The 111,166-nt window shown below is 72.2% G+C and carries 89 protein-coding genes, 1 pseudogene and 1 riboswitch (1 of these 91 cut by a window edge); of the genes and pseudogenes, 41 read left to right on the plus strand and 49 right to left on the minus strand.

Annotated features, from left to right (window positions below; genetic code table 11):
- Positions 1–577 carry the 5' end (the start) of a DUF6716 putative glycosyltransferase gene (locus H181DRAFT_RS05030; RefSeq protein WP_045863105.1) on the minus strand. It extends 797 nt beyond the left edge of the window, so the window shows 577 of its 1,374 coding nt (coding positions 1–577); it begins with the start codon at positions 575–577; its stop codon lies beyond the left edge, outside the window.
- A gap of 280 nt (positions 578–857) precedes the next feature.
- On the opposite strand from H181DRAFT_RS05030, the gene H181DRAFT_RS05035 reads away from it, so the two are divergent.
- From H181DRAFT_RS05035 to H181DRAFT_RS05045, 3 genes are all read left to right on the plus strand, one after another.
- Positions 858–1,844 carry a glycosyltransferase family 2 protein gene (locus tag H181DRAFT_RS05035; protein ID WP_045862938.1) on the plus strand — a complete coding sequence of 329 codons (987 nt, stop codon included), beginning with the start codon at positions 858–860 and terminating at the stop codon, positions 1,842–1,844.
- Positions 1,845–1,996: 152 nt separating this feature from the next.
- Complete coding sequence (locus H181DRAFT_RS05040; protein ID WP_045863106.1) at positions 1,997–3,367, plus strand: polysialyltransferase family glycosyltransferase; 1,371 nt, start codon at positions 1,997–1,999, stop codon at positions 3,365–3,367.
- Between the two features lie 110 nt (positions 3,368–3,477).
- Positions 3,478–3,795 (plus strand): hypothetical protein, encoded by a 318-nt coding sequence (locus H181DRAFT_RS05045; RefSeq protein ID WP_045862939.1) that lies wholly within the window; start codon positions 3,478–3,480, stop codon positions 3,793–3,795.
- 33 nt (positions 3,796–3,828) lie between these two features.
- Here H181DRAFT_RS05045 and H181DRAFT_RS05050 read toward each other — a convergent pair whose 3' ends face one another.
- Positions 3,829–5,232 (minus strand): GntP family permease, encoded by a 1,404-nt coding sequence (locus H181DRAFT_RS05050; protein WP_045862940.1) that lies wholly within the window; start codon positions 5,230–5,232, stop codon positions 3,829–3,831.
- Positions 5,233–5,358: 126 nt separating this feature from the next.
- Complete coding sequence (locus tag H181DRAFT_RS05055; RefSeq protein ID WP_045863107.1) at positions 5,359–5,856, minus strand: gluconokinase; 498 nt, start codon at positions 5,854–5,856, stop codon at positions 5,359–5,361.
- Between the two features lie 247 nt (positions 5,857–6,103).
- Between H181DRAFT_RS05055 and H181DRAFT_RS05060 the strand changes: the two genes are divergently transcribed.
- Positions 6,104–6,826: a FadR/GntR family transcriptional regulator gene (locus H181DRAFT_RS05060; protein ID WP_045862941.1), complete on the plus strand. Its 723-nt coding sequence runs from the start codon at positions 6,104–6,106 to the stop codon at positions 6,824–6,826.
- 28 nt (positions 6,827–6,854) lie between these two features.
- Here the strand turns inward: H181DRAFT_RS05060 and H181DRAFT_RS05065 are convergent, their stop codons facing one another.
- Entirely contained in the window at positions 6,855–8,882 is a 2,028-nt protein-coding gene (locus H181DRAFT_RS05065) for an elongation factor G (protein WP_045862942.1), read from the minus strand.
- A gap of 200 nt (positions 8,883–9,082) precedes the next feature.
- Positions 9,083–10,528 (minus strand): amidase, encoded by a 1,446-nt coding sequence (locus tag H181DRAFT_RS05070; RefSeq protein ID WP_045862943.1) that lies wholly within the window; start codon positions 10,526–10,528, stop codon positions 9,083–9,085.
- Between the two features lie 273 nt (positions 10,529–10,801).
- On the opposite strand from H181DRAFT_RS05070, the gene H181DRAFT_RS05075 reads away from it, so the two are divergent.
- Together H181DRAFT_RS05075 and H181DRAFT_RS05080 are read left to right on the plus strand one after the other, a co-directional pair.
- Positions 10,802–12,124 (plus strand): MFS transporter, encoded by a 1,323-nt coding sequence (locus H181DRAFT_RS05075; RefSeq protein ID WP_045862944.1) that lies wholly within the window; start codon positions 10,802–10,804, stop codon positions 12,122–12,124.
- 149 nt (positions 12,125–12,273) lie between these two features.
- Entirely contained in the window at positions 12,274–13,164 is an 891-nt protein-coding gene (locus tag H181DRAFT_RS05080; protein WP_045862945.1) for a L,D-transpeptidase family protein, read from the plus strand.
- A gap of 614 nt (positions 13,165–13,778) precedes the next feature.
- Here H181DRAFT_RS05080 and H181DRAFT_RS05085 read toward each other — a convergent pair.
- The 3 genes from H181DRAFT_RS05085 to H181DRAFT_RS05095 form a co-directional block, all read right to left on the minus strand.
- Positions 13,779–14,930, minus strand: coding sequence for a hypothetical protein (locus H181DRAFT_RS05085; protein ID WP_139131667.1), 1,152 nt, complete (start codon positions 14,928–14,930; stop codon positions 13,779–13,781).
- Positions 14,931–15,142: 212 nt separating this feature from the next.
- A complete protein-coding gene (locus H181DRAFT_RS05090) occupies positions 15,143–15,793 on the minus strand; it encodes an RNA polymerase sigma factor (protein WP_045862947.1) in 651 nt (216 codons plus the stop codon).
- A gap of 296 nt (positions 15,794–16,089) precedes the next feature.
- The gene (locus H181DRAFT_RS05095; RefSeq protein ID WP_254666698.1) at positions 16,090–17,619 is read right to left on the minus strand and encodes a beta-N-acetylhexosaminidase; all 1,530 of its coding nucleotides are present in this window, start codon (positions 17,617–17,619) and stop codon (positions 16,090–16,092) included.
- Between the two features lie 347 nt (positions 17,620–17,966).
- On the opposite strand from H181DRAFT_RS05095, the gene H181DRAFT_RS05100 reads away from it, so the two are divergent.
- The 6 genes from H181DRAFT_RS05100 to H181DRAFT_RS05125 all read left to right on the plus strand — a co-directional run bounded on the left by H181DRAFT_RS05100 (position 17,967) and on the right by H181DRAFT_RS05125 (position 23,436).
- A complete protein-coding gene (locus tag H181DRAFT_RS05100) occupies positions 17,967–18,617 on the plus strand; it encodes a 2-oxo-4-hydroxy-4-carboxy-5-ureidoimidazoline decarboxylase (RefSeq protein ID WP_078895492.1) in 651 nt (216 codons plus the stop codon).
- A 205-nt stretch (positions 18,618–18,822) separates the two neighbouring features.
- Positions 18,823–19,203, plus strand: coding sequence for a succinate dehydrogenase, cytochrome b556 subunit (gene sdhC, locus H181DRAFT_RS05105; protein WP_074467711.1), 381 nt, complete (start codon positions 18,823–18,825; stop codon positions 19,201–19,203).
- Positions 19,204–19,208: 5 nt separating this feature from the next.
- Positions 19,209–19,697 (plus strand): succinate dehydrogenase hydrophobic membrane anchor subunit, encoded by a 489-nt coding sequence (locus H181DRAFT_RS05110; RefSeq protein WP_045863109.1) that lies wholly within the window; start codon positions 19,209–19,211, stop codon positions 19,695–19,697.
- Between the two features lie 26 nt (positions 19,698–19,723).
- Positions 19,724–21,478 carry a succinate dehydrogenase flavoprotein subunit gene (sdhA, locus tag H181DRAFT_RS05115; protein ID WP_045862950.1) on the plus strand — a complete coding sequence of 585 codons (1,755 nt, stop codon included), beginning with the start codon at positions 19,724–19,726 and terminating at the stop codon, positions 21,476–21,478.
- Positions 21,478–22,248: a succinate dehydrogenase iron-sulfur subunit gene (locus tag H181DRAFT_RS05120; protein ID WP_045862951.1), complete on the plus strand. Its 771-nt coding sequence runs from the start codon at positions 21,478–21,480 to the stop codon at positions 22,246–22,248. Before sdhA ends, H181DRAFT_RS05120 begins: the two co-directional genes overlap by 1 nt.
- A 216-nt stretch (positions 22,249–22,464) precedes the next feature.
- Entirely contained in the window at positions 22,465–23,436 is a 972-nt protein-coding gene (locus H181DRAFT_RS05125) for a trypsin-like serine peptidase (RefSeq protein WP_045862952.1), read from the plus strand.
- A 121-nt stretch (positions 23,437–23,557) separates the two neighbouring features.
- Here H181DRAFT_RS05125 and H181DRAFT_RS05130 read toward each other — a convergent pair whose 3' ends face one another.
- On the minus strand, positions 23,558–24,547 hold the full coding sequence (locus H181DRAFT_RS05130; protein ID WP_045862953.1) for a GlxA family transcriptional regulator: 990 nt from the start codon (positions 24,545–24,547) through the stop codon (positions 23,558–23,560).
- A gap of 81 nt (positions 24,548–24,628) precedes the next feature.
- Here H181DRAFT_RS05130 and H181DRAFT_RS05135 point away from each other — a divergent pair, with 81 nt between their 5' ends.
- Positions 24,629–24,868 carry a hypothetical protein gene (locus tag H181DRAFT_RS05135; protein ID WP_045862954.1) on the plus strand — a complete coding sequence of 80 codons (240 nt, stop codon included), beginning with the start codon at positions 24,629–24,631 and terminating at the stop codon, positions 24,866–24,868.
- An 84-nt stretch (positions 24,869–24,952) separates the two neighbouring features.
- Here H181DRAFT_RS05135 and H181DRAFT_RS05140 read toward each other — a convergent pair whose 3' ends face one another.
- Positions 24,953–25,870 carry a transglutaminase-like domain-containing protein gene (locus tag H181DRAFT_RS05140; protein WP_045862955.1) on the minus strand — a complete coding sequence of 306 codons (918 nt, stop codon included), beginning with the start codon at positions 25,868–25,870 and terminating at the stop codon, positions 24,953–24,955.
- A gap of 92 nt (positions 25,871–25,962) precedes the next feature.
- Between H181DRAFT_RS05140 and H181DRAFT_RS05145 the strand changes: the two genes are divergently transcribed.
- A complete protein-coding gene (locus H181DRAFT_RS05145) occupies positions 25,963–27,258 on the plus strand; it encodes an acyl-CoA thioesterase/BAAT N-terminal domain-containing protein (RefSeq protein WP_254666699.1) in 1,296 nt (431 codons plus the stop codon).
- Between the two features lie 252 nt (positions 27,259–27,510).
- Here H181DRAFT_RS05145 and rocD read toward each other — a convergent pair whose 3' ends face one another.
- Positions 27,511–28,716, minus strand: coding sequence for an ornithine--oxo-acid transaminase (rocD, locus tag H181DRAFT_RS05150; protein WP_045862957.1), 1,206 nt, complete (start codon positions 28,714–28,716; stop codon positions 27,511–27,513).
- A gap of 259 nt (positions 28,717–28,975) precedes the next feature.
- Here rocD and trpS point away from each other — a divergent pair, with 259 nt between their 5' ends.
- The 3 genes and pseudogenes from trpS to H181DRAFT_RS05165 all read left to right on the plus strand — a co-directional run.
- The gene (gene trpS, locus H181DRAFT_RS05155) at positions 28,976–29,989 is read left to right on the plus strand and encodes a tryptophan--tRNA ligase (RefSeq protein WP_045862958.1); all 1,014 of its coding nucleotides are present in this window, start codon (positions 28,976–28,978) and stop codon (positions 29,987–29,989) included.
- Positions 29,990–30,057: 68 nt separating this feature from the next.
- The gene (locus H181DRAFT_RS05160; RefSeq protein WP_045862959.1) at positions 30,058–30,681 is read left to right on the plus strand and encodes a 2'-5' RNA ligase family protein; all 624 of its coding nucleotides are present in this window, start codon (positions 30,058–30,060) and stop codon (positions 30,679–30,681) included.
- Positions 30,682–30,778: 97 nt separating this feature from the next.
- Positions 30,779–31,603 (plus strand): annotated as a pseudogene (locus tag H181DRAFT_RS05165) (YihY/virulence factor BrkB family protein); the annotation flags it as partial.
- A gap of 217 nt (positions 31,604–31,820) precedes the next feature.
- On the opposite strand, the gene H181DRAFT_RS05170 reads toward H181DRAFT_RS05165, so the two are convergent.
- Positions 31,821–33,254, minus strand: coding sequence for a D-alanyl-D-alanine carboxypeptidase family protein (locus H181DRAFT_RS05170; RefSeq protein WP_074467712.1), 1,434 nt, complete (start codon positions 33,252–33,254; stop codon positions 31,821–31,823).
- A 144-nt stretch (positions 33,255–33,398) separates the two neighbouring features.
- On the opposite strand from H181DRAFT_RS05170, the gene H181DRAFT_RS05175 reads away from it, so the two are divergent.
- The 3 genes from H181DRAFT_RS05175 (at position 33,399) to H181DRAFT_RS05185 (ending at position 36,069) form a co-directional block, all read left to right on the plus strand.
- Complete coding sequence (locus tag H181DRAFT_RS05175; protein WP_045863111.1) at positions 33,399–33,647, plus strand: SCO4848 family membrane protein; 249 nt, start codon at positions 33,399–33,401, stop codon at positions 33,645–33,647.
- Positions 33,648–33,659: 12 nt separating this feature from the next.
- Entirely contained in the window at positions 33,660–35,123 is a 1,464-nt protein-coding gene (locus tag H181DRAFT_RS05180; RefSeq protein WP_045863112.1) for a metallophosphoesterase, read from the plus strand.
- A gap of 205 nt (positions 35,124–35,328) precedes the next feature.
- Entirely contained in the window at positions 35,329–36,069 is a 741-nt protein-coding gene (locus H181DRAFT_RS05185) for an isocitrate lyase/PEP mutase family protein (protein ID WP_045862961.1), read from the plus strand.
- A gap of 178 nt (positions 36,070–36,247) precedes the next feature.
- Here the strand turns inward: H181DRAFT_RS05185 and H181DRAFT_RS05190 are convergent, their stop codons facing one another.
- The 5 genes from H181DRAFT_RS05190 to H181DRAFT_RS05210 all read right to left on the minus strand — a co-directional run bounded on the left by H181DRAFT_RS05190 (position 36,248) and on the right by H181DRAFT_RS05210 (position 43,626).
- Positions 36,248–37,207 carry a glycine betaine ABC transporter substrate-binding protein gene (locus H181DRAFT_RS05190; RefSeq protein WP_045862962.1) on the minus strand — a complete coding sequence of 320 codons (960 nt, stop codon included), beginning with the start codon at positions 37,205–37,207 and terminating at the stop codon, positions 36,248–36,250.
- Positions 37,208–37,262: 55 nt separating this feature from the next.
- On the minus strand, positions 37,263–39,311 hold the full coding sequence (locus H181DRAFT_RS05195; protein ID WP_052708451.1) for an ABC transporter permease: 2,049 nt from the start codon (positions 39,309–39,311) through the stop codon (positions 37,263–37,265).
- 73 nt (positions 39,312–39,384) lie between these two features.
- The gene (locus tag H181DRAFT_RS05200) at positions 39,385–40,488 is read right to left on the minus strand and encodes a quaternary amine ABC transporter ATP-binding protein (RefSeq protein ID WP_045862963.1); all 1,104 of its coding nucleotides are present in this window, start codon (positions 40,486–40,488) and stop codon (positions 39,385–39,387) included.
- A complete protein-coding gene (locus H181DRAFT_RS05205) occupies positions 40,488–42,062 on the minus strand; it encodes a GMC family oxidoreductase (protein WP_045862964.1) in 1,575 nt (524 codons plus the stop codon). The genes H181DRAFT_RS05200 and H181DRAFT_RS05205 overlap by 1 nt, the downstream gene beginning before the upstream one ends.
- A gap of 61 nt (positions 42,063–42,123) precedes the next feature.
- Positions 42,124–43,626 carry an aldehyde dehydrogenase family protein gene (locus H181DRAFT_RS05210; protein ID WP_045862965.1) on the minus strand — a complete coding sequence of 501 codons (1,503 nt, stop codon included), beginning with the start codon at positions 43,624–43,626 and terminating at the stop codon, positions 42,124–42,126.
- 423 nt (positions 43,627–44,049) lie between these two features.
- On the opposite strand from H181DRAFT_RS05210, the gene H181DRAFT_RS05215 reads away from it, so the two are divergent.
- Entirely contained in the window at positions 44,050–44,640 is a 591-nt protein-coding gene (locus H181DRAFT_RS05215; RefSeq protein WP_045862966.1) for a Uma2 family endonuclease, read from the plus strand.
- Between the two features lie 28 nt (positions 44,641–44,668).
- Here the strand turns inward: H181DRAFT_RS05215 and H181DRAFT_RS05220 are convergent, their stop codons facing one another.
- The 7 genes from H181DRAFT_RS05220 to H181DRAFT_RS05250 all read right to left on the minus strand — a co-directional run bounded on the left by H181DRAFT_RS05220 (position 44,669) and on the right by H181DRAFT_RS05250 (position 52,360).
- Entirely contained in the window at positions 44,669–45,460 is a 792-nt protein-coding gene (locus H181DRAFT_RS05220) for a hypothetical protein (RefSeq protein ID WP_052708452.1), read from the minus strand.
- A 22-nt stretch (positions 45,461–45,482) separates the two neighbouring features.
- On the minus strand, positions 45,483–45,923 hold the full coding sequence (locus H181DRAFT_RS05225) for a hypothetical protein (RefSeq protein ID WP_052708453.1): 441 nt from the start codon (positions 45,921–45,923) through the stop codon (positions 45,483–45,485).
- Positions 45,920–47,551, minus strand: a complete 1,632-nt coding sequence (locus tag H181DRAFT_RS05230) for a hypothetical protein (RefSeq protein ID WP_052708454.1) — start codon at positions 47,549–47,551, stop codon at positions 45,920–45,922. Before H181DRAFT_RS05230 ends, H181DRAFT_RS05225 begins: the two co-directional genes overlap by 4 nt.
- A 347-nt stretch (positions 47,552–47,898) precedes the next feature.
- Positions 47,899–48,888: a malate dehydrogenase gene (locus H181DRAFT_RS05235; protein ID WP_045862968.1), complete on the minus strand. Its 990-nt coding sequence runs from the start codon at positions 48,886–48,888 to the stop codon at positions 47,899–47,901.
- A gap of 462 nt (positions 48,889–49,350) precedes the next feature.
- Positions 49,351–50,805 (minus strand): helix-turn-helix domain-containing protein, encoded by a 1,455-nt coding sequence (locus H181DRAFT_RS05240; protein WP_074467714.1) that lies wholly within the window; start codon positions 50,803–50,805, stop codon positions 49,351–49,353.
- Positions 50,806–51,024: 219 nt separating this feature from the next.
- Positions 51,025–51,441 carry a DUF3017 domain-containing protein gene (locus H181DRAFT_RS05245; RefSeq protein WP_045862969.1) on the minus strand — a complete coding sequence of 139 codons (417 nt, stop codon included), beginning with the start codon at positions 51,439–51,441 and terminating at the stop codon, positions 51,025–51,027.
- Positions 51,442–51,487: 46 nt separating this feature from the next.
- Positions 51,488–52,360 carry a bifunctional methylenetetrahydrofolate dehydrogenase/methenyltetrahydrofolate cyclohydrolase gene (locus H181DRAFT_RS05250; protein WP_045862970.1) on the minus strand — a complete coding sequence of 291 codons (873 nt, stop codon included), beginning with the start codon at positions 52,358–52,360 and terminating at the stop codon, positions 51,488–51,490.
- A gap of 465 nt (positions 52,361–52,825) precedes the next feature.
- Between H181DRAFT_RS05250 and H181DRAFT_RS05255 the strand changes: the two genes are divergently transcribed.
- Together H181DRAFT_RS05255 and H181DRAFT_RS05260 are read left to right on the plus strand one after the other, a co-directional pair.
- Positions 52,826–53,596: an RDD family protein gene (locus H181DRAFT_RS05255; RefSeq protein ID WP_045862971.1), complete on the plus strand. Its 771-nt coding sequence runs from the start codon at positions 52,826–52,828 to the stop codon at positions 53,594–53,596.
- 177 nt (positions 53,597–53,773) lie between these two features.
- Complete coding sequence (locus H181DRAFT_RS05260; RefSeq protein ID WP_045862972.1) at positions 53,774–54,361, plus strand: hypothetical protein; 588 nt, start codon at positions 53,774–53,776, stop codon at positions 54,359–54,361.
- A 162-nt stretch (positions 54,362–54,523) separates the two neighbouring features.
- On the opposite strand, the gene purH is transcribed toward H181DRAFT_RS05260, so the two are convergent.
- Positions 54,524–56,185: a bifunctional phosphoribosylaminoimidazolecarboxamide formyltransferase/IMP cyclohydrolase gene (gene purH, locus H181DRAFT_RS05265; protein ID WP_045862973.1), complete on the minus strand. Its 1,662-nt coding sequence runs from the start codon at positions 56,183–56,185 to the stop codon at positions 54,524–54,526.
- Positions 56,178–56,852 carry a phosphoribosylglycinamide formyltransferase gene (gene purN, locus H181DRAFT_RS05270; RefSeq protein WP_045862974.1) on the minus strand — a complete coding sequence of 225 codons (675 nt, stop codon included), beginning with the start codon at positions 56,850–56,852 and terminating at the stop codon, positions 56,178–56,180. Before purN ends, purH begins: the two co-directional genes overlap by 8 nt.
- 286 nt (positions 56,853–57,138) lie before the next feature.
- Between purN and H181DRAFT_RS05275 the strand changes: the two genes are divergently transcribed.
- Positions 57,139–57,996 carry a hypothetical protein gene (locus tag H181DRAFT_RS05275; RefSeq protein WP_045862975.1) on the plus strand — a complete coding sequence of 286 codons (858 nt, stop codon included), beginning with the start codon at positions 57,139–57,141 and terminating at the stop codon, positions 57,994–57,996.
- 80 nt (positions 57,997–58,076) lie between these two features.
- Here H181DRAFT_RS05275 and H181DRAFT_RS05280 read toward each other — a convergent pair whose 3' ends face one another.
- Entirely contained in the window at positions 58,077–59,606 is a 1,530-nt protein-coding gene (locus H181DRAFT_RS05280) for a cell division protein PerM (RefSeq protein ID WP_139131668.1), read from the minus strand.
- Between the two features lie 323 nt (positions 59,607–59,929).
- On the opposite strand from H181DRAFT_RS05280, the gene H181DRAFT_RS05285 reads away from it, so the two are divergent.
- The gene (locus tag H181DRAFT_RS05285) at positions 59,930–60,700 is read left to right on the plus strand and encodes a sigma factor-like helix-turn-helix DNA-binding protein (protein ID WP_254666700.1); all 771 of its coding nucleotides are present in this window, start codon (positions 59,930–59,932) and stop codon (positions 60,698–60,700) included.
- A gap of 102 nt (positions 60,701–60,802) precedes the next feature.
- Here H181DRAFT_RS05285 and sucD read toward each other — a convergent pair whose 3' ends face one another.
- From sucD to H181DRAFT_RS05325, 8 genes are all read right to left on the minus strand, one after another.
- Positions 60,803–61,720: a succinate--CoA ligase subunit alpha gene (gene sucD, locus H181DRAFT_RS05290; RefSeq protein ID WP_045862976.1), complete on the minus strand. Its 918-nt coding sequence runs from the start codon at positions 61,718–61,720 to the stop codon at positions 60,803–60,805.
- A gap of 40 nt (positions 61,721–61,760) precedes the next feature.
- Complete coding sequence (gene sucC / locus H181DRAFT_RS05295) at positions 61,761–62,933, minus strand: ADP-forming succinate--CoA ligase subunit beta (protein WP_045862977.1); 1,173 nt, start codon at positions 62,931–62,933, stop codon at positions 61,761–61,763.
- Between the two features lie 458 nt (positions 62,934–63,391).
- A complete protein-coding gene (locus H181DRAFT_RS05300) occupies positions 63,392–63,892 on the minus strand; it encodes a hypothetical protein (RefSeq protein ID WP_045862978.1) in 501 nt (166 codons plus the stop codon).
- Between the two features lie 235 nt (positions 63,893–64,127).
- The gene (locus H181DRAFT_RS05305) at positions 64,128–65,300 is read right to left on the minus strand and encodes a hypothetical protein (protein ID WP_045862979.1); all 1,173 of its coding nucleotides are present in this window, start codon (positions 65,298–65,300) and stop codon (positions 64,128–64,130) included.
- A 99-nt stretch (positions 65,301–65,399) separates the two neighbouring features.
- Positions 65,400–66,257 carry a hypothetical protein gene (locus H181DRAFT_RS05310; RefSeq protein WP_139131669.1) on the minus strand — a complete coding sequence of 286 codons (858 nt, stop codon included), beginning with the start codon at positions 66,255–66,257 and terminating at the stop codon, positions 65,400–65,402.
- A 455-nt stretch (positions 66,258–66,712) separates the two neighbouring features.
- Positions 66,713–67,951, minus strand: a complete 1,239-nt coding sequence (locus H181DRAFT_RS05315; protein ID WP_078895493.1) for a VWA domain-containing protein — start codon at positions 67,949–67,951, stop codon at positions 66,713–66,715.
- On the minus strand, positions 67,948–70,503 hold the full coding sequence (locus tag H181DRAFT_RS05320; RefSeq protein ID WP_254666717.1) for a DUF5682 family protein: 2,556 nt from the start codon (positions 70,501–70,503) through the stop codon (positions 67,948–67,950). Before H181DRAFT_RS05320 ends, H181DRAFT_RS05315 begins: the two co-directional genes overlap by 4 nt.
- Before the next feature lie 65 nt (positions 70,504–70,568).
- Positions 70,569–71,669, minus strand: a complete 1,101-nt coding sequence (locus tag H181DRAFT_RS05325; RefSeq protein WP_254666701.1) for an ATP-binding protein — start codon at positions 71,667–71,669, stop codon at positions 70,569–70,571.
- A 151-nt stretch (positions 71,670–71,820) separates the two neighbouring features.
- Between H181DRAFT_RS05325 and H181DRAFT_RS05330 the strand changes: the two genes are divergently transcribed.
- Entirely contained in the window at positions 71,821–73,284 is a 1,464-nt protein-coding gene (locus tag H181DRAFT_RS05330) for an SWIM zinc finger family protein (RefSeq protein WP_045862982.1), read from the plus strand.
- Positions 73,285–73,363: 79 nt separating this feature from the next.
- Positions 73,364–75,184, plus strand: coding sequence for a DUF5691 domain-containing protein (locus H181DRAFT_RS05335; RefSeq protein ID WP_175439711.1), 1,821 nt, complete (start codon positions 73,364–73,366; stop codon positions 75,182–75,184).
- 187 nt (positions 75,185–75,371) lie between these two features.
- Here the strand turns inward: H181DRAFT_RS05335 and H181DRAFT_RS05340 are convergent, their stop codons facing one another.
- Positions 75,372–75,782 carry a coenzyme B12-dependent isobutyryl CoA mutase small subunit gene (locus H181DRAFT_RS05340; RefSeq protein ID WP_045863122.1) on the minus strand — a complete coding sequence of 137 codons (411 nt, stop codon included), beginning with the start codon at positions 75,780–75,782 and terminating at the stop codon, positions 75,372–75,374.
- Between the two features lie 854 nt (positions 75,783–76,636).
- On the opposite strand from H181DRAFT_RS05340, the gene H181DRAFT_RS05345 reads away from it, so the two are divergent.
- Positions 76,637–78,292: a M23 family metallopeptidase gene (locus tag H181DRAFT_RS05345; protein ID WP_368073250.1), complete on the plus strand. Its 1,656-nt coding sequence runs from the start codon at positions 76,637–76,639 to the stop codon at positions 78,290–78,292.
- A 167-nt stretch (positions 78,293–78,459) separates the two neighbouring features.
- Here the strand turns inward: H181DRAFT_RS05345 and pcrA are convergent, their stop codons facing one another.
- The gene (gene pcrA / locus H181DRAFT_RS05350) at positions 78,460–81,057 is read right to left on the minus strand and encodes a DNA helicase PcrA (protein ID WP_045862984.1); all 2,598 of its coding nucleotides are present in this window, start codon (positions 81,055–81,057) and stop codon (positions 78,460–78,462) included.
- A 232-nt stretch (positions 81,058–81,289) separates the two neighbouring features.
- A riboswitch (cyclic di-AMP (ydaO/yuaA leader) is annotated at positions 81,290–81,481 on the plus strand.
- A 7-nt stretch (positions 81,482–81,488) separates the two neighbouring features.
- Here pcrA and H181DRAFT_RS05355 point away from each other — a divergent pair.
- Positions 81,489–82,574 (plus strand): C40 family peptidase, encoded by a 1,086-nt coding sequence (locus H181DRAFT_RS05355; protein ID WP_045862985.1) that lies wholly within the window; start codon positions 81,489–81,491, stop codon positions 82,572–82,574.
- 212 nt (positions 82,575–82,786) lie between these two features.
- Here H181DRAFT_RS05355 and H181DRAFT_RS05360 read toward each other — a convergent pair whose 3' ends face one another.
- Entirely contained in the window at positions 82,787–83,140 is a 354-nt protein-coding gene (locus H181DRAFT_RS05360) for a hypothetical protein (RefSeq protein ID WP_045862986.1), read from the minus strand.
- A gap of 634 nt (positions 83,141–83,774) precedes the next feature.
- On the opposite strand from H181DRAFT_RS05360, the gene H181DRAFT_RS05365 reads away from it, so the two are divergent.
- On the plus strand, positions 83,775–85,049 hold the full coding sequence (locus tag H181DRAFT_RS05365; RefSeq protein WP_045863123.1) for a hypothetical protein: 1,275 nt from the start codon (positions 83,775–83,777) through the stop codon (positions 85,047–85,049).
- A 288-nt stretch (positions 85,050–85,337) separates the two neighbouring features.
- The gene (locus H181DRAFT_RS05370; protein ID WP_045862987.1) at positions 85,338–85,877 is read left to right on the plus strand and encodes a DoxX family protein; all 540 of its coding nucleotides are present in this window, start codon (positions 85,338–85,340) and stop codon (positions 85,875–85,877) included.
- Between the two features lie 51 nt (positions 85,878–85,928).
- Here H181DRAFT_RS05370 and H181DRAFT_RS29305 read toward each other — a convergent pair whose 3' ends face one another.
- Positions 85,929–86,282: a hypothetical protein gene (locus tag H181DRAFT_RS29305; RefSeq protein ID WP_074467718.1), complete on the minus strand. Its 354-nt coding sequence runs from the start codon at positions 86,280–86,282 to the stop codon at positions 85,929–85,931.
- Positions 86,279–87,772 (minus strand): PspC domain-containing protein, encoded by a 1,494-nt coding sequence (locus tag H181DRAFT_RS05380; RefSeq protein ID WP_074467719.1) that lies wholly within the window; start codon positions 87,770–87,772, stop codon positions 86,279–86,281. Before H181DRAFT_RS05380 ends, H181DRAFT_RS29305 begins: the two co-directional genes overlap by 4 nt.
- 179 nt (positions 87,773–87,951) lie before the next feature.
- Between H181DRAFT_RS05380 and H181DRAFT_RS05385 the strand changes: the two genes are divergently transcribed.
- Both H181DRAFT_RS05385 and H181DRAFT_RS05390 read left to right on the plus strand, forming a co-directional pair.
- On the plus strand, positions 87,952–89,319 hold the full coding sequence (locus tag H181DRAFT_RS05385) for an ATP-binding protein (protein WP_045862988.1): 1,368 nt from the start codon (positions 87,952–87,954) through the stop codon (positions 89,317–89,319).
- Positions 89,316–90,044 (plus strand): LuxR C-terminal-related transcriptional regulator, encoded by a 729-nt coding sequence (locus H181DRAFT_RS05390; RefSeq protein WP_045862989.1) that lies wholly within the window; start codon positions 89,316–89,318, stop codon positions 90,042–90,044. Before H181DRAFT_RS05385 ends, H181DRAFT_RS05390 begins: the two co-directional genes overlap by 4 nt.
- Positions 90,045–90,087: 43 nt before the next feature.
- On the opposite strand, the gene H181DRAFT_RS05395 is transcribed toward H181DRAFT_RS05390, so the two are convergent.
- The gene (locus H181DRAFT_RS05395) at positions 90,088–90,861 is read right to left on the minus strand and encodes a hypothetical protein (protein WP_045862990.1); all 774 of its coding nucleotides are present in this window, start codon (positions 90,859–90,861) and stop codon (positions 90,088–90,090) included.
- Between the two features lie 61 nt (positions 90,862–90,922).
- The gene (locus tag H181DRAFT_RS05400; RefSeq protein WP_052708457.1) at positions 90,923–91,729 is read right to left on the minus strand and encodes a CHAP domain-containing protein; all 807 of its coding nucleotides are present in this window, start codon (positions 91,727–91,729) and stop codon (positions 90,923–90,925) included.
- A gap of 121 nt (positions 91,730–91,850) precedes the next feature.
- Here H181DRAFT_RS05400 and H181DRAFT_RS05405 point away from each other — a divergent pair, with 121 nt between their 5' ends.
- From H181DRAFT_RS05405 to H181DRAFT_RS05415, 3 genes are all read left to right on the plus strand, one after another.
- A complete protein-coding gene (locus H181DRAFT_RS05405; RefSeq protein WP_078895494.1) occupies positions 91,851–92,423 on the plus strand; it encodes a MarR family winged helix-turn-helix transcriptional regulator in 573 nt (190 codons plus the stop codon).
- A 242-nt stretch (positions 92,424–92,665) separates the two neighbouring features.
- Positions 92,666–92,833 carry a M48 family metalloprotease gene (locus tag H181DRAFT_RS28685; RefSeq protein ID WP_254666703.1) on the plus strand — a complete coding sequence of 56 codons (168 nt, stop codon included), beginning with the start codon at positions 92,666–92,668 and terminating at the stop codon, positions 92,831–92,833.
- A 93-nt stretch (positions 92,834–92,926) separates the two neighbouring features.
- The gene (locus H181DRAFT_RS05415) at positions 92,927–93,568 is read left to right on the plus strand and encodes a hypothetical protein (protein ID WP_045862992.1); all 642 of its coding nucleotides are present in this window, start codon (positions 92,927–92,929) and stop codon (positions 93,566–93,568) included.
- Between the two features lie 118 nt (positions 93,569–93,686).
- On the opposite strand, the gene H181DRAFT_RS29310 is transcribed toward H181DRAFT_RS05415, so the two are convergent.
- A complete protein-coding gene (locus tag H181DRAFT_RS29310) occupies positions 93,687–94,067 on the minus strand; it encodes a peptidase inhibitor family I36 protein (RefSeq protein ID WP_158715412.1) in 381 nt (126 codons plus the stop codon).
- Between the two features lie 704 nt (positions 94,068–94,771).
- On the opposite strand from H181DRAFT_RS29310, the gene H181DRAFT_RS05425 reads away from it, so the two are divergent.
- Positions 94,772–95,758: a slipin family protein gene (locus H181DRAFT_RS05425; protein WP_045862994.1), complete on the plus strand. Its 987-nt coding sequence runs from the start codon at positions 94,772–94,774 to the stop codon at positions 95,756–95,758.
- Between the two features lie 147 nt (positions 95,759–95,905).
- Positions 95,906–96,433, plus strand: coding sequence for a DinB family protein (locus tag H181DRAFT_RS05430; protein ID WP_045862995.1), 528 nt, complete (start codon positions 95,906–95,908; stop codon positions 96,431–96,433).
- A 49-nt stretch (positions 96,434–96,482) separates the two neighbouring features.
- Here the strand turns inward: H181DRAFT_RS05430 and H181DRAFT_RS05435 are convergent, their stop codons facing one another.
- Complete coding sequence (locus H181DRAFT_RS05435) at positions 96,483–97,076, minus strand: Uma2 family endonuclease (protein WP_045862996.1); 594 nt, start codon at positions 97,074–97,076, stop codon at positions 96,483–96,485.
- Between the two features lie 145 nt (positions 97,077–97,221).
- Positions 97,222–98,766 (minus strand): glutamine-hydrolyzing GMP synthase, encoded by a 1,545-nt coding sequence (gene guaA, locus H181DRAFT_RS05440; protein WP_045863128.1) that lies wholly within the window; start codon positions 98,764–98,766, stop codon positions 97,222–97,224.
- A 464-nt stretch (positions 98,767–99,230) separates the two neighbouring features.
- On the opposite strand from guaA, the gene H181DRAFT_RS29770 reads away from it, so the two are divergent.
- Positions 99,231–99,647 (plus strand): chorismate mutase family protein, encoded by a 417-nt coding sequence (locus tag H181DRAFT_RS29770; protein ID WP_254666704.1) that lies wholly within the window; start codon positions 99,231–99,233, stop codon positions 99,645–99,647.
- A 921-nt stretch (positions 99,648–100,568) separates the two neighbouring features.
- Here the strand turns inward: H181DRAFT_RS29770 and H181DRAFT_RS05450 are convergent.
- From H181DRAFT_RS05450 to H181DRAFT_RS05465, 4 genes are all read right to left on the minus strand, one after another.
- The gene (locus H181DRAFT_RS05450) at positions 100,569–102,419 is read right to left on the minus strand and encodes a GMC oxidoreductase (protein WP_045862999.1); all 1,851 of its coding nucleotides are present in this window, start codon (positions 102,417–102,419) and stop codon (positions 100,569–100,571) included.
- A gap of 138 nt (positions 102,420–102,557) precedes the next feature.
- Positions 102,558–104,201, minus strand: a complete 1,644-nt coding sequence (locus tag H181DRAFT_RS05455; RefSeq protein WP_045863000.1) for a succinic semialdehyde dehydrogenase — start codon at positions 104,199–104,201, stop codon at positions 102,558–102,560.
- A 234-nt stretch (positions 104,202–104,435) separates the two neighbouring features.
- Complete coding sequence (locus tag H181DRAFT_RS05460) at positions 104,436–107,495, minus strand: protein kinase (protein ID WP_045863001.1); 3,060 nt, start codon at positions 107,493–107,495, stop codon at positions 104,436–104,438.
- 235 nt (positions 107,496–107,730) lie between these two features.
- Entirely contained in the window at positions 107,731–109,752 is a 2,022-nt protein-coding gene (locus tag H181DRAFT_RS05465; RefSeq protein WP_045863002.1) for a serine/threonine-protein kinase, read from the minus strand.
- Between the two features lie 309 nt (positions 109,753–110,061).
- Between H181DRAFT_RS05465 and H181DRAFT_RS05470 the strand changes: the two genes are divergently transcribed.
- On the plus strand, positions 110,062–110,433 hold the full coding sequence (locus tag H181DRAFT_RS05470; protein WP_045863003.1) for a WXG100 family type VII secretion target: 372 nt from the start codon (positions 110,062–110,064) through the stop codon (positions 110,431–110,433).
- Positions 110,434–110,491: 58 nt separating this feature from the next.
- Positions 110,492–111,004, plus strand: a complete 513-nt coding sequence (locus H181DRAFT_RS05475; RefSeq protein ID WP_139131670.1) for a hypothetical protein — start codon at positions 110,492–110,494, stop codon at positions 111,002–111,004.
- Positions 111,005–111,166 lie beyond the last annotated feature (162 nt).

Consider the following 111,166-nt stretch of genomic DNA (forward strand, 5'->3'; position numbering starts at 1 on the left):
GCTCGCGGCCCGCGTGGCGCCCCGGTCCCTCGTACGGCGCGCCGCCCAGGAACGGCAGGGCGACCTCCGTGACGGACGAGCCGTCGGCGCCGGCCCCCGCGTAGACGGAGCGGAAACGCCCGGCGTCGTAGCGGGAGTTGGCGAGGACGACGTCCGCGCCGTGCCGCAGCAGCAGACCGTCGGCGAGCTTCTCGTAGACGACGCCCACGTAGCCGGTGACGGTCACCGGGCGGCGTACGGGACGCCCCGCCTGCTCGCCGTCCGCGCTCCCCGCGGCGCCTTCCGGCCGCGCCGCACGGGCCATCCCGTGCAGCATCGCCTGCACGGCGCCGCCGACGCAGGCCAGGACGACCACGTCGTACGCGTCCCGGCCTGCCGCCTCCCGCACGAAGCGCACCCCGGTGGTCTCGCGCAACGAGTCGACGCCGACGCCGACCTCGTCGAGCTGGCGCGGCGTCGGCGTGGCCCGTCCGCGCAGCAGCAGGCCGTCGATACGGGCGCCGGGCGTGAGGCGGCGGGCCGTGAGCGCACCCCATTTCCAGCGGGTGTCGGAATCGGCGAGAACCGCTGTCCGCAGTACGGGCGCGGAACCGGAACCGCTGGCGGAAACAGAGGAATCCGCGGAATCCGGGTATTCGGGCGGAGGGGCGGAAGGATTGGTTGGTGGCACGCCTCGAACGCTAGAAAGCAATTCCTGAGTACGGCCCAACGCGAATACAACAGCCGGTTAACAACGCGCCGCCGAACGGCCAACCCGGCGGCCCGCCGGGCCCGTTCACCACCTCGCCATACGCCGTTCACCAGCGCGTACACCGCAGGTCACAACGCGGGAGCCGGCCGCCTCTAAGGTCGGCCGGGTGGTCAAGCTCTCCGTGATCGTGCCGTTCTACAACGTGCAGTCATACGCCCCGGAAACCCTTCGCAGTCTATGCGCGAACGCGCGCGAGGACATCGAATTCATTCTCGTCGACGACTGTTCGACGGACAGTACGCCCGAGATTCTCGCGGGTGCCGAAAAGGACCTCCGCGGGGCCGTCCTCGTCCGGCACGAGCGCAACGGCGGACTCGCCACCGCCCGCAATACGGGGCTCGACGCGGCCCGTGGCGAGTATCTGACCTTCCTCGACGGCGACGACTGGGTAGCACCGGGCTACTACGCCGAGCTGGTCGCCGCCGCCGAGCGGCTGGGCTGCGACTTCCTGCGCACCGACCACGTCCAGTGCACCGCCCGCGCCCGCACCGTCTCCCGCGTGCCGCACGGCCGCCGCGGCACGGTCATGGACCCCCGCGAGGCGATCCTCCCCGCCGGCCGCACCACGTCGGTCGACTACGCGTACGCCTGGGCGGGCGTCTACCACCGCCGGCTGCTGGACCGGGGCCTGCTGCACTTCACGGACGGGCTGCGCACCGCGGAGGACCGGCCGTGGATCTGGCGCCTGCACAGGGAGGCGGAGTCGTTCGCGGCGGTCGGCCTGCTCGGCGTCTTCTACCGCCGCGGGGTCGCCTCCTCGCTGACGCAGATCGGGGACGTACGCCAGCTCGACTTCATCCGCGCCTTCGATCAGGTCGTCGAGGAGACGGCGCGCGATCCCGACGCGGAGCGGCTGCTGCCGAAGGCCGTCCGCACGTACTGCGCGATCATCTCCCACCATCTGACCAGCGGCAGGTTCGAGCCCCGCGTGGCCCGCAGGCTGCGCGCGCTCAGCGCCGGTGCCCTCCGGCGGCTTCCCCCGGACGTCCTCTCCGCCGCCCTGGACTCCATGGACGCCGAACGGGCCTCCAGGCTGCGCCGGCTGCGCCGCCGCCCCGCCGCCATGCGCGCAAGCACGGGTGAGGCCGCGTGAACGCGGAGCGGCATGCCCGGGAAGCGGGCGCCCCGGACCCCGAGGCAGCCCCCGAGGCAGCTCCTCTGGCAGCCCCCGAGGCAGGCAAGGAAGCAGCCCCGGAGGAAGCCGTCACGCCCTCCCCGACGACGACCGGACGAACGACGGACCCGATGCGTACGCAGATCTTCTTCGCCTCGACCCTGTACGGGGCCGCGACACTGGCCGCCGCGCTGGACGCCGGCCGCTTCTCCTCCCCCGGCCGCCCCGGCGGCGAGCCGCCCCGCAGGCTGCTGCTCGTCAGCAACAACGCGGCCAACCCGGAGACTTCACCGCCGCTCGACGCCATGCCGGGCTTCGAGCGGCTGCGCGGGCGGTTCGACCGCGTCCTGTCCTGGAACGAGACCGTCCGGCCGTTCCATCCCGGGGGGTGGTCGCCGCGCGCGGACGACGTCCCGATGTGGGAGCGGTACCTGCGCCTGCTGTGGGGCCTCGGTGACGGCGGGGTCGAGCTCGTCCTGGAGTCGATCCAGGTCGAACCCGCCCTGGCCGTCGCCCGGTTGTTCCCCGACGCGCCCATCGAGGTCTACGCCGACGGGCTGATGAGCTACGGCCCGACCCGCAACAAGCTCGACCCCCTCGTCGGCGCCCGCGTGAGGCGGCTCCACCATCTCGACCTGCTGCCGGGCCTGGAGCCGCTGCTGCTGACGGAGTTCGGCGTCGAGGGGCAGGTGGTGCCCGCCGGTGCCTTCACCTCCGTACTGTCCGAACTCGCCCTGGACGTACCGCCGTCGGTGGCGGCGCTGCCTTCCGGCTCCGCCCTGCTGCTGGGGCAGTACATGTCGGCCCTCGGCATCCTCACCCCCGATGAGGAGGAGGATCTGCACGTGGGCATGTTGCGGGGCGCCGTCCGGCTCGGGCACCGCAGCGTGGTCTTCAAACCGCACCCCGTGGCTCCCGCGCGCACGTCGCGCGCGCTGGAGAAGGAGGCGGGCGAACTGGGCGTCGAACTCCACGTGCTGACCACGCCCGTGCTCGCGGAGGTGCTGTACGAGCGGACGCGCCCGGCCCTGGTCGCCGGCTGCTTCTCCACGGCGCTGCTGACGGCGGCCTCCCTCTACGGGCTGCCCGTCGCGAGCACCGGGACGGACCTGCTGCTGGAGCGGATCGCGCCCTACCAGAACAGCAACCGCGTGCCCGTCACGCTCGTCGACGCGGCGCTCCCCCGGCTCGACGACCCCGCGGCCGTCGGTGCGTGGCGTGCCCCCGACGCGGCCCGGGTCGACAGTGAACTGGCCGGTCTCGTACGGGCGGTGGGCTTCTGCATGCAGCCGGAGATCCACCCCGGACTGCGCGCCGACGCGGAGCGCTACCTCGCGCGCCACTACGGCCCCCGTACGCGCCGCTACTTCAAGCGCCGCCGCCTCACCTCGCTCGCGCTGCCGGGCGGGGTGCCGCGCCGGCTCGCGTTCGTGCCGCGCAACCGCACGGTCCGCCGGGCCGCCCGGCGCGTACGGGCCCTGAAACGCGCGGCGTCCGGATGATCCGCGACGGCGCGGCGGCCCCGCGGGACTGGGCAGGCAGGCCGGGACTCACGGACCGATCGGTGCCCATGGGACCGGTCGGAGCCCGGGGCGCGTCGTAATGTCGCGATATGCGCCAGATGCCGTCAGCCGACATGGTCAGCCTGATCTCGTTCCTCGCCGTGTTGCTGATCTTCTTCAGCATCGACGTGCGCGCGAGGGATTCGGCGGCCTCGAAGCCCTGGCATGCGCAGCTCTTCGAATGGGCGTCCAGGATCGGCGGGATCGCCACGGCCCTGGCACTGGCGCTGGGGTGGGTGGACCTCTTCCTGCCGGACGAGAGCAGCCCGATCCATGTGGCGCTCGTGGCCGCCCCGGGGTCTGTGGCGGTGCTGTGCGCCATCGTGCTGGGGCTGGAGATGCTCTGGCAGCGGGCGGAGTCGCCGTAGCCGGGGCGAGCGGGCCCGGACGTCTTCCCGGCGTCAGACCACCGGCCAGAGCAGCAGCAGGAAGACCAGCGCGACCACGGAGATCAGCGTCTCCATCACCGACCAGGTCTTGACGGTCTGGCCGACGCTCATCCCGAAGTACTCCTTCACCAGCCAGAATCCCGCGTCGTTGACGTGGCTGAAGAAGAGGGAACCGGCACCGATCGCCAGCACCAGCAGCGCGGACTGCGCGGAGCTCATGTCCGCGGCGAGCGGCGCGACGAGGCCCGCGGCCGAGATCGTCGCCACGGTCGCCGAACCCGTGGCGAGGCGGATGCCGACCGCGATGAGCCAGCCCAGCAGCAGCGCGGGGATCGACCAGTTCTCGGACAGGTCCAGGATCATCCGGCCGATGCCGACGTCGACGAGCGTCTGCTTGAAACCGCCGCCGGCCGCGACGATCAGCAGGATGCCCGCGATCGGCAGCAGTGACTTCTCCACCGTCGACGTGATGCGCCCCGCCGTGAAGCCCGCGGCCCTGCCCAGCGTGAACATCGCGACGATCACTGCCGCGAGGAGAGCGATCATCGGCGATCCGGCCACGTCCATGAACCGCCGCACCGGGTCCGCGGCGTCCGCGATCACGACGTCGGCCAGCGCCTTGGCGAGCATCAGCACGACGGGCAGCAGCACGGTCGCCACCGTCACGGCGAAGCGGGGACGGCGTTCCAGGTCCTCCGACGGGCGCTGCGGAACGATGCCCTCCGGGGGTTCCACGTGCACGTGCCGGCCGGCGATGCGCCCGAAGAGCGGTCCCGAGATCACGAGGGTCGGGATGCCGACGAGTACGCCGAAGGCGAGGGTCACGCCGAGGTTGGCGTCGACGGAGTCGATCGCCGCGAGCGGACCGGGGTGCGGGGGCACCAGGCCGTGCATCACGGAGAGTCCCGCGAGGGCGGGGATGCCGATCCGCATCAGTGAGTAGTTGCCGCGCTTCGCGACCAGCAGCACCACGGGGATCATCAGGACGATGCCGACCTCGAAGAAGAGCGGCAGGCCGATGATGCCGGCGATCAGTGCCATCGCCCACGGCATGGCCCGTTCGCTGGTCCTGGCGAGGACCGTGTCGACGATCTCGTCGGCCCCTCCGGAGTCGGCCAGGAGCTTCCCGAGGACCGCGCCCAGCGCGATGAGGACGCCCACCCCGGCGACGGTGTCGCCGAGGCCGGTGGAGAAGCTCTCGATCGTCTTGTCCAGCGGGGCGGCTGCGGCCATGCCCAGCACGAGGGTGCCGAGGGTCAGCGCGAGGAACGCGTGGACCTTGAAGCGGGTGATGAGGACGACGATGACGGCGATGCCCGCCAGGGCGGCGAGCCCCAGCTGGGCGGTACCGGCCGAGCTGATCGGGTCGACCGGCTCCGGACCGGCCGCGAGTATCCCGGCGCTGAGGTTGGACACGGCTGCTGCTCCGCTTTCTGGTTCTGGTCCGCGCACCGGACGGACGGGGGCGGTCCGGTGCGCGGGGCACGTAGGGGACGGGGGGCGACCCGGGACCGGGCCGCCGACGCGGGCGAAGGAGACGCCCTAAGGGCCTGCGGGCACCGGGTTCCGCTCGCGGACGGCGGCGAGGGCGCGCTCGGTGACCGTGCCGGGGCCGAGCCGCACGGAGACGGCCGCTCCCCGCTCGTCGTCCTCCAGCGGTTCGAGCGTGGCGAATTGGGAGTCCAGCAGGCTCGGCGGCATGAAGTGGCCGGGCCGCTGCTCCATGCGCCGCGCGATGAGCGAGCGGTCCCCGGTGAGGTGGAGGAAGAACACGTCCGGGGCGGCGGCGCGCAGCCTGTCGCGGTACGCGCGCTTCAGCGCGGAGCAGCTGACCACTCCGCCCTGGCCCCTTCTCGCCGCGGCCCAGCTTCCGATGGCGTCCAGCCAGGGCGCGCGGTCGGCGTCGTCGAGCGGGGTCCCGGCCGTCATCTTGGCGACGTTCGCGGCGGGGTGGAAGGCGTCGGCCTCCGCGTAGGGCACGTTCAGCGCCTCGGCGAGGAGCGCGCCGACGGTGGTCTTGCCGGTGCCGGCGACCCCCATGACCACCACGACCGCGGAGGACGCCGGCCCGTGAGCCGAAGCGCCGCGCGCCGTCGCCTTCGCCGCTGCACTGCCCTCGGCACCCATCGCACACCTCGCTGTCCGTCCTCGTCGACCGGGCGCGGGACACTCAACCTCATTACGTCATACGTATTCAAGAGCGAGCCACTAAATCGTCATACTTAATTGGGGTGACGGTCACCACGTACGCTGAGTCCCCGGGGCGGCGACGACGTACGGGAGACCCATGACGAGCCAGGCGGAGAGCCGGGGAAGCCGGGATCAGGGCCTGCACGCGCACCTGCTCGCCGCGCTGGGACCCGCGATCACCGCCGGTGAGTTCCCGCCGGGCACCGTGCTCCGCACCGACGAACTCGCCGACCGGTACGAGGTCTCCCGCACCGTCGTACGGGAGGCGGTCCGCGTCCTGGAGTCGATGCACCTCGTCGAGTCGCGGCGCCGCGTCGGGGTGACCGTGCTCCCCACCGAGGCGTGGAACGTCTACGACCCGCAGGTGATCACCTGGCGCCTCGCAGGATCCGACCGGCCGCGGCAGCTGCGCTCGCTGACGATGCTCCGCTCGGCCGTCGAGCCCGTCGCGGCCCGCCTCGCCGCCGAGCTGGCCACCCCCGAGGAGTGCGCCGAACTCACCGAGCACGCGCTGGGCTTGGTGCGTACCTCGCGCGGCGAGCAGCTCCCCGGCTACCTCGTGCACGACATCGCGTTCCACCGCGTGATACTGCGCGCCTCCCGCAACGAGATGTTCGCGAGGCTCGGCGACGTCGTCGCCGCCGTCCTCACCGGCCGCACCGAGCACGAGGTGATGTTCCGTGACCCCCGCCAGGCGGCGGTCACGATGCACGTGCAGGTCGCCGAGGCGGTGCGCGAGGGCGACGCGGCGACCGCGGAGCGCGTGATGCGCACGATCACGGAGGACGCCATGGCGGAACTGGACGTCCTCGCGCCCTGACCGCGGCGGCCGCCCCACCGGCCGCGCGTCAGGCCCCCGCCACCCGCCTCACCACCCGCAGCAGGTACTCCTTCCGGTTCACCGGATCGTGGTCGGTGCGCGGCCGCGAGGGAACCACCCCGCCGGCGACCGGCCGGTAGTGCGAGAAGGCGCACTCGAGGACGCCCTCGCCGCTGGTCAGCGCGGGCAACTGCTGCTCCAGGGCGTGGATGTTCGCGGCCGGGATCTCCCCTTCCAGCAGGTACGCCGGCCCCTCCGCGGCCGGGACCCCCGGTACGGCGCGCATCCGCGACAGCACCGGCAGCACGGTCCCGAACGTCTCCGCCGGGATCTCCAGCCGGAAGCGGTGCACCGGCTCGTGGACGATCGTGCCGGCCCGCTTCAGCGCCTCCATCAGCACCAGCGGCGTCAACTGCCGGAAGTCCGCGCCGGTGCTGGACATGCTCTTGTCGAAGACGGCGTGGGCGTGGCTCTGCCGCGGCGCGTAACCGGAGTGCGTCATGGTCACGGTGCAGTCGGTGACCTGCCAGCCGTGGAGCCCCTCGCGCAGCGTCTCCCGCACGGTCTCCTCCACGGCCCTCATGAACGCGTAGGGCATGGAGCCGAGTTCGACCTCCAGCCCGTACGCGACGCCGGTGCCCTCCGGCGCCGGATCGACGCGCAGTCCCACGGTCGCCAGGAACGGGTTGGGCTCCTTGTGCATCGTCTCGACGGCCGCCCCGGTGCCCGCGGGCCGTTCGACGCAGATCGTCGTGGACTCGCGGAACGCGACGTCGACCCCGTACTCGTCCGCCAGGGTCGCCTGCACGACCTCCTTCTGCACCTCGCCGTAGAGCGACACGGAGATCTCGCCCCGGAGTTCGTCCTGGCGCAGGCCGATCAGCGGGTCCGCCTCGGCCAGTTCGGTCAGCGCGGAGTGCAGCCGCCCCCGGTCCTGCGGGCGGCAGGGGCTGACGACGGTCTCCAGCGTCGGCGGGGCGAAGTGCCCGGCTCCGCCGGCGCTTCCGCGCACCGGCCCGACGGCGTCGCCGATGCGCACTCCGTCCAGACCCCTGAGCCTGCCGATCTGCCCGGCGGTGACGGAGGCGCGGCGCACCGCGGCGCCCCGTTCGAAGACCTCGATCTCCGTGACCTTCCCCTCGGAGCCCTCTCCGCTCCCGCCGAAGGGGAGCCGGTCGCGGACCCGTACCGTCCCCGCGTCCATGCGCACGTACGCGAACTGCCTGCCGCCCGCGCCGCGTTCGACCTTGAAGACCGTGCCGGAGACCGGGCCCGCACCGTCCCCTGCCGTGGACGGCAGCAGCTCCCTGATACCGGTGGTCAGCTCCTGCACGCCGGCGCCGGTGATCGCGGAGCCGAAGAAGAGCGGATGGACCAGGCCCTGCCGGGACTGCGCCGCGAGCTGCTCCCGGAGCCGGTCCCGGGGAAGCCCGGCCGCGTCCTCCACGTACGCGGCCAGCAGCTCCTCGTCGTTCTCGGCGAGGAGCTCCGCCGGCTCCCGGCCGTACCCCGCCCCCGCCCCGTCCCAGAGCTGCTCGCCGTACGGGACGAAGCGGGCCTCCCGGGTGCCGAGCGCGCGGACCGCCCCCATGGGGACCGCGGCCGGGGTCAGCCGTTCACGGACGGCCCGCACGACGCGTCCGTCCTGCGCGCCGCGACGGTCGATCTTGTTGACGAAGACGAGGACGGGGATGCCGAGCCGTCGAAGCGTCCGCATCAGGATGCGTGTCTGCGGCTGCACGCCCTCGACGGCCGAGACGACCAGCACGGCACCGTCGAGCACGTCGAGGACGCGCTCGACCTCCGCGATGAAGTCGGGATGCCCAGGGGTGTCGATCAGGTTGACGGTGACGTCGCCGCCGAGCACGAACGAGACGACCGCGGACTTGATCGTGATGCCGCGCCGTCTCTCCAGCGCCAGGGTGTCCGTCCGGGTGCTGCCGTCGTCGACGCTGCCGATCTCGTCGATGACGCCCGCGGAGTGGAGCAGGCGCTCCGTCAGGCTCGTCTTACCGGCGTCGACATGGGCGAGGATTCCGAGGTTGAGCGTTTTCACCGAGCGTCATGTCCTCTGCGAGAGCGGGAGTTCCTTCCTTCTGGGTGGACATGGGCGCTCGCCGCATCTTCGCTCCTCGCTCTCCCGCTGCACGTACGTGCCGACTCCGCGAGCCCAGCAGAAGGCAGCCGCCGGCGGCAACCGGATTTCGTTGCCCCACGGCGGCCGACGGTGCCGGTGGCGTGCCGCCGGCCGAGCGTCTACAGGACCGCTGCGCCGCCTGCGTCCTCGGGCGGACGGTGCTCGAACCACCGCCGGTCCGCCTCCAGTTGGGCGGCGAGCCGGACGAGGAGGGGTTCGCTGCCCGCCGGACCGAGGAGCTGCGCGCCGACGGGAAGGCCCGTTCCGGTGAATCCTGCCGGGACGTTGACGCCCGGCCAGCCCAGCACGTTCCACGGCCACGCGTACGGGCAGTGCGCGATCATCGTGCGGTCCGTCTGCCAGCCCGAGAGGTGGGCGAGGTCGCCGATGCGAGGGGGCGGCGTCGCCGTCGTCGGGGCGAGGACGACGTCGAAGCGGCGGAAGATCTTCCCGACCCTGCGCTGCAGCGGAGCCTCCGCCGCACGGGCCGCGCGCAGCACGGCCCCGCCCAGCAGCCTGCCGGAGCGCGCGGCGCCCCGCGTCCGGGCGTCGAGCAGGGAGAAGTCGGGGGCCCGGAGGCTCCATTCGCGGATTCCGGCCGTGGCCCGCGGCACGAAGGCCAGCCCGACCGGCCCGTACGCCGGCTCGGCCTCCTCGACCTCGTGCCCGAGTTCCGCCAGCCGCTCCGCGATCCCGGTGACCGCCGCCCGTACCTCCGGGTCGAGCGACTTCCGGGTCGCCGTCCAGGGCGGGCGGACGGAGAGCGCGACACGCAGCCGCCCCGGGTCCCTGCCGGCCTCGGGCAGCACCTGGACCGGAGCCGGACGGTGGAGATCGCCCTCGGCGCTGCCCGACGCGACGTCCAGCAGCAGCGCCGCGTCCTCGACGGTGCGGGCCAGCGGGCCGAAGACGGTGATCCCCTTGAACGCCTCGGGCTCGGGCCACGTCGAGATCCGGCCGCGCTGCGGTTTGATGCCGACGAGATGGGTCCACGCGGCGGGGATGCGGATGGACCCGGCTCCGTCCGAGCCCAGCGCCGCCGCGACGAGCCCCGCGGCGACCGCGGCGGCCGAGCCCCCGGACGAGCCGCCCGGCGTGTGGTCCCGGCTCCACGGGTTGCGGGTGTCGCCGAAGGCGGGGCCCTCCGTGAACGGCCACTGGCCCAACTCGGGCGAGTTCGTCTTGCCGACGACGACGGCGCCGGCGGCACGCAGCCGCCGCACGCACTCGCTGTCCGCGTCCTTCGGCGGGAAGTCCCCGGGGCAGCCGAAGGCGGTGGGCTCCCCGGCGACGTCCACGTCGTCCTTCACGGCCACCGGCACGCCCAGCAGCGGCAGCCGCTCGCCGCGCGCGAGCTGCCTGTCGGCGCTGTCCGCCTCCGCCAGCGCCGCCTCCTCACGCACGCGCCGGAAGGCGTTGAGGGTCGGCTGGGTCGCGGCGATCCGGGCCAGAGCGCGCTCGGTCAGCTCCCGCGCGGTCACCTCACCGGCGGCCAGGGCGGCCGCCTGCCCGGCGAGGCCGCGCGACTCCCGCGGTTCCGCCTTCGGAAGAGCGTCCGTGCTCACAGCACTCCCTGTCCGGAGCCCTCCGCCGGGAAGACCCCTTACTCGCCGGTAATACGCTCTCTCATCCTGCGCCCTCCAGGCGCGCAGGGCAACGGCACGTGCGCGACAGGAAGCAGGCACGACCACACACGTCGTCTGCGCCATGGACGGCGACGACGCGGCCGCAGGCCCCCGCGCGTACGCCTTCTCCGCCGGGGGGCGCCCCGCCCGGGCCCGCGCACATGGCCGGTCCTCGTCTCACCGGCGGCGCACGTGCTGCCGAAGGATGGCGCCATGGAGAAGACGGGCGGGTCGGCCGTCGCCGGTGCCGCCCGGACGGGGCGCGGCCGGCTGGGGGTTCTGAGGCAGCGGGAGTTCAGACTTCTGTGGCTGGGCGAGACGGCCAGCGGCCTCGGCACCGGCGTGACGCTGGTCGCCCTGCCGCTGGTCGCGGTGGTCGTCCTCCGCGTCGACGCCACGGCCGTCGGGGTGCTGAGCGCCGCCCTCTGGCTGCCCTGGCTGCTGATCGCGCTGCCCGCGGGCGCCTGGGTCGACAGGCTGCGCAAGCGGCCCCTCATGATGCTCTGCAACGTCGTCAGAGCGGCCCTCTACGCGAGCATCCCGGTCGCCGCGTGGCTGGACGCCCTCACCTACGCCCACCTCCTCGTCGCGGCTCTGGGGTCCGGCGCAGCGACAGTGCTCTTCAAGACCGCCTACCAGGCGTTCCTGCCGGAAGTGCTCGACGGACCCGACCTGGTCGAGGGGAACGCGAAGCTGCAGGGCAGCGAGGCGGGGACGCAGGTCGTCGGCCGGGGAGTCGCCGGGCCGGTCGCGCAGGCGTTCGGCGCGGTGCTCGGCCTGCTCCTCGACGCGGTGACCTTCCTCGTCTCGACGGTGTGCCTCGCCATGATGCGCGTCCGCGAGCGGCCGGCTCCCGGCCCGGAGGACGGCCCGCGCACGACGCTCCGCCGGCAGATCGGCGCCGGACTGCGCTTCGTCTTCACCGACACCTGCCTGCGGACGCTGGTGACGTACGCGGCGCTGGTCAACCTGGCCGTCATGGGCACCCAGGCCGTACAGGTCGTCTTCCTGGTGAGGACGGTGGGCGCGGGCCCGACGACGGTCGGCCTCCTGGTCATGGCCGGCGCCTTCGGAGGGGTACTGGGCGCGCTGCTCGCCGGACCCGTCTGCCGGCGGCTGGGGACCGCCCGGGGCCTGCTGGTCACGCAGATGCTCACCGGGCCCTTCGCACTGCTCGTCCCCCTGACCCGGCCGGGGGCGGGGCTGCTGTTCTTCGGCGCGGGCTGGTTCGTCGTCTCCGCGGGAATCGTCGCGGGCAGCGTGGTGATCGGCAGCTTCCGCCAGCGTTACTGCCCGGCCCCGCTGCTCGGCCGCATCACCGCCACCTCGCTCTTCCTCAACCACGGCGTCATTCCCGTCGGTTCGCTCCTGGGCGGCCTCCTCGGCGACGTGCTCGGCCTGCGGCCCGCCATGTGGATCCTGACGGCGCTGCTCGCACCGTGCTGGCTGGTGCTCTTGGCGGGTCCGATCCGCGGGCGGCGTGAACTGCCCGAACGCAGCGGGGCGTTGCCGGCCGCGGGGAGAGCGGACGGCTGACCGGCCGCCCTCGCGCGGCGGCCCGTCGTCCCGGCAGCCACGCCGCACGAGGTTCGTTCCCGTGCCGCGCTGGGAATGCAACGGGCGGTCGGTGTCGAGTGTTTCGGGCCGTTGAGGTCCGGAATGTCCGTGAGAGTCCGGGGGTTCGGATGGCGGGGGTACAGCTCAGGAAGCGCGGCGGTCTGGCGGTCACGGCGGCCGTCCTCGCGGGGACGGGCCTCGTCGTCGGCACGACGGCGGGCTGCAAGGCGCAGGCGACGGACGGCGCGCCCATCCGCGTCACGAAGACCTCGGTGCCGCCGGAACCGCCGGCGAAGACGGAGCAGCCCGCACCGGACGCCAAGCCCCCGGAGAAGGACGCGTCCCGTGCCCGCAAGGCGCAGCCGCCGAAGCGCGCGGCAGTCGCCGACCCCGTACTGATGAGCACCGGGTCGCAGGGCACCAGGGTGCGTGAACTTCAGGCGCGCCTGCGGAAGTTGGGGCTCTTCGACCGCAACCCGACGGGCTACTACGGGCCGGTGACCACCGCGTCGGTGAAAGGCTTCCAGCGGCAGCAGGGCATGAGCGCCACGGGCAACGCCACGTCCCGCACCTGGAACACGCTGAGGGCCCGCACCTCGCCGCCCGTACGCGACGAGATGTACCCGCCCACCACCCGCCCGCTCGACGACCCGGACCCGCGCTGCCTCACCGGGCGCGCCCTGTGCGTCAGCAAGAAGAGCCGCACCCTGGCCTGGTACGTGGACGGCAAGCTGCGTTCGGCGATGGACGTGCGCTTCGGCTCGGCGTACACCCCGACGCGGGAGGGGAAGTTCCGCGTCGCCTTCAAGAGCAGGGACCACGTCTCGACGATCTACGACACCCCCATGCCGTACGCGCTCTTCTTCAGCGGCGGCCAGGCGATCCACTACTCCTCGGACTTCGCGGCACGCGGCTACCAGGGCGCCTCGCACGGCTGTGTCAACGTGCGGGACAAGAAGAAGATCGCGGCACTCTTCGCTGAGGTGAAGAAGGGCGACAAGGTCGTCGTCTACAAGTGACGGACCGGGCCGGAAGAGGGGCGGGGCGCCGGAGAGACGGCCTCCACGCGGGAGTTGCTCGGCATGATCCCCGATGGGGCGCGGGCGGGACCGGGGGAACGTGTCCCGCCCGCGCCATTGCGCGAGCCCGAAGGTACGGGGGGAACCTCGGACTTGTCGCGCAGCCGATGACCAGTCGGCTCACTTCTCACTGCGTCGTGCAGCTTGAAAATGTCACACCAGTATTCAACTAAATCGTGTGACGTACGTCACAACTGGCCGTGACCTCGGAGTCACCCCTGACCGGCGGTAACACGCAGCCCGGAAAGGGGCCTCGGGGCCGGTCCGTACGGGCCGGCTCAGCGGGCCGGAAACGGACGGCGCCCCGCGGTGCGCGGAGGGTCGGGGCAACCGTCGGAATTCGCCATGGAGAAGCCCTCCCGCTCCCCGGAGCGGGCGCTTTCGGGAGCGAACCGGCCGGCCGCGCGGAGACTCGCGCGTGACGCCGGGCGCCGGGCGCCGGGCGGGAGCGCGTCACGGGGTACGTGCCGCGGGGTATGTGCCACGGAGTACGTGCCGCGGGGTATGTGCCGCGGGGTATGTGCCGCGGGGTATGTGCCAGGCCTCGCGGCGGCTCAGATCTGCGAGGGGGCGCCGAGCCGCTCGTCGGTGCCGCCCGGAGCCGAGTCGCCCGAGTCGCCGTCCCCGTCGCCGCCTCCGGAGCCGTCGGCGCCGCCGTTGCTGGGCGCACCCACACCGCCCGAGTCGCCGCCACCGGAGTCGCCCCCGTCGGAACCTCCGGTGTCACCGCCGGAGTCGCCGCCCGAGTCACCGCCGCCCGGGCCACCGCCGCCGGGGCCGCCGCCCCCGCCGACGTCACCGTTTCCGCCTGAATCCCCGGGAGTGCCGATGCCGCCCGAGTTCCCGGGACCACCGGACTGCCAGCCGCCGCCGTCGTGCTTGTCGCAGAACTTCTGCACGCCCGCCGGGCCGCCGGCGACCGCCTCCAGCCTCAGCCGGTCGCGCAGCGAGAGGTCGTGGTTGTCGTAGGCCGCGCAGAGAGCCCGCGCGATCGCCTTCTTCTCCGCCTCCGACAGCCCCTTGCCGTCGTCGGGCCAGTCCTTGCCGTCCGGGCCGTGGGGGCCCTTGCCGTCCTTGCCTTTGCCCTTACCCGCGAGGTCCTCGCCGCTCGGCGAGTCCGACGGCCCCGACTTGCCACCCTCGCGGGTGCCGCGTCTTGGCCCGTTGTCCTCGTCGGGGCTGCCGTCGCCGCCGCCCAGGGCGGCTTCGCGGTCACCCCCGCTCGGACTCGCCAGCGGTGACACGCTGGCTGCGGGCGTACCGCCGCCGCCGAACGGCGTCGGCAGGACGCCGGTGGTGGCGGCGACCGCGACCCCGCCGAGAGCGCAGCCGGCCATGGCCATGGCGAACCCCGCGCGCAGGGGGCGTCCGCCGAGGGACACGAGGCGGCCGACGCCCGGCCTGCGGCCGCGGCGCTCACGCGCGGCGACCCGCCGGCCCACGACTGTTCCGGATTCCGTCGGCCCGGCCCCGATCTCGACGGTCCCGCTGCGCACCGTCTCGCCGTGTGCCGCGCGGAAGGCCGCGAGCGCAGCCGCCTCGCCGGGAAGCTCGGCGGGAGCGCCGTGCACGCCGTGCGCCGCACCCGTCCGGTGCCGCGCGGCGGAGGTGTGGGGCATCGCTGTCTGCTCGGCCGCAAGTTCGCCGAGCAACGACGCGAGCCGATCGGCGGGGTGGCGTTCCGGCTGACCCGCCGGCTCCGTCACGCCCGCCTCGCTGAGGGTACGGCCGTCGACGGCCCAGGAAGGTGCCGTTTTGCCGGGCCGTGCAGAAGTGCTGGTGGGGGACGCTTCAACGTTGTCGTGAGCCTCGCCGCGGCGCCCGCCGTCCTGCGCGCTACGCGCATTGACCGACGCGCCGCGAAGCAGTCTCTCCGCAACTTCGTCGTCCAGCCACCTGTACCGGTCGTCGTCCGCCATCACGTTTCCCTCAGCGTTCGCGTGGCCTTATGCGTCACACCGCGGCCCGTGTCCCACTGGGACGCTCCCCGGCCCTCCGCCGGTTCTGCGGAATCCCCGCCGGTTTCGTCGAGAAGTTCGGCGAGCTTGCGAAGCCCCCGGTGAGCGGCCGTGCGGACGGCCCCCGAACGCTTGCCGAGGACCTGCGCGGCGCTCTTCGCGTCGAGGCCCACGACGACCCGCAGCACCACCGCCTCCGCCTGGTCCTGGGGGAGCCGGGAGATCAGCGCCATCGTCCGCCCGGTGCCGAGCGCCTCGATGGCTTCGTCGGCGGTGTCGACACCGGCCGGGAGGACGGCCAGGTCGCTCTCGTCCCCGCCGACGGCGGGCCGGCGGCCCCGCGAACGCAGGTGGTCCAGGGCGCGGTTGCGCGCGATACGGGCGGCCCATCCCCGGAAGCGGTCGGCGTCGCCGCTGAAGCGGCTGATGTCACGTGCGATCTGCAGCCAGGCCTCCGAGGCGACGTCCTCGGCGTCCGGCTCGCTGACGAGGGTGCGGACATAGCCGAGCAGCCGCGGGTGCACAGCCCGGTACACAGTGCGGAAGGCGACTTCGTCCCCGCCCTGTGCCGCGCGTACCGCGGCGGTCAACTCCGCGTCGTCCCCCTGCACGCCCGTGTCTCGCCCCACTCCGCGATGTCCCAACGGATCTGGTCACGCCCCTGGTCGGGCGCCTCTCTGCCGTGTCGCTCTTGCCTGCGTTCTCTGTACGCACCGACCAGCATCGATGCGAGAGCACGCTAAGGCCAAGTGTGCGTCATCGTCCACGTAAGTTGACCACGTAACAGAATGAGGGCCGCGAACGCTGTTAGGAGTACGGGCCTGCCCCTGGCGTGGTGCGCCCGTTCTCGAGGGCGATCGGGGTCTCTCCTGTGGGGGGTGGCGACCCCGGTCGCCTTCGCATTTCCTCAGCTCGCGCGGATGGCGAGCTTCTTGAAGTCCTCCCAGCTCAGGGCCGGTTTCTCGGGGTCCCAGAGCTTCTGCGCCGTGGCGGCGAGAGGCATCCGGATGCCGTCGGCCACCTGCTGCGGCGTCTGCGCTCCGGCCCGGTCGCACCAGACCGCGAACCGACCGCCCGGGATGTGCTCCGGCCCGGACAACGATTTGGGCACCGGCTCGGTCCCGCGAAGGACCGCGGGCGTCCATTGTTCGTAAATGCGGCGACCTGTCGGATATGTGAAGTCGTTCGGCTGCCCCAGGACGTAGTAGAGGTACTCGTCATTGAGGTTGATCAGCTTCCAGCCCTCCTTCAGGTACTCCACGGGATCGCGCTCCCCGGCCTCCTTGCCGGTCCAGTACGCGATCTGCCGGTCCCGGTGCACCTTCACCTCGCCGCCCGCGTGGACGCCGTCGTTCCACACCTGGGGCTTCTTGCCCTCCTCGCGTACGGTCTCGGCCCGGTCGTTGAGCCACTGCGCGGCGAGGTCCTGGACCCCGGCCTTCTTTCCGTGCTCCTCGCGAGCCTTCTCGGCGAGCTGCGGATAGGACTTCTCGGGGTCCTCCTTCGCCAGGGCCAGGTACTCGTCGCCGCCCAGATGCCAGTACTTGCCGGGGAAGAGGTCCGCGTACTCCCGCAGCAGATCGTCGACGATCTTCGCCGCGCCGGGGTCGGAGATGTCGATCGCGCCCTCGGTCGGCTGCCCCGACTCGTCCTTCAGTTGCAGCTCCGGATGGGCCTTCAGCACCGCTCCCAGATGCCCCGGTGAGTCGATCTCGGGGATGACGGCGATGTGCCGCGACTCGGCGAGCTTCACGATCCGCCGCATCTGCGCCTTGGTCAGCCGCGGCGAGGAGACGACCTCCGGGTGCGACGTGCTCTCCACGCGGAACGCCTGGTCGTCGGAGATGTGCAGCTGCAGCTGGTTGAGCTTGAGGTCGCCCATCTCCCGGATCCGGTCCTCGATCCACTCCGCGCTGAAGTGCTTGCGCGCGATGTCGAGCATGAACCCGCGCTGGGGACGGTCCGGCCTGTCGCGCACGGTCCCGTCGGCCACCCCGCCCTGAGCGCGCACCGACTGCAGGAGCGTGCGCGTCCCGTAGAAGACGCCCGCGTGGTCGGAGGCCGAGATCTTCACCTGCCCCTTCCGGCTGGACAGTTCGTACGCCTCGCGACCGCCGCCCACCTCCCCGTCGAGAGCCAGCTCGACGTCCGCGGTGCGGGCGGGCCCCTTGGTGAAGGGCACGTTGAGCTCTCTCGCGAGCAGCTTCCCCTCGTCCGCGAGGGGGCCCTCGGGGTCGGCGACGACGCGGGTGTGGCGTGAGGGGTTCCAGCCCGGTCCGCGCACCGGCTTCCAGTCCCGCACGGAAGGAACGGCCGCCGGAGCGGGCCCCTTGCGGGACGGGCCGGTGGGAGTGGGCACGGCGGAGCTCTCACCGCCGTCACCGCCCTCGCCGGCGCCCGATCCGCCGTCGGAACAGGCGCTGAGAGTGAGAACCATCACGGCACTCGCCGCAAGTGCCACCACGGAGACCGCTCGATTCTTATGCCGCTTATGTTCCATGTAGATAGGCTATGACCCCTTTTCGGTCGCCACTTATTCGGTATCCGACGCGGAACATTCCCGTCCGAGTGAAATTCACATACTCGTCGTATCGCTCCCCCTCTCCGTCGTTACGGTGTCCCGCGGGGCCGACTGCACCGCCGGGACGGGCGCCGCACGGCGGCCCGGGCAGGCATCCGGCCGCGCCGCACGGCCGTGGCGGCGGACTCCCGCAGTCCGCTGTTCGCCCGTACCCAGCACTCCGACTCCGTACGTTCATTCGCGCGTCACCGTCCGAGGAGCCCATGCCTCTGCCCACCCAGCGAAGCGACGAGCAGGCGCCCGACACCGCCGAAGGCGTGGACGCGGCCCCTCCGCTGGCCGGGGGCTCGCTGCCCGTCCAGCCGGCGGCGCCGCTCCCGGCGCCGCTGCCACTCCCCCTCGGCCGGTTCAACGCCTCACCCCGCGACGAGACGACCGCCCTGCTGCAGCGCTGCTGCCGCAACCCGCGCTGGGCCGCCCGGATCGCGGACTGCCGCCCGTACCCGGACATGGAGGCGCTGCTGGCGGCGCTCGACGAGGCCAGCTACGACATGACGCCCGAGGACCTCTCCGGAGCGCTCGCCGCGGAGACGCCGCAGCTCCCCTCGCCGCTCGCACCGCCGTCCGCGGCCGGTCACGGCACCGAACCCCAGGAGCGCTCCGCCGACCAGCGCGGCACCCTCGCCGCCCACACCGCTCTGCGCGCCGCGCACTCCGCGTACGAGGCCAGGTTCGGCCACCCCTTCCTCATCTGCCTCGACGGGCACGACCCCGGGGAGCGGCTCGGCCAGGCGCTGGAGAGCGTGCGCTCACGGCTCGGCAGCGACCCCGAGGAGGAGCGCGTCGTGGCCGCCGAGGAGCTGCGCCGGCTCGCGCGGGGGCGGCTCCTGCGGCTGGTCGCGGCACCGCGCTGACCTCGGAGGGGACGCGCACCGGGGCCGCCGTCCCCGGTGCCTGATTGATCACACCCGCCCCACCCGGGACGGATGTACGGGGAAAGCGTCGCTACGATGGCCCAGGCCGGTGGACCGTACCCGGCCGGGCCCGACCGACACCGCTCCACTTCCGAGTCGAAGATGGCGGCAGGCTCTTACATCCGCTCCCGGAGGGTTTAGTTCCGTGCCGGCTGGAACGCTGTATCGCGGCCGGGAAGGAATGTGGTCCTGGGTGGCTCACCGAGTCACCGGCGTCCTCATCTTCTTCTTCCTGTTCGTCCATGTGCTCGACACCGCGCTCGTCCGCGTCTCCCCCGAGACGTACGACGAGACGGTGGCGATCTACAAGACACCGCTCGTCAACCTCATGGAGTACGGCCTGGTCGCCGCTGTGCTCTTCCACGCGCTGAACGGCCTGCGGGTCGTCGCGGTGGACTTCTGGTCGAAGGGCGCGAGGTACCAGAAGCAGATGCTGTGGACCGTGATGACGATCTGGGGCGTGCTGATGGCGGGCGCCTTCTACCCCGTCCTGCGGCACACCCTGCACACGCTGTTCGGGAGCTGATGACGATGTCGACAGAGACCGCAAACGCCGGTACCGGCGCCGCCGGGTCCGCGGACGGTGAGCGCACCTACAGCGTGGACAACCCGGCCCCCGTGATCGCTCCGCCCCGGGCCCGCACCGGCAGGACGCCGAAGGCGACGCGGGGCAACTTCGAGATGCACACCTGGCTGTTCATGCGGCTGTCGGGCATCGTGCTGGTCGTGCTCGTCCTCGGGCACCTGCTGATCCAGCTCGTGCTGGACGGCGGCGTGACGAAGATCGGCTTCGCCTTCGTCGCCGGCCGCTGGGCGTCGCCCTTCTGGCAGGTCTGGGACCTGCTGATGCTGTGGCTGGCGATGCTGCACGGAGCGAACGGCCTGCGCACGGTCATCAACGACTACGCGGAGCGGGACAACACCCGCTTCTGGCTGAAGATGCTGCTGTACACCGCCACGGTGTTCACGGTCCTGCTGGGCACGCTGGTGATCTTCACCTTCGACCCGAACATTCGCTGACGTACGTACGGGGCTGAGGTAACCCAATGAAGATCCACAAGTACGACACGGTCATCGTCGGCGCCGGCGGCGCCGGCATGCGCGCGGCCATCGAGTCGACGCAGCGCAGCCGCACCGCCGTGCTGACGAAGCTGTACCCCACGCGCTCCCACACCGGCGCCGCCCAGGGCGGCATGGCCGCGGCCCTCGCGAACGTCGAGGAGGACAACTGGGAGTGGCACACCTTCGACACGATCAAGGGCGGCGACTACCTGGTCGACCAGGACGCCGCGGAGATCCTCGCGAAGGAGGCCATCGACTCCGTCCTCGACCTGGAGAAGATGGGCCTGCCGTTCAACCGCACCCCGGACGGCACCATCGACCAGCGCCGCTTCGGCGGCCACAGCCGCAACCACGGCGAGGCGCCGGTGCGCCGGTCCTGCTACGCCGCGGACCGCACCGGCCACATGATCCTCCAGACGCTGTACCAGAATTGCGTGAAGCAGGGCGTGGAGTTCTACAACGAGTTCTACGTCCTGGACCTGCTGCTGAACGAGGTCGACGGCATCCGCAAGACCGCGGGCGTCGTCGCGTACGAACTGGCCACCGGCGAGATCCACGTCTTCCAGGCCAAGTCGGTCGTGTTCGCCTCGGGCGGCAACGGCAAGTTCTTCAAGGTCTCGTCCAACGCGCACACGCTCACCGGCGACGGCCAGGCGGCCGCGTTCCGGCGCGGGCTGCCGCTTGAGGACATGGAGTTCTTCCAGTTCCACCCCACCGGCATCTGGAAGATGGGCATCCTGCTCACGGAGGGCGCCCGCGGCGAGGGCGGCATCCTGCGCAACAAGGACGGCGAGCGCTTCATGGAGAAGTACGCGCCCGTCATGAAGGACCTCGCCTCCCGTGACGTCGTCTCCCGCGCGATCTACACCGAGATCCGCGAGGGCCGCGGCTGCGGCCCGGACAAGGACCACGTCTTCCTCGACCTGACGCACCTGCCGCCGGAGCAGCTGGACGCCAAGCTGCCCGACATCACCGAGTTCGCCCGCACGTACCTCGGCATCGAGCCCTACACCGACCCGGTGCCGATCCAGCCGACGGCGCACTACGCGATGGGCGGCATGCCGACCAACGTCCGCGGCCAGGTCCTCGCCGACAACAACACCCCGGTGCCCGGCCTGTACGCGGCGGGCGAGGTCGCCTGCGTCTCGGTGCACGGCGCGAACCGGCTCGGCACCAACTCGCTGCTGGACATCAACGTCTTCGGACGCCGGGCCGGCATCGCGGCCGCGGAGTACGCCTCCACGGCCGACTTCGTCGAACTGCCGGAGAACCCGGCCGCGTTCGTCGAGGGCGAGGTCGAGAACCTGCGGGACGCCACGGGCAACGAGCGCGTCGTGGAGATCCGCAGGGCGCTGCAGGAGTGCATGGACAAGAACGTGATGGTCTTCCGCACCGAGCAGACGCTGAAGGAGGCCGTCGAGGAGATCGGCGAACTGCGCAAGCGCTACCGGGACATCAGCGTCCAGGACAAGGGCAGGCGGTTCAACACCGATCTGCTGGAGGCCCTGGAGCTGGGCAACCTGCTGGACCTGGCGGAGGTCACCGCCGTCTCCGCGCTGGCCCGCAAGGAGTCGCGCGGCGGCCACTACCGCGAGGACTACCCGAACCGCGACGACGTCAACTTCATGCGCCACACCATGGCGTACCGCGACGTCGGCGACGACGGCACCGAGTCGATCCGGCTGGACTACAAGCCGGTCGTGCAGACCCGCTACCAGCCGATGGAGCGTAAGTACTGATGAGCACCGCAGTCATGGAACAGCCCGGCCAGTCCGGGACGGCCGAGCCCGCCGCGTCCGGCATGATCACCGTGACGTTCCGGATCCGCCGCTTCAACCCGGAGGTCTCCGCGGACGCGTCCTGGGAGGACTTCACTCTCGAGATCGACTCCAAGGACCGGGTCCTGGACGCGCTGCACCGGATCAAGTGGGAGCAGGACGGCACGCTGACCTTCCGGCGCTCCTGCGCGCACGGCATCTGCGGCTCGGACGCGATGCGCATCAACGGGCGCAACCGGCTGGCCTGCAAGACGCTGATCAAGGACATAAGCCCGGAGAAGCCGATCACGGTCGAGGCGATAAAGGGGCTCACCGTCCTCAAGGACCTCGTCGTCGACATGGAGCCGTTCTTCCAGGCGTACCGGGACGTCATGCCGTTCCTGGTGACGTCCGGCAACGAGCCGACGCGGGAGCGGTTCCAGTCCGACGAGGACCGGGCGCGCTTCGACGACACGACGAAGTGCATCCTGTGCGCGGCCTGCACCAGCTCGTGCCCCATCTACTGGAACGACGGGCAGTACTTCGGCCCGGCGGCGATCGTCAACGCGCACCGCTTCATCTTCGACAGCCGTGACGAGGCGGGCGAGCAGCGTCTGGAGATCCTCAACGACAAGGACGGCGTGTGGCGTTGCCGCACCACCTTCAACTGCACGGACGCCTGCCCCCGCGGCATCGAGGTCACCAAGGCGATCCAGGAGGTCAAGCGCGCGCTGATCACACGCCGCTTCTGAACTCGGGGCGCGTACGCGCCCGTCCGGCATCCGCACACGACGGCGCCCGGGGCTCGCGCTCCGGGCGCTTTCGCGTCCGCGGACCCGACTCCCGTTCAGCGAGGGCCATTTCGGGGCACGCTATCGACGCACAACAGCAACTCGCACGTCTACCCGCACCACTCGTCTGCACCACCCCACACAGCAGAAGGAGTACGCGTGAGACGCACCAGACGTATGCGCACCGGGGCGGGCGCCCTCGCCGCCATAGGCGCACTGCTCGCCCTCACCCTCCAGGCCACGCCGGCGAGCGCCGACTCCGGCACCCCCGCCACCAGCCAGAAGGTCTCCGAGTCGGCACGTGCCGACGCCGCGGGCCACTGGACCGCCGAGCGGATGCGTGCCGCTACGCCGGTCGAGGAGCTCCTCGACCTCGGCGCCCGCGTGACGGACCGCGCCACCGAGGAAGTGCGGCGCGGCGCCGAGTCGAAGGTGCCGCCACGGGCGCCGGAGAACGGCACCAAGGCCCTGCCCGAGCCGGGCGGCCCCTGGTCCGGCGGCGGTGACGTCGTACAGACCTCGGGACGGGTCTTCTTCAAGATGGGCGACCGGGACGCGTCCTGCTCCGGCAACTCCGTCACCAGCGACAACGGCAGCACGGTCATGACGGCCGGGCACTGCGTGAAGTACCAGGGCGCCTGGCACACCGACTGGGTCTTCGTGCCCGGCTACCACGACGGCGAGGCCCCGCACGGCAAGTGGACGGCCGCGGAGACGCTGACCACCCCCCAGTGGGAGGCCAGTGAGGACATGAACTTCGACATCGGGGCCGCGGTGGTGGACCCGCTGGACGGCAAGAAGCTCGCAGACGTCGTCGGGGCCCAGGGCCTGTCCTTCAACGCCGCCTACAACACCACCATGTACTCCTTCGGCTTCCCCGCCGCCGACCCCTACGACGGCGAGAAGCTGGTCTACTGCAGCGGCACGAGCTTCCAGGACGTGCTGCTCACCAAGGACCACGGCCTCTCGTGCAACATGACGGGCGGCTCCAGCGGCGGCCCGTGGTTCACGGAGTTCGACGAGGCCACCGGCACGGGCCTCCAGTCGTCCGTGAACAGCTTCGGGTACGTCTTCCTGCCCGACACGATGTTCGGGCCGTACTTCGGTGCGGAGGCCCAGGAGCTCTACGAGAGGGCACAGGCGGGCTGACGCAGCCCCGCCACCGCAGCTGAAACCCACGCCCGCGGCGCCGGGAGCCCTGAAGCCCAGGGGCTCCCGGCGCTCCGGCGTCCGCGGCCCGGCCCCGCCGTCCCGCACCGGCCAGGACCGTTCAGGACCGTCCCTGGCGGAGCGCTTCCGTGCCGGACGGGCCGCGGAAAGTGCGGCGGTAGGCGTTGGGGGTCGTGCCGAGGCGGCGGAGGAAGTGGTGCCGGAGAGCCGCGTCGTTGCCGAATCCGGCCCGGGCGGCGACGGCGTCGACGGTCAGGTTCGTCTCCTCCAGGAGGTGCTGGGCGCGGAGGATGCGCTGGCCCAGCATCCACTGGTGCGGGGTGGTGCCCGTCTCCTGCTGGAAGCGGCGCGCGTACGTGCGGGGCGCCATGTGGGCCCGGTCGGCCAGCTGGTCCACCGTGACCTGCTCGGTCAGGTTCTCCTCCATCCAGTGCAGGGAGGACCCGATCGCGTCGTCGCTCCGCTCCGAGGGCACCGGCTGCTCGATGTACTGGGCCTGACCGCCTTCGCGGTGCGGCGGCACGACCATGCGCCGGGCGATCGCGTTCGCCACCCGGCTGCCCTGCTCCCGGCGGACCAGGTGCAGGCAGGCGTCGATACCGGCGGCGGTGCCCGCCGACGTGACCACGGGGCCGTCCTCCGTGTACAGGACCTCCGGCTCGATCCGCGCCCTGGGCCAGCGCCGGGCCAGCTGCCGGGTGTAGCGCCAGTGAGTGGTGCAGCGCCGTCCGTCCAGCAGGCCGGCGGCGCCGAGTACGAACGCGCCGGAGCAGACGCTGAGCACCCAGGCGCCGCGCTCCGCTGCGGCGCGCAGAGCGCTCAGCAGCTCCTCGGGGAACTCCCGCTCCACGAAACCCTGTCCGGCCGGCACCACGATCAGGTCGGCCTCGGCGAGGCGGCCGACGCCGTGCTCGGTGCCGACGGTGAACGCCGGGTTGGCGCGGATGGGCGGGGGCTCGGCGGCGACCAGGGCGAAGTCGTAGACCGGCAGCCCCTGTTCGCTGCGGTCCATCCCGAAGACCTCTGCCGCGACTCCCAGTTCGAACGCGTTGACGCCGTGCGTGAGCGCGACCGCGACGTTTTTCAGCACACCACGAGTATGGCAGCAATTCAAGGTTCAGTGACAGATCTGCCACTGACATTCCGGGCACGTAGCGGCCACCGTATAGGCATGAACTCCGCATTCCACACCCTCATCGGGATCGCCCTGCTGACCCTCCTCCTGCTGGCCCCGGTCGCGGGAGCCCTCCGCGAGCGGCGCATCGACAGTCAACTGCGCGCAGCCGAGCGGGACTCGGCCCACGACGGCGCCACGGGCCGGCGTGCCCGGCCGCGCGCTTCGCGGAAGGAGGACCGGGCCGCGGCGCACGTCCGGGCGCCTGCCGCGCCGAACTGCACGGCCGGAGCGTGAGAGCACCGGCCACGGGGGCCGGCCCGGCGGTACGGACGGGCCGGTTCCGGCCCAGCAGCGGGTCGGGCCGGGTCCGGCTCCGCGTCAGGAATCCTGCCCGCCCCCGCGCAGCCGCACCTCGCACTCGCCGTCGTACGACTGGTACGAGGTGATCGTCTCCGGGACCCGGAGCCCCGGGGTCTCCAGGAACAGCGAGCGGACGCGCTCGAAGTCCGCCTCCACGGTGGCCTGGGCCGCCTCGTCCAGCAGGGCCAGCTCGGCCTCGCCGGGCTCGTCCTCGCCGCGCCGGCCGCCGTCGCCGACGCCCCAGGCGTCCCACGGCAGCACCTCGGCCTTGTTGAGCGCGGCGAGGTCCCGTACGACGTTGCCCCGCACGATCCACAGCCCCATGAGGCCGAGCGTGCTGACGCCGAAGGTCTTGGGATCCGCCTCCCCCGACCGGCAGCGGCGCCAGCCCTCCCCCGCGACGAGGAAGCGGTCGCGGGGTACGTCCAGGGGGTCGAAGTCGAGCTCGTACGCGGACTCGATGCGGGTGTCCGGCACGAACTGCGGGTCGCTGAGGACCCAGCCGCGTTCCGGGTGCACGTACTCCGTCACCCAGTGGTCGTCGTGGAAGCCGGGCGCGAAGTAGGTGGCGTAGCCGCAGCGGACGCGGGCCGGGGTGCCGGTGTGGCGGAGCAGTGCGCAGTGCAGGAGCGCGAAGTCGCGGCAGGTGCCCGCGAAACGGTCGAGCGGGCGGCGCGGTGCGGTGAGCGGCGCCTTGTCGAGCTGGGTGACGATGTCCAGGATGTCGTCTATGTAGCGGGTCTCGGCCTCGGAGCGGTAGCGCGATTCGGGCAGAGCGCAGCCGAAACGGCCGGCCTCTTCGCGGTGGATGAGCAAGTGTCGTACTAGCAAAGCGAGTTCGTCGGGGCTGCCGGGCAGCTCCGCGAGCCTGTCCGCCATACCCGGATCGCTGTGGACGCTCTGCGTCGAATAGAAGTCACGCTCTGCTGGCAGCATGCGCGACAGCGTGGCGGATTTCTCATCGGATTTCCAGCTGGGAGGAACGTCTGATTCCGCAGCCGCGGCAGATGGTGCGTATGGTGCCCGGCGTGGCACGTACAGGCAAAGCACGCGCAGTCCTCGGAGCCCTTCTGCTGGCCCTCTCCACGGCCTGTTCGGACGGGGCGGGCTCCGACGACGCCCGCCGGCCCGACACCGACCGGGCGGCGATCCACGTCGACCGCCCGTCCGCTCTGGCAGACGAACGCATACGCGTCCGCGTCAGCGGCCTCGGGGCGCACGACCGGGTCACCGTCACCGCCGGGGCGCGGGACCAGCGCGGCCAGCCCTGGGGCGCCCGAGGCCGGTTCACCGCGGACGGCGACGGCGAACTCGACCTCGACGACAAGGCACCGGCTCGCGGCCGCCCCTACGCGAAGCCCGACAGCATGGGCCTGCTGAAGGAGATGCTGCCGCAGCGCGGGCCGGGCGTGAAGATGATCGGCAGCGGCGACGCCTTCTCGTACCACCCGCCATCACCTGCCGAACAGCGCTCCTACCAGGTGCGGTTGACGGTGACGAAGGACGGCAGGCAGCTCGCGGGCCGTACGATCGAGCGCCGCTGGCTGACGGAGAAGGTCCGGCACCGCAAGCTGACCGTCGCCCGCGACAAGGTCGACGGAGAGATGTACACCCCGCCCGCCGGTGAGCGCAGGCGCCCGCCGGTGCTGGTCTTCGGCGGCAGCGAGGGCGGCAACTCCGGCGAGTACGCGGCGGCGCTGCTCGCCGCGCGCGGCCATCCGGCGCTGTCGCTCTGCTACTTCCGCTGCGGCAAGGGCTCGGGGCGGCCCGACGCGATCAACATGATCGAGCTCGGCTACTTCACGCACGCCGCGGGCGTGCTGGGCCGCGAGGCCGGAGCGGACCCGGAGCGGATGGCCGTGATGGGCAACTCCCGCGGCAGCGAGATCGCCCAGCTCCTCGCGCAGCGCCGTCCGTCGGTCTTCCGCGACGTCATCGCCTACGCGCCGTCCGCCAGGGTCAACGGCCCCTACCTGGCCGGGGCTTCGGGACGCGCCGCATGGGCCGACCGGGGACGCCCCGTACCGGCCGGGCCGATCCCGCTGGACCGGGTGCGCGGGACGGTGCTCGCCGTGGCCGGCGGCAACGACAAGATGTGGGGCGCCGCCGACGCCGCCCGCACCATCTCCGCCCAGCGCAACGCCCGCGGTGAGCGCCATGTGCGGGCCGTCTACCCCGGCGCGGGGCACCACGTGAACTGGTTCCCCTACGGGCAGCCCGGCCAGGAGGGCGGCGCGAACAGCAGCATCGTGGCCACCTCGGAAGCGGATCAGGCGGCACGGCAGGACAGCTGGGCCAAAGTACTGAAGCTGCTCGGGCACTGACCGCCCGCGGCCCCGCACCCCGCCACCGCCCGCGAACAGCCGCCGCCTGGCGGCGCCGTGAACGGCGGAAGGGGCCCTGGACGCGGTCTCCCGCGCCAGGGCCCCTTCAACGCTCGTGCGGGACGGCTCACCGAACTGCGACGGCCGAACAGAGCCGCCCGGAGGGCTGGTTCGTCTCTCGCGCACGAACTGCCGCCGCCTGCCCGGCAGTCGGGCGGCCCGTCCCCGGACGGCCGGGCCGCTCCCGCCGGTTCAGCCCCCGAGTACGGCCCTGAACTGCTCCAGGCCCCAGTCGAGGTCCTGCTCCGACACCACGAGCGGAGGCGCGATGCGGATCGTCGAACCGTGCGTGTCCTTCACCAGGACCCCGCGGGCCATCAGCTTCTCCGACAGCTCCCTGCCGGTGCCGTGCGCCGGGTCGACGTCCACGCCGGCCCAGAGGCCGCGCCCCCGCACCTCGCGGACGGCACCGCCGCCCACGAGCGCGCCGAGCTCGCGGTGCAGGTGCTCGCCCAGCTCCTTCGCGCGCTGCTGGTACTCGCCGGTGCGCAGCATCGCGACGACCTCCAGCGCCACCGCGCACGCCAGCGGGTTGCCGCCGAAGGTGGAGCCGTGCTCGCCGGGCTTGTAGACGCCCAGCACGTCCCGCGAGGAGACCACCGCGGAGACAGGGACGACGCCGCCGCCGAGCGCCTTGCCGAGCACGTACATGTCGGGCAGCACGCCCTCGTGCTCGCAGGCGAAGGTCGCGCCGGTGCGTCCCAGCCCCGACTGGATCTCGTCCGCGATGAACAGCACGTTCCGCTGCCGCGTCAGCTCGCGCACGCCCGCGAGGTAGCCGGACGGAGGCACCAGGACGCCCGCCTCGCCCTGGATGGGCTCCAGCAGCACCGCCACGGTGTTGTCGTCGAGGGCGGCCTCCAGCGCGCCGAGGTCGCCGTAGGGCACGATCTCGAAGCCCGGGGTGTACGGGCCGAAGTCCGCACGCGCCTCGGCGTCCGTGGAGAAGGAGACGATCGTCGTCGTACGGCCGTGGAAGTTGTTGTCCGCGACGATGATCTTCGCCTGCCCGTCGGGCACGCCCTTGCTGCGGTACCCCCACTTGCGGGCCGTCTTCACCGCCGTCTCGACGGCCTCGGCCCCGGTGTTCATGGGCAGCACCATCTCCATGCCGCAGAGTTCGGCGAGCTGCTCGCAGAAGTCGCCGAAGCGGTCGTGGTAGAAGGCGCGGGAGGTGAGGGTGACGCGGTCGAGCTGCGCCTTCGCGGCGTTGATGAGCCGCTCGTTGCCGTGCCCGAAGTTGAGCGCCGAGTATCCGGCCAGCATGTCGAGGTAGCGGCGCCCGTCGGCGTCCGTCATCCAGGCGCCTTCGGCCGAAGCGATCACTACAGGCAGGGGATGGTAATTGTGGGCGCTGCGCGCTTCGGCGGCGGCGATCAGCCCTTCCGAGGTGGACATCCGGGGTCTCCGTTCGTCTCGTATGGTCCCGCGGCCGCCCGCCGGGGCGCACGTTTTCCGTGCCGGCGGCGGGGGTGGCCTCTTTCTATCGTCCACCCGGCTGCCTACGCAGAAACCTTGCACTTGCGGCAGGGGTCCGGCGGACGGGCGTGACAGGCCGTACGACCGTACGGGAAGGCCTCAGGGGCGGGCGACACGGTGCCGGAGGTCACTGCACAACCGTGCACTCCGGGGCCCGCGGACCTGAGACAATGGGCACATGGCCAATGACCGTCCGCGTGTGCTCTCCGGTATCCAGCCGACATCAGGCTCGTTCCACCTCGGCAACTACCTCGGTGCCGTACGCCAGTGGATCGCGCTGCAGGAGAGCCACGACGCGTTCTACATGGTCGTCGACCTCCATGCGCTGACCCTCCCGCAGGACCCGAAGGAGCTGAGGGAGAACACCCGCCTCGCGGCGGCGCAGCTGCTGGCGGCGGGGCTCGACCCGGAGCGCTGCACCCTCTTCGTGCAGAGCCACGTCCCCGAGCACACGCAGCTGAGCTGGCTGATGGAGTGCATGACGGGCTTCGGCGAGGCGTCCCGCATGACGCAGTTCAAGGACAAGTCCTCGAAGCAGGGCACGGACCGCGTGTCCGTCGGCCTCTTCACCTACCCGATCCTCCAGGTCGCCGACATCCTCCTCTACCAGGCCCAGCAGGTGCCGGTCGGCGAGGACCAGCGGCAGCACGTCGAGCTCACCCGCAACATCGCCGAGCGGTTCAACGGGCGCTTCGGCGCGACGTTCACCGTCCCCGAGCCGTACATCCTGCGCGAGACGGGCAAGATCTACGACCTCCAGGACCCGGCGATCAAAATGAGCAAGTCGGCGTCGTCCCCCAAGGGCATCATCAACCTGCTCGACGAGCCGAAGGCGTCGGCGAAGAAGATCAAGAGCGCCGTCACGGACACCGGCACCGAGATCCGCTTCGACCAGGAGGAGAAGCCGGGCGTCAGCAACCTGCTGACGATCCTGGCCACGCTCACCGGCACCGGAATCCCGGAACTGGAGCAAAGGTACGCGGGCAAGGGTTACGGTGCGCTGAAGACGGACCTCGCCGAGATCGTCAGCGACTGGGCGGCCCCCTTCCGGGCTCGTACGCAGGCTTACCTGGACGACCCGGAGACGCTGGACTCGCTGCTGGCGAAGGGCGCGGAGAAGGCACGGGCCGTGGCCGTGGAGACCCTCGCCCAGGCCTACGACAAGGTGGGGCTCCTCCCCTCGAAACACTGACGGCACTCACGGCGTCCGCCCCGGCAGACCGGCACCGAACGGCAGAGAAGCGCAGAAGGGAGAACAAGGTGGGGACCGTCACGCTCGGCGTATCCATCGCCGTCCCCGAACCGCACGGCAGCCTGCTCCAGCAGCGGCGTGCGAGCTTCGGCGACCCGGCGGCCCACGGCATCCCCACCCACATCACCCTGCTGCCGCCGACGGAGGCCGACCCGGCCGACCGCCCCGAGATCGAGGCGCACCTCGCCCGGGTCGCCGCAGCCGGGCGCCCCTTCGAGCTGCGGCTCTCCGGCACCGACACCTTCCGTCCGCTCTCCCCCGTCGTCTTCGTGCAGCTCGTGGAGGGCGCCTCGGCCTGCTCCTGGCTCCAGGAGCGGGTCCGGGCCCCCGAGGGGCCGGTGGCGCGTGAGCTGGCGTTCCCGTACCACCCGCACGTGACGGTCGCGCACGGCATCTCCGAGGAGTCGATGGACCGGGCGCAGGAGGAGCTGGCCGAGTTCGAGGCGTCGTGGACGGCCACGGGCTTCGCGCTCTACGAGCAGGGCTCCGACCTGGTCTGGCGGCTCCAGCGGAAGTTCACCTTCGGCGACAGCGACGACTCGGGCGCCGCGTTCTCCGCCGTCCCCCGGCAGGTGGCGCAGCCGCTGCCCGCCTGCGGCGGCGAAGCCGGATCCTTCGCCCCGCTCTCCTGACACCACCGCACGCCCTCCCGAGCCCCCTGCCCGGGGCCGGTGCGCTCCCGTCGCGGGACTCCCGGATGAGTGCCCGCGCAGGGGGTAACCGCTGAGCGTGGAATGGCTCAAGAAGCTGCCGGTCATCGGCCCCGCGGCGACATGGTTCCTCGGTACGCGGCTGTGGCGCGTCTACCGGCACCTCGACGAGCGCAAGTGGGACCGGCTCGCGGCGTCCGTCACCTTCACCAGCTTCATCTCGCTCTTCCCGATGCTCGCCGTCTTCGCCGCCGTCGGCGCCTCGCTGCTGTCGGCGGAGCGCATGCGCACCGTGCAGCACACCATCAGCCGCCAGGTGCCGGGCATCTCCGAGCAGCTCGACCTCCAGTCGTTCGCCGACAACGCGGGCACGATCGGGCTGATCGCGGGACTGGCGCTGATCGTCACGGGCGTCAACTGGGTCGGGACGCTGCGCGAGAGCCTGCGCTCCGTGTGGGACCTGGAGGAGGACCCGGGGAACCCTGTGCTGCTGAAGCTGAAGGACTTCGGTGCGCTGGCCGGGCTGGGCGCGGTCGGGCTCGTCTCGCTGGGCGGCTCGGCGTTCGCGGTCAGCGCGGTCAGCTGGGTCGCCGGCCAGCTCGGTCTCCGCGAGGGCGGGGTCGGCACGGTGCTGCTCAGCGTGGCCGGGTACGGAGCCGCCGTCGCCGCCGACTTCGCCCTGCTGTGGTACGTGCTGACGGTCCTGCCGGGCGTCCGCCCACCGCGGCGCCCGACGCTGCTCGCCTGCGCGATGGGCGCCGTGGGCTTCGAGCTGCTGAAGCTGCTGATGGGCGGATACCTGCAGTCCGTCGCCACCAAGAGCGTCTACGGGGCGTTCGGTACGCCCATCGCGCTGCTGCTGTGGATCAGCTTCATGACGAAGCTGATGCTCTTCTGCGCCTCGTGGACTGCCACGGAACGCACCCTCAAGCCGATCGAGAAGATCGACGCGCTGGGCAGCGGCGCGCCCGAGCCGCCCGAGACGGAACGTGCCGCTCCCGAGCCCGGGAGCGGCACCGACGAGGCGGGCGGGACCGACGAGACGGACGGGACGGACGGGACGGCCGCGAAGGACGGGACGGCCGCGAAGGACGGGACCGACGAGACGGACGGAGATCCGGTCAGTCGGACTTCTGAGCAGCCACCCGGTCCTCCTCCGGGTCCTCACCGCGAGCGGACTCCGGGGCCTCGGGCTCGCCGGCTGCGGGACCGGAGGGGGAAGGAGAGGCGCCGGAGGTTCCGTCTTCCGTCCCCTGGGCGAAGGGAAGACGGCGCAGGCGCGTCAGATCGGGCATCGGCCAGCGGCGGTGAACCGCGTAGGCCAGACCCGCCACCAGGACGAGACACGCGCCGGTGATCCCGACGGCGACACCTGCGCCGTCCGAGTCGTCGCCGCCGCTTCCGTCGGCGGCGCCGCCGGCCTGCGCGCCGGACTTGTTCTTGTCCGCGCTGTCGCCGGACTTGCCGGAGGCGCCTGCGCTGCTCGGCGCGACGAGCTCGCCGACGGGTTCGACTTCGCCCGCGGACTCGAAGCCCCAGTCGAGGAGCTTGGCGGTCTCCTTGTAGACCTCCAGGCCGCCCTGCTCGTCGTCCGGATGCATGCAGGTCACGAGCAGCACCCGGTCGCCGCGCTGGGCGACGCCCGTGAACGTCGCGCCCGCCTTGGACGTCGAGCCGTTCTTCACACCCGCGATGCCCGGGTACGCGTCGAGGCCGATGTCGCCGGTCAGCAGCCGGTTGGTGTTCTGGATCTCGTACGTCTCGCGCTTCTTCCCCTTCTTCTTCTCACCGGGGAACTGGGCGCGGGCCGTGGCCGCGTACTCGCGGAAGTCCGACTTCTGCATGCCCGACCTGGCGAACAGCGTCAGGTCGTACGCCGAGGAGACCTGGCCCTTCTCGTCGTAGCCGTCGGGGCTGACGACGTTGGTGTCGCCCGCGCGCAGCTTCTCCGCGTGCCGGTTCATCTCGCGGACGGTCTTGTCCTTGCCGCCGTTCATCGCGGCGAGCACGTGCACCGCGTCGTTGCCCGAGCGCAGGAACACACCTCGCCACAGGTCCTCGACGGCGTAGGTCTGGCCCTCCTTCACACCCACCAGGCTGCTGCCCTCGCCCATGCCCTCCAGGTCGGAGCGTTCGACCTTGTGCTCGGCGCTCTTGGGGAACTTGGGCAGCAGCGTGTCCGCGAACAGCATCTTCAGCGTGCTGGCCGGAGGGAGCTTCCAGTGGGGGTTGCGGGCGGCGAGCACCTTGCCCGACTCCGCGTCGGAGACGATCCAGGAGCGTGCGGTGATGCCTTCGGGGAGCTTCGCCGGCTTCCCGCCGCGCTTGGCGCGCATCTGCGTACCGGGGACTCCGAGCCGTTCGCCGCCCACCGTCGACATCTTCCCGGGGGGCTTGGGGTCCTTGTCCTCGGCCGCGTCCGTGCGGGCGTCGAGCGTGCCCGCGGCGGGAGACGAGGCGTGAGCGGTGCCCGCGAGCAGCGCGGGCACGACGAGCGCGACGGACAGAGCAGCGGCGGCGGGCAGACGGAGGGCCCGTGGCGAGGTAGTCGACACAGAGCGAAGTTACATGGCCCACGCACCCGTGTGGACCTCGAGTCCCCGCCATAACAGCCGGATGGCCCCACTCAGTTCTCTCTTTGGCCCGATAGCCATACTGGCCTTATGTCGCAGCCCTCCGGGACGCGCTCCTCGCGCCCACTGACCCTCAGCCGTCCCGTGTCCGTCTTCCTGCTCGCGTTCGGGATCTGGTCCTGGTTCGTCTGGATCACGTTCGTGAAGAACCTGTGGAAGGACAGCAGCGGGCTCGCTTTCGACGGCGCCGGCGAGCCGACGGGTTACTTTTGGGTTCATCTCCTGCTGGCCGTCGTGTCCTTCCTGCTGGGCACGGCGATCGGCGTCATCGGTCTCCGGGGGCTGAGAGCTCTCCGGCGCTCACCCGGAGAGTAGGGATTGGTGACCGTGCCTGTGGTCTTCGTACTGGTCGTGCTGGCGATCTTCTGCCTGCTGGGAGCTGCTCACTGGTATCTGTGGCGGCGCCTCGTGCGGGACGTCTCGGTGCGCGGCGGCGCCTGGCGGCGGGCCGGCACGGTCCTCGCCTTCGCGCTGCCCGTGCTGACGGTCCTGAACTTCGTCCTCGGACGCAGCGACATCCCCTTCGCCGTGCAGCAGGTGCTGGCGTGGCCGGGCTTCATGTGGGTGGCGCTGCTGCTGTATCTGATGCTGGCGCTGCTGGCGGGCGAGGTCGTACGGCCGCTGCTGCTCCGGTTCCTGGAGCGCCGGGCGGCCGCGGCGGGCGTCCCGGACGGGGCGGCTGCGGACGGGGCGGGGGCGGCGGCCCGGCCCGGTGCGGAGGACGCGTCCTCCGGCGGCGTGGCGGACGGGGACGCCGTCACCGGCACCGGCTCCGGCTCGGCTGAGGCGGCGGGGGCCGAGGCGGGCGGCGCGGTCGCCTGCGCGACGGCCACCGGCACGAAGGCGGCTGCGGGCGGCGGCGGGACGAGCCCGGGAGCCGGCCCGGACGGCGGTTCGGACGGTGGATCGGACGGCGGCACGGACGGGGACGGCGCCGGGAAGCGCGACAGATCGAAGCCCGCGGCCCTCTCCAGACGCCTCTTCGTCGCACGCACCATCGCAGCGGGCGCCTCGGTCGCGGCCGCAGGCACCGTCGGGGCGGGCGCGTACGGCCTGCTCAACGGTCCGACGCTCAAGCGGATCACCGTTCCGCTCACCAAGCTTCCCCGCGCCGCCCACGGCTACCGGATCGCGGTCGTGAGCGACATCCACATCGGTGCGGTCCTCGGACGCGGGCACACGCAGCGCATCGTCGACACGATCAACAGCGCGCAGCCCGACATGATCGCGATCGTCGGCGACCTCGTCGACGGCGACGTCGAGGACCTGGCGCCCGCCGCGGAGCCGCTGCGCCGGCTCCGGGCGCGCGACGGCTCGTTCTTCGTCACCGGCAACCACGAGTACTTCGGCGACGCCGGCGAGTGGGTCGACCACGTCCGCGAGCTGGGCGTCCACCCGCTGGAGAACGACCGCCGCGAGATGCCCGGCTTCGACCTCGCGGGTGTCAACGACGTACGGGGCGAGGAGTCGGGCGACGGCCCCGACTTCGACAAGGCGCTCGGCGACCGCGACACCTCCCGCGCCTCGGTGCTCCTCGCCCACCAGCCGGTCCAGATCCACGACGCCGTCGACCACGGAGTGGATCTTCAGCTGTCCGGGCATTCGCACGGCGGGCAGATGTGGCCGGGGCAGTACCTCGCGGCGCTCGCCAATCCGACCGTCGCCGGCCTGGAGCGCTACGGCGACACGCAGCTGTACGTCACCCGGGGAGCCGGAGCCTGGGGGCCGCCCGTCCGCGTCGGAGCCGAATCCGACGTGACCATCGTGCAGTTGGCATCCAAGAAGGCATGACGGGCCCCGTCCGCGTGCCCCTGTGAGGGCCGTCCACGCCACCGGACCGGGGCGTACGCGTCAGAGACCCGCCCCCGGCACCGCGGCGTCATAGGCTCGGCACCATGACGACGAAACCCGAGTGCGTGGACGCCCCAGGGCCCCTGCCGGGGACGGAACAGCGGCGGCCCGGCCCGCTCCCGTTCCGGACGGACGAGGACGCGCGGTGACCGCCGCGGGTCAGGGCAGCGGAGTCGAGAGGCTGCGCGCGCTGCACCGGGGGCGGGCCTCCGGCGATCCGCTCGTGCTCCCCGGCCCCTGGGACGCCGCGAGCGCGCAGATCTTCGCCGAGGCGGGTTTCGAGGCGCTGGCCACGCCGAGCCACGGCGTCGCGGCCTCACTCGGGCACGCCGACGGGGAGACGCCGGCGGGCGAGATGTTCGCCGCGGTGGGCAGGATCGTGCGGGCCGTCGCGGTGCCGGTGACGGCGGACATCGAGCGGGGCTACGGGCTGGCGCCCGGCCGGATCGTCGAACGGCTCCTCGATGCCGGTGCCGTGGGCTGCAACCTGGAGGACTCCGAGGACGGCCGGATGGTCGGCCCGGAGGAACAGGCCGGGTTCCTGTCCGCGGTGATCCAGGCGGCGGAGGGCCGGCTGCTCGTCAACGCCCGCATCGACAGCTACCTGCGGCCGGTGGAGGACCCGCTGGCGGATGCGCTCGAACGGGGGCGGCTGTACGTGGAGGCGGGAGCGGAGTGCCTGTACCCGATCGGGGCGCCCCCGGCCGACATCCCCGTGCTGGCAAGGGAGTTGAGCGGGCCCCTCAACGTGCTGGCCACCCGGGACGGGCCCACGCCGCACGAGCTGGGCACCGCCGGCGCCACGCGCATCACCTTCGGCGGCGGGCTGATGGAGCGCGCGAGCGACGCCGTACGGGACATGGCACGCGAGCTCCGCGGCGTCTGAGGCCGGATTCCGCGCCCTCTTCGGCCCCGTGTGCGCCCGCGGCGTTTACGGAGCCGTTCCGGCGGACAAGCGTCACTCTGGTACTGCGAGTACAGAACCCGGCGGGGCCGGGACACCCACGCTGGTGTCCCGGCCCGTCGGTTCGCTGTACGGACCGCTTCGGCCCGCGGTGCCGCGGCTACTTCTTCGGCAGCCACTTCTCCCAGGTGGACTTGTTGGCCTTGATCCACTTCTCGGCCGCGTCCTCCGGCTTCATCTTCTTGCCCGCGATGTCGCCGGCGACCTGGTTCTGGTCCTTGGTCGTCCACTTGAAGTTCTTGATGAACTTCGCGGCGTCGCTGTTGCTCTTGGCGAAGTCCGCGTTGAGGAACTTCTCCAACTGGTTGGTCTCGTAGCCGCACTTCGCCTCGGACTCCGGGGTCTCACAACCCGGAGTGTGCTTCGGCAGCTTCACCTCGACCATGTCGATCTGGTTGTTCATCCACTGCGGCTCCCACCAGTAGGTGAGGAAGGGCTTCTTCGCCTTGTAGAGCCGCTGGATCTCCTTCAGCTGCGCCGCCTCGGCACCGCTCGGGATGTGCTTGAAGTCCAGGTCGAAGTTCTTGATGAGGCCCTTGTCGTGCTGCGAGTACGACGGTGCCGCACCGATGAAGTGGCCCTTGTCGCCGCTCTCGGACGTACGGAAGTCCTTCGCGAACTTGTTGAGCTTCTTGTAGTCCAGCACCTCGGGGTTCTTGTCCGCGTAGTACTTCGGCACGAACCAGCCGATGTGTCCGACGACGCCGAGGTCACCGCCGGAGACGACGGTCTTCTTCTCCTCGACGTACTTCTTCTCCTTCTTCGGGACGCCGTGCCAGTCCTCGAGGATGGCGTCGGCCTTGCCGGAGTTGAGCGCGTCGAAGGCGACGGGCTCGTCCATCTGCTTGGCCTCGACCTTGACGTCCAGCTCGTCCTCCATGAGCTTCTTGACGACCGCGGCGTTGGCCTGGGCGCCGACCCACGAAGGTTCAGCGAGGACGACCTTGTCGTCCTTGCCGCCGCTGCTGCTCGTCTCGGCCGCCCCGCACGCGGAGAGGGAGAGCACGCCGAGGACGCCGATACCGGCGATGGCGGAATTGCGTATGCGTTTGGTGTTCATTCCGGGTCCTGTCTTCTCTTCTGGGAGGGGAACTCGTTTCGGGGGGTGACTGGGGTTACTGGTCGCGGCGGCGTGCGCTCGCGGGCTGGGTGAGGCGGTCGAGCATGATGCCGAGGCAGACGATGGCGATGCCGGCGGGCAGGCCCTGCGAGAGGTTGCCCTTCGACAGGCCCTGCACGACGTCGTAGCCGAGTGCGCCGCCGCCGATGAGACCGGCGATGACGACCATCGACAGCACCAGCACGACGCCCTGGTTGACGCCGACCAGCAGCGACTTGCGCGCCAGCGGCAGCTGCACCTGGAGCAGTTGCTGCTTGCCCGTGGCGCCCAGGGACAGCGACGCCTCCATCGCTGCCGGGTCCACGTAGCGCAGTCCCTGCGCGGTGATGCGGATGACGGCGGGAGCCGCGTAGATGACGGCGGCGATGATGCCCGCGCTGCGGCTGAGGCCGACGAGCGCGATCACCGGGATCAGGTACACGAACTGCGGCATCGTCTGCATCGTGTCGAGCACGGGGCGCAGCAGCCTGTCGACGCGTTCGACGCGGGCCGCGAGGATGCCGAAGGCGAAGCCGACGACCACGGTGAGCAGCAGGCCGCCGATCACCTGCGAGAGCGTGTCCATCGACACCTCCCACAGCCCCATCACACCGACCAGGCCGAGGCAGACGAGCCCCGTCAGCGCAGCCCGCCAGGTGCCGACGACCCAGCCGATCACGGCGACGAGCAGTGCCAGCGCCCACCAGGGCGTGGCCAGCAGCCCCGACCGCAGCGGGTTGAGCATGTACTCGGTGAATCCCTGCGCCCAGGTCACCGTGCCGCCCAGCACCGGGACGCCGGAGCCGAGGTGGTCGGTGAACCAGCCGACGCCGCTGTCCAGTTGCCGCGTGATGTCGACCGTCCACGCTTCGGGCCATTCGCTCTCACTGATCGCGGAGCCGATCGCCGCGAAGACGCCGAAGAGGACGAGGACGAGGCCCCACACGCCCGCGCGCACCTGCTTCATCAGCCGGGTGGTGCCCGCCGTGGCGACGGCGTCCAGCCGCTCACCGGCCGCGGAGGTCGTGCGGTCCAGGAGGACGGCGATCAGGACGACGGCGGTGCCGGCGGTCAGTGCGGTGCCGATGTCGAGGCTGCCGAGCGCCTGGTAGATCTCGTCACCCAGGCCCTCCGAGCCGATGAGGGACGCGAGGACGACCATCGACAGGCACATCATGATCGCCTGGTTGAGGCCGAGCATCATCTGCCTGCGGGCCAGCGGCACGCGTGCCGTCCGCAGCCGCTGCCAGGGGGTCGACCCCAGCGACGTGGACGCCTCCAGCGCCGCCGGATCGGCGCTCCGCAGGCCCAGCGACGTCAGCCGGGCCATCGGCGGCGCCGCGTAGATGACGGTCGCGATCAGCGCCGACGGCACGCCGATGCCGAACATCAGCAGCAGCGGCAGCAGATAGGCGAAGGCCGGCATGACCTGCATGGTGTCGAAGACCGGGCGGAGGAGCCTCTCGCAGCGGTCGGAGAGGCCCGCCGCGAGGCCGAGCAGCGCGCCGAGCAGCGCCGAGGCGAAGACGGCCGCCGTCATCAGGGCGAGCGTCTCCATGGTGGCTTCCCACATCTCCAGGACGCCGCACACGATGAAGACGCCCAGCGCGGTGCCGCCCGTGCGCAGCGCCCGCCGGGAGAGGTCGGCCCCGCCGGCCGCCCAGGCGATCAGCGTGCCCACGAGGGTGACGCCGAGCCAGCCCATCGATTCCAGCAGGCCCGTGATGGCGTCCACCGAGGTCTCGGCGAAGTTGCTGATGTGGAGCAGGAAGTAGAGGAAGATCGGCGCCGTCTCGCGGTTGTCGACGAGCCAGTTGTCCAGGTCGTTCAGCGGCGTCTCGATGTCGACCGTCCAGCCGCGCGGCCACGCGCCGGAGCCGGTGACGGCGGCGCTGACGACGACGACCAGCAGGCTGAACAGCACCAGCAGCGCTCTGGGGTTGCCCGCCAGGCGCTGCAGGGGGCCGGGCCCGTCGTTCCACCCGGCGTCGGCGGGGGTCTTCTCCGGGGCGGCGGCGTCCGGGGTGCGCTGCTCTCCCTTGTCGGGGATCGTGGGCGTGCTCATATCAGCCTCCCCGTCCCGTCGCCGGAGTCGCGGCCCTGCCCGCGGTGTGCGGGTGCCACGGCGAGGTGCGTGTTCATACGGCCGCCACCTCCTTGTCCTTGTCCGCCTCGCCCTCGCCGTCCTGGTCGATGCCGGCGACGACCTTCAGCAGCCGGTCGTGGTCGACGACGCCTATGGTGCGTCCGCCCTCCACGACGCGGCAGCTCTCGCCGCTGCGGGCGACGGCCTCGATGGCGTCGGAGACGAGCGTGTCCGGGGCCAGGGCGGGGCCGCCGGAGGCGTCGGCCTTCCCGGCGGGGCGCATGGCCCGGCGGACGGAGATGACCTGGTCGCGCGGGACGTCGCGGACGAAGTCGCGGACGTAGTCGTCGGCGGGCCTGGCGACGATCTCCTCGGGCGTACCGAGCTGCACGATCTCGCCGGCGCGCATCAGTGCGATGCGGTCGCCGAGGCGCAGGGCCTCCGACAGGTCGTGCGTGATGAAGACCATCGTCCGGCCCTCGGCGCGGTGCAGGCGGATGACCTCTTCCTGCATGTCGCGCCGGATCAGGGGGTCGAGGGCGCTGAACGGCTCGTCGAAGAGGAGGACTTCGGGGTCGACGGCCAGCGCGCGCGCCAGTCCGACGCGCTGCTGCTGTCCGCCGGAGAGCTGGCCCGGACGGCGGTCGCCGAGGCCCTGAAGCCCCACCTTGTCGACCATCTCGGCCGCCTTGGCGCGGCGTTCACGCTTGCCGATGCCCTGGATCTCCAGGCCGTACGCCACGTTGTCGGTGACCGAGCGGTGCGGCAGCAGGCCGAAGTTCTGGAAGACCATGGCGGCACGGTGGCGGCGCAGCTCGCGCAGGCGCGTGCGGTCCATGCCCAGCACGTCCTCGCCGTCGATCTCCAGCTGCCCGGAGGTCGGTTCGATGAGACGTGTCAGGCAGCGGACGAGGGTGGACTTGCCGGAGCCCGAGAGGCCCATGACGACGAAGACCTCGCCCTTGCGCACGTCGAAGGAGACGTCGCGCACAGCGGCGGTGCAACCGGTCCGCCCGGTCAGTTCGGCGCCGGACAGGCCGGTGAGCTGCTCGTCCCCGGGGACGCGGTTCGCCTTGCCCTTGGGGCCGAAGACCTTCCACAGATTGCGTACGGAGAACACCGGGTTGACCGGGGCGGACTCGCGGGTCTCTGACATCACGCAACACCTCCCGGTGCCGTAGTCGTAGGGGACCGATCGTCGGATCGGATGAGGTCGGCCGCCTTCTCGCCGGTCATCAGCACGCCGATCATGGGGTTGACGGCGGGCATGGTCGGGAAGACGGAGGCGTCCGCGATCCGGACGCCGTCCAGACCGCGGATCTTCAACTGGGGGTCGACGACGGCGAGTTCGTCGTCCGGAGCTCCCATCCGGCAGGTGCCCGCCGGGTGGTAGACGGTGTGCGCGACCTTGCGCGCGTACTCGCTGATCTCCTCGTCCGAGGTGATCCCGGGCCCGGGGCAGACCTCCCGCTTCAGCCACTTCGCGAGGGGTTCGGTGCGGGCGACCTCGCGGGCGGCCTTGATGCCGTCGACGAGGGTGCGGCCGTCGTAGTCGTCCTCGTCGGTGAAGTAGCGGAAGTCCAGGGCGGGTTTGACGTCCGGGTCCGCGGAGGTGAGGTAAAGCCGTCCGCGGCTGCGGGGCTTGGGGATGTTCGGCGTCAACGAGACGCCGTGCGGCGGGCGTTCGTAGCCCAGCCGCTCCGGGTTGTCGGTGAACGGGATCTGGTAGAAGTGGAACATCAGGTCCGGCCCGCCGGCCTCCGGCTCGCGGCGCAGGAAGAGACCGGCGTCCGAGTCCATCGCGGAGTTGTCGGGGATGGGCCCGTCGGTCTCCCAGACGATGACGGACTCGGGGTGGTCGAGCAGGTTCTCCCCCACGCCCGGCAGGTCGTGCGCCACCTCGATGCCCAGGGCCTCCAGGTCCGCCCGCGGGCCGATGCCCGAGTGCATCAGCAGCCGCGGCGTGTCCACCGCGCCCGCGCAGAGCAGCACTTCGCGTTCCGCGGATATCAGCCGTTCCGCGCCGTCACTGCCTCGTACGTGCACGCCCGTCGCCCTGGTGCCGTCCAGCTCCAGGCGGTACGCCCAGGTCTCCAGCAGGATGTGCAGACCGGGGCGGTCGCCGGCCTCGATGTGCGGGTGGAGGTAGGCGACGGAGGCGGACGAGCGCTTGTTGGTCTCCGGGTGGTACGAGAGGTCGAAGAAGCCGACGCCCTCGTGGAAGGGCTCCTTGTTGAAGCCGTCGATCTCGGGTACGCCCAGCGCTTCCTTCGCGGCGGTGACGAAGTCCCGCGCGATGGCGTTCCGGTCCTGCTCGCCGACGGGCACGATGTTGTTGCGGAGCTTGCCGAAGTAGGGGTCCATGGCGTCCGCGCCCCACCCCTCGGCTCCGGCCGTCTCCCACTCGTCCCAGTCGGAGGGCAGCGGCTTGAAGGAGATCAGCGTGTTGTGCGAGGAGCAGCCGCCGAGCACCTTCGCGCGGCTGTGCCGGATGTGGGAGTTGCCGCGTGGCTGCTCGGTGGTGGGGTAGTCGTAGTCGAGCTCGCCGCCGAGCAGTCCGAGCCAGCGGCGCAGGGTGAGCACTTCCGGCCGGTCGACGTCCGACGGCCCGCCCTCGATGAGGGCGACGGTCACGTCCGGGTCCTCGGTGAGCCGTGAGGCGATCACCGACCCGGCCGTACCGCCACCGACGATGACGTAGTCGTAGCTGGTCCTGTCTTGCTGGGACATTGCCGTCTGGTGCTCCTTGATGTCACACGTTTCTTGCGGAGGGTGCGTGCGGGGTGCTCCGTCAGCCGGAGAACCAGCGGACCGGTTTCGGCCGCAGGTTCTCGTACACGTGTTTCGTTTCGCGGTACTCGGCCAGTCCGTGGGGACCGAGCTCGCGGCCCACCCCGGACTTGCCGAAACCACCCCACTCCGCCTGCGGCAGATAGGGGTGGAAGTCGTTGATCCACACGGTGCCGTGCCGCAGGCGTGCCGCCACGCGGCGGGCCCGTGCGGTGTCCGAGGAGAAGACGCCGCCCGCGAGACCGTATTCGGTGTCGTTGGCCAGGGCCACTGCCTCGTCCTCGGTGCGGAAGGTCTCCACGGTCAGCAGCGGGCCGAAGGTCTCCTCGCGGATCACCTTCATGCCGCGGTGGCAGCCGTCGAGGATCGTCGGGGCGTAGAAGTAGCCGTCGGCCGGACGCACGTCCGACGGCTCGGGGCGCCGCCCGCCGCAGCGCAGCACGGCACCCTCCTCCAGCGCGGACGCGACGTACGCCTCGGTCTTCGCGAGCTGCTGCGCGGAGGCCAGCGGACCGCACTCGACGCCCTCCTCGGTGCCGCGGCCCAGCCGGATCCGCTCGGCACGGGCGGCGAGCTCGGCGACGAAACGGTCGCGCACCGACTCCTCGACGATGAGGCGTGCACCCGCGGAGCAGACCTGGCCGCTGTGGATGAAGGCCGCGTTGAGCGCCTGGTCGACTGCGGTGTCGAAGCCCTCCTCGGTGTCGCAGGCGTCGGCGAAGACGACGTTGGGGTTCTTGCCGCCGAGCTCCAGGGCGACCTTCTTCACGCCGGGGGCCGCCGCCTGGGCGACCTTGGTGCCGGAGACGAGGCCGCCGGTGAAGGAGACCAGGTCCACGCCGGGGTGCTCGGCCAGGCGCGCGCCGACCGGATCGCCGGCGCCCGTCACGAGGTTGGCCACCCCGGAGGGCAGGCCCGCCTCGGCGAGCAGCCTCACCAGGTGGACGGTGGTGAGAGGGGTGATCTCGCTGGGTTTGATCACGAACGTGTTGCCCGCCGCCAGCGCGGGAGCGATCTTCCAGCTGGCCTGGAGCAGCGGGTAGTTCCAGGGCGTGATCATCGCGCAGACGCCCACGGGCTCGTGCACGACGACGCTGTGCACGTCGGGGTCGCCCGCGTCCACGACCCGGCCGCCGGACTCCCCGGCGACGAGGTCCGCGAAGTAGCGGAAGGCCGCCGTCACGTCGTCGACGTCGATCCGGCCCTCCTCCAGGGTCTTGCCCGCGTCCCGCGACTCGGTCAGCCCGATCTCCTCGCGGTCCCGCTGCAGCAGGTCCGCGACGCGCCGCAGCAGAGCCGCCCGCTCGGCGACGGGCGTACGGGGCCACTCCCCCTCGTCGAAGGCGGCACGTGCGGCGGCGACCGCCGCGTCGGTGTCCTCCACTCCGCCCTCGGCGACGACGGCGAGCGTGGTGGCGTCGGCCGGGTCCAGGACGTCACGCGTCCCGCCTCCGGCGGCGGACCGCCACGCACCGTCGATATGAATGCTCTCGATTTCGGACACCCTCTGCACTGCCTTCCGAGCCTTGACAACGCTGTGTGCCACGAGGAGCGCGCCTCGTGACCACCACGGAACTGCGGCCATGCGCTGGGCACATGGCAAGAGCGAACCCTGCCCCGTCTCGGCGCTTACATGTCCGTGAAGGGGTAACAAGTGGGCTTCCTCACTGGCCGAAGTGCGTCGGACACAGATGAAGCGCCTGATCAGCACCCCTTATGGGGGTTTGTGGAGATTTTCGCGCCCCGTCTTGGCAGGCTTTGTCGGCATTACGACACGAGTGCGGCCGGTGACTCTCCGTGAGCGCCTCGCGCTGCGGCACTGCTCGACTGCAAAGCCGATCATCGGCGTGACGGAGGCCCCGTGCGTATCGTTACGCATCGCGGCTGCAGGCGTGGTTCTACGCGGCAGCGGGGAGGAGCAACAGTGATGACCATCGCACTGACCGACAGGACCGAGATGGCCGAGCGATACGAGCCGAGCTTGGACGACCTGTTCGAGCGACTGGAGCGGATGCCCGTCCCCGAGGGCTACAAGACCGAGATCGTCGAGGGGACCGTCTTCATGTCGCCGCAACGGGACACACACTGGGAGATCATCCTGGAGATCGTTGAGCAGTTGCGCACCAGGTACTCCAGGAACCGCATCAAATCGGACGTGCGCTTCGACTTCCCCGGGCATCTCAACGGCTTCGCTCCCGACGTGGTGGCGCTCGCCAAGGACGCGCGGAAGAACGACCGGGGCCGCTGGCAGCACGGCGACATCGAGTGCGTGGCCGAGGTCATCTCCGAGGACACGGCCGCCAACGACTACGGCAAGAAGAAGCGCGCCTACGCCCTCGCCGGCGTCCCCGTCTTCCTGATCGCCGACCCGTACGCCGCCGAGTGCCACGTCCTCACCCACCCCGGAGACGGCGCGTACAAGAGCGAACTCACCGTCGCCTTCGGGGAGAAGATCGACCTCACGGGCACCGTCGCCGGCCTCGTCCTGGAGACCGCGGACTTCCCCACGGAGGCGTGACGCCGTACGGCCCGGCGGCTTCACCCGGTCACGGCGCGTCGGTCTCTCCGTTCACGCACTGTGCGCCGGAGGGGCAGAAGAAGGCCAGCGCGGTCTCCAGCATCTCCTTCTCGTCGTCCTCGTCGCCGTCCTCTTCCGGGCCGTAGGCGACGAGCGCGTACAGCTCGCCGTCCTCGGCCTCGAAACGGTGGTCGATGACGTGCCGGGTGCCGCCGTGCTCCGCCGAGTCGTACGTGTACTCGAGCCGGGCCGCGGCTCCCGCCTCACCGCCGTCGAGGTGGTCGAACCCCTTGCGGTCGTAGCCCTCGTTCTTCTCGGCGTTCTTCTCCGCCAGTTCGAGCGATTCGTCCGGGTCGGAGTCCTCCACGCCGAAGATCTGCAACTGGCGGGCGCCGCCCATCGCCTCGTAGAACACCGTCTGCGAGCCGTCCTCCCGGCTCTCCGTCCGGCGCTGCCAGCCCTCGGGGACGGCGAGGGTGAACCCCTCGGAGTCCTCCGTCAGCTCGTATCCCGAAGGGGGCTCCGACGAGCCGGAGGGGGACGGCTCCTCCTGGGGTTCCGTCGGCACCTGCGCCGCGGGCGAGGAGGGGGACGGCTCCGACACCACCGGCCCCTGCCCCGCGCTGCCGACCGGGTCCCGCGGCTCGTCCTTCCAGCCGAGCGCCCACGAGCCGAACGCGAGCCCGCAGACGGCCAGGACCGCGAACACGCCCTTCAGAGCCTGCCGCTGCTTGCGCACGGACTCCGTCTGCCGCTGCGAACGCAGCGCGTACGCCTCGTCGTCGACCCACCGCTGGTGCTCCGCGTCGAAGCGGATCATCCCGGTTCACCCCTCACCCTTCTCACCCCAGCACTCCCGCGACCGCCTGCACCACCGTCGCCGCCGAAGCCAGCGCCCCGACCGCGGTCGAGCCGGACTCCAGCCGCTCCCGCAGGCGCTCCAGACGTCCGCGGTCCGCCCGGCCGGTGCGGGTGATCTCCCCCTCGATCCGGTCCAGTTCGCCGCCGACGTCACGGGTCTCGTCGCTGGCCGCGAAGACCTCCATCTGCCTGCGGAGATCGCGTACGGCGTCCAGCACGGCACGCGTCGCCTCGTCCGTCTGCGGAGGCGGGGCGGCGTAGGTGTGCGAAGTGGCCTGGCCGTACCGGCCCGTGGCGATCGCCCCGCCCGACATGCTCCCGATGTGGACGCTGCCGCCCGCGGCTTCCGCCGCCTGCTCCCCGCTCCGTCCGCCGGCCGCCGAGTCCTCCGGGCTGCCGGGCGCCGCGTCACCGGATGTCATGTGAAGCTCCCCTCCGTGTGCTCCGCCCGGCCGTGCTCACCGGTGGCGACCGCCCCGCCGCTCATCTCCTTGATGAACACGCCGCCGTCGCGCACGTTCACGATCTGCTGCTCGAAGCGGTCCGTGCGGTAGCCGTGCTGCTCCAGGGCGTCCCGCACTCCGCTGGCGATGCGGTCCTGGACCGTCTTGATGTAGCGGCTGACGTCCATCTCCTGGAAGAGCGACAGGTCGGACGTGCTGGCCAGCTCCCGGACGGAGACGAGCGGTGCGTCCGGAGCGGCGTGCTCCGGCGAGGAGAGCCACACGCGGCAGACCGAGAACAGCGCCCGCATCGCGGCGATCCCCGCTGCGGCCGTGACGGCCGGCGCCGTCAGAAGGGCGAGGACGCCCTCCCTCAGCAGCCCCTCCGCCTGGCGCTCGACGACGGCGTCCACCTCGCGGAAGCTCTCGGCGATCGGGCCGAGCACGTGCGGAACGACCTCCAGGACGAGCATCCCGCCCTGCGTGTGCACCCTGACCAGCAGGGTCACGACCACCTGCTCCTCCCACGCCCCCACGCGTACGCGGATGAAGTGGCGGCGCGCCTCCCCGCCTTCGTCGGCGGCCTCCCCCAGATGCGCCTGCACGTTCTCGGCGCGGTAGACCCCGCCGTCCCGGCGCACGCCGGAAGGCAGATAGACGAACTCCTCGATCTCGAGCTCGCGCAGCCGGTCCCTGCTGGTGCGGGCGGCGGACTCGCGGAGCGCCACCAGCCGCGGCATGATCATGCCGAGCACGTGGCGGTTGGACAGGTGCGTCTCGCCCTGGCTCGGTACGCCGTGCTCGAACTCCTTCTTGCGGCGCAGCTCCAGCGCGAACGACCACGGCTTGTACGGCACGCCCGCCCCGACGAAGGGCCGGTTGGCGTCGTACAGGGCGGCCTGGGCGTGCTGTTCGCGGTCGATGGCCTCACCGACCAGGTGGTAGCGCTGCGTCAGCGGGAGGTCGGGCTGCACCGCCGTGGCGAACTTCTCGCGGCTGAGCTGCTCGCGCAGCACGCTCGTCACCCGGACCCGGTGCCACCAGACGACGGCCGCCAGCAGCAGCGGGAAGATCACCGGGAACGGGTTCTCCACGACGCCCGTCACGGCGGTGAACCAGTACACCGCGGCGAGCAGCCGCGCGGCGAGCGTGACGACCTTGCCCAGCTTCCGCCGCACCCCCGACCGGATCCACCAGCGCGGCGCCCTGGACTGCATGTACACCAGCGTCTCGCGTCCGGACACGGCACGGCCGGCCCACAGGGCGAGGACGACGGCGGCGTAGAACAGCACCCACGCCGTGGGCTGTTCGGAGAGGGACGCGCCCCAGCCCAGGTCGGAGAGGAAGACCAGCCGGAGCATCTCGTCGAAGGGGAGGCCGGTGCCGCCGAACCTGTCCTCCATGGAGTCCCACGTCAGCACAGCGGAGACGGCGAAGAACGCGAGCCACACCCCCGCCATGGCCAGGGCGGTGCGCACCTCCTGCTGACGGGCTCTCAGGGCGTGGGCGAGTACGGGGCGCAGATCGACGCCGAGCGACGGCGGCACCGGACGCTCCGCGTGGCCGACCAGCTCGTCTATGACGCGCTGCCGGAATGCGGAGTTCAACCGCGCGCCCGCGCACAGCAGTCGGGTCGCCTCACTGTGAGCAGGCGTGTGCGCTGCGTAACTCAAGACAGTCCCCCGATTTCCCCTAAGGTCTGGTCCAGGGAGGTCACGAACATACCCGAGGATGCGGGCGGCGGGCCATGTCGAAGGGTCGCCCTGTGGATAACTGTTAGGGAACAACGGGGACTTGAGAGCCGGTCAGCGCACGGGGCAGCCTCCGCACGGCCGGGGCCCCGCCCGGGGAGCAACGCGGCGGGCCCGCGGACGGGAGCTGCTCGCTCCCGACCCGCGGGCCCGCCGGATCCGGTCTGCCGGGTGACCGTCGCGTCGGACGGCCGGCCGTCGCGTCAGAGCAGCCCGAGGCCCCGGACCGCTTCGCGCTCTTCGGAGAGCTCCTGGACGGAGGCGTCGATGCGGGTACGGGAGAAGTCGTTGATCTCCAGCCCCTGCACGATCTCGTAGGACCCTCCCGAGCAGGTCACGGGGAAGGACGAGATCAGGCCCTCGGGAACCCCGTAGGAACCGTCCGAGGGGATGCCCATCGAGGTCCAGTCGCCGGACGGGGTGCCGTTGACCCAGGTGTGGACGTGGTCCACGGCGGCGTTGGCGGCCGAGGCGGCCGAAGAGGCGCCGCGGGCCTCGATGATGGCGGCGCCGCGCTTGGCGACGGTCGGGATGAACTCCTCGGCCAGCCACTTCTCGTCGTTCACGGTCTCGGCGGCGTTCTTGCCGGCGATCTCGGCGTTGAAGATGTCGGGGTACTGCGTGGCCGAGTGGTTGCCCCAGATCGTCAGCTTCCTGATGTCCGCGACCTGCGTGCCCGTCTTCTTCGCGAGCTGGGTGAGCGCGCGGTTGTGGTCGAGACGCGTCATGGCGGTGAAGCGCTCCGCCGGCACGTCCGGGGCCGCGGCCTGGGCGATGAGGGCGTTGGTGTTGGCGGGGTTGCCGACGACGAGGACCTTCACGTCGTCCGCCGCGTGGTCGTTGATGGCCTTGCCCTGCGGCTTGAAGATGCCGCCGTTGGCCTCCAGCAGGTCCCCGCGCTCCATGCCCTTCGTACGGGGACGGGCGCCGACGAGCAGGCCGACGTTGGCACCGTCGAAGGCGACGTTCGGGTCGTCCGTGATGTCGATGCCCTGCAGCAGCGGGAAGGCGCAGTCGTCGAGCTCCATGGCGGTGCCCTCGGCGGCCTTCAGAGCCGGCGTGATCTCCAGCAGCCGCAGCTTGACGGGCACGTCGGCACCGAGCAGCTGGCCGGAGGCGATACGGAAGAGCAGCGCGTAGCCGATCTGGCCGGCCGCTCCGGTGACGGTGACATTGACGGGGGTGCGGGTCATGGCGGTCTCCGTAGTACCTGGCGGTGGCAGTTCCGAGGCGGGGTCCTTCCCCGGCGCACCTCCCCGGGCCCTCCTCCGCCGTGAAGCGTGCGGGGAAGCCAGGGGAAGAAGCCTGTGGGAACGCGCCCTGCCCGATCCGGGAAGTCTCTCTACGTCAAGAGACCCCGCGCCAGGCTATCCGACGCCCGATACGCGCCGGCAGCCCGTGGGGGGAGCTGGTATGGCGCATGCCCGGAATCGCACAACCCATGCATGCGCATTCATCCGAACTCGAACGGCCCGCGGCACGGGTGGCGCGCGGGCCGCGCTCCGCTGGTCCGGGGCGTGCGGACGGGTGCGGAGCGCCGCGCATCGCACCCGCGGGACGGCGCGGATCACGCCCTTCGCGCGGTGCCGGCGGGCACGGGCCGCACGGCGTCCGTCGCGCGCCCGGGCCCTTGTCGGGCCTGGCCGCGTCGCCCGTCAGGGGTTCGACGGCTGCGCCGCCGGCGCCGAGGGCTCCGTCCCGTCGCCGGACTCGGCGGCACCGCCGGTCTCCGCCACACCGCCCGGTTCTGTGCATCCGGTGGTGCCCGCCGCGAGGGTGGCGCAGGCGCGGGCCTCCGTCGCGGAACTGACGGCCACCATCTCGGTGTAGGCGTCGTTCGTCGAGCCGACCTCGTCGCTCTCGGCGTGCCCGCCCGCGCTGATCTTCAGCCCGTCACCCTGGGCGGCACCGGTGATCCGCCCCCAGGCGGCCTTGCACACCTTGCTGTAGCGCACCTCGACCATGCTCGGGCCGACGAAGGCGGAGCTGCTGCTCTTGACGTTCTGCCCGCCGCAGCCCATCTCCTCCGGGTCCTTGCCGATGCAGTCCTCGCCCTGGCACTTCACGCCCGCCGGCAGGTTCGGCGCGGTCGTGGAAGGCGAGGGCTTCGGCGAGGCGTTGCTGTTGTCCGTCACGCCGGGGAGCCCGAACATCAGCACCCCGACGGCGATCACGGCGAACGCACCGGCGGCACCGGCGAAGAGAGCCGCGTACCGCACCTTGCGGGAAGCCCGCTCGGGATCCTGCGGAGCCGTCTGCGGCACCGGACCCTGGGGGCCGCCGGGAGGCACGGAGGCCCCGGGCGACACTGCCGCGCCGGGAGCGGCCGCGCCCTCCGCGGCCTTGCGCAGTGAGGCGACGCTGCCCAGGACGTACGTCCCCGACGAATCGCTCTCCGCAGCGGGTGGACGCTCCTGCGTCGCGGGCCATGCGCCCAGGTCGACCCGCTGCCGCTCCCTCGCCGCCCCCCTGCGGGGAAGCGGCCTGAGCATCGCCGTGTGGTCGTCCCCCGGCGGCTTCTCGAACTCCGGGCGCTCGGCCCGGCCGGAAGCGGCGCCGCTGCCCTGGAGTTCGGAGGCGGAGGGCGGAGCCGCCGAAGAGGCGGCGGGTCCGCGGGTGTTGAGAGGCTCGGCGTCGCCCTCGCTCCCGGCAGGCGCGTCGCCGCGCGACACGCCCTTGCCCTTCTTGCCTGTCTGGTTCCCCCCGTCGGCCCCGCCCTTGGCCTTCGTCTTGTTGCGGGGGCGCTTCTTGCCCTTGGCCGGTTCGTCCCAGAACTCCCCGAGCGCCTCACGCGCCTGGGCGACGCGGATGGCCTCCATCGTGACGTCGTGCCGCATCTCCGCGCGGCTCCACGCCCGTTCGGCCAGTTCCCACATCGTCTCCAGGTGACGGATGTCGGTGTCGGTCACCTCCGCCAGAGCGTGCGCCGCGCCGCGCGGCGGCAGCAGCCGGCCGCCCAGGTACTTCTCCCAGGACGACTTGCTGTAGCCCGTGCGGTCGGCGACCGTCGCGACGCTCATCCCGCTGCGGTCCACCAGCCGCCTCAGCTGGCTGGTGAACTCGCGTATCTGCGGATCCAGTTCCTCCGGTAGCGGCCTCCACCGAGGCATGTGCCTCCCCCTCGTCCCCCGAATTCGTCGACATTCCCCGCGCTTGGTCGTCACTAGTCTGCCACCACGACCCGCTGGTGCGGCCATGCCGGGGGCCCGCACTTCACCGTGGAAGTACGGGCCCTCCGCCGACGTCACCCGGCGTGGCGGCGCACGTGCCCTGCGCCGACGACGGCGCCCCGGAATGCCGGAGTGGCGGCGCTCCGCGGCGGTTGTCCGCTACTGGGTTCCTTCGCTGCCTCTGATCGTGAAGTGGAGGATGTCCTCCAGGATCGGGATGCTCAGCAACGGGTCGGGTTGCGCCATCAGCGCCAGCAGGCAGATGGCCAGACCGAGCAGCCCGTACGTCAGCATGTCCGTGAAGCGGGAACGGACCGCGAGCATCCCCACCGACGGCATGAACCTGCGCAGTACGGCACCGCCGATCAGCGACGCCCCGATGATCAGGGTCCCCGCGCGGAACTCCCCGATCGTCACCAGCAGCCCGATCAGCACCCCGCAGCACACCGCGAGCAGCGGCCACTGCCGGTAGGGCGCCGCGTGACCGGCTCCCATCGCCCGCCGGCCGCCCTCGGGACGGGCCGTGTCCCGCGTCACCGTGGGGAAGCGGCGCGTGCCGCGTGCGTTGACCTTCATACCCTCACCACTCGAGATCTCGACGGCCCGACGGCTCCGTACGGCCTCACCGGGGGTCCTGGACGGGCCCCACGCCCCGCTCGGCCGCCTCGACGACGTTGACGAGCAGCTGCGCGCGGGTCATCGGGCCGACGCCGCCGGGGTTGGGTGAGATCCATGCCGCGACCTCCGCCACACCAGGATGCACGTCGCCGACGATCTTGCCGTGCTCGTCCCGGCTGACGCCCACGTCCAGAACGGCCGAGCCGGGGCGCACGTCCTCCGGCTTGATCAGGTGGGGCACCCCCGCCGCGGCCACGACGACGTCCGCCTGCCGCAGCAGCCCCGGCAGGTCGCGCGTACCGGTGTGGCACTGCGTCACCGTGGCGTTGACGCCGCGCCGGGTCAGGAGCAGCGGGATGGACCGTCCGACGGTGATGCCGCGCCCGACGACGACGACGTGCGCCCCGTTCAGCTCGACCTCGTGACGGCGCAGAAGCTGGATGATGCCCTGGGGCGTGCAGGGCAGCGGGCCCGGCTCGTTCAGCACCAGGCGGCCCAGGCTCGTGGGGTGCAGCCCGTCCGCGTCCTTGGCCGGGTCCATGAGCTGGAGCACGCGGTTCGTGTCGATGCCCCGGGGGAGCGGCAGCTGGACGATGTAGCCGGTGCACTCCGGGTCGTCGTTCAGCTCGCGTACGACAGCCTCGATCTCCTCCTGGCCGGCCGTCGCGGGCAGCTCGCGCTGGATCGAGTTGACGCCGATCTGCCGGCTGTCGCGGTGCTTGCCGGCGACGTACTTCTGGCTGCCGACGTCGTCGCCGACCAGCAGGGTGCCGAGGCCGGGCGTGACGCCCCGCTCCCTGAGCGCCGCGACACGCTCCTTCAGGTCGGACTTGATCGATGCCGCCGTGGCCTTGCCGTCGAGAATCTGGGCCGTCATGGGTCCCATACTCCCGGATGCGGGGCGCCGGGCAGAAATCCGTATCGCTCCGCAGGACACGGAACGCTCGGCGGCCCGGGCCGGGGCCCGCTCCGGGCACCCCGTGCGGATCACCCTGCACGGTCCCCGGGCCCCGCGCGGATCCTCCTGTGCAGACCGTGTGACGGAACGGGGGCGGGAGCACGGACCGGATAACGGGAGCCTCGGCATCACGTTGCGGATTCGCCACATTCCCGGATCCAGCTGGACAGCGTCGCACTTCGCCGACCACCATGAAGCGGCGGCGCCACGCCCGGACTTGGAAGACAGTCCGCAGGGCGCCGCAGCATCGGGGGAGGCACATCGTGCATAACCGCACACCTCACGCAGTCCACGTCCACGTCGGCGTCTGCGGGGGCGGAACTGTCGTTCCCCCGAGAACTACGGCCCATTCCGCTCCCAGACGAAGCACGTAGGAAGGCACCCGTGAGCTACCCACCGCCTCCCGGTCAGGACCCGAACAACCCTTACGCCCAGCAGCAGCCGCAGCAGCAGCCGTACGGGTACCCGCAGCAGCCGCAGCAGGGCGGCCAGCCCGCGTACGGCTACCCGCAGCAGCAGTACGGCCAGCCCCAGTACGGGCAGCAGCCCCAGGGCGGCGTCCCGGGCCAGCCCGGCTACGGCTACCCGCAGCAGCCCGGAACGGTGCAGGCCAACAACGGCTACATAAACATCAACAACATCGGCATGGCCCAGCTGGCCACGATGGGGCAGCGGTTCCTGGCCCGCCTCATCGACGGCCTGATCATCAGCACCGTCCTCACCATCGTGATGATCGCCGGCCTCGGCAGCGCCATCGGCCTCGGCAACGACCTGGAGGAGTGCGGCACTTACACGACGCCGGGCTACAGCCAGTGCGTGCAGGACGCTCAGGAAGCCAGCATGGGCGCCCTCGGCGCCATGATGGTCATGATGCTCTGCCTCGCCGTCTTCCTCGCGCTGTACGAGTGGCTGATGATCGCCTTCAAGGGCGCGACGGTCGGCAAGATGGCCATGGGCCTGCGCGTCGTGAAGGAGGCCGACGGCCAGCTTCCGGGCGCCGGCGGCGGCTTCATCCGCTACATCATCCCGATCGCGGGCGCGGTCGCGTGCTACATCGGCGCGCTCCTCGTCTTCCTCTCGCCGTTCTTCGACAACAGCGGGAAGCTGCAGGGCTGGCACGACCGCGCCGCGGGCACCGTCGTCATCAAGAAGTAGCGGACGGCCGCGCGCCTCGCGGCTCGCACCCGTCCGGGACCTCGGCACCACCACGAAGGCCGCGCCGCACCTCACGGGGGCGCGGCCCTTCGTGCGTCACGGGCGCGAGCCGCGCCCGCCCGGCCCCGTACGCACCGCCCGAACCGTCCGCACCTCCAGACCGAAAGGCACCGACCCATGAGTTACCCGCCGCCCGGGCCTCCCGGCAACGACCCGTACGCGCAGAACCCGTACGCCCAGCAGCCGCAGCAGCCCCCGACGGCGCCCTACGGCTACCCGCAGCAGCCCCAGCCGGGCGGGCAGCCCGCGTACGGCTACCCGCAGGCCGCGCCCCCGCCCGGCCCCGGCGGGTTCCCGGGGCCGCCGCCCGGCGTGATGCCGAGCAAGATCAACGGCGTCCGCGTGATGATGTTCATCGCGGGCAGCTTGCAGACCCTGGTCTCCATCGCCGTGATGATCGGGCTGGGAGTGGCCGCGGGGAACCTGCACGGCATGCCGGGGTACGCGAGCGCGCACACCCCCATCGGCGTGCTGTACATCCTCTTCGGCGTCTGCCTCGTGCACGCCGTACTGGGGATCGTCCTGGGCTTCTTCGTACCGAAGGGCGGAAGCTCGACCCGTACCGGCGGCATCGTGTGGGCCTCGTTCCTCACCCTCTTCGGGCTGCCGTTCGTGCCCCTCGGGCTGCTGTGGATGGCGCTGGGGATCACCTGCATCGTGCTCCTCGCGCAGGAAGGCGCGTGGTTCAACAGGCCGCGTTACTGACCCGGTTCACCCTCGCTTCGAGGCACCGCGCAGCACCGTACGACGGCACGCACCCCGGCCGCCCTGCCAGGCGCCCGGGGTGCCGCGCATCAGGCCGGTGCCGCGCATCAGGCCGCTGACCTGTCCGGCTCGGTGGATCCCGGCACAGTGCGGCTGCCCGGCTCAGTGGAAGAAGTGCCGCGTCCCCGTGAGGTACATCGTGACGCCCGCCGCCGTCGCCGCGTCGGCCACCGCCTCGTCGCGCACGGAGCCGCCCGGCTGCACGACAGCCCGGATCCCGGCACGCGCCAGCACCTCCAGCCCGTCGGGGAAGGGGAAGAAGGCGTCGGAGGCCGCGTAGGAGCCGCGTGCCCGCTCCTCCCCCGCGCGCTGCACGGCGAGCTTCGCGGAGTCGACGCGGTTGACCTGGCCCATGCCCACGCCGACGGTCGCGCCGTCCTTGGAGAGCAGGATCGCGTTCGACTTGACCGCGCGGCAGGACCGCCACGCGAACGCCAGCTCCTCCAACTCCGCCGCGCCCAGCGGCTCGCCCGTCGCCAGCCGCCAGCCGGCGGGGTCGTCGCCGGCCGCCTGCAGCCGGTCCCTGACCTGGAGCAGCATGCCGCCCTCGATGGGCCTGGACTCGACCGTTCCGGACGGCTCTCCGGGACAGCGCAGCACCCGGATGTTCTTCTTGCGGGACAGCACCTCGACGGCGCCCTCCTCGTAGTCCGGCGCCACCACGACCTCCGTGAAGATCTCCGCGACCTGCTCGGCCATGGCGACGGAGACCGCGCGGTTCACGGCGATCACCCCGCCGAACGCGGAGAGCGGGTCGCACGCGTGCGCCTTGCGGTGCGCCTCCGCCACGTCCGAACCCACCGCGATACCGCACGGGTTGGCGTGCTTGATGATCGCCACGCAGGGGCTGCCGGCGTGTTCGTAGGCCGCACGGCGCGCCGCTTCGGTGTCGACGTAGTTGTTGTACGACATCTCCTTGCCGTGCAGCTGCTCGGCGTAAGGCAGTCCCGTGCCGCTGCCGTCCGTGTACAGGGCGGCGGGCTGGTGGGGGTTCTCGCCGTAGCGCAGCACGCGGCGGCGGGTGCAGGCGGCACCGGCGAAGTCCGGGAGGACGGGCGGCTGTCCGCCCTGCCCGGCCCCGGTCTCCCGGGACGTCCCGACGCCGTTGCCGCCCCCGTCACCGTCGGTGTCCGCGTATCCGCCGGCGAACCAGTTCGCCACCGCCACGTCGTACGCCGCGGTGTGCTGGAACGCTTCGCCTGCCAGCCGCTTGCGCTCCTGGAGGCCGAACCCGCCGCTCTCCACGGCCTTCAGCACGTCCCCGTACCGGTCGGGATCGACGACGACGGCCACCGAGTGGTGGTTCTTGGCGGCCGCGCGGACCATCGACGGACCGCCGATGTCGATCTTCTCCACGCATTCGCCGGGCGTGGCTCCCGAAGCGACCGTCTCCCGGAAGGGGTAGAGGTTGACGATCACCAAGTCGAAGGGCTCCACGCCGAGTTCGGTGAGCTGCTCGCGGTGGGAGGCGAGCCGCCGGTCCGCGAGGATGCCCGCGTGCACGCGCGGATGCAGCGTCTTGACGCGTCCGTCCAGGCACTCCGGGAAGCCGGTCAGTTCCTCGACGGCGGTCACCGGCACGCCCGCCGCCGCGATCCGCTCCGCGGTGGAGCCCGTCGAGACGAGCCGGACGCCCGCCGAGTGCAGACCGCGGGCCAGCTCGTCGAGGCCGCTCTTGTCGTAGACGCTGACCAGGGCCCTGCGCACGGGCAGCCTGCCGCCCCCGGCGCTCGTGCCACCCTCGCTCGTGCCGCCTTCACCCATGTTGCAGCCGTACCTTTCGTCCTTCGATGCGGTAGCCGTCGCGGGAGAGACGTCCCACGACATCGACGAGCAGCCGTCGCTCGACTTCCTTGATCCGCTCGTGGAGAGCGGCGCCCCCGTCGGCGTCGTCCTCGTCCAGGACCTCCACCACGCCCTGCGCGATGATCGGACCCGTGTCGACACCGTCGTCGACGAAGTGGACGGTGCACCCGGTCACCTTCGCCCCGTAGGCGAGCGCGTCGCGCACGCCGTGCGTCCCGGGGAAGCTGGGGAGCAGGGCGGGGTGCGTGTTGACCACCCGCCCGGCGAAACGGGCGAGGAACTCCTTGCCCACGATCTTCATGAAGCCCGCCGAGACCACGAGGTCCGGCTCGTGCGCGGCTGTCGCCTCGGCCAGGGCGCGGTCCCACTCCTCCCGCGCCGCGTAGTCCCTCACCCGGCACACGAAGGTGGGGATCCCGGCACGCCGCGCGCGCTCCAGCCCCTCGATCCCGTCCCTGTCGGCGCCGACGGCGACGATCCGCGCGCCGTACGCCTCCTCCCCCTGCTCCGCGACGGCGTCGAGGAGCGCCTGCAGATTCGTTCCCGACCCGGAGACGAGGACCACGAGACGGCGGACGGGTCGGGAAGCGGAGCGGGAACGGCCCGGGCTCTGGTGCGCAGCCACGACGAGGCTCTCTCTCGGGGGAATCCCCGGCACCGCGGGACGGTTCGGGGCAGCAGCGGTTTGTGTGGTCGTACGAACTCGTCGAGCACCGGTTTCCGGGGAACTCTACGAAGCGTCCGGCCGTCGGCAACGATACCGGCCCCTCACACGGCCCCCACGGGACGGGGGCGGGCACGGCAGGTAGCGTCAGGAGGGACAGACCCGAGCCTGCGCCGAGACACGCACCGGCACACGAGGCACGACCGGCAACCGGCACGACAGGACGCAAGGGGAAGACACACAGCACATGACGGACCGAAGTCGCCGCCGCGCGGCAGCCCCATCCGACAGCACCTCGCGCGAGGACAACCCCTTCGCGGCACCGCCGGAGGGGCAGCCGGACCGGCCATGGCAGCCGCGCCGCGGAACCGGCTCACGGCCCGGCACGGACGCGGGCGAGTCCGGCGGGCCCGGAGGGCGCGACGGCTCGGAGCCGGGGGCCGAGGGCTCGGACCAGGGGTCCGGCGAGCGGCCCTCGTCCTGGGGCAGCCAGTGGAGCAGCCGCCAGCCCGGCAGGCAGAGCGGCGGCTTCGGCGGTTCCGGCGGGGACGGCGGTGACGGCGGCAACGGCCGTGGCGGGCCGCGGGGCGGCATGAGGTGGGACCCGACGGACCCGCTGCAGCGCCACGCGCGCTACTCCCTGCACAGCGGCATCTGGGCGCTCTTCTTCGCCCTCTTCAGCCTCCCGGAGGTGGCTCTGCTCCTGGGCGCCCTCTCCCTGTACTGGGGCATCGACGCGCTGCGCAACAAGTCACGGCCGCGCGGCGCGGGTTCGGGCAGGCGCGGAGGCGGGTCGGGCGCCGCGGCGCGGGCCGAGGACGTCGCGGGCAGCGACCGCCGGGAGACGGAGGAGAAGCCGAAGGCGGCGTCCCCGATCCCGGTGTCCGTGACGCCGGCGCAGGCCGCCAAGTCCCGTACGACGGCGGCGATCAGCGGTCTGATCACCGCGTCGCTGGCGCTGGCCGTGGTGGCGGCGACGTTCGCCTTCCAGTCCGTCTACCGCGACTACTACACCTGCACGCAGGACGCCCTCACGCAGTCCTCGCGTGAGGACTGCAAGGACCTCCTGCCGAGCAACCTGCGCCCGCTCCTCGAAGACCGCTGATCCGGCGCGGCCCGCTCTGCGCGGGCGTGCCGGGGCGGCCGCGCCGTCCCGGCCCTCCTCCGGTCCCCCGTACCGCCGGTTCAGTACCTGCGCGGCTCGAAGTCGGGCATGAGCCCGCCCGACGCGCTCTTCAGCGCCGCCCAGCGGGCCTGCCGCGCCGACGTCGCGTGCCATTCGTCGTCGGGTCCGGGATCCCGCAGGCGCCATGACCGTACGAGCAGCGCCACCGGCGTCCCCACAGCCGTGGCCCACAGGGCCGCCGACGAGCCGGCCAGCCACCAGCTCGGCCCGAACACCGCCAGCGCCCGCGTGCCGATCGCCCCTCCCGAGGAGGCCGCGAGCACGGCCAGGCCCACGCCGCAGCAGCACGCGACGAGGACGACTGCGCACACCGTGCTCCGCCACCCCGCGGCCTCCGGCCTCCGGCCCCCGTCGGGAACCGCCGCACGCCCCACGAACCAGCCGGCGGTGACGCCGGCGGCCAGCGGTACGGCGCCGGAGAGGACGCAGGCGAGGATCCCGCCCGCGCCGTCCGCGGGGACGGCCGCGAGCAGGGGGAAGGGCGGCAGCCCGGGGTCGCCTCCCGGGGAGAACGGGCCCACCGGCGTCCCCGCTCCCAGTACGAACCCGGGGCCCAGCCCGTACGACGCGGCCCAGACGGCCGCGTTCGGCAGCAGCGCGACCACGAGCAGGAGCACGGCGAACCGGCCCGGCCACGCCTTGGCGAGCGCGGGGAACGACTCCCGCACGCCGTCCAGGTTCCACAGCAGCGCGCCGGCCGTCAGCAGCAGGCCGCCGCCGCACAGGACCGCCAGGGTGACGAGCGCGGTACGCAGGGGGCGGAGGCGCCGCACCAGCTCCACGGTCTCCCGCGGGTACGGCAAGAGCGGGCGCCCGTCGGTCGCCGCCTCATCGGGAGCCTCGACGCCGCCCGAGCCGCCCGAGCCGCCGGAAGCGGCGGCCGGTGCCCCGCCGGGTTCCGCGCCGTCCGCCGCCGTCCTGCCGGGCGCCGGACCGTCGCTCTTGGGCGCGATGCGCGCTCCCCCCGCCAGCATGGCCGCCGCCGCCACGCACAGCACGAAGAGCGGCAGGCGCACCACGGCGCTGAGGACGTCGGCACGCACCGGCGCGGCCGACGTGAACAGCACCGCGAGGGCGCCCGTCAGCAGATACCCCGCCGCGACCCAGCCCACGGGCGCCAGGAAGCCCGGCTCCGGGCGGTCCGCTCCGGCCGGGATGCCGAGGCGCTGCTCGCCCGCCGACAGCGCCCGCACGCAGGCCCGGTGGAGCAGCCAGACGGGAAGCACCATGAGCAGCAGCGGCGTCAGCGCGACGGGTGCGGGCGCTCCGGACAGGGTCTCGGTGCGTACGAGGCTGCTGCCGTGTCCCAGCACCCACAGGTCGGCCGCCACGTGGAGGGCGGCGTCCGCACCGGTGTCGGGGTACGGGGTGATGATCCACAGGAGCAGCACGAGCACGGTCAGCGAACCGAGGCCCAGCCCCGCGGCGATCACGCCTTCGAAGAGCCACGCGGCCTGTGACGGCTGCGTCCGCGCGGTCGTTCGGCTGTGCGGGGACAACGTCGGGCTGCGATGCGTCACTTGGCTCACGTCGACATGCTGTCAACAACACCCGTTCTGATCTGGTAACACGCTTTTTGTCGCTGTGTCGCCCACTATGTCCACATGCACCTTGTCACACTAACCGCGCGCCGACGGTGGAACGCATGAGCGGGGAACGAGAGGACGCGCCCCGGGCCGACGGCGACGAGCAGGCGCGGAGCGGCCGTTCGGAGCCCGCGGAGTCTCCGGAACCCCAATCCCCGCCGCCGGGGCCCGCGTCCGGGTCCGCATCCGCCGAAGCCGCGTCCGGATCCGTATCCGTATCCGTAGAGGCAGCAGCCGCAGAGACCGGCTCCGCGGAGGCCGGCTCCGTGCCGGACGTCCGCGGGTGTGCCGCCGACGTCTTCGACCGGCTCCATGACCGCCATGCCCCGTCGCTCACGCGTCAGGTCTTCCTGCTGTGCGGACGGCCGTCCCTCGCCCGGCGTTCCGTCGGGCACGCCTTCCGGCTGGCGTGGCAGCGCTGGCCCGAAGTGGCCGTCGACCCCGACCCGGCGGGCTGGGTCCGTGCGGCCGCGTACCGGTACGCCCTCGCTCCCTGGCGCAACTTCCGCCTGTCCGGCCCGCTCCGCCACGCGCGGGCCATGCGCAACGTCCCGCCGGGCGACCGCGGACTGTTCGACGCGCTGCTGCGCCTGCCTCCCTCGTACCGCGCGGTCGTCCTGCTGTGCGACGGGCTGGGGTTGGACCCCGCGGACGCCGCGGCGGAAGTGGAGGCGAGCAGCGCCGCGGCCGCGGGGCGGCTCCGCCGCGGACGGGCGGCACTCGCCGAACGCGTGCCCGAACTCCGCGACGCTGCGGACGGGCAACTTCCGGCCCTGACCGCGGCCCTGCTGGGGCAGTTGGCGGCACCGCAGCCCGTGACGCTGCCGCCCGCACCGCGCGTGCGCCGGCTCGGCGCACTGCGCTCGTGGGGCGCGACGGCCGCGGCACTCGGGCTGACGGCGTCGCTGGCGGCGGCGGGCTTCACGCTCGTCGCCTCCGACGACGAGCGGAACGTGCCGCGGCTTCCCGTCCCCAAGAAGCCGTCGGCGACGCTCGCTCCGGACCGGCAGCCGGGACGTCTGCTGCCGGTCATCTGACCGGACGGCACCGTCGGGCACACGTACGGGCCCTGTCCTCCGAACCGGAGGACAGGGCCCGTACGCGGCTGAAGCGTGTGCCGCTTCTGGTGCCGGCTTCCGTCAGCCGGCGAGCACTTCGCGTGCCAGACGGGCGGTCTCGGACGGCGTCTTGCCGACCTTCACGCCCGCGGCCTCCAGCGCCTCCTTCTTCGCCTGGGCGGTGCCCGACGAACCGGAAACGATGGCGCCCGCATGACCCATGGTCTTGCCCTCGGGAGCGGTGAAGCCGGCGACGTAGCCGACGACGGGCTTGGTGACGTTCTCCTTGATGAAGTCCGCCGCCCGCTCCTCCGCGTCGCCGCCGATCTCGCCGATCATGACGACCAGGTCGGTGTCGGGGTCGGCCTCGAACGCCTTGAGCGCGTCGATGTGCGTCGTGCCGATGACCGGGTCACCGCCGATGCCGACCGCCGAGGAGAAGCCGATGTCGCGCAGCTCGTACATCATCTGGTACGTCAGCGTGCCGGACTTCGACACGAGGCCGATGCGTCCGGCCTGCGTGATGTCGCCCGGGATGATGCCGGCGTTGGACTGGCCCGGAGTGATCAGGCCGGGGCAGTTCGGGCCCACGATGCGGGTCTTGTTGCCCTTCTGGCAGGCGTAGTCCCAGAAGTACGCCGTGTCGTGGACGGCGATGCCCTCGGTGATGACGACGGCGAGCCCGATCTCCGCGTCGACCGCCTCGATGACGGCGTCCTTCGCGAACTTGGGCGGTACGAAGATGACCGTCGCGTCGGCGCCGGTGGCCTCGATGGCCTCCTTGACCCCGCCGAAGACCGGCACGGAGGTGGGGGCACCGCCCACGCCGTCAGGCGTAGGGGGAGCGTCGAAGTCGACGCTGGTGCCCGCCTTGCGCGGGTTGACGCCGCCGACGATGTTGGTGCCGGAAGCAAGCATCCGCTTGGTGTGCTTCTGGCCCTCGGAGCCGGTCATCCCCTGGACGATGACCTTGCTCTCCTTGTTGAGGAAGATAGCCATGGTGTGTCGATGTCCTCGTCAGATCTCGGTCTCGTCCGGCTTACTTGGCGGCCAGTTCGGCAGCACGGTCCGCCGCGCCGTCCATGGTGTCCACCTGCTGCACCAGCGGGTGGTTCGCGTCGTTGAGGATCTTCCGGCCCAGCTCCGCGTTGTTGCCGTCGAGGCGGACGACCAGCGGCTTGTTCACGTCCTCGCCCTTGCTCTTGAGCAGTTCGAGGGCCTGGACGATGCCGTTCGCGACGGCGTCGCAGGCGGTGATGCCGCCGAAGACGTTGACGAAGACCGACTTGACGTCGGGGTCGCCGAGGATGATCTCCAGGCCGTTGGCCATCACCTCGGCCGAGGCGCCGCCGCCGATGTCGAGGAAGTTGGCGGGCTTGACGCCCTTGTGCGCCTCCCCCGCGTACGCGACGACGTCGAGGGTGGACATGACCAGCCCCGCGCCGTTGCCGATGATGCCGACCTGGCCGTCGAGCTTGACGTAGTTGAGGCCCTTCGCCTTCGCCGCCGCCTCCAGCGGGTCGGCCGCGGCCTTGTCCTCGAGGGCCGCGTGGTCGGGCTGGCGGAACTCGGCGTTCTCGTCGAGCGTGACCTTGCCGTCCAGCGCGATGACCTTGCCGTCGCCGGTCTTGACGAGCGGGTTGACCTCGACGAGCGTCGCGTCCTCACGGATGAAGACGTCCCACAGCTTCTGCAGGACGTTCACCACCTGATCGGTGAGCTCTGCCGGGAACTTGGCGGCCTCGGCGATCTCGCGTGCCTTCGCCTCGGTGACGCCCTCGATGGCGTCGACGGGGATCTTCGCGAGAGCCTCGGGCTTCGTCGCGGCGACCTCCTCGATCTCGACGCCGCCCTCGACGGAGGCCATGGCCAGGAAGGTGCGGTTCGTGCGGTCCAGCAGGAAGGAGACGTAGTACTCCTCCGCGATGTCCGCGGTCTGGGCCAGCATGACCTTCTGGACCGTGTGGCCCTTGATGTCCATGCCCAGGATGGCCCCGGCCTTCTCGACGGCGTCGGCCGGGTCGGAAGCCAGCTTCACACCGCCGGCCTTGCCCCGGCCACCGGTCTTCACCTGCGCCTTGACGACCGCGCGACCGCCGAGTCGCTCGGCCACCTCGCGCGCCGCCTCGGGCGTGTCGATGACTTCGCCGGCCAGCACCGGTACGTCATGCTTGGCGAAGATGTCCCTCGCCTGGTACTCGAACAGGTCCACGCGCGTACGTCCCCTTAATCAGTGGTTCGCGGTTGTCAGCGTGAGTGTGGGCGTGCCGCGTGGCCGCGGCGTAACGGATGGCGCGCGGCATGTCCGCCTTGCAGGTTAGCCCTGCGGGTGAGCGGTGCATAAATCCGGGCTCACACCGGCGCGGTGACAACGGTCACAGATCCGTGGTCCTGGTAGCGCACCGACGCCCTCACGCCCACCGCCCGCTCTGCGCGCCGTCGGGGGCGCGGCCGAGCGGGCTGAGGACCTTCGAACGGCACCCGGAACGCTGCGAGGTTCGTCCCACGGCAGCGCGATACCGGAGCAACTCCTGTGCGGCGGCGCCGAGTCGGGCCGGAGCCGATCGCAACGCCGGTCCCGGCACCGTGCCGTCCCGTACTCGCGGGCACGGCGAACCCCACGCCTGCACGCGGGCGGCACCGTCGGGGCGTACGGCGGGCGGACCTCCCTCAGAGGGTGGGAACCTCCGGCGTGACGGGAAGCGCGGGAAGCGACAGGGGCACGACGCCCACGCTCGGAACCCCCGGCACCACCTCGGGGGCCTCGATCACCACGTCCTCCGGCAGCCCCGCCTCGGACGGCGCGGCGGCCGTAGTCGTGACGCCGGACACAGCGCCCAGGTCCGCACGCGCGGCACCCGCAGGCGCCGTGGACACGGCCTTACCGGTCTTTTCCGTGACATGTTCGGCCGCCTTCCCCGCGCCATCCTTCATGTCGTCGGTCTGTTCTCCCGAACCGGCCTTGCCGCCGGCGCCGTTGCGGTCCGCGTCGCCCGGGGCGTTCTTGCCCATGGAGCGCTCCACGACCTCGGTCAGCTCCGATATGTCTCCCGAAGTCCCCTGTCCGGAAGGCGGATCGTCCGCCTGCACGCCGACGTTGCCGAGCACCCACAGGCCCGCGGCTGCCGCTACGAGGAGGAACCCACGGGAGGCGTTGCTGCTCCAGTGCATCGCTGTCTCGATTCAGTAGTTCGGAGTTGATGAGCGGTGAACGGTGAACGGTGTGAACTCTGTCCAGTGAGCGGTGTCGCACGAGCGGTGCCGTGCGCGGGGGCGCGTGCGCGTCTCGTGGCGTCCCGCGCCCCCCGGAGGCCGGACGGCGGTCCGGGCCGCGGGGTGGCCCAACCCCCTTGCTGAGCCACCCCGCTCCCGCTGTCCGCCGTCCGGCGACCGGGCGACGGAAGAGTCAGACCGCGGGGACCGCCGGGACGGCCGGGACGTTCACCGGCAGCTGCGAGACGCCGGGCAGACCGGGGATGTTGGCCGCGTCCGTCAGGTCGCGCGTGCTGGGCACGACGTAGATCTGCACCGCGGAGGCGGCGTCCGCCACGGTGGTGTCCACGTTGCGGTGCAGACCGGCAGCGGTGGCGTGGGCGTACGGCACGGCGTCGGCGGCGACTCCGTGGCCGAAGTGGAGGACGGCGCTGTCCACTTCGTGGACCAGGCAGTGCGTGCGGCCGAGGGTGCTCTCGGCGAACGGGGCGCTCGTTGCGGCGGCGTCGTCGACGGTCACGGCGACGTCGGAGGCGAGCTGGTCCGCGGCCGGCTGGACGTGGACGATGACGCTGCCGACGTGCTCCGGCAGCACGGACACGACGCCGGAGCCGCTCACCACGGGCTGCGCGGCGGAAGCGACCGTACGGACGGTGCCGAGGGCCTGCTGGGCGTGGTCGCCCTTGAGCGCGCCGGTCACCGGCTCGGGACGGACGCTCGCGGCGGCCAGGCCGTTGACGAGGTCACCCGTGGCGGGGGCCGACGGCAGGGCGGGCACGCGCGGGGCACCCGGCAGGTCGACGGCGGGGAGGGTACGGGCCGGCAGCTCGGCGACAGCCAGGTCCGTCAGGTCGTGGGCGGCCGGGGCGGGAAGCGGAGCGGTCGCGGGACGGACGCCCTTCTGGACCTCCTTTATCGCCTTGGAGGCGCGGCCCGTCTCGTCAAGGGCCTTGCCCGCGGCGCCCTGCGCGGTCCCGACGGCGCCGGAGGCGGCACCGGCGTTCGGCAACCCGCCCGTCACGCCGTCGGTCCGGCCCTCGGTGACGGCGCCGAGGGTGTCGCCCAGGGCCTCGGAGACGCCCGCGGTGGGCAGGGTGTTGCTCGGCAGGCCGTTCTCCGGGATGCCGTTGGTCGGCAGCTTGCCGACGACGCCTTCCGTCACGCCTTCGGTGGTCTTCTTCAGCGTGCCGGCCGCACCGTCCACGGTGCTCGTCAGGCCGCCGCCCTTGCCGGCCTCGTCCACGGCGCCGGTGACGGTGTCGGTGGGGACGGGCAGCTCCGCCGCGTTGGCGCCGGTGGTGCCGAGGGCCCAGATGCCCGAGGCGGCGGCAGCGACCATGAGGGAACGCCGGATGTTCTTGTGCATGGGAGAGTCCTTCGAATTCAGGAGATCCAACGGCTTGGGCAGACCTGTCCACCCCCGCGTGGCAGGTCGCGGGTACTGCAGACGGGGTGGAGGTCTGCCCTAGCCGGGGAATTCGAGGACGTCGGAGGCGCGGTCGCGGGTCGGCGCACCGGCCGCCGCGCTCACCGCTCCGGGCTGCGGGAGCCCGAAGAGCTCGGCATCGGTCAGATGACCGGCGAGCTGCTGGAGTCCGCCGCGCGGACCGTTGCCGTCGCTCGCGAACTGCGAGGCGCCGGCGGACGGGGCGAGAGGGACCTGCTGGAAGGGGTTCTGGACGGGACGGCCGTCACCCTCGCGAGGCATGGCGTCATGGGCCTCGGCATGGCGGACGGCGCTGTGCGCGGAGTCCGCGGCGGCACCACCGGCCGGGGTGCGCTGCACCTGCTTGCGGCCGGCGTCGCCCGACGCGGCGTCGGCGTCGCCGGCGGACGGACCGCCGTCTCCGTGACCGGCCTCGTCGTCGCCGTCGTCCTCCGGGGTGCCGTCGCCCTCGCCGTTGCCGAGTTGCAGGCCCAGCCGTTCGGTGAGACCGCCCAGGCCCACGGCGTCGCTGACGCCGCCGACGGCTTCACCGACGGGACGGGTGACGTGCCCGGCCCCCTCGGCACCTTCGGTGACGGGGTCGATGACGTGGGAAGCCGCCTCGTCGGCGGCCTCCTGGGCCTCCTGCTGCTGCTCGGCCATCTCCTTCTCGGAGAGGGAGCCGCCGGCCGGCTTCTCCGGCTTCAGCAGATCAGCGGCCTGCCCCGTGGACTTGCCCTTCCCGCCGTCCAGCGCGGTGGCGGCCTGGGCGTCGCCTCCGAAGAGGAAGGCGAGCGTCAGGAAACCGCCGAGGAAGAGCAGTGTCACCACGGCCCGCCGTGCGGCGGCCGAGCGCGGCGAGCGCACAGCGGCAGGCACAGCGGAGACAGCTGACAAGGCAGGAACCTTCCCGGGGAAATTCGGAGAACGCCGGACGCGGGCGGCTCAGAAGACGCTCACCGCGTCCTGGGCCCGGAGATCCGGACAACGGAGATCTTTGCACGCCGCCCGGCCCCCGCCGCAACTGCCGTCACAAAGTGTTCACTTCTCCTTCCGCTCTCGCGCGGGAACGCTGCGGGACCTCCGCTTCCGAGCGCTGTCGGTCATTCAACTTGCCTACAGGAGACGGGAGTTGCGGCGTGCGCGGGAAGCGTGCCGTGAGCAGGACTTGTGCAGGCGGGCCCCGGCACAACCAGGTCCCGCCGCGACCAGCTCCCGCCGCGACCAGCTCCCGCCGCGACCAGGTCCCGCCGCGGACATGCGCCCCGGTCGGGCGGCCCCGGCCTCCGCCCGGCGGGACAGCTCCGTGCGGGGCCGGGGACCGGGGGCCGTCCGGCCGGCGTGATGGGACGTCACGTCGCGGGCGGCACCGGAAGGGGCCGCTTCTCGATCGCGGCGGCCATCACCTCGGGGAAGTGGTCGGGGGTGCAGGCGAAGGCCGGGGCGCCCAGCTCAGCGAGCGCGGTCGCGTGCCCGCGGTCGTAGGCGGGCGCGCCCTCGTCGGAGAGCGCGAGCAGGCTGACGAACTGCACGCCGGCGCCCTTCATCTGGGCCACGCGCTTCAGCATCTCGTCGCGTATGCCGCCCTCGTACAGATCGCTGATGAGCACGACGATCGTCTCCGCCGGACGCGAGATCTGGGTCTGGCAGTACGCCAGGGCCCGGTTGATGTCCGTGCCGCCGCCCAGCTGCGTACCGAACAGGACGTCGACCGGATCGTCGAGATCGTCCGTGAGGTCCACGACGTTGGTGTCGAAGACCACCAGACGCGTCCGCAGCGAGCGCATCGAGGCGAGCACCGCGCCGAAAACGGATGCGTAGACGACGGACGCCGCCATCGAGCCCGACTGGTCGATGCAGAGGATGACGTCCTTCTTCACCGACTGCGAGGCGCGGCCGAACCCTATGAGGCGCTCGGGGACGACCGTCCGGTACTCCGGCAGATAGTTCTTGAGGTTGGCGCGGACCGTGCGGTCCCAGTCGATGTCCCGGTGGCGCGGACGCGTGACCTTCGCCGAGCGGTCGAGCGCGCCGGTGAGCGTCGACCGGGTGCGGGCGGCGAGCTTCTTCTCCAGCTCGGCGACCACCTTGCGCACCACGGCGCGAGCCGTCTCCTTGCTCGTCTCCGGCATGGCCCGGTTCAGGGACAGCAGCGTGCCCACGAGGTGGACGTCCGCCTCGACCGCCTCCAGCATCTCCGACTCGAGAAGCATGGCCGACAATCCGAGCCGGTCGATGGCGTCCCGCTGCATGACCTGGACGACGGACGAAGGGAAGTACGTCCTGATGTCCCCCAGCCAGCGCGCCACCTGCGGAGCCGATCCGCCGAGACCGCCGGAACGCTCACCGCGTCCCCGGCCGCGGCCGGCCGGGGTGCCGTAGAGCGCCTGGAGCGTGCGGTCCATGGCCGAGTCGGAGCCTTCGAGGGAGCAGCCCGTGCCGTCCGAGCCGTTCGCGCCGCCCAGAACGAGGCGCCAGCGGCGCAACCGCTCCTCCGACGTGGGGCTCCCCTCAGGGCTCTTGTCTCCGGTCGTGTCTCCGGCCGTGTCTCCGGCCGTGCCGGTCTGCTCTCGTGTCGGGGTCCGGTTCATACGGCCGCCTCCTCACGGTCGGTGTGCGGCACACGGTCGGCCGGTGCGCCTTCGGTTCCGGTCCCGGGCCCGCCCTGGCCGTGCGTCTCCGCCTGGGGAGGGCCGCCTTGCAGCAGCAGGCGCAGCGTCGGCAGCACGGCGTCCGCGCGGGACACGTCCAGGCCGGGGCCGAAACCCGGAAGGCCGGCCGCCGTTCCGCCGGCTCCCTCGCCCGTGCCGGCGTCCGCAGGGGCCGCGTCCGGCAAGGTCCCCCGCCGGACGAGTTCGCCCACCGTCCGCCGCACGCCCGGCTCGTACTCCGCGAACGTCCTGCGCAGCAGCGGCAGTACGTCCGTGAACGCCTCCGCCGGCACCCGGGACAGCCAACGGTCGACGAGTGCGAGCAGCCGCTCGTCGTGCACGAGCAGCATCCCGCCGCCCGCGAGGAAGCCCTCGATCCACGCCGCCGCATCGGCCGGAGCGGTACCCGGAGACAGCGCGAGGCCCATCAGCCTCGCCGCCTCCTCCTCCGCCAGCCTGCCGTCGTCCAGCAGCAACCGGGCGCACCGGCCGCGGATCACGCCCGGTATCCGGTCGCGGACGGCGAGCCGGCGAAGTACGGCGCGCCAGCGAGAATGCACCCCCGTCGCACTCTCGCCGCGCGCCTGTCCGAGAAGGGCCATCGACTGGTGCACCTCGTCGACATGGCCCCGCATCCGCGCCGCGCCGTCCGCGTCCAGGCCCGCGCACGCGGGCGGAAGGCCGACGCACACGCGTTCCGCCAGTCCTTCGGCGACCCCGGCGAGCGCCTCCGCATCGGTACCGCGGACGTCGCCGTACCGCACCGACCGCACCAGCGCGGGGAGCGCCTGCGCGAGGTGGCCGACGTCGGCGTCCAGCGCGGCCCGATCGGCCAGGACCCGCATGACCACCGGCAGCGCGTCCGGCAGTTCCGCGAGGAGGCAGCGCTCGGCGAGCGCTGTGACGTCGGCGAGGGCCGCGGCGCCGGCGGCCTGGGAGACGGCCTTCGCCGTCGCCGCGCCCAGGACCGTCGTGCCCCACACCCCGGCCTCCGCTATCTGCACCGACAGCTCCGGCTCCCAGCGCAGCCGCCAGCTCTCGCGGAACGTTCCGGTGCTGCCCGTACGGGACAGCGAGGGCACGCCCCAGTCGACGCCGAGGAGACGCAGCCTGTGCAGCAGGCGGCTGCGCGCGGAGTCGGTCTCCTTGCGCAGGTCGAGCTCCAACTCCCGTTCCGCCGCCTCCGGTTTGAGCCTCAGCGAACGCTGCAGGCGTGCGAGGTCCCGCTGGAGCGGAACGGCCGGGGCGCCCTCCGGCACCTCGCCCAGCACGTCCCCGATGACCAGCCGGTCCCGGACCAGGGCGAGCGGTACGTCCGACCCCTCGCACATCACGGCCTGTACGGCGTCGAGCGTCTCGCCCAGCCCCGCCAAGGGCCTGCCGCGCATCACGGCCAGCGACTCCGCCAGGCGGACGGCCTCGATGACGTGCGCCGAGGAGACCCCGTAGTCCTCCTCGCGCAGCAGCCTCGCCACCTTCGTCATCCAGCGCGCGACGGGGCGGTCCGGGGCGGAGAAGAGGTGGCCGTACCAGCCGGGGGAGGCGATGCCCGCCCCGTACCCGCTGCGGCGTGCCAGGCGGCGGTGCGTCCAGGGAACCCAGGTGATCTCGGTCTTCGCCTTCGGCAGGCCCTTCAGCAACTGCCTGTCGTCGGAGACCTTCGCCTTCACGGTCAGCGCGGGAACGTGCCAGGCACCGCACACCACGGCGACGGAACCGGCTCCGAACTCCCGGCACGCCTCACGCAGCCGCAGCCGCATGTGCGCCTCGCGCACCCGGTCACGCCAGACCTCGCCGCCCGGCCCCGCCCCCGCACCGCGCCCGCCCTCGGCGTCGGCGCCGCCCTCACCGCCGTCGCTCTCGTGCTCGCGGAGCGCCGCCATGGCTTCGCCGAGGACCGCGAACGGCGCCTCGGGGCCGTCCGCGGACACACCGCCCGCGCGGTGCTCCACGACGTCCTCCCACCAGCGCTCCGCGTCGTCGTACCCCGCTGCCTCGGCGAGCGCCGCCAGGGGGTCGATGCGCAGGGCCGCGCCGGACTCCGGCGCGGGGCCTCCGCCCGGCACGGAGTCAGGTGCCGCGCCGGGCGGGAGGCCGGTCGCGCTGTCCGGGGTCTCGCCGGGCCCGTCGGCACCGCCGTGGCCCTCCGGGGCCTCGGGCCCGTCGCCGTCCACTCGCCCGCCGAGCGCCAGCGAATGCGCTGCCGGGAGGTCGATGAAGCGCACCGGCACACCCCGGCCCAGCGCCCAGCGGATCGCCACCCACTCCGGCGAGAACTCGGCGAGCGGCCAGAACCCGGCCCGTCCCGGATCGTCCAGCACGTGCGCGAGCAGGGCGACCGGGGGCCGCATCTCCTCGTCACCCGCCAGCGCGACGATGCCGTCCGCCTCCGGCGGCCCCTCGACGAGCAGCACCGCCGGCTGCCGCGCCTCCAGCGCCGCCCGCACCGCGCGGGCGGAGCCCGGCCCGTGGTGCCGGACGCCCAGCAGCAGCGGCCCCGCGCCGCGATCTCCGGCCCCCGCCCCCGCGGGCGCCCCCGTACGCCGGGAGGCCGTCGTCACGCCGAGACCTCCCGGCAGGCCCGGTAGAAGTCCTTCCAGCCGTCGCGCTCACGCACCACCGCTTCGAGGTACTCCTGCCACACGACGCCGTCGGTGGACGGGTCGCGAACGACCGCGCCCAGCACGCCCGCCGCCACGTCGCCCGCGCGGAGCACTCCGTCCCCGAAGTGCGCGGCGAGCGCCATCCCGCCCGTCACGACTGAGATCGCCTCCGCCGTGGAGAGCGTCCCTGACGGGGACTTGAGCTTCGTGCGGCCGTCCGCGGTCACCCCGTCGCGCAGCTCCCGGAAGACCGTCACCACGCGGCGTATCTCCGCGGCACCCTCCGGAGCCGGGGGGAGATCGAGGGACCGGCCGATCTGGTCGACGCGGCGGGAGACGATGTCGACCTCGGCCTCGGCGGACTCCGGCAGCGGCAGCACCACCGTGTTGAAGCGGCGGCGGAGCGCGCTCGACAGCTCGTTGACGCCGCGGTCGCGGTCGTTGGCCGTCGCGATCAGGTTGAAGCCGCGGACCGCCTGCACCTCCTCGCCGAGTTCCGGCACGGGCAGCGTCTTCTCGGAGAGGATCGTGATGAGGCTGTCCTGCACGTCGGCCGGGATACGCGTCAGCTCCTCGACGCGCGCCGTCATGCCCTCCGACATGGCCCGCATGAGCGGGCTGGGCACCAGCGCCTCGCGGCTCGGCCCGTTGGCCAGCAGCTGCGCGTAGTTCCAGCCGTAGCGCACCGCTTCCTCGGCTGTGCCCGCGGTGCCCTGCACCAGCAGCGTCGAGTCGCCGCTGACCGCTGCCGCGAGGTGCTCCGACACCCATGTCTTCGCCGTGCCGGGGACGCCGAGGAGCAGCAGCGCCCGGTCCGTCGCCAGCGTGCTGACGGCGACCTCGACGATGCGGCGCGGCCCCACGTACTTCGGCGTGATGACCGTTCCGCCGGGCAGCTCGCCGCCGAGCAGGTACAGCGAGACCGCCCAGGGCGAGAGCCGCCAGCGCTCCGGGCGCGGCCTGTCGTCCGCCGCCGCAAGGGCCTGAAGCTCTTCCGCGAACGCCTCTTCGGCATGCGGACGCAGTGCCTGCTTTCCGGCACGGGTATCCGTCACGAGTCCCCCTTCGCACATGGCGGGTCGATGTGCGTCACAGCCTGCACCGGACCACTGACAATCGCGGCCACAACGGCTCTGACCTGCATCGACTCTCAGTCCGAGGGTCGGCTGCGCGGGATTGTCAGTGCCTGCTCCTACCGTTTCGGTCATGACTGAGGTGGGGGCCCGCTGGACGGCGGAACAGGTGATGGAGCTCGCTCCTGACGCGGCGTCGGGCAGAGCCGGCAGCAAGCTCGCAGGGTCCGGCAGGTGGCCGGAGTCGGGATCGGGGGGCGGCGCGGTCTGGGGCCTGTGCAGAGGCAGCGGCAGCAAGCCGTACCAGACGGTCGTGGACCTCCGCACCGAGGGCGAGCCGGGCTTCAAGTGCAGTTGCCCGAGCCGCAAGTTCCCCTGCAAGCACGCGTTGGGGCTGCTGCTCCTGTGGGCGGGCGGCCAGTCCGGCGAGGACGGGCAGGAAGCGCCCGATTGGGCGGGCAAGTGGCTCGACGGGCGGAGTGCGCGGGCCGCGCGCAAGGCCGGAGGCGGCGGGGACGCGGCGCGGGACGGCGAACGCGCAGCGGCGGACGGCAACGACGCGGCCGCGGTGGCTGCGGGAGGCCCGGGCGATCCGGAGGCCGCGCGGCGCCGGGCCGAGCGGCGCGTCGCCCGCATCGCCGCTGGCGCCACGGAGCTGGAGGAGCGCCTCGCGGATCTGGTGCGCGGCGGTCTCGCGGAGGCGGACAGGCGTGGCAGTGCGGTGTGGGAGGAGACGGCGGCCCGGATGGTGGACGCCCAGGCGCCCGGCCTCGCCGCGCGCACGCGGGAACTCGGCGCGCTGCCCGCGTCGGGCGGCGGGCGGCCCGAGGGCCCCGGCGGGGGCTGGCCAGGAAGGCTGCTCTCCGAGTGCGCCCTGCTCCACCTCCTGAACAGGGGCTTCCTCACCCTCGACACCCTGCCCGAGCCGCTCGCTGCGACGGTGCGTACCCGGGTGGGCCTCACCGTCGACACCGCCGAACTGCTGGCGGACGGGAACGCCCGCGTCCGGGACGAGTGGCTGGTGCTCTCCCAACGGGACACGGACGAGGGGCGGCTGACCGCCCGTCGCACATGGCTGTCCGGCCGTTCGACGGGGCGTCCCGCCCTGCTGCTGTCCTTCGCCCCGTCGGGCCGCCGCCACGAGATCTCCCTGCGGGTCGGCTCGTCGGTCGACGCGGAGCTGGCCTACCACCCCGGGGCGCGTCCCCTGCGCGCCGCTCTCGGCGAGCGGTTCGGCAGCGCGTCACCGCATGGCGCGGCGTGCGCCCCGGCGGGAGGCACGGTGACGGACGCGCTGGCCGGTTACGGCGCGGCGCTCTGCGACGACCCGTGGCTGGACGCGTGGCCGTCGGTGCTGACGGACGTGGTCCCGATACCGGACGAGAACGGCTCCGTCGTCCAACTGGCCGACGCCGCAGGTGAGTTCGCGCTTCCCGTGGCTCCGGGCACGTCGGCCGCGGCGCTGTGGCGGCTGGCGGCGGTCTCGGGCGGCCGCCCGGTCACGGTCTTCGGGGAGTGCGGTCACCGGGGCTTCGCTCCGTACACCGTCTGGGGCGGCGGCGAGACCGGAGAGGCCGTCGAGGCGGTGCCGCTGTGACACGCCCGTTCCGCAGTTCCGCTTTTGCTTCCGCACAGCCGTATCCGGCTCCGACGAACACCCCGGCGAAGGGGAGGGCATGACCACCACCGCACAGCAAGCGCAGCGCTCCGCAGGAGCAGTGCACAACGTGCAGGCCCCGCAGTCACGGCAGTCGTCGCAGTCGCCGCCGCCGCGGTCCGGGTCGCAGCCGGAGGGGACGGAGGCCCCCGGCTCGGGGCCGGGGACGGAGGCACCCGCCTCCGCCGCCGGTGCTCCGGGGCGGAATTCCGCCCGTCCGCAAGGCCCGGCGTGGGAGGAGCTCGTCACGGCGGCGCTCCTCGGCACCGAGCGCCGCACCCCGCCCGGGGGAGGAGGGGCCGCCGAACTGCTCGACGCCGCGGCCGTCGAGACGGTACGCCGCCGGGCCGGGCTGCGGCCCGCCCGTGCCGGGGAGCGCCGCCCGCCCGCCCCGCTGGACACCCGGCCGCCCCTTCCTCCCGCCGCGTCCCGGCGCCTGGCGTCGCTGCTCGCCGCCCGCCCGGAGAGCAACGGCTCCGGCAGCGCCCGCCGCCGCGGACCGGACCCTGACCTGGCCGAACTCCTCCCACAGTGGCTGGCCTTCGCCTGCGGGCAGGGGTACCGCGCTCCGGCCGCGCAGCTCCCCGCGCTGCTCGACGCGGCACGCTCCCGCACGGACCTGCGCACGAGGACGCTGGAGTTCGCCGGGCCCCGCGCCCTCTGGCTGGCCGAGTCCAACCCGGACTGGAGGTTCGCGCTGCGCCACGGCGTGCGGACGGGCACGGCGGGCGCGGCCGGGGCGGAGACCGGCGGTGAGGCGGCCGCCTCCCAGGAGTCCGAGGAGACTCAACAGCTGTGGGAGGAGGGGCTGTTCGCCGAGCGCGTCGCCCTGCTCACCTCGATACGCCGCCGCGACGCCGCGTCCGGCCTCGCCCTGTTGCAGTCCACGTGGTCCCAGGAACGTGCCGAGGACCGGCTGATGTTCCTCGACTCCTTGCGCGAGGGCCTGTGCCCGTCGGACGAGGAGTTCCTGGAGCGAGCCCTCGGCGACCGCAGCCGCACGGTGCGGGCGACGGCGGCCGAACTGCTCAGCGGCCTCCCGGAGTCGGCGCTGGCTGTCCGGATGGCGGCGCGCGCCCGTACCTGCGTGGCGCTCGACCCGCTCTCGGACGCCCCTCGGGCGGTGGTCGAGGCCCCGCACGAGTGCGATGCGGACATGCAGCGGGACGGCGTCGTGCTGAAGCCGCCCGCCGGGCGGGGCGAGCGCGCCTGGTGGCTCGGCCAGCTCGTCGAGTCCGCGCCGCTGTCGACGTGGCACGCGCAGTTCGGCGGGCGTTCCGCCGCTGAGATCGTCGCGCTGCCCGTCGCCGACGGCTGGCGCCAGGACCTGCACTCTGCCTGGTGCCGGGCCGCGGTGCGTCAGCGGAACGTGGAGTGGGCGCGGGCCCTGGCCGGTTCGCCCGGCACCAGGCAGGCCGAGGGCCACAGCGATCCGGCCGGGCTCCTCCTGGTCCTCCCCGAGGCCGAAAGGGCGGAGTGGGCGGCGCGTTTCATCGAGGCCCACGGGCTCACGGAGGCGTTCCGCGTGCTGGAGGTGTGCGCGGTGCCGTGGACGGAGCAGCTGGGGCGGGCGGTCGTCGACGCCCTGGAGATCGCCCGCGACCAGGGGACGTATCCGTGGCGGTTCAGCGGCGCGATGGGGCTGGCCGAGCGCTGCCTTCCCCCGTCGGACGCCGCACGGCTGGAGCCGCTGGCGGCCGTCCCGGACGAGCCGGAGGGCGGTTCACCGGGGGCGGGCGCCTACTGGGCGGAAGCGTTCATGCGGCTCGTCGCGACGCTCAGGCTCCGTGCGGAGATGCAGGCGGAGCTGCGCGAGGAGGCCGCCAGGCAGCAGGAGTGAACGCGGAAGGCCCCCTGCCGCGCGGGACGTGCGGGGGGGGGCCTGTGCAGGGGTGCCGAGCCAAGAGACGTGCGGTGCCGCAGGAAGCCGCGGGAACGTGCGGCACCGCGGGAACGGTGGCTCCGCAGGGACGGCCGCCGTCGGGGGGCCGGGGTGGGCCGGGCAGCGGAATGCCCTGCGGGGGGCTTCAGGCTGCGAGACGTTGCACGTTCCCCTGGATCCACTCGACGACCTCGCGCGTAGTGGCACCGGGAGTGAAGATCTCCGCGACGCCGTTCTCCTTCAGCGGGGCGATGTCGTCCTCGGGGATGATGCCGCCGCCGAAGACCTTGATGTCCTCGGCGTCACGGTCGCGCAGGAGCTCCAGAACCTTGGCGAAGAGCGTGTTGTGCGCCCCGGAGAGGATGGAGAGGCCGATCGCGTCGGCGTCCTCCTGGATCGCGGTGTCCACGATCTGCTCGGGGGTCTGGTGGAGACCGGTGTAGACGACCTCCATCCCCGCGTCGCGCAGCGCTCGCGCGATGACCTTGGCCCCGCGGTCGTGCCCGTCGAGACCAGGCTTGGCGATCACGACGCGGATCGGACCTGATACACCCATCACTGCCTCCATCTCGAGGGCCTTCCGGCCTCCGGCACTCTCACCGCTTCTCCACCGTGCGCCCGTCCGCCAGCGCCTCTCCGCTTGCGAGCCACCGCGAACGCCGCCGGGACATGCCTTCCGTCCTGCCGGAGTGAACGAACGTTATCGACAGCATCTCTCACGGGGCCGTTCCCCGAGAGCAAGCGAGGGAGAAATCACACCGGGGCACGGGCCGGGCTCGGTGCGTACCGTCCCGGCCGTCCCATGGTGCAGCGAGCAGCCCGGCGACCGGCCCGCCGCCGCCATCATCCTCCCCGCCGGACCCTTCCGCCCCCGGACGTCTCAACCGCTTGCCCGGTCGCCCTTCAGCCGCCCCTCAGGTCCGCTTCAGTCGCCCCCGCGTCGCGGCCCTGTGGTCGCACCTCCGCGTCGCGCATCCTCGTGTCGCGCCGGCTGCGCCGCACCGCGCACATCTGGCCACCTTGCTTTCGCATCGGGATTCGCTCGGGCTCGCCCTACGGGGGTCCGCCGCCGCAACCCGGCTCCCTTTCCGCCGCTTTGGTATATGGAGAGGCCGTTACGTCCCGTATCACGAGCTCTTGGCGTATCGGCGTCTGTACGGCCCGAGTTGGGGACCGCCCCCCGTTCCCCGGATCCGGTTCGACCACACCCTCGACGCGCCTTACCCGCGGTACGAATTACTCGAACAGCCCTCGAACGCAAGACCAAATACCCGCGCGTAGAGCGGCGAAAGGAGGCCGAATGCCCGTTTCTCCCGGCCCCGAAACCTGTTGAAGATTGTCGAGCTCGCATACCGCCGGGTACAGTCACCGAGCTGTTCCGCCCTTGTTGCCGAGGCGAAAGTGAAGTTGGTGGTGAACGACCGTCACCCGTCGGGAAGCTCCCTCCCGGCTGATACCTCCTCCGACTTCTCGTACGGGGCCCACGACGGCTACTACGAGCAGGCGGTCTTCGACATCCACGCGCAGCAGCACGGCACTTCGCAGGGTCACCCAGGCGCGTACGACGGTTACAGCGCAGTCGCCCAGGGCGACTCGGCCGCCGCCTTCGGCGACGGCGACCCGCTCTTCGGCTCGATGCCCGGCACCGGCACGGATGCGGCCAACGCCGGTTACGCGACCGGCTCCCACGACGTCGCCTACGCGGGCCAGGGCTCCGGCGCCTATGACGTCGGCGGCTACGACAACGGCGCGGCCTGGGGCCAGTACGGGCAGAGCTCCGGCCAGTGGGATGCCACGCAGTGGAACGCCGGCACCGGCCAGTGGGACGCGACCCAGTGGGAAGGCCAGTGGAATTCCCAGGCCGAAGCCGGCAGTTGGGAGACGGGCCGGCAGGAGGCGCAGCCGGCCGAGCACGCCGGCCAGTACGCCGAAGCGGCCTACGACGGTTACGCGTACGGGTACGACGCCTCGGTCCAGGGCCTCGCCCACCAGGACCAGCACGACTCCTACGACAGTCTCGATCCCGAGGCCGCTGCGGCCTTCGGCACCTACGAACAGCAGCCGTCGCAGGGCGAGTTCCTCGCGACCGACGGCGAGCCGGACGCCACGGCGGCCTTCCCCGCCTTCGACAGCTTCCACAGTGTCGACGCGGTGCCGGACGCCCCCGCGGGCCAGGTCTACGACGACGGCCAGGTCTACGACGAAGGCCACGGCACCGGCTGGGACCACGGCGCTGCCGGCCCCGACGGCCGTGAACACCCCGGCACGGGCCCCGACTTCACTCCCGGGACGTCCGCCGCCCCCGAGGCCACAACGATCGGCCCCCCTCCCCACTTGCGGAGCCGCCGGCGCGCTCCGAGGCCACGGCGCTCCGCGATGCTCACCGTCGCCGTCCCGTCGGTCGCCGTGATGGGCGTGGCCGGGATCGCCGCGGCCTCCGTCGCGGGCAACAGCCCGGACGACTCCACGACCACCCAGGCTTCCGCACCGGACTCGGCCGTTCAGCCCGCCAACAGCAAGCTCGACACCCAGCTGGCCGGACTCTCCGCCGACGCCGACGACTTCGCCGACCGCGCCAGCCGCACGCAGGAGCGCATCGACCTCAAGGAGCGGCAGGAGGCGGAGCGTGAGCGCAAGGCCCGGGAGGCCGCGCGCAAGGAGGCGCTGCGCCCGAAGTTCGCCCTGCCGGTCAAGGAGCACGGCCTGAGCGCGCAGTACGGCCAGGCGGGCCTCAACTGGATGTCCGTGCACACAGGCATCGACTTCCCCGTCAGCGAAGGCACTCCGGTGATGGCCGCCACCGACGGCACCGTCACGACCAAGTACGACGTGTCCTTCGGCAACATGGCGGTCGTGACCGCTCCCGACGGCACCGAGACGTGGTACTGCCACCTCAGCAGCACCAAGATCCGCTCCGGTGAGGTCAAGGCGGGAGACACCATCGGCTACTCGGGGAGCTCCGGCAACTCGACGGGGCCGCACCTGCACTTCGAGGTGCACCCCGGCGGCGGCGAAGCGATAGACCCGCTGCCGTGGCTGCGTTCCAAGGGCCTCGACCCGAGCTGATCGTCCCGGCCGGCACGACACCGGCCACCCTCAACTCCCAGGCCGCCCGCCGGTCTTCGTCACCCGACGCAGACCGCCGCGTGCGGCAGCAGGGGCGCACGCGACGTGCGTGCGCCCGCTCCCCCAACGGGCCGGGCCCGCTGCCCCGCCCGATTCACGTCCCGCCGCTACAGCTTCTGCACCGGCGCGTACCGCAGCAGCAGCCGCTTCGGCTTCTCGCCCCCGAAGTCGATCGTCGCCTCGGAGTTGTCGCCGCTTCCCTTGACGGCCAGGACCCTTCCGAGGCCGAAGCTGTCGTGCGTCACCCGGTCCCCGACCGACAGGCTGACGACCGGACGGTCCGACGTACGGCGCGTGGCGAAGCCGCTCGGACCTCCTCGGCCCGCGGACCTCGACGCCGTCGACGACAGCGACGCGCCGGCCCCGAAGCCCGTACCGATCCCCCCGCGGCCCCCGCCGGACCCGGCGGAGGCTCCCGTGCGCCTCCAGTCCACGTACTGGTCCGGGATCTCCTCCAGGAAGCGGGACGGCGGGTTGTACGACGGCTGGCCCCACGCGCTGCGCAGCACCGACCGCGTCAGGTAGAGGCGCCGGCGGGCACGCGTGATGCCCACGTACGCCAGACGCCGCTCCTCCTCCAGCTCCTTCGTCTGGCCCAGGGCGCGCATGTGCGGGAAGACACCGTCCTCCATGCCCGTGAGGAAGACGACGGGGAACTCGAGTCCCTTGGCGGTGTGGAGGGTCATCAGCGTGATGACGCCGTTCTCCTCGCCGTCCTGCTCGTCGGGGATCTGGTCGGAGTCCGCCACGAGCGCGACCTGCTCCAGGAAGTCGGCGAGCGTGCCCGGCTCGTCCTCGCCGCGCTCCTGCTCGAACTCCAGCGCCACGGCGGCCAGTTCCTGGAGGTTCTCGATCCGCGTCTCGTCCTGGGGGTCGTTGGACGACTGGAGCTCGGCGAGGTAGCCGGTCTGCTCCAGCACCGCCTCCAGGACGGTGGCGGGGCCCGCTCCCGCTTCGACGACCGTGCGCAGCTCCTCCATCAGGACGTTGAATCTGCGTACGGCGTTCGCGGAGCGGGCGGCCATTCCGTACGCCTCGTCGACCCGCGCGAGCGCCTGGGGAAAGGTGATCTTCTCGCGCAGGGCGAGCGCCTCGATCATCGCTTCGGCCCGGTCGCCGATGCCGCGCTTGGGCACGTTGAGGATCCGGCGCAGCGGCACCGCGTCCTCGGGGTTGGCCAGCACCCGCAGGTAGGCCAGGACGTCGCGGACCTCGCGCCGTTCGTAGAAGCGCACCCCGCCGACGACCTTGTAGGGCAGGCCGACGCGGATGAAGACCTCCTCGAAGACACGGGACTGTGCGTTGGTGCGGTAGAAGACCGCGACGTCCCCCGCTTTCGCCTCGCCCGCGTCCGTGAGGCGGTCGATCTCGTCGGCGACGAACTGCGCCTCGTCGTGCTCGGTGTCGGAGACGTAGCCGGTGATCCGCTCGCCCGCGCCGGAATCCGTCCACAGGTTCTTGGGACGGCGGTTCTCGTTCCGCTCGATGACGGCGTTGGCGGCGCTGAGGATCGTCTGCGTGGACCGGTAGTTCTGCTCCAGCAGGATCGTCGTCGCGTCCGGGTAGTCCTCCTCGAACTGGAGGATGTTGCGGATCGTCGCTCCGCGGAAGGCGTAGATGGACTGGTCCGCGTCGCCGACGACGCACAGTTCGGCGCGCTCGGGAGCCGGGCCCTCCGCCTCGTGCTCCGGCCCGGCCCCGCCGCCGTCGCCGTCGCCCTCGCCGCTGCGCGCCGTGCCGGCCTCGGCGGCGCCCGTGCCGACGAGTTCGCGCACCAGCGTGTACTGGGCGTGGTTGGTGTCCTGGTACTCGTCCACCAGCACGTGCCGGAAGCGGCGCCGGTAGTGGTCGGCGACGTCGGGGAACGCCTGCAGCAGGTGGACGGTCGTCATGATGATGTCGTCGAAGTCCAGGGCGTTGGCCTCGCGCAGCCGCGCCTGGTACATCGTGTACGCCTCGGCGAGCGTCTTCTCGTAGGCCCCCTCGGCCTGGGCCGCGAAGTCCTCCTCGTCGATCAGCTCGTTCTTGAGGTTGGAGATCTTCGCGCTGAACGCCTTCGGCGGATGCCGCTTCGGGTCCAGCTCCAGGTCCCGGCAGACGAGCGCCATCAGGCGCTTGGAGTCGGCCGCGTCGTAGATCGAGAACGACGAGGTGAAGCCGAGCTTCTTGCTCTCCCTGCGCAGGATGCGCACGCACGCGCTGTGGAACGTCGACACCCACATCGACTGGGCCCTGGGGCCGACGAGCTCCTCGACGCGCTCCTTCATCTCGCCCGCGGCCTTGTTGGTGAAGGTGATGGCGAGGATCTGGCCCGGATGGACACCGCGGGCGGCCAGCAGATACGCGATGCGATGAGTCAGCACGCGGGTCTTGCCGGAGCCGGCGCCTGCGACGATCAGCAGCGGCGAGCCGGTGTGCACCACGGCGTCGCGCTGCGAGGGGTTCATCTCCTCCAGCAGCGCGTCGGCGTCCACGACGGTGCGGCGGGAGCCGCCCCGGTGGTACGAGCCGCCGCCCGCACCGTGACCTCCCCGGCCCTCGAAGGTGCCCGCGAAGAGGTGGTGCGGGACCTCGCCGCCGTGGTCGTCCCCCTCCTCGTCGGGGGGCGGCGGCAGGGGCTCCTCGCCCTGCCCGCCAGGGGGCCCGTCCTGTGCGCGCACCGGGGCGAGGCTGTTCAGGAAGCTGTCGTCGAAGAGGCTGCTCATCGTCGGACGAGTCTAGGCCGTCCCGCTGACAGGGCGGCCGGGGTCCGTCCGGGCCGAGGCCCTGCGCCTGCCTGCGCGGCGGGCCCCCGGGCCAGGACCCTTTCCCACCGCCCGCATTGAATAACGAACAGATATCGGACGTATCACCGATCGGCCTTCACAGCGGCCCCACAACTCCGCTACCGTGCCGTGCCGGACGGCTCGCACCGCTCGCCGGCGAAAGCGCCGGCACGGGCCGTCCCCGCCGAGTCCGGCCGGCTTCACGCCGGAGCCGGGGACCCACCGCGTAGGCGCAGGCCCGCGTACGCACCAGGGGTGAATCGGGACGTACGCGCCGCCGGAAAGCGGGCGCACGGCCCGTAGGGCAGCCTTCCGAACGCCCGAACCCGTCAGCTAACCCGGTAGGCGGCACACGGAAGGAGTTGCCGGCCTTGGCGTCCCATCGCAAGCCGCGCACACGGATACGTCACTCCGCCGCGACGAAGCGCGGAGCGCTCGGCGTCACCACCGCCGCGCTCGCCGCCGTCTCGCTCCTCACGCAGAGCGCGCAGGCGGCCCCGGACGACGGCAAGCCGTCGCTCTCGGAAGTCAAGGAGAAGGTCGACAAGCTCTACCAGCAGGCGGAGAGTTCGACGCAGAAGTACAACGCGGCCAAGGAGAGGACGGACGCCCAGCGGGCCAAGGCGGACAAGTCCCTCGACGAGGCAGCCGAGCGGACCGCGGAGCTGAACGAGGCGCGGCGCACGCTCGGCAACTACGCCACCGCGCAGTATCGTTCCGGCGGCATGTCCGAGACGGCGACGCTGCTCCTCACCGAGGACCCTCAGCAGTTCTTCCAGCAGTCCCACGTCCTGGACCGGATGTCGGGCCGCCAGAAGGAAGCGGTCTCCGACTTCGAGAAGCAGCGGAAGGCGGCGGACCGCGAACGCAAGGCCGCCACGAAGGAACTCTCCTCGCTCACTTCCGCGCAGAAGGAGCTGAAGAAGAACAAGCAGGAGGTCCAGGCGAAGCTCGCCGAGGCCCGCGAGCTGCTGTCGGAGCTGACCGCCGAGCAGAAGGCCCGGATGGCCGCGGCGGAGAAGAAGAAGCAGGAGGCCGCCCGCAAGGCCGCCGAACGCGCGGAGGCGGAGCGCGAGAAGGGCTCCGGCGGCAGCCCGGGGTCGAACGCCTCCCAGGCGGAGAAGGTCATCGGCTTCGCGAAGCAGCAGCTGGGCAAGCCGTACGTCTGGGGCGCGACCGGGCCGAGTTCGTTCGACTGCTCGGGACTGACCGTGGGGGCCTGGAAGGCCGCGGGCGTATCGCTGCCCCGTACGACCTGGGACCAGGTCGAGGTGGGCACCAAGGTCTCCAAGTCCCAGATGCGGCCCGGGGACTTGATCTTCTTCTACGACGACATCAGCCACGTGGGCATCTACGTGGGCAACGGTCAGATGATCCACGCCCCGAAGCCGGGCGCCGAGGTGCGGTACGAGTCGATCGACACGATGCCGTTCCACTCGGCCAACCGTCCCGGCTGACCCGGCTGACCCGGCTGACCCGGAAAACACAGCCCGGGCACAGAGCCGGGCAGGACCGGCCGGCGGCAGACTGAAGTGGTGCGCGGCGGACGCGTTCAGCGCCGCCGCGCACCGCTGTACGTTCAGCCGGCCGGAACCCCGGGCCCCGCGCTCCCGGCCCTCGGCGCCTCCGGCGCAGGACGCTTCAGGCCCAGCGCCTCAGGCCCAGCGCCTCAGGTCCACAGCACCGCGATGAAGATGTTCGCCGTCGTCAGTGCGCCCACCGTGCCGAACAGCGGAGTGGCGACCCTCTCCTCGTCCCGCTTGACGTAGACCAGCCCGAGGATCACGACGAGAAGCGCGAGCTTCACACCGATCTTGAAGTTGTCGACCGGCTCGTCCGCTGCCTGGTTGAGCCCGACCAGCGCCATGCCGGTCACCAGCATGGTGAACGCTCCGTGCAGCATCCCGGGGACGAAGCGCGCCCCGCCCGTGCGCATCGCCTTCATCTGGAAGAAGAAGCCCCCCAGCAGCGCGGCGATGCCGATGATGTGCAGCCCGACGAAGACGTTGATGAGTATGCCCATGCCGGGAGCGTAGCCAAGTGCCCCCGCCCGGCAGGCGCGTGGCCCCGACTCCCCGTCGTCCTGTGACCCGAAGGGTCAACAGTCCGGCCCTGCCAAGGAGTTGGACATGGGGAGAGCCGGTTCCCCGTCTCCGTCCGGGCGCGGGACGAGGCCGGCGGATCGTGTACGGAGTCCGGGCCGAGTTGGCCGGATTCGACGGCGGACCCCATGATCATTTACGTTCTCCCCGCACGTGCCCTCCACGGCGAGCCGCCCGGGCCGCCGCCGGAGCCAGGCCCTTCCCCCGCCGCTCTCCCGTAGCTCTCCCGCGGCTCTCCCGCGGCTCTCCCGCGGCTCTCCTGCGGCAACCCCCCTTCCGCGTACCGTGATTCGGGAGATCCCCGAACCCGCCGGTGGGCATCCTGTGCCGGGCCGGGGGAGATGCCGTGAGGGCCCCGGAAGGCCCGGCGTCCACACCTGCGGCGACCTCACACGGACGGGCTACGAAGCCGCCCCTGCCGCGTGGACAGGCCCTGCCGTAGGGCACAATGCGCCTTTCACGAACGGTGTTTGAGAGGCGGGGTGCGCAGTGGCCGTGGACACGGCACGGGACGGCACGACAGGCAGCGGCAGCACGAGCGGTGAGACCGTCTCCATGCGCAAGTCCACGCCCGCCGAAGCTCCCTCCGGCAAGCACTCCACCCGCTGCACCTGCGGCGACTGCCCGCACGGCGCGCGGGAGGGCCACCGGCACGCGCTGTCCGACTTCCGGCAGCGGCGCGACGAACTCGCCGCCGGCGAAGGGCTTCCCGCCGCGCTCGCCCACTCCCCCGGCGCTTCACGCCAGTGGGTCTCCGACGAGTTGACGCGCGCCGCCCGTACGGTCGCCGAACGCAGTCGCGAGGAGGGCGCCGTACGGCTGGCCGCGCTGTGGCGCCACACCGTCGTCGCCGTGTGGGGGGCCGTACTGGCCCTGCTGCTCGGGCAGTTGCTCACCGCGATCGCCGTGGGCTGGTCCGCGGCGCGTACGGCGTCGCTCGTCGCCGCGTTCGTCTGCGCCGGGCTGCTCTCCGGCGCCGCCTACCTGCACCGGGCACGCGGCGGGGCGCTCGCGCCGCTCATCGGCGAGGACAACCGTCTCTCCACCTCGCGGACGGTCGCGGCCGCCTGGATCGTCTTCGCCGTGTACGACGTCCTCGTGCTCGCGCTCGAACTCGCGGGGCGCTCCGGGCAGGCCGAGCGCCGCGAGCTGCTGGAAGGGCTCGAACTCTCCCAGGGTGCCGGGCTGCTGACCGTGCTGGCGCTGAGCTGTGCCATAGCTGTGTTCGTCCGCCGGACCGTCGCCGTGCGCGTCCAGCACCAGCGGCTGCAGAAGGTGCGCGCCGACCGCCCCCGCGCCTCGGACCTGCTGACCGACGACGCGGGCCGCGGCTCGTTCTGCGACGTGCAGTTCGTGCTCATCAGCGGCGTCGCGGTGATCTTCGCGGCTGTGCGGCTGGCGCGCCAGCCCGACCAGCTGCCGGACCTGCCCTGGAGCCTGGCCGTTCTGGTCGTGGTCTCCGCCGCCACCTACCTCGCGGGCAAGTACGCCGAAGGCGGCCGCCCCGTGGTGCTGTCGGTGGTGCGGGCCCGTGAGATCGGCGACCTGCACGCACCCATCCGCACCGGCGACGACATCGAGATCCGCGGAGCCGGCTTCGTGCCCCCCGGCTCGGACGAGCCCGACCGGCTGGCCCGGATGGTGGTCCGCGTGGGCGCCGTGCACGTACCGGTGCCGCTCATCCCGGTGGGCGGCGGGTTCGCCAACCCCACCGACTCGACGCTGACCGTCCCGGTCCCCGTGGAGGTCGAGCCCGGCAAGGTCGAGGTCCAGGTCGTCACCGCCGCCGGAGTCGAGACCAACCGCTATCCCATCGACGTCGCCGACTGACGCGCTCCCGCGAAGGGGACCGGAGCAATTCGGCCCCGCGGAGGGGACCGGAGCAATTCGGCACCGCGAAGGGGACCGGAGCCGCGGGCCGGTTGGTCCGCTCTGTCGCGAATCACCGGGCCCGGAACGGAGTCCGGCACCCCGGTTGTGCTCCTGACCGTGCATAACGGGTGTGCGAGCGACCTCGGCCGCGTACCGTGTCCACTCCTGCCCGGCCGAACAGGCTTGCGGCAGAGGCAGTGGAGAAGCTGCGAGAGCGGCAGCACCTGACGGAGGCGGGGACGCGAGATGGCTCTGACGGACAGCACACCCGGCAGCCACGACGTTGCGGTCAGCGGACCGCCCGGAAGCCTGAGGGCCAGAGCGTCGAAGTACGCGCTGCTCCCCCTCCGCCTCTTCCTCGCCGGCACCTTCATCTACGCCGGGCTGGACAAGTTCCTCGACCCGGCCTTCCTCGCGTCCAGCGGCTCCGGTTCGATGGCGGAGACCCTGGAGTCCGCACGCTCGACCGCGGCCATCCCCGCGCTGATCGACCTCGCCCAGAACGACCCCCGCGCCTTCGGCATAGCCATGGCCGCCGGTGAACTCGCCGTGGGGCTCGGCACGCTGGTCGGTCTGTGGACGCGCCTCGCCGCGTTCGGCGGGATGCTGATCTCCCTGAGCCTGTGGCTGACGGTCAGCTGGGGGAGCGACCCGTACTACTTCGGCAACGACCTGCCGTACATGATGGCCTGGACCCCGCTCATCTTCGCCGGGGCTCCGCAGTTCTCGCTCGACATGGCGATCTCCCGCAAGCGGCGGCGCAGGGGCAGGCACATCTTCGGATAGCGCGGCGGGCGGGGCGGGGCCGGTGCCCCCTGCCGGATCAGCCGCGCCGGATCAGCCGCGGTCGGGCCCGCCCGTGCCGCCGCCCCCGCTCCCCTCACCGTCCGCGGACCGCGCGTACCCGGGCCGCAGGCCATCGGCAGGCATCGCGCCCGGCGCCCGGCCGTCCGCAGGCTCCTCTCCCGGCGCCAGCGGCGACCGGGCGCGCTTCCTGCGCACGTGACGGCGGACGGCGAACGTCGTCCACGCGGTGAACGCGGCGAGCGTCAACGCGACGGGCATCGCCGCCAGCCGGGCCCACAGGGGCGCCTCCCACTCGCCGAACGCGTCCAGTGCGAACATCGCGGCACCCGCGATCAGCAGAAGTCCCAGCAGCAGCCGGGCGGGTTCGAAGCGGTGCCCGTTCACCGGACCCCCTCGACAGCCGGCTGCGGGGCTCTCCCGTTCCGCTCCGTGAATGCCTCCCCGTCGTCGTCGCGTCCTCCCGAGGGCAGCGCACGCACGATCTCCAGCTGACCCGCCTCCGTCTCCACCGACAGCTTCAACGTGCCCGCGGGTCTGCCGCCGCCCTCCGGCGTGAGCTCCACCCGCTGCTGCCTGTCGAAGCCGCTGAGCCCGCGGACCACGCTGCCCCCGCCGGGGTCGCTCTCGCTGTACTCGCGGACCTCCCCGACACCGATCCGGGCATCCAGCGCGACGGTCACGTCCTCCGGGACGACCACCTTCAGCGTTCCGACGCCTAGCCGCGCGCTCGTCTCCACGGCCTTCCGCCCCTCGCCGAACCGCACGCCCCGCAGGTCGAGTTCGCCCATGCCCGCGTCCAGGCGGTACGTGCTCCTGACGTCTGCGGCGGACGCGGGGGTCCACACGACACTGCGCCAGTCCGTGCCGATGCTCTTCGGAATCAGCGAAGCCCCCGTCAGCAGCACGGCCGTGACGACCACCATGAAGACGGTGCCGAAGCCGACCCGTCCCGCGAAGGCGCTCACCACCAACCCCAGCCCGTAGACCGCGAGAGCGCAGGCCAGTCCGACGGTCAGGCTGGTGCCCAGCGGACGCGAGTCCCAGCCCGCGAAGGTGCCGGCCGCTCCGGCGGCGGACGCCAGCATCGCGATCAGGCCGCCGAGCGGACGCCCCCGGCGCTCGCCCCGCCACCGCACGGCCGCCCCCTTCAGACCCCGGGGAGGGCCGGGCGCTCCCTCGTCGGCCGGGCCCCACAGATAGCCGGAGCCCCCTGTGCCGTCCTTCGTCAGCGGCTCCCGCCACCACGACGGCGTGCCCGGCACGGGCGGCGCCTGCGCCTCGGGGGGAGCGTCGGCGACGGCGTGCGCCGTCGCCGGGTCGACCGGCGCGCCGACGGCCTCGGCGGCCTCCGCCTCGCGGCGGTGCTTCGACCAGTGCGCGGCGCCGAAGACCGCACCGACGATGAGGAGCGAGAAGGGGGTGCTGCTGCTGCCGAGCGAGGCGAGGAAGAGCCCGCACCCGACGAGCGCGACGAGGATGGCGGAGAGCGTCGTCCCCTCCACGCGTCCCGACAGCAGCCAGCGGGCCTCGTTCTGCTGCTCCCCCTCGGCGGGGATGAGCAGCCACGCGAAGCCGTAGAAGATCAGGCCCAGACCGCCGACGACGGAGAGGACGGCCAGCGGAACGCGGAAGACGACGGGGTCCAGGTCGAAGTAGCGGCCCAGCCCCGCGCACACGCCCCCGGCCACCTTGGGACGCCTGCTCCGGGTGAGCCTGCGCTCGGGCTGCCCCGGAGGCTCGGGCTGCCGCGTCCCGGAGCCCGCTTCCGCGCCCGGCGGCTGCTGCTGCCAGGGCTGCCGATGGGGCTGCGGTTGCTCCCGGGGCCGCTGCTGGGGCTGCTGGGGCTGCGACGACGTGTGCTCGTCCTCGGTCATGCGCCCATGGTGGCCCGCCCTCCGGCCCGGCACATCGGGGCCCGTCCCCCACCGGTCCCTGATTTCCGGCGCTCACGTACCGGACGGGACGGCGGCCCGAAGCGGGAGGCGAAGCCACAGGGCCGGATCAGGGAACAACCCTGATGACCCCCGCCCCTACCCCGTGTGACGATCGGGGCATGACCCCCGCCTCGTCGACTGCGAGCGCAACCCACGCGCCCGGCGGCAGACCCCCGCCCGCCGAGGACCATGCCTCCCCGCCCCCGCTCCGCAAGCTGTACCGCAGCTCCGAGGGCCGCATGCTCGGCGGCGTCGCACGCGGACTCGCGGGGCACCTGGGGCTTCCGGTCTCGTGGGTGCGCGTCGTCTTCCTCGCGCTGTCCGTGACGCACGGCCTCGGCCTGCTGCTCTACGCGGGCTTCTGGTTCATCGTGCCGCTCGGCACGGGCGGCGTCGACGCCGAGCGCCGCGCCGCCGCGGACGCCGCGTCCCGGGCAGGGCGGGCACGGGGCCGGGCCCGGCTGCGCGTCCGCAAGCCCGACAAGGGTCAACTCCTCGCCGTAGTGGTGCTGTTGGTGTGCCTGGCCGTGCTGGCGGACAACCTGCAGTTCGGCCGGATCAACACCTACGTGTGGCCGATCCTGCTGATCGGTCTCGGTGTCGTCCTGGTCTGGCGCCAGGCGGACGACGCGCGCCGAGCGCACTGGGCGGCGGTCAGCCGCCGCCGGGGTCTCCTCCCACTGGCGCGCAGCGCGGCCGGGGTCGTGCTCGTGGCCGCCGGTGTGAGCGGCATCGTGCTCGTCCAGGGTTCGGCCCGCTACCTCGGCCCCGTGCTGCAGGCCGCCCTGGCCGTCCTCGTGGGAGTGGCGCTGCTCGCGGGGCCGTATCTCGTACGGATGATGCAGGACCTCTCCGAGGAGCGCCTCATGCGCATCCGCGCGCAGGAGCGGGCCGAAGTGGCCGCACATGTCCACGACTCGGTGCTGCACACCCTCACCCTCATCCAGCGCAACGCCGACGACGCCCGCGAAGTCGCCCGCCTCGCCCGCGCCCAGGAGCGCGAACTGCGCAACTGGCTCTACCGGCCGCAGGGCGACGGCAAGGACGAGGACGACAGGCCGAAGACCCTGGCCGAGGCCGTCAAGGCGGCCGCCGCCGAGGTCGAGGACCACCACGGCGTCCCCATCGAGGTCGTCTGCGTCGGCGACTGCCCCCTCGACGAGAAGCTGGAGGCCCAACTGCAGGCCGCACGCGAGGCGATGGTCAACGCCGCCAAGTACGGTGGGGGCCCCGCCCATGCCGCAGGCCAGGGGGGAGAGGGAGGGGCCGTTCAGGTCTTCGCGGAGGTGGAGGGCCGTACTGTCTTCGTGTCCGTGCGTGACCGGGGCCCCGGCTTCGACCTCGATGCGGTGCCCGCGGACCGCATGGGCGTACGCGAGTCCGTCATCGGGCGCATGCAGCGGCACGGCGGTACGGCCCGGGTCCGCTCGTCGCCGGGCGAGGGGACAGAGGTGGAGCTCGAGATGGAGAGGGCGGCGGAATCGTGACCGACGAGAGCGCAGGAACGCAGGACGGCCAGGGCTCCCAGGGGACGCCGGAGGAGGGTCCGGGCCGCGAGGTCAGAGTCGTCCTCGTCGACGACCACCGCATGTTCCGCGCGGGAGTGCAGGCCGAGATCGGCCGTACGGAGACCACCGGTGTCCACGTCGTCGGCGAGGCCGGCGACGTCGAGCAGGCCGTCACCGTCATCACCGCCACGCGTCCCGACGTCGTCCTGCTGGACGTCCACCTGCCGGGCGGGGGCGGCGTGGAGGTGCTGCGGCGCTGCTCGTCGCTGATGACGGGCGGCGAGTCCGCGGTGCGCTTCCTCGCCCTGTCCGTCTCCGACGCCGCCGAGGACGTGATCGGCGTCATCCGTGGAGGCGCCCGCGGCTACGTGACGAAGACGATCACCGGCACCGACCTGGTCGACGCCGTCTTCCGCGTCTCCGAGGGCGACGCGGTCTTCTCGCCGCGCCTGGCCGGGTTCGTCCTGGACGCCTTCGCGTCCACCGACGCACCGCCCGTCGACGAGGACCTGGACCGCCTCACCCAGCGCGAGCGCGAGGTGCTGCGCCTGATCGCGCGCGGATACGCCTACAAGGAAGTCGCCAAACAGCTCTACATCTCGGTGAAGACCGTCGAGTCCCACGTCTCCGCGGTGCTGCGCAAGCTGCAGCTCTCCAACCGCCACGAGCTCACGCGCTGGGCGGCGGCCCGCCGGCTGGTGTGACCGGCGGGCCGCCGCCCGAGAGCGGGTTGTCCTGAGCCGGCTGCTACGGCGCCAGCTGGTCGAGCGCCGCGTACAGGTCGTCGATGGCGCCCATGGCCGACGCCTTGTCGGGTGCGTACTTCGCGGTGGTGTCCCAGCCGGTGCCGTAGCACCAGTGGAGGCTGTCGTCGATGCACTCGGCCTTCACCTGCGGCGCGTTGAGGGCGAAGCCCACCCCGTGGTTGCGCAGCAGCCACGAAGTGCGGAACAGGCCGGTCGAGTTGACGACCTGCTCGTTCTCCGCGCTTCCCTCGGGGAAGCCCGCGTAGTCCGCCGTGTGCGCGAGGATCTGGTCGACGGACTCACCGGGGTAGAGCTGCTGAGCGACCTCTTCTATCCGCGCCTGGTCGAACGTCGTCACCTGCACCGCCGAGTTGCCGACCTGCCAGCAGCAGGACGGCTCGCAGGAGTCCAGCGGGCCGAGGCGGACGTTGTCGCAGTTGGAGTAGGTGTGCGGGTTCTCCAGCCCGAGGATGCCCTCCTTCAGCGACCACCAGGTCACGCGCGCGGCGGCGGTGACGCGGCTGGCGCGGTCGCCGTCGAGCCTGGGCACCGTGTTCTCCGCGATCCAGCGGACGTTGGCCTCTTCCGGCGCGGTCAGCTGGTGGCCGTTGACGACGATCCCGGCCTCGGCGTCGGCATTTCCGGTCTGCTGCTGCGCCGTGTCCGCCGACGCGACGCCCGGCGTGAGTGTGAGCGTGACGGCCGTGAGGAGCGCGAGGAAGGCGGAACCGACCGCCGCCCGCAGCGTGCTCCGTCTGTGCGATGGCACCTTCATATGGGGTCTCCCTCATGCCGGCCGGCGGACCGGCCGGCGGTCGAGAAGTCGGCTGAGGCGGTCAGTTGGACGGCGGGGAGACGTGTGCGTAGACGCTCTCCGGCTCGTGCGTCTCGGCGGTCTCCGGGAAGTACGGGCCGACGCGGGTCACGGCGTCGCTGTAGTTGCCGTCGACGGAAGTGATGCTGCCGTCCTCGTGTACGGCCACGACGATGCCCACGTGGCGTCCCGTGTCGGAGTTCTCAGGGCCCGTGCCGAAGAGCACGCCGTCCCCGACCTCGATGCCCTCGTGGCCGTCGGTGGTGAGGCCGCGCTCCTTGCCCCAGTAGTAGAAGTCGCCGGTGAAGTGGGTGTCGTTCATGTCCTCGACGCCCGCGTTGCGCCACACCCAGTTGACGAAGTACTGGCACCAGTCGTGGTCGGCGGGTGCTCCGTACTTGCTCTTGTCGGTCAGGCCGATCTCGCCCTCGGCGAGGTCGACGATGGTCTCGCGCATGCTGTCGCTGGGCGGCGGAGTGTCGTCCTTGCACAGCGGCAGGTCGGGGTGGCGGCCGTCGTAGCCGGTGTTCATGTAGCGGTCGGTGGAGTAACCGCCGTGCGCGGGCAGGTAGTTCCAGACCTTGTTGCCCTCGACGTCCTGGCCTTCGAGCTGGCACTCGACCTCGACGGAGTCGCCTTCGCTGAGCCGTCCGACTTCCTTGCTGCTGCTGGTCGCGTCGGACCGGACGAAGAGGGAGACGCCACCGGTGTCGCCGACGGTGGCGGTGATCGACTCGGCGTCGGCTGCCTGGGCCGGGGCGGTCAGTCCGACGAGGAGTGCGGTGATGGTCGCGGCTGTCAGGGATCTCGCAACAGTTTTTGTGTTCATGACAATCCTTCTTCGGTGCCCGACTTCGGCACCGGCTCTGTGGGGGGAGAGTTACGGTAGGGGAATATCCGAACTCGGAGCAAGTACTCCGAGTTGGTAGTATCCAACCGATCAAGCGAAAGTGAGTGTGACGGCGGTGGAACCCGACGGCACCGACGAACTCGTACGCGACTGGGCCCAGGCCGTCCCCGAGATAGACCCGCAGGTGGAACGCATCGTGGACCGGCTGCTGATCAGCGCCAAGTACCTGGAGCAGCTGGCCGCCCGGCTCTCAGAACCACACGAACTCCAGCTGCCCGACTACGAGATACTCGCCCGGCTCTACTGGGTCGGCCCGCCCCACACGCTGCGCCCTTCACAGCTCGCCGCGGGCACGCTCACCCCCGCCACCAGCATCACCAACCGACTCGACCGCCTCCAGCGCAGGGGCATGCTGGAGCGGGTCACCGACCCGAAGGACCGCCGCGTGCTCGCCGCGCGACTCACCGACGAGGGCCGCGCGCTCTTCGAGCGGATCGTCGCCGAACAGGCCATCGAGGAGCGGGCCCTCTTCGGCAGACTCAAGGACGACGAACTCGAAGCTCTCGACAAAGGACTGCGAGCGCTGATGTCCGTCCTCACCGACAGCCTCGGCCCCGCACCCCGCCGCGTCAGCCTCGCCCTCTCCGACCAGAAGCAGACGCCCCGGCGCTGAGCACCGCGGCCGCGCAGGGCACCCCACAGGGTGTCGCCAACTCCCCCTGTGCGGTTCATGGACCGCCACCTTCTCCGTCTCCTCGGCCCCATCGTGGGCACCCCTCGGCCTCCGTAGCGTCATCGACGACAGCGGCGCAAGTGGCGGCGTGACGACGACCGCTGCCGTCGCCCGGCCTTGTCCTGGATGCGGAGAGCAGGGAGGAGAGGCGGCTCCCACTCCTCGGTGCTGCACGCCTGCCCGTGATCGCTCACGAGCTCGCCCACAAGGTCGCCGGACACGGTCCCGGTTACTGGCGGGTCCTGCGCCGTGCCGTCCCGGAGTGCGAATCCCTCAGGTCCGAGCTGGACGAGATGGGGCGGCGGGTGTGGCTGGGGGATGTGAGTTCGGCCGCGACGCCGCCCCGATGACGTTCGCCCAGGCTCCCGCTGGAGATCTTTCGCTTCTGTGACGTCCGCGGCAGGGCCCGCCGCGGGCACCCCTCCACCCCTACCATCACGGGCATGCCCGGACCTCAGTGGAAGCACGTCACCCTTGACATCGCCCTCGTCGCCGCCGCACCGCTGGTGCTGGCGGCCTTCGGGCTCGGGCATCCGGGCGGGCTGCGGCCCCACAACGCCGCGCTCTGGGCCGAGCTGCACATCTGGCTGCTTCCTGTGTGGCCGCTGCTGGCGCTGGGCCTGGTCGTACCGCTGTGGGGGCGGCCTCAGCGCGGCGCCACCGGAGCGGCCACGGTCGCGGCGTGGATCGCTGGCTTCGGGTTCGCGGTCTTCTACACCGGGCTCGACGCCGTGGCGGGCATCGCGGCGGGCGTCGCCGAGCAGCACGGAGGCGCCGACCGGCGGGAGGTCGTCAACCCGCTCTTCCACACCGGGGACGCGCTCGGGCAGGCCGGTGTGTGGTGCCTGGCGGCGGGAGTGGCAGCCGCGTCCGTAGCGCTGTTCATGCGGTACGGGCCGCGCGTACTGCCCGGGACGGCGCTGCTGCTGGTGTGCTGCTGGTCGTTCTTCGACAGCCACATCTTCCATCCGCGCGGCGTCGTGACGATGCTGGGCTTCGCGCTGGGCTTCGCCCTCTGGGTATGGGCGGCGGCCGGCCGTGCGGCGCGGGGCGCCGACGCCCCGGGGAGCACGCCCCGGGCCTGACGGGGGGGCCGGGCGGGCGAGCGGCAGGGCCGCCGCCCCGACGAGCGGAACGGCGGCCCACCTCCGGATCATCGGTACTGATCCGGATCGATTCTCATCGGATCGGTCCTGATCCGGATCAGCAGTCCTCGACGGAGCTCACCTGGCCGGCCAGGCCGGCGTCGAGGTCCATCGCGGCACCGTCCGGGATGAGCAGGAGCCGGTTCTCGTATCCGGCGTCCTTGTAGAGGCACCAGTTGTCGCCGGAGATGTTCTTCACCGAGTAGACGTGGTCGTTGAGGCCGCCTGCCACACCGCCCAGGTCGTAGACGCCGTCGGCGAGGGACAGATGGCTGCCGCCTCCCTGCACGTCGTGGTAGATGCAGAACTCCGACGGGTCGCACGGCCAGGTGGCCGGGTCGGAGGTCGTGCTGGCGCTCGCGGAGGCCGGCACGGCGAAGACGGCGGCGCCGAGAGCCGCCGCTGCGGTCAGAGCGAGGCGGCGCATACGAAGGGTCATTCGCGTAATCCCTTCTTGCGAGGGAGATTCCCCGTTGTCGTGTCGACGCGGCGGGCTTTCTTCGCCGCGTCGCGAACACTGCGACCGTAGCACCGATTCGGCATCCGTCCGCAATGGAATTCGGGAAGGACGACCGGATCGAATTCGGATTCGCACGGGCGTACTCAGATCCCGTACGGCCGGGCCCGCGGGAAGGCGGGCCACAGCCCCGCTCGCAAACCGCCGTTCCGGTGCCGCACGCCGCGACATCGCAGGCCGACGGGGCGATGAGGGGAACGGGGGGCTTCCGTCCGCGACGGCCGAGCCGCCCGCCACGTGCCGTTCTCCACAGACGGTCGGGATTCCGTTTCGAGGCACCGCAAAGCGAGCGGGACCGGCTCCACGGAGCCGCGTACCGAGGGTACGGGAAATTCCACTACCGGAAGATCCCGGAAAGAATGGAGCCGCCATCCCGATTCTTCCGCGCGCCGAATAGGACGGCAAATTCAGCGGCACCGGTACGTATGACATCCAATTGTGGAGATTCCGTAGAGGCGCCGCTGAATTCTTTCCCGTAGTTGCACGGCCTCGCGCCCCCGTCACGGCGCGTCAAGGGGGTTCGACGGAGCGGACGGGCCGGGCGGGGCGTCCGCAGCGGAGCTACCGTGGAAGAGGGGTTCATGCCTGATTGCCGCTTTTGTGGCGGAGAAGTTCAGGAGGGCACCGTGGTGGACGTCATAGTCGGCGTGATCGTGGCAGTGGCTGTGGTGGGCGCGTTGCTGCTCATGTCCGCGGCCCGCGTGGTCCGCCAGTACGAGCGGGGCCTGATCTTCCGGCTGGGGCGGTTGCGGCCCGGCATCAAGGAACCCGGATTCACGATGATCGTTCCCGGCGTGGACCGGATGCAGAAGGTCAACCTCCAGGTCGTCACGCTTCCCGTGCCCGCGCAGGAGGGCATCACCAGGGACAACGTGACCGTGCGGGTCGACGCGGTGGTCTACTTCAAGGTCGTGCACCCCGCCGACGCGATCATCCGCGTCGAGGACTACCGGTTCGCCGTCTCGCAGATGGCGCAGACGTCGCTCCGCTCCATCATCGGCAAGAGCGAGCTCGACGACCTGCTCTCCAACCGCGAGAAGCTCAACCAGGGCCTTGAGCTGATGATCGACAGCCCGGCGGTGGAGTGGGGCGTCACGGTCGACCGTGTCGAGATCAAGGACGTGTCGCTCCCCGAGACGATGAAGCGCTCGATGGCCCGCCAGGCCGAGGCGCAGCGCGACCGCAGGGCGCGGGTCATCAACGCGGATGCCGAGCTGGAGGCGTCGAAGAAGCTCGCGCAGGCCGCCGAGCAGATGTCGGAGACTCCGTCGGCGCTGCAGCTGCGGCTGCTGCAGACCGTCGCGTCCGTCGCCACGGAGAAGAACTCCACTCTCGTACTGCCCTTCCCCGTCGAGCTGCTGCGGTTCCTCGAGACGCCGCACGACGGAGCGACGGCACACGACGGCGACGGCGGCCGCAAGGGCGCCTCGCGGGAGACCCCGCGGCAGCCCGTTCCGGAGGTGACCCTCCCGCCCGAGGCGGCCGTGCCGGAGGGTCCCGCGCCCGGAGCGATCTCGCCGGACGACGTCGGCGCGAGCGGCGACGGGACGGACGACTTCGCGGCGCCCGTCCCGGAGGAGGAGGATCTGGCCAGGCGCCGGTCGAGGAGGTAGCGAGCGCACAGCCGGGAGGCCCACGGGCCCCGGACGGCACGGGCCGTCCTCCGGCGGGTGGCTCGAACCCGACGGCGGAGCAAGGGAATCGGGGTCGAAGCGCGGAAGCGGCCCCGGCACCGCCGAGGAGCGTGCGACGCTGACGGCATGACGACGACACCGGACGGGCGCGAGATCCCTCCCGTGCAAGCCGGCGAACGGGCCATGCTGGAAAGCTGGCTGGACTTCCACCGCGCCACGCTCGCCCTCAAGTGCGAGGGCCTGGACGACGCCCAGCTCCGTACGGCATCCGCCGAGCCGTCACCGATGACGCTGCTCGGCCTCGTCCAGCACATGGCGGAGGTCGAACGCAGCTGGTTCCAGCGGGTGTTCGCCGGGCAGGACGTCCCCAAGGTCCACGACGCGTGCGGCGACGACGGATTCGCCCTCTCCCCCGGCCGGGGCATCGGGGAGGCACTGGCCGACTGGCGTCAGGAGGTCGAGCGGGGGCGGCAGTTGACCGCGGACGCCGCACTCGACGACTCGGGGGCCCTCCCGGACGAGGACGCCGCGTACATGGGCGAGAAGAGCGTCTCGCTGCGCTGGATCCTCATGCACCTCATCGAGGAGTACGCCCGCCACAACGGCCACGCGGATCTGCTGCGCGAGCGCATCGACGGGGTCACCGGCGCCTGAAGCGCTCCGGCTCTCCGGAACCGAGGCAGGGGCCTGGACGGGCCGCGGTCTACATGTGGTCGATCTCGGTGAGGTCGATGTCGACGTCGAACGGCACCGAGATCTTCAGCTGGTCGTGGTGGATACCCGTGACGGCGTAGACCATCGTCGTCTGATCGAGCTCGTAGACGTACACCACCGGCCGCTCGCCGTCGCCCGACATCTCCACGCGCCAGAAGTGCGGGATGCCCGCCCGCGCGTACTTGTGCGGCTTCGTGTCGCGGTCCCGCTCCTCGGAGTCGGGCGAGACGACCTCGACGGCGAGGACGAGATCCGACGCCTGGTACCTGGTCTGGCGCCGGCTGGTGACGGCCTCGGCCCGCACCACCGAGATGTCCGGCTCGGGTGCTGTCCGCGGGCTCAGCACCACCGTCATCTCACGCTTCACGCGCAGCTCGTCGGGAACCGTGCGGCGAAGCCCCTTCTCCAGCAAGTACATGGTCAGCGAATGGAAATCCCGCTGCGGGCTCACGAAAACCAGGCTCCCGTCGATCAGCTCGGTGTGCGGCGGGAGGCCGGGCAGGTTGAACAGGTCGTCCACGGTGTAGCCCTGCCGCGGCGGCACGGGCCACGACGAGCTGGCGGGCACGGGCTCGGCGGTCATGATTCCTCCCATGGACGGGATTCTTGAACCTGAGCCCACAGTAGCGGGCGGGGACGGCCCTGCCGTCACTCAGACGTATGAGCAGCGGCGGTGCCGTTGACGCGAGGACCGGGCGCGGAGACTCACCGCGCCGCTCCCCCTCGCGTCACTCCCACTCGATCGTGCCCGGCGGCTTGCTCGTGATGTCGAGGGCGACGCGGTTGACGCCCGAGACCTCGTTCGTGATGCGGGTCGAGATGCGGGCCAGCACGTCGTAGGGCAGCCGCGACCAGTCGGCCGTCATCGCGTCCTCGGAGGACACCGGGCGCAGCACCACCGGGTGCCCGTACGTGCGCCCGTCCCCCTGGACGCCCACGGAACGCACGTCACCGAGCAGCACCACCGGGCACTGCCAGATCTCGCGGTCCAGACCGGCCGCCGTCAGCTCCTCGCGTGCGATGACGTCGGCCTCCCGCAGCAGGTCGAGGCGCTCGCGCGTGACCTCGCCGATGATGCGGATGCCGAGCCCGGGGCCCGGGAAGGGCTGGCGCTGGACGATCTCCTCCGGCAGGCCCAGCTCCTGGCCCACCATCCGGACCTCGTCCTTGAAGAGCTGCCGCAGCGGCTCGACCAGCTCGAACTCCAGGTCCTCGGGGAGCCCGCCGACGTTGTGGTGGGACTTGATGTTGGCCGCACCCGTACCGCCGCCGGACTCGACGACGTCGGGGTAGAGGGTGCCCTGCACCAGGAAGGCGACGTCCTCGCCGGCCGCTCCGGCCTCCGCCACGAGCTCGGCCTGCGCCTGCTCGAAGACGCGGATGAACTCACGGCCGATGATCTTCCGCTTCTGCTCCGGGTCGGTCGCGCCGGCGAGCGCGGACAGGAAGCGCTCCGAGGCGTCGACGACCTTCAGCTGCACGCCGGTCGCCGCGACGAAGTCCTTCTCGACCTGCTCCGTCTCTCCCTTGCGCATCAGCCCGTGGTCCACGTACACGCAGGTCAGCTGAGTGCCGACTGCCTTGTGGACCAGGGCCGCGGCGACCGCGGAGTCCACGCCGCCCGAGAGCCCGCAGATGGCGCGCTTGCTGCCGACCTGCCGTCGGATGGCCGCGACCTGCTCGTCGACGATGCTCTCGGTCGTCCAGGTCGGCGACAGCCCGGCGCCCCGGTAGAGGAAGTGCTCCAGCACCTGCTGCCCGTGCGTCGTGTGCATGACCTCGGGGTGGTACTGGACGCCGTACAGCCGCCGCTCGTCGTTCTCGAACGCCGCCACGGGCACCATGTCCGTCGACGCGGTGACGGTGAAACCCGCCGGCGCCTCGGAGCAGGCGTCGCCGTGCGACATCCACACCTGCTGGCGGGACGGCGTGCCCTCGAAGAGCGTCGACCCCGGCTTGGAGACGTTCAGGTCCGTACGGCCGTACTCGCGGCTGCCGGTGTTCGCGACCGAACCGCCGAGGCTCTGCGCCATGAGCTGGAAGCCGTAGCACAGGCCGAGCACGGGGACGCCCGCCTCGAAGAGCGAACCGTCGAGGGAGGGAGCGTCCTCGGCGTACACGGACGAGGGGCCGCCCGAGAGGATGACCGCCTTCGGCTTCTTCGCGAGGATCTCCGCCACCGGCATCGTGCTGGGCACGACCTCGCTGTAGATACGGGCCTCGCGCACGCGGCGCGCGATGAGCTGCGCGTACTGCGCCCCGAAGTCGACCACGAGGACGGTCTCGGTCCCTGCGCCCGCCGCGGTGTCGGGAGCGGTGACGCCTTCCGGGGACTCGCCTTCCGGCGGGAGGGACGCTGAAGCCACGTGGCGGCTGCCTTTCGGCCTTACGGCGGTGGAGCGGGAAGTGCGCCGGACGCGATCACACGCGCGTCGCAGGTCGCACCCGGGGTCGTGCATCCGAGTCTAACGGGGCCGGACGCGGCACCCGACTGGCCTCCGGCAGGCCGCCGGGGCATACTGCCCGCATGTTCGAGCAGACCCCGCGCGACCAGTTCCGCTTCTGGTTCACCTTTGGCACCGGCCCGTCCGGCTGCCGCGGTGGAGCTGCTTGAGCAACCTGCAAGCGACCTACCTGGCGCCCCGGGCCGATCAAGGCCCGGGGCGCCGGTCGTTTCCGCTCCCCGGTCCACGGGCCCGGGGCTCCGGAGGGTACGACCCTGAGAACGGAGAGAGCCATGAGCAGCGGAACGAGGGCAGGAACCGCCGGCGGGAACGGCCGGGCAGCGCACGCCGGCGGCAAGGCGGCCGGCGCCGGGGCGGGCACGGACGCCACCGGCGCTCCACCCGGGGACGGCGGACGTGCGGACGGTGCGTCCGGAGGCGGCGTGCGGGAGCGCATCGACGACCTGGACCGGCGGATCATCGCCCTCGTTCAGGAGCGCAGAGCGGTCTCGGCGGGCGCGCGGCGGACGCGGCGCGACGGGGACGCGGAGCGCGGCACGGGCGCGGGGCCGGACGGGGACGCCTCCACCGCGCGCGGAGGCGCCGGCGGGCTCGCGCGGGAGATGGAGATCCTCAACCGCTACCGCAGCGAGCTCGGACGGCCCGGAACGCAGCTCGCGATGACTTTGCTGAGCCTGTCCCGCGGCTGACGCGGGGGCTGCCGGTGCGGGCGCGGTCGAAGTCCCGTTCCGCACAGGGGCTTTGGGGGCCGGACGGAGTAGGTCGCGGCCGCGTCGTGCCTGGTCCCCGCGCCCGCCGCGTGGTGACGCGGTGGGCGCGGCCGCAGCCCGCGCCGTGGCAAGGCGACGGCGCGGCGGTCACCCGTACGGTGCGTGACCCGGCCTGTGAAGGCTTCGTTGACCCCGGTGTCCCCGATGTCAGCCGGGCGCCAGGCGGATCGGGGCGGCGCCATCGCAGCGATGAGACGCCCGTTTCTCCCGTGAGGCGGAGGCGGAAGTGTCGTGGGACCTCGTTGCGGCGCGAGTGACCGGTCAGCAGGGGACAGCAGCCCGGTCACGCCCCCTCGCCGCGCAGGCGGGGAGTGGCGGCCGGTCCGGGGGACGCCTGGGACCGGCCGCTCCGCGGTCCCCGTCCCGCTCCCGCTTCCCGTTCCCCCTCCCGCTTCCCGCTTCCCGCTCCGGCCGAGGTCCGGCGCCCGGAGGGGTTCGGAAGATTCCCGTCCGACGGTAAAAGTTCCGGCCAGCCGGTACGGATCAAGTGACGGAGTGGCGCGAACTGCTTGCGCACCGCCCGGCACATCGACCACGATGCACGTGCGAACTCCCTTTGATCACACCGCCGTTGACGAGCACGGGCCGCAATGTGCCCTGCTCAGCACGGCAGCCGTGCGGCACTACCCCCCGGTGCCGCTCCCTCAGCGCGGACGCTGCCCTGACGTCCGCGCTGACCGAAGGGCCCCGCGGTCGCCGCCCACCACCCACCCGGCCGGCACCACGGGGCCCTTTCGCAGTCTTCCGCGCTGAGCCGCACACAGCCGCACACAGCCGCGGTGCCGTACCCCCGGCACGTCACCGGGCGTACGGCACCGCGAGGCCGTCACCGCCGAGCCGTCACCTCTCCGCCGGCTCGGCCCCTGCCGCGCCGTCCGCCTTCTTCGCGGCGCTCTTGGGCACCTCCGGCACCGGCAGCACCGTCAGACGGAGCGCCGCGAACGCGCTGTCGGGCACGACCGGACGGCGCGGCGGCACCGGTTCGAGACGCACGTACTCGCCGCCCTGGGCCGGACGCGCGTCCTCCTCGCCCTTGTTGGGCCACAGCGACATCGCACGCTCCGCCTGCGCGGTGATCGTGAGAGAGGGGTTCACACCCAGGTTCGCCGAGACGGCCGAGCCGTCGACGACCGAGATGCCCGGATGCCCGTACAGCCGGTGATAGGGGTCGATGACTCCGGTGTCGGCGTCGGTGCCGATCGGGCAGCCGCCGAGGAAGTGCGCCGTCAGCGGAGTACCCATCACCTCACCGAGGTTGGCGCCGGCGAAGCCGTTGATCTCCTCCGCGAGCAGCCGCGCCGCCTCCGAACCCTCGGGTATGTGGGCCGGGTTGGGCGCTCCGTGGCCCTGACGCGCCGTCAGCAGGCCCTTCCCCAGGCCCTTCTGCTTGCGGAACGTCGTCAGGGAGTTGTCGTGGGTCTGCATCACGAGGGCGATGATGACCCGCTCGGACCACTTCCGCCCGGACAGGGAGCGCAGGAAGAGACTGGGGTGCCGCAGGCAGGTGAGCAGGTGGCCGAGCACCTTGGGCAGCTTGGTGTCGTGGTTGACCTGCAGCGTCGTCAGCGCGCTCATCGCGTTCGATCCGCGCCCGTAGCGGACGGGCTCGATGTGCGTGTGCTCGTCCGGATGGATGGACGAGGTGATGGCCACGCCGCGAGTGAAGTCCAGCGCCCGGCCGTCCTTCCACTTCTTCCTGTAGCGGCGTTCGACGGTCTGCGCGCCCACCAGCGCCTCGGAGTTGGTCCGTGTCAGCTCGCCGAGCCGGTCCGACAGGCGCGGCAGCGTGCCCGCGTCGCGCATGCGGTGCAGCAGGGTCTGCGTCCCGTACGTGCCGGCCGCGACCACCACCTTCTCCGCTCGCAGCACCTTGGCGGGGCCCTTGCGCTTGTCGGTGGCGACGCAGGTGACCGCGAACCCCGCTCCGTCCGGGAGCTCCTCGACCTCGCGGACGGTGGTCATCGGGTGCACGACGGCGCCCGCCTTCTCCGCGAGGTAGAGGTAGTTCTCGTTCAGGGTGTTCTTCGCGCCGCGGCGGCAGCCCGTCATGCACTCCCCGCACTCCTCACACGCCTTGCGCGAGGGGCCCACGCCGCCGAAGTAGGGGTCGGCCGCCTCCTCTCCGGGCTTGGCGGTGACCTTGCCGTCGGCGTCCTCACCGTCCCCGAAGAAGACCCCGACCGGCGCCATGTGAAAGCTGTCGCCGACTCCCATGCGCTCGGCGGTCCGTTTCAGATGCTCGTCGGACGGGGTCGTCGTCGGGTTCAGGCGGACGCCGAGCATCCGCTTCGCCTGGTCGTAGAAGGGACGCAACTCCTCCTGCCAGTCGGTGATGTGGCCCCACTGGCGGTCCTTGAAGAAGGCCGGAGGAGGCACGTACAGCGTGTTGGCGTAGTTGAGCGAACCTCCGCCGACGCCCGCTCCCGCGAGGATCATGACGTTGCTCAGCAGGTGGATGCGCTGGATGCCGTAGAGGCCCAGCGCCGGCGCCCAGATGTAGTTCCTGGTGTCCCAGGAGTTCTTCGGCAGCGTCTCGCGCGTGAAGCGGCGGCCGGCCTCCAGCACGCCGACGCGGTAGCCCTTCTCCGTCAGGCGGAGCGCTGACACGGAACCGCCGAAGCCGGAACCGATGACAATCACGTCGTAGTCGTGCGAATCGCCCTTGTCCCGGGCGGAGTTCTCCTCGGACACGGTGTGCCTCCGGTGCGAGTGGTGCGGCTCGGTGGGTGGTCTGCCGGTGGTGCGGGGACGGACGGCGTGCCGTCGGGGCGGCGCGGTCGGCCTGTCGTCGGGGCGGCGCGGTCGTCCGCGGCGCCGCCCCGGGAGCCGTCAGCGGAAGCGGAGCGCCTTGAGGGCCTTGAGCGAGACGCTCATGAACGCCGCGTACTTCTCGTCGTCCATGCCGAACGAGGGCGCCATCGGCAGCAGACGCTGGTGGGCGACGGTCTGCGGATCGGTGTACTTGAGGATGCCCTCCGCGCCGTGCCGTCTGCCGATGCCGGACTCGCCCATGCCGCCCATCGGGGCCTGCACGCTGCCGTACGCGGCGGCGTACCCCTCGTTGACGTTGACGGTCCCCGCGCGCAGCCGCCCCGCGACCTCCCGTGCGGTGCGCCCGTTTCCGCCCCACACGCTCGCGTTCAGGCCGTACGAGGTCGAGTTGACGAGTCCGACGGCCTCGTCGACATCCGAGTAGCGGTACACGGAGACGACAGGCCCGAAGGTCTCCTCGGAACACACGGCCATCGGCGCCTCGACACCGTCGAGGATCGTCGGCTCGAAGAACAGCGGCCCGACGTCCGGCCTGGCGCGCCCGCCGGCGAGCACCTTGGCGCCCTTCGCGACGGCCTCCTCGACGTGCCGGGTGACGTTCGCCAGCTGCTTCTGCGAGACGAGTGAGCCTATGTCCGCGCCGAAGGCGAGCGACGATCCCAGCTTCATCCGCTTGGTGCGGGCGACGAAGCGCTCCAGGAAGTCGTCCGCCACCGACTCCTCCACGTACAGCCGCTCGATCGAGATGCACAGCTGCCCGGCGGACGAGAAGCAGGCGCGCACCGCGCCGTCCGCGGCCTTGTCCAGGTCCGCGTCCGGCAGCACGATCATGCCGTTCTTGCCGCCGAGCTCCAGCGAGCAGCCCACCAGCCGGGCGGCGGCGAGCTGTGCGACGCTGCGGCCCGTCTGCGTCGAGCCCGTGAACGAGACGTAGTCGCCGCCCTCGACGACCGCGGGGCCCACCACGGGGCCGTCCCCGATGACGATCTGCCAGACCTCCTCGGGCAGCCCGGCCTCGATCAGGAGCCGCCGGGCCCACATCGCGCTCAGCGCCGTCTCCGTGTCCGGTTTCATCACGACGGCGTTGCCGGACACGAAGGCCGGAAGGGCGTCCCCGACGGACAGTTCGAGGGGGTAGTTCCAGGGAGCGATCTGCCCGACGACGCCGCGGGGGTGGCGCAGTTCGGTCACCTTGGTCAGGACCGGGATCGCCCCCGTGTGCCGCTTGGGCCGCAGGTACGCCGGGGCCTTCCGCCCGTAGTGCCGGGCGGCGACGGACACCGCCAGTACCTCCTCGTGCGCGTGGAGGCGGGTCTTGCCCGTCTGCAGCTGGATCAGGTCCAGCACCTCGTTCTGCCGCTTCAGCACAAGGTCGTGGAAGCGGAGCAGGACGGCGGCGCGCTGCTTCACGGGCGTCGCCGCCCAGGCGCGCTGGGCGTCACGGGCACGGTCGAACGCGGCGGCCACGTCCTCGGGGGTGGCCTCGGGCAGTTCGGCGAGCCGCTCACCCGTGAAGGGCGAGTGGGTGGGCGTGCTGGCGCTCCCCCTCACTCCCTTCGTGAGGCGGGCGACGAGGTCAGGGGTGACCACCTCGGCAGCGGTGCGCACTCCCGCGGGAGCCGCTGCGACGGGATTGCCCGGCCCGCTCCCCTCGGCGGCACCGGTGCCCTGCTTCTCTCGCGTGTCCTGCGTGTCCGTCATGCGCCAGAGACTACGACCGCCGCAACGCGCTGCATACCCGACGGTAACCACTTTCACCGAATCTGCCAGTGAACGCTGGCACGACGGCCGTGGAGCGGGATGCGGCCGGGTCGCGCGGGCTCCCGCCCGGGCTGCACGGAGCCCCGGCGGGCCGTACGGGCGGACGGCCCGCGCCCGCGGCCCCCAGGGTCCCGTCGCTCGGTACGGGGCCTGGCGTCCCGTCGAGGCAGGGGCCTAGCGTCCCGTCGACCGGTAGGTGTCGGCGACGGCCTCGAAGTGGCGGTCGATCTCCGCCTTGTTGGTCTTCGAGCCCATCACCAGCAGCAGGTGGTAGCGCCCGTCGAGGATCATCGCCCGGTTGCGGGCGTACACGTCGCGCCCGCCGTCGCGCCAGCTGAACGTGCCCTCGGCCATCGCCGTGGCGCCGACGTCGATGCGGCGCAGACCGGACGTCGAGGCCCACTCCGACGCGCGGTACGCCGCCAGCTCCGGCTCGTCGTCGCTCTGGTAGGCCATCGGGTCGCCGCCGTACTTCTTCGTGCTGTCCCGGCCGTTGACGACGACCATCTCGACCGCGCCACCGTTGTACCGGACCTGGCCGCGGCCCGTGGTGGACCTGCGGTCCCACTCGCGGGGCACCGCGATCTGGAAGCCCGCGGGGTCACGGCTCAGCTTGTAGCCCTCGGGGACCTTGCCGGCGGGCCCCGGATTCTGCGGCTCGTCCGCGCCCCCCTTGCCGCTGCCGCTGCCGCCGCCGTCGCCCTTGCCGGAGTCCTCCCCGCCGGAGCCGCCGCCGTCCGGCTCCGCGGAGCGGCTGTCCCCGCCCACCGAGCCGCGCTGCTGGTTCGAGGCGCCGGTGCCGCCCTCGGGCATGAACCACATCGCGTACAGCACGGCACCCGTCATGCCCAGCAGGACCAGCCCGAGAAGCAGGCGCCCCAGCTTGAGCGGGCTGCCGCCGGACCGGCCGCTCCTCTTCTCCCGCACGCGACGGGACCGCTCCCGGACGGGCGGCGCCGCGGCAGCCGGAGGCGGCACGTCGTACGCGGCCCCCCGAGGCGCGGCGTAGGAAGCCGCGGGCGGCGGCGCGTCGGGGACCGAGTGAGACGGAGCCACGGGAGACGGAGCCACGGGAGGGGCGGGCCGCTCGGGTCTCGTGCGCTTCGGCCTGCTCCGCTTCTGCCGCTTCCGCTCCGCCGCCGCGGCACGCCTCTCCGCCCGCCTCCTGCGGACGAGTTCGCCGCGCCTGCGCAGGATCGGCAGCCGGCGCGGATCGGACGGGCGGCCCGACTCCAGGGACGGTGCGTAGACGGTGTGCCATCCGGCGTCGGGCTCCGGAGCCGACCGCACCAGCGAACGCAGCCAGCCCCGCAGCTCCTCGAAGTCCGGCCGCTCCGTCGGGTCCTGACGCATCAACGACTCGACGACGGGACGCAGCGGCCCGCAGTCCTCCGCGAAGGCCGGCGGCTCGGCGCAGACCATCTGCACCAGCTCGGCGACGTCGTCCTCCGGGTAAGGGGCGTGGCCCTGCACCGCGCGGAAGAGGAGCACGCCCAGCGCCCACAGGTCCGCGGACGGGCCGACGGGCGGGGCCAGCCGCCAGTTCGCGTGAACGGGCCCGGCCTGCTCGGGGGCCCAGCGCTCGCTGACCGCACCCACGATCGTCATACGGGCGTGCCGCGCCCGCTCGGCCGCCAGCGCGGTGGTGGGGCCGCGGTAGTGCTCAGGGTCGCCGTCCGCCTCGGGGTCTCCCCAGGAGAGGTTCTCCTCGTCCGGCTCGACGGGGTACGCGTCCTCCTCCTGCTCGTACGGGACGAGGTCGCCGGTGAACTCGTCCGCGCCACCGGCGTACTCGGACCCCGCGTACTCGGACTCCGCGTACTCGGAAGCGGTGTAGCCGTATTGCCCGTGGCCGGACTCCGCGTGGCCGGACTCGGGGCCCTCCCCGGACAGGGGCTCGCCCTGCTCCTGCGCGGGGTGGGCGCGGGGGGTGTCGGATCGCCAGGAGGCCCTGACGGGAAGGCTGTTGGGGGGACGCGAGCCGGGCAGGTCGCTCGGGCTGACCTCGTCCTCGCCCGAGGGCAGCCAGCGCACGCAGTCGTCCGGCGCGGGATGTGAGCCGTACGGGCTGCCTGCCTGGCCGGTGCCGTCCGTCCCGTGTACGTGCTCCCCGTCGCGCTCCCCCTCCGCGCCGGCCGCCCGTGCTGCGACGCCGCGCCGGGTGCCCGCCTGGTATGCGGCTATCGCGTCGCTGCGCGGCCCCCGCGTCCCGCGGTCGTACCGGCCCGGCCCGGCGTGGTCCGGCGCTGCGCTGCCCGGCGCAGTGCGGCCAGGCACAGTGCTGCCCGGTGCTGCGCTGTCCTGCTGCCCGGCGGCCGGATCCGGAAGGCCGGTTCCCGGCCCCTCCAGGCCGAATATGCCGCGCGGGCCCCGGTCCTCGCCGGAGCGGTGCGACGGCTCGCCGGTGGGAGGCGGCGTGGCGGCATTCCCCGCGGAGCCCCCGCCCTCCTCGTCCTGCCTCGCGTCGAAACCCTCCGGCAGCGGGGTGTCCGTCCACATCCCGCGGTAGGTGCCGGGCGCACTCCCGGCTCCCCCGGGCCCGCCGTCGGTTCCGTCCGTGCCCCGCAGGGAGGGGTCGCCGGGGATGGCGCCGGTGGGCGGGAGCGGTGCCGGGCCCGCGTCGGGAAGAGGGTTGTAGCCGCAGAGGGCCTCCTCCGCAGCGGACACGGCCAGGCCCGTGAGCAGAGCGCGCCCGTCGTCGCAGATCAGGACCGTGCGCGACGTGACGTTGCGGTGCGTCCAGCCGTGCGCGTGCACCGTGCGCAGCGCGGTGAGCACGTCCGCGGCGATCTCGGCCGCGCGATGGGCCGTGAGGGTCTGGTCCCTGAGCAGCGCGGCCAGCGGCGTCGCGGGCAGCAGTTCGCTGACGATCCACAGTCCGTCGCCCTCGACGAACACGTCGAAGACCTGGTCGAGCCGCGGATGGTCCGGGATGCGCGCGGCGGAGACGGCCGCCTCGACGGCCCTGCGCACCGCCGGGTCCGCCGGCCTGCGGGTGGCACGCCCCACGGAACCGCGGAAGCGCCCCTCGCCGGCGTCGCCGCCCGGGGCGCCGTCCCCGACGAACTCCGCGTCCACGACCTCCGGTAACGGGATCTGGCGTACCAGCACTTCCTGCCCGCTGGCTGTGTCGTACGCGACCGATTCGGCCAAGTAGTAGGCGTCGGCCGGTGGTTGCGGCAAGCGGTAGCGGTCGGCGAGCAGCCGTCCCGCCTTGCCGGCGTAGTCCTCCACGACACCTCCCCACAACGCGCGAGACCGTCGATTCCCCACTGCATCCGCATCTTTGCGGACGGACACCGGTCTGCGGCCATTCACGATACGTGCCCGCACTGTCAGGCGCGGCCGGTCCACGAACCTGCCCACGCCCCCCGTCGCCCGCGCCGGGCGGACGCGACGGCCCCCCGGTTCGACTGCCCGGGGCGGCCTCTCTCCCAACGTCCCCCGAAACGCGGCGGGGGAACCGCTCTCAGTCGAGCGGCTTGAAGGTCTCGAACGCCGTGTCACGCAGGGTCCGGCACTCCTCGTCGTCCCACTTGTCCGCCCTGCAGGTGATCATTATCGCGAAGCCGTGCGAACTGTCGGCCTTGAAGCCGCGGTTGAGGACGCGCACCCTCTTGCCGTCCTCGTCGCGCTCGAACTGCCAGTCCGCGACGCTCGGATAGTCCCGCCAGCTCACCTTCTTTATGCCCCTGAGCTTGTAGCCGCTGCTGTTGCTCACGGCGGGCTCGAGGGCGCGCCACGTCGCGGCGGCGTCCGACTTGGGGCTGCCGCTGAAGTCGACCTGGAGCTTCGGCAGGCCACCGTCGGAGTACTTGGCCCCGGAGTTGGTGCCGGCGATGCCGACGCGCTCGAAGTCCTTCGGCATGGCGATGCTGAAGTGGAAGCGTTTGTTGGTGACTTGCTCGTAGTCGTCCGGCAGCGGACCACCCTCGTCTCCGGGCTCCTCCCCGTCGTCCTCCTCGCCTGAGGACTCCTCGGGGTCGGGGGACGGCGCGGACTCCTCGCCGCCCTCGTCCTTCCCGTCCTTCTTGCCGCCGGTGCCCTTCTCGCCCTTGGAGCCCTCCCCGGTGCCGCCCGAAGCAGCGGCGTCCTTGCCGGACTTGCCGCCCCCGCCGCCGTCCCCCGCGTTGACGAGGAGGACGGCCACGAGCGCCAGCACGGCGGCGACGGCCGCGGCGGCGATGCCCCACGTCCGGCGCGGATACCTGTTCACGAGCGCCGCGAAAGTGGTCGTACCGCCGCTGCCCGGCGCGGCTCCCCCACCCGGGGCGGCGGGTGCGGCCTTCGCTCCCCCGGTGGCCTCTCCACCGGCCGAGCCGGACTCGCCGACACCGGCGGCGGGGGACGCCGACGGCTCCTCGGACGCGCTCCCGGCCGCCGCGGCCGCTCCAGCCGCACCGGCGGCGGCACCCGCGGCGGCGGGCGACTTCGCGCCCCTGCGCTTGTCGGACTTCCTCTTGTCGGAGTTCTTCTTGACTGCGCCCTTCGCGTCGCGGCCCGCCTTGTGTGCGTCCGTTCCGCTTTCCTCGCCGCCGCCGGGCTCGCCGCCCTCGGGCTTCGACGTCTCGTCGGCCTCGCCGTCCTTGCCCGCACCGTCCGGCGCCGCAGGGAGGACGGCCGTCGAACCGCCGCTGCTCCGGCCCGCGGCCGCGCCCGCAGCGCCGCTTCCCGTCGCGACGGGCTGCAGCAGGTCACGGGCGCCCGCGACGTCGAGCCGCTTCTCCGGGTCCTTCGTGAGCAGCCCGAAGATCACTTCTTCCAGTTCCCCGGCCTGCTGCGGCGGCGGCACGGGCTCCGTCATCACCGCCGTCAGAGTCGATATGGCCGACCCCTTGTCGTACGGAGGGTGCCCCTCCACCGCCGCGTACAGCAGCGCGCCCAGCGACCACAGGTCGGCGGGCGGGCCCGGCGGCTTGCCGCGCGCCCGCTCGGGCGAGATGTAGGACGGGGCGCCCACCAGCATTCCCGTTGACGTCACCGACGGGTCGCCCTCCACCTTGGCGATACCGAAGTCGGTGAGCACGACGCGGTCCGTGACGTCCTCCAGCAGGACGTTCGAGGGCTTCACGTCACGGTGCAGGACGCCTTCGCGGTGGGCGGCGCGCAGCACGTCGAGCACCGCCAGACCGACCTCGGCCGCACGCTGCGGCGTCAGCGGGCCGTCCCTGCGGATGTGGTCGGCGAGCGAACTGCCCTCGATCAGCTCCATGACGATCCAGGGCCGGTCGTCCTCGTCCACGACGTCGAAGACGGTCACGGCACTGCCGCTGCGGATCCGGGCGATCGCCTTGGCCTCGCGCAGGGTGCGGGTGATCAGCCGCTGCTTCTCGTCCTCCTCGACACTGGAGGGGAAGCGCAGCTCCTTCACCGCCACCGAACGGCCGAGGATCTCGTCCTCGCCGCGCCACACGGTGCCCATACCGCCGCGCCCGAGGACATCCCCGAGCCGATAGCGCCCTCCTACCAGCCGCCCCGCGTCCTCGCTCATGAATCCCCTCAAGTCCCTCAGCGACGGGCCCGCCCCAAGTCCCGCTCCATTGTGAACCATCAGGCCGGTACCCCGAATGCGGGGGCGCGCACGTACAGGACACCTGACCACCCGTCACGAGCCCCCCTGCTCACACCCTCCGCACCCGGCACACACCGGCCACGCACCCGCCGCATGCGGCGACGTCACACGAGCACGAGGGAGAGACGTACCGGTTGGCCGGTTTTTGTACGAACAGCAGCCCTTTGTGGATCGCCCTACAACCCGCTGTTACCGTCGCCCGACGACAAACAGCCAGGGGGGGCTTACATGAGCGAGTTCCGCATCGATGACCCGGGAAAGCTCGACAGGGCCGGGCAGGCGGAGAAGCAGATGGCGACGCGCGTCTCGGAGCAGGGCCGTACCGCTGCATCGGACGTGCGGGCAGGTGCGAAGGCGATGAGCGGGGCGCAGTGGTCGGGGCAGCTGGGGGCTGCGCTGGACCAGGGCGAAGCCGAGTGGGGACGCAAACTGAACCACCTGCGCAAGGCCCTCGACAGGACCGGCTCGAACCTGATGCAGACGGCGAAGAACTTCCGCGACGCCGAGGGCGACAACTCGCGCCGCCTCAGGTTGCAGCGAGAGCAGACGGACGCCACCTGGGCCGAAAAGCAGGTCACCGTCCTGCCCGACTTCGACTGAGCAGCTCCGACCAGCAGTCCGGCTCTGACGAAGCCAAGCAAGCTGAGGGGAAGCGTGGATGACTCGAAAAGCGGCTATAGGCATTCTCCTGTCGCTCTCGTTGGGAATGACTGCAGGGTGCGGAGCAGAAAAGCCCACTCCGCCTCGCTCTCTCTGCGGAGTCAAGGTCCCAACCTCGGCCGTCGCGGCGCTCCTCCCAGAGGAAGGCGAAGAAGTCGACGTCGAAAAGATGGAGTCTGATCTCGCCCCCCATGCCTGTTCGGTCTACGTGAACGACAGGTACTACTTCTCAGTCCTGCACGATCCCGAGAGACCTGACTTCAGCCTGTCGCGTTTGAACTACCCCCCGACATCGCCGAACACCTACGAGGGAAAGCTGGGCATTAAGCCCCTCAAGTCAATCTCCATTGCGACGTGCCAGGAGGGTTCACCTCCCGTCTATGGCATGGTGTCGCTTTCACCTCAAGAGGCAAACGGCCTTTACGGCAATAGTGAAAGCAAGATGGAGGAGTTCATGAACGCTTACATGCCGGCTCTGCAGAAGCACTACGGCTGCAAGACGTCGCGCTGACCCCGCATCCCAAGCCCCGCGTCACACACAAGCCGGAGGGGGCAGAGCCCTCCGGCCCTGCCCCCGCCGGGAGCGCCCGCCCGCCCCTCACACCGGTGCTATGTCCGGTGCCCCGAGACGGGCCGCGTCCGCCGTCAAGTCGTCCGGCTGGCGCTGGGATTC

The sequence above is a fragment of the Streptomyces sp. WMMB 714 genome (assembly GCF_900090125.1).
In the GTDB taxonomy this organism is placed as follows: Bacteria; Actinomycetota; Actinomycetes; order Streptomycetales; family Streptomycetaceae; genus Streptomyces; species Streptomyces daqingensis.

Coding starts and splice junctions, on each gene's coding strand:
- H181DRAFT_RS05455 (WP_045863000.1), bottom strand. CDS start 104,201: ATGACGGACACGCAGGACACGCGAGAGAAGCAGGGCACCGGTGCCGCC.
- H181DRAFT_RS05205 (WP_045862964.1), bottom strand. CDS start 42,062: ATGTCCCAGCAAGACAGGACCAGCTACGACTACGTCATCGTCGGTGGC.
- H181DRAFT_RS05475 (WP_139131670.1), top strand. CDS start 110,492: ATGACTCGAAAAGCGGCTATAGGCATTCTCCTGTCGCTCTCGTTGGGA.
- sucD (WP_045862976.1), bottom strand. CDS start 61,720: ATGGCTATCTTCCTCAACAAGGAGAGCAAGGTCATCGTCCAGGGGATG.
- H181DRAFT_RS29310 (WP_158715412.1), bottom strand. CDS start 94,067: ATGACCCTTCGTATGCGCCGCCTCGCTCTGACCGCAGCGGCGGCTCTC.
- H181DRAFT_RS05400 (WP_052708457.1), bottom strand. CDS start 91,729: ATGAACACAAAAACTGTTGCGAGATCCCTGACAGCCGCGACCATCACC.
- H181DRAFT_RS05095 (WP_254666698.1), bottom strand. CDS start 17,619: ATGGTTCTCACTCTCAGCGCCTGTTCCGACGGCGGATCGGGCGCCGGC.
- H181DRAFT_RS05235 (WP_045862968.1), bottom strand. CDS start 48,888: ATGACCCGCACCCCCGTCAATGTCACCGTCACCGGAGCGGCCGGCCAG.
- H181DRAFT_RS05140 (WP_045862955.1), bottom strand. CDS start 25,870: ATGCTGCCAGCAGAGCGTGACTTCTATTCGACGCAGAGCGTCCACAGC.
- H181DRAFT_RS05075 (WP_045862944.1), top strand. CDS start 10,802: ATGGAGAAGACGGGCGGGTCGGCCGTCGCCGGTGCCGCCCGGACGGGG.
- H181DRAFT_RS05365 (WP_045863123.1), top strand. CDS start 83,775: ATGCGCAAGTCCACGCCCGCCGAAGCTCCCTCCGGCAAGCACTCCACC.
- H181DRAFT_RS05260 (WP_045862972.1), top strand. CDS start 53,774: ATGAGTTACCCGCCGCCCGGGCCTCCCGGCAACGACCCGTACGCGCAG.
- H181DRAFT_RS05470 (WP_045863003.1), top strand. CDS start 110,062: ATGAGCGAGTTCCGCATCGATGACCCGGGAAAGCTCGACAGGGCCGGG.
- H181DRAFT_RS05190 (WP_045862962.1), bottom strand. CDS start 37,207: ATGAACACCAAACGCATACGCAATTCCGCCATCGCCGGTATCGGCGTC.
- H181DRAFT_RS29770 (WP_254666704.1), top strand. CDS start 99,231: ATGAGCAGCGGAACGAGGGCAGGAACCGCCGGCGGGAACGGCCGGGCA.
- H181DRAFT_RS05125 (WP_045862952.1), top strand. CDS start 22,465: ATGCGCACCGGGGCGGGCGCCCTCGCCGCCATAGGCGCACTGCTCGCC.
- H181DRAFT_RS05080 (WP_045862945.1), top strand. CDS start 12,274: ATGGCGGGGGTACAGCTCAGGAAGCGCGGCGGTCTGGCGGTCACGGCG.
- H181DRAFT_RS05120 (WP_045862951.1), top strand. CDS start 21,478: ATGAGCACCGCAGTCATGGAACAGCCCGGCCAGTCCGGGACGGCCGAG.
- H181DRAFT_RS05135 (WP_045862954.1), top strand. CDS start 24,629: ATGAACTCCGCATTCCACACCCTCATCGGGATCGCCCTGCTGACCCTC.
- H181DRAFT_RS05200 (WP_045862963.1), bottom strand. CDS start 40,488: ATGTCAGAGACCCGCGAGTCCGCCCCGGTCAACCCGGTGTTCTCCGTA.
- H181DRAFT_RS05335 (WP_175439711.1), top strand. CDS start 73,364: ATGACCACCACCGCACAGCAAGCGCAGCGCTCCGCAGGAGCAGTGCAC.
- H181DRAFT_RS05040 (WP_045863106.1), top strand. CDS start 1,997: ATGCGTACGCAGATCTTCTTCGCCTCGACCCTGTACGGGGCCGCGACA.
- H181DRAFT_RS05380 (WP_074467719.1), bottom strand. CDS start 87,772: ATGACCGAGGACGAGCACACGTCGTCGCAGCCCCAGCAGCCCCAGCAG.
- H181DRAFT_RS05060 (WP_045862941.1), top strand. CDS start 6,104: ATGACGAGCCAGGCGGAGAGCCGGGGAAGCCGGGATCAGGGCCTGCAC.
- H181DRAFT_RS05045 (WP_045862939.1), top strand. CDS start 3,478: ATGCGCCAGATGCCGTCAGCCGACATGGTCAGCCTGATCTCGTTCCTC.
- H181DRAFT_RS05430 (WP_045862995.1), top strand. CDS start 95,906: ATGACGACGACACCGGACGGGCGCGAGATCCCTCCCGTGCAAGCCGGC.
- H181DRAFT_RS05055 (WP_045863107.1), bottom strand. CDS start 5,856: ATGGGGGTCGCCGGCACCGGCAAGACCACCGTCGGCGCGCTCCTCGCC.
- H181DRAFT_RS05300 (WP_045862978.1), bottom strand. CDS start 63,892: ATGCACTGGAGCAGCAACGCCTCCCGTGGGTTCCTCCTCGTAGCGGCA.
- H181DRAFT_RS05100 (WP_078895492.1), top strand. CDS start 17,967: ATGCCTCTGCCCACCCAGCGAAGCGACGAGCAGGCGCCCGACACCGCC.
- H181DRAFT_RS05225 (WP_052708453.1), bottom strand. CDS start 45,923: ATGACATCCGGTGACGCGGCGCCCGGCAGCCCGGAGGACTCGGCGGCC.
- rocD (WP_045862957.1), bottom strand. CDS start 28,716: ATGTCCACCTCGGAAGGGCTGATCGCCGCCGCCGAAGCGCGCAGCGCC.
- H181DRAFT_RS05110 (WP_045863109.1), top strand. CDS start 19,209: ATGTCGACAGAGACCGCAAACGCCGGTACCGGCGCCGCCGGGTCCGCG.
- H181DRAFT_RS05195 (WP_052708451.1), bottom strand. CDS start 39,311: ATGAGCACGCCCACGATCCCCGACAAGGGAGAGCAGCGCACCCCGGAC.
- H181DRAFT_RS05395 (WP_045862990.1), bottom strand. CDS start 90,861: ATGAAGGTGCCATCGCACAGACGGAGCACGCTGCGGGCGGCGGTCGGT.
- H181DRAFT_RS05250 (WP_045862970.1), bottom strand. CDS start 52,360: ATGACGGCCCAGATTCTCGACGGCAAGGCCACGGCGGCATCGATCAAG.
- H181DRAFT_RS05465 (WP_045863002.1), bottom strand. CDS start 109,752: ATGAGCGAGGACGCGGGGCGGCTGGTAGGAGGGCGCTATCGGCTCGGG.
- sdhA (WP_045862950.1), top strand. CDS start 19,724: ATGAAGATCCACAAGTACGACACGGTCATCGTCGGCGCCGGCGGCGCC.
- pcrA (WP_045862984.1), bottom strand. CDS start 81,057: ATGAGCAGCCTCTTCGACGACAGCTTCCTGAACAGCCTCGCCCCGGTG.
- trpS (WP_045862958.1), top strand. CDS start 28,976: ATGGCCAATGACCGTCCGCGTGTGCTCTCCGGTATCCAGCCGACATCA.
- H181DRAFT_RS05330 (WP_045862982.1), top strand. CDS start 71,821: ATGACTGAGGTGGGGGCCCGCTGGACGGCGGAACAGGTGATGGAGCTC.
- H181DRAFT_RS05370 (WP_045862987.1), top strand. CDS start 85,338: ATGGCTCTGACGGACAGCACACCCGGCAGCCACGACGTTGCGGTCAGC.
- H181DRAFT_RS05240 (WP_074467714.1), bottom strand. CDS start 50,805: ATGCCTCGGTGGAGGCCGCTACCGGAGGAACTGGATCCGCAGATACGC.
- H181DRAFT_RS05220 (WP_052708452.1), bottom strand. CDS start 45,460: ATGATCCGCTTCGACGCGGAGCACCAGCGGTGGGTCGACGACGAGGCG.
- H181DRAFT_RS05305 (WP_045862979.1), bottom strand. CDS start 65,300: ATGCACAAGAACATCCGGCGTTCCCTCATGGTCGCTGCCGCCGCCTCG.
- H181DRAFT_RS05340 (WP_045863122.1), bottom strand. CDS start 75,782: ATGGGTGTATCAGGTCCGATCCGCGTCGTGATCGCCAAGCCTGGTCTC.
- H181DRAFT_RS05385 (WP_045862988.1), top strand. CDS start 87,952: ATGACCCCCGCCTCGTCGACTGCGAGCGCAACCCACGCGCCCGGCGGC.
- H181DRAFT_RS05245 (WP_045862969.1), bottom strand. CDS start 51,441: ATGAAGGTCAACGCACGCGGCACGCGCCGCTTCCCCACGGTGACGCGG.
- H181DRAFT_RS05415 (WP_045862992.1), top strand. CDS start 92,927: ATGCCCGGACCTCAGTGGAAGCACGTCACCCTTGACATCGCCCTCGTC.
- H181DRAFT_RS05275 (WP_045862975.1), top strand. CDS start 57,139: ATGACGGACCGAAGTCGCCGCCGCGCGGCAGCCCCATCCGACAGCACC.
- purH (WP_045862973.1), bottom strand. CDS start 56,185: ATGGGTGAAGGCGGCACGAGCGAGGGTGGCACGAGCGCCGGGGGCGGC.
- H181DRAFT_RS05315 (WP_078895493.1), bottom strand. CDS start 67,951: ATGAACCGGACCCCGACACGAGAGCAGACCGGCACGGCCGGAGACACG.
- H181DRAFT_RS05215 (WP_045862966.1), top strand. CDS start 44,050: ATGACCATCGCACTGACCGACAGGACCGAGATGGCCGAGCGATACGAG.
- H181DRAFT_RS05360 (WP_045862986.1), bottom strand. CDS start 83,140: ATGGGCATACTCATCAACGTCTTCGTCGGGCTGCACATCATCGGCATC.
- H181DRAFT_RS05435 (WP_045862996.1), bottom strand. CDS start 97,076: ATGACCGCCGAGCCCGTGCCCGCCAGCTCGTCGTGGCCCGTGCCGCCG.